Source organism: Rhizobium sp. NFACC06-2 (assembly GCF_900101425.1).
GTDB lineage: Bacteria > Pseudomonadota > Alphaproteobacteria > Rhizobiales > Rhizobiaceae > Agrobacterium > Agrobacterium leguminum.
In genome coordinates, this window is sequence record NZ_FMVA01000008.1 from 168,487 (window position 1) to 266,078 (window position 97,592).

At 59.2% G+C, this 97,592-nt stretch carries 104 protein-coding genes and 2 pseudogenes (1 of these 106 running past the window's edge); 46 read left to right on the plus strand and 60 right to left on the minus strand.

Features of this window, described 5'->3' with window-relative positions:
- Positions 1–783, minus strand: partial view of a DMT family transporter gene (locus F3H58_RS15505; RefSeq protein ID WP_149742800.1) — the 5' portion only. It extends 93 nt beyond the left edge of the window; 783 of the gene's 876 nt are visible here — the first part of the coding sequence; the start codon lies at positions 781–783; its stop codon lies off the left edge, out of view.
- A gap of 115 nt (positions 784–898) precedes the next feature.
- Here F3H58_RS15505 and F3H58_RS15510 point away from each other — a divergent pair, with 115 nt between their 5' ends.
- Both F3H58_RS15510 and F3H58_RS15515 read left to right on the plus strand, forming a co-directional pair.
- Positions 899–2,311 carry an aminotransferase-like domain-containing protein gene (locus F3H58_RS15510; protein ID WP_188128940.1) on the plus strand — a complete coding sequence of 471 codons (1,413 nt, stop codon included), beginning with the start codon at positions 899–901 and terminating at the stop codon, positions 2,309–2,311.
- 72 nt (positions 2,312–2,383) lie between these two features.
- Positions 2,384–2,701, plus strand: coding sequence for a hypothetical protein (locus F3H58_RS15515; protein ID WP_003524488.1), 318 nt, complete (start codon positions 2,384–2,386; stop codon positions 2,699–2,701).
- A gap of 72 nt (positions 2,702–2,773) precedes the next feature.
- Here F3H58_RS15515 and F3H58_RS15520 read toward each other — a convergent pair whose 3' ends face one another.
- On the minus strand, positions 2,774–3,232 hold the full coding sequence (locus F3H58_RS15520; RefSeq protein ID WP_149742801.1) for an Rrf2 family transcriptional regulator: 459 nt from the start codon (positions 3,230–3,232) through the stop codon (positions 2,774–2,776).
- 154 nt (positions 3,233–3,386) lie between these two features.
- Between F3H58_RS15520 and F3H58_RS15525 the strand changes: the two genes are divergently transcribed.
- On the plus strand, positions 3,387–4,274 hold the full coding sequence (locus F3H58_RS15525) for an NAD(P)/FAD-dependent oxidoreductase (RefSeq protein WP_149742802.1): 888 nt from the start codon (positions 3,387–3,389) through the stop codon (positions 4,272–4,274).
- Here F3H58_RS15525 and F3H58_RS15530 read toward each other — a convergent pair whose 3' ends face one another.
- Positions 4,275–5,051 carry an AraC family transcriptional regulator gene (locus F3H58_RS15530; RefSeq protein ID WP_188128946.1) on the minus strand — a complete coding sequence of 259 codons (777 nt, stop codon included), beginning with the start codon at positions 5,049–5,051 and terminating at the stop codon, positions 4,275–4,277.
- Positions 5,052–5,145: 94 nt separating this feature from the next.
- Here F3H58_RS15530 and F3H58_RS15535 point away from each other — a divergent pair, with 94 nt between their 5' ends.
- A complete protein-coding gene (locus F3H58_RS15535) occupies positions 5,146–5,553 on the plus strand; it encodes a DUF2000 family protein (protein ID WP_149742804.1) in 408 nt (135 codons plus the stop codon).
- Positions 5,554–5,618: 65 nt separating this feature from the next.
- Here the strand turns inward: F3H58_RS15535 and lepA are convergent, their stop codons facing one another.
- The 3 genes from lepA to F3H58_RS15550 all read right to left on the minus strand — a co-directional run bounded on the left by lepA (position 5,619) and on the right by F3H58_RS15550 (position 8,993).
- Positions 5,619–7,457 (minus strand): translation elongation factor 4, encoded by a 1,839-nt coding sequence (lepA, locus tag F3H58_RS15540; protein WP_188128947.1) that lies wholly within the window; start codon positions 7,455–7,457, stop codon positions 5,619–5,621.
- A 61-nt stretch (positions 7,458–7,518) separates the two neighbouring features.
- Positions 7,519–8,388 carry a carbon-nitrogen hydrolase family protein gene (locus tag F3H58_RS15545; protein ID WP_149742806.1) on the minus strand — a complete coding sequence of 290 codons (870 nt, stop codon included), beginning with the start codon at positions 8,386–8,388 and terminating at the stop codon, positions 7,519–7,521.
- Positions 8,385–8,993: a GNAT family N-acetyltransferase gene (locus F3H58_RS15550; protein WP_188128941.1), complete on the minus strand. Its 609-nt coding sequence runs from the start codon at positions 8,991–8,993 to the stop codon at positions 8,385–8,387. Before F3H58_RS15550 ends, F3H58_RS15545 begins: the two co-directional genes overlap by 4 nt.
- A 73-nt stretch (positions 8,994–9,066) precedes the next feature.
- Between F3H58_RS15550 and F3H58_RS15555 the strand changes: the two genes are divergently transcribed.
- The 3 genes from F3H58_RS15555 (at position 9,067) to F3H58_RS15565 (ending at position 10,684) form a co-directional block, all read left to right on the plus strand.
- A complete protein-coding gene (locus tag F3H58_RS15555) occupies positions 9,067–9,468 on the plus strand; it encodes a ketosteroid isomerase-related protein (RefSeq protein ID WP_149742808.1) in 402 nt (133 codons plus the stop codon).
- 95 nt (positions 9,469–9,563) lie between these two features.
- Positions 9,564–10,145, plus strand: coding sequence for a helix-turn-helix domain-containing protein (locus tag F3H58_RS15560; protein WP_149742809.1), 582 nt, complete (start codon positions 9,564–9,566; stop codon positions 10,143–10,145).
- A gap of 20 nt (positions 10,146–10,165) precedes the next feature.
- Positions 10,166–10,684: a GNAT family N-acetyltransferase gene (locus F3H58_RS15565; RefSeq protein ID WP_149742810.1), complete on the plus strand. Its 519-nt coding sequence runs from the start codon at positions 10,166–10,168 to the stop codon at positions 10,682–10,684.
- A gap of 18 nt (positions 10,685–10,702) precedes the next feature.
- Here F3H58_RS15565 and F3H58_RS15570 read toward each other — a convergent pair whose 3' ends face one another.
- The gene (locus F3H58_RS15570) at positions 10,703–11,776 is read right to left on the minus strand and encodes an alpha/beta hydrolase family protein (protein ID WP_149742811.1); all 1,074 of its coding nucleotides are present in this window, start codon (positions 11,774–11,776) and stop codon (positions 10,703–10,705) included.
- Between the two features lie 145 nt (positions 11,777–11,921).
- On the opposite strand from F3H58_RS15570, the gene F3H58_RS15575 reads away from it, so the two are divergent.
- Positions 11,922–13,016, plus strand: coding sequence for a helix-turn-helix domain-containing protein (locus F3H58_RS15575; RefSeq protein WP_188128942.1), 1,095 nt, complete (start codon positions 11,922–11,924; stop codon positions 13,014–13,016).
- Between the two features lie 7 nt (positions 13,017–13,023).
- Here the strand turns inward: F3H58_RS15575 and F3H58_RS15580 are convergent, their stop codons facing one another.
- Positions 13,024–14,127 carry a TRAP transporter substrate-binding protein gene (locus F3H58_RS15580; RefSeq protein ID WP_065654685.1) on the minus strand — a complete coding sequence of 368 codons (1,104 nt, stop codon included), beginning with the start codon at positions 14,125–14,127 and terminating at the stop codon, positions 13,024–13,026.
- A gap of 162 nt (positions 14,128–14,289) precedes the next feature.
- A complete protein-coding gene (locus F3H58_RS15585) occupies positions 14,290–14,760 on the minus strand; it encodes a group III truncated hemoglobin (RefSeq protein WP_149742813.1) in 471 nt (156 codons plus the stop codon).
- A 141-nt stretch (positions 14,761–14,901) separates the two neighbouring features.
- On the opposite strand from F3H58_RS15585, the gene mbfA reads away from it, so the two are divergent.
- Positions 14,902–15,885, plus strand: a complete 984-nt coding sequence (gene mbfA / locus F3H58_RS15590) for an iron exporter MbfA (RefSeq protein WP_149742814.1) — start codon at positions 14,902–14,904, stop codon at positions 15,883–15,885.
- A 56-nt stretch (positions 15,886–15,941) separates the two neighbouring features.
- Here the strand turns inward: mbfA and F3H58_RS15595 are convergent, their stop codons facing one another.
- Complete coding sequence (locus F3H58_RS15595) at positions 15,942–16,556, minus strand: transglutaminase-like cysteine peptidase (protein ID WP_003524508.1); 615 nt, start codon at positions 16,554–16,556, stop codon at positions 15,942–15,944.
- A 118-nt stretch (positions 16,557–16,674) separates the two neighbouring features.
- Positions 16,675–17,463, minus strand: coding sequence for an alpha/beta hydrolase (locus tag F3H58_RS15600; protein WP_149742815.1), 789 nt, complete (start codon positions 17,461–17,463; stop codon positions 16,675–16,677).
- Positions 17,464–17,650: 187 nt separating this feature from the next.
- On the opposite strand from F3H58_RS15600, the gene infC reads away from it, so the two are divergent.
- The 6 genes from infC to pheT all read left to right on the plus strand — a co-directional run bounded on the left by infC (position 17,651) and on the right by pheT (position 23,603).
- Positions 17,651–18,187 carry a translation initiation factor IF-3 gene (gene infC, locus F3H58_RS15605; RefSeq protein ID WP_149742816.1) on the plus strand — a complete coding sequence of 179 codons (537 nt, stop codon included), beginning with the start codon at positions 17,651–17,653 and terminating at the stop codon, positions 18,185–18,187.
- Positions 18,188–18,376: 189 nt separating this feature from the next.
- Positions 18,377–18,580 carry a 50S ribosomal protein L35 gene (gene rpmI, locus F3H58_RS15610; RefSeq protein WP_035264590.1) on the plus strand — a complete coding sequence of 68 codons (204 nt, stop codon included), beginning with the start codon at positions 18,377–18,379 and terminating at the stop codon, positions 18,578–18,580.
- 40 nt (positions 18,581–18,620) lie between these two features.
- On the plus strand, positions 18,621–19,025 hold the full coding sequence (gene rplT, locus F3H58_RS15615; RefSeq protein ID WP_003493358.1) for a 50S ribosomal protein L20: 405 nt from the start codon (positions 18,621–18,623) through the stop codon (positions 19,023–19,025).
- A 176-nt stretch (positions 19,026–19,201) separates the two neighbouring features.
- On the plus strand, positions 19,202–20,080 hold the full coding sequence (locus F3H58_RS15620) for a phosphotransferase (protein ID WP_149742817.1): 879 nt from the start codon (positions 19,202–19,204) through the stop codon (positions 20,078–20,080).
- Positions 20,073–21,155, plus strand: a complete 1,083-nt coding sequence (pheS, locus tag F3H58_RS15625; protein ID WP_149742818.1) for a phenylalanine--tRNA ligase subunit alpha — start codon at positions 20,073–20,075, stop codon at positions 21,153–21,155. Before F3H58_RS15620 ends, pheS begins: the two co-directional genes overlap by 8 nt.
- Positions 21,156–21,179: 24 nt before the next feature.
- Positions 21,180–23,603, plus strand: coding sequence for a phenylalanine--tRNA ligase subunit beta (gene pheT, locus F3H58_RS15630; RefSeq protein WP_149742819.1), 2,424 nt, complete (start codon positions 21,180–21,182; stop codon positions 23,601–23,603).
- Positions 23,604–23,654: 51 nt separating this feature from the next.
- On the opposite strand, the gene F3H58_RS15635 is transcribed toward pheT, so the two are convergent.
- Positions 23,655–24,656, minus strand: a complete 1,002-nt coding sequence (locus F3H58_RS15635) for an aldo/keto reductase (RefSeq protein ID WP_149742820.1) — start codon at positions 24,654–24,656, stop codon at positions 23,655–23,657.
- 115 nt (positions 24,657–24,771) lie between these two features.
- Between F3H58_RS15635 and F3H58_RS15640 the strand changes: the two genes are divergently transcribed.
- On the plus strand, positions 24,772–25,662 hold the full coding sequence (locus F3H58_RS15640; RefSeq protein WP_149742821.1) for a LysR family transcriptional regulator: 891 nt from the start codon (positions 24,772–24,774) through the stop codon (positions 25,660–25,662).
- Here the strand turns inward: F3H58_RS15640 and F3H58_RS15645 are convergent, their stop codons facing one another.
- The 4 genes from F3H58_RS15645 to F3H58_RS15660 all read right to left on the minus strand — a co-directional run bounded on the left by F3H58_RS15645 (position 25,663) and on the right by F3H58_RS15660 (position 28,710).
- Positions 25,663–26,106 (minus strand): GNAT family N-acetyltransferase, encoded by a 444-nt coding sequence (locus tag F3H58_RS15645; RefSeq protein ID WP_080855824.1) that lies wholly within the window; start codon positions 26,104–26,106, stop codon positions 25,663–25,665. It abuts the gene before it with no gap.
- A gap of 1 nt (position 26,107) precedes the next feature.
- On the minus strand, positions 26,108–27,058 hold the full coding sequence (locus F3H58_RS15650) for an aldo/keto reductase (RefSeq protein WP_149742822.1): 951 nt from the start codon (positions 27,056–27,058) through the stop codon (positions 26,108–26,110).
- A 108-nt stretch (positions 27,059–27,166) separates the two neighbouring features.
- Positions 27,167–28,150 (minus strand): GlxA family transcriptional regulator, encoded by a 984-nt coding sequence (locus F3H58_RS15655; protein ID WP_149742823.1) that lies wholly within the window; start codon positions 28,148–28,150, stop codon positions 27,167–27,169.
- Positions 28,150–28,710: a cysteine hydrolase family protein gene (locus tag F3H58_RS15660; RefSeq protein WP_035240404.1), complete on the minus strand. Its 561-nt coding sequence runs from the start codon at positions 28,708–28,710 to the stop codon at positions 28,150–28,152. The genes F3H58_RS15655 and F3H58_RS15660 overlap by 1 nt, the downstream gene beginning before the upstream one ends.
- Before the next feature lie 180 nt (positions 28,711–28,890).
- On the opposite strand from F3H58_RS15660, the gene F3H58_RS15665 reads away from it, so the two are divergent.
- A complete protein-coding gene (locus F3H58_RS15665) occupies positions 28,891–29,874 on the plus strand; it encodes a Gfo/Idh/MocA family protein (protein WP_149742824.1) in 984 nt (327 codons plus the stop codon).
- On the opposite strand, the gene F3H58_RS15670 is transcribed toward F3H58_RS15665, so the two are convergent.
- A complete protein-coding gene (locus F3H58_RS15670) occupies positions 29,871–30,242 on the minus strand; it encodes a hypothetical protein (protein WP_149742825.1) in 372 nt (123 codons plus the stop codon). The two genes, F3H58_RS15665 and F3H58_RS15670, sit on opposite strands and share 4 nt — an antisense overlap.
- Positions 30,243–30,254: 12 nt before the next feature.
- Positions 30,255–30,497, minus strand: coding sequence for a hypothetical protein (locus F3H58_RS15675; protein ID WP_078051379.1), 243 nt, complete (start codon positions 30,495–30,497; stop codon positions 30,255–30,257).
- A 189-nt stretch (positions 30,498–30,686) separates the two neighbouring features.
- Here F3H58_RS15675 and xseA point away from each other — a divergent pair, with 189 nt between their 5' ends.
- Entirely contained in the window at positions 30,687–32,285 is a 1,599-nt protein-coding gene (xseA, locus tag F3H58_RS15680) for an exodeoxyribonuclease VII large subunit (RefSeq protein ID WP_149742826.1), read from the plus strand.
- Here xseA and F3H58_RS15685 read toward each other — a convergent pair whose 3' ends face one another.
- From F3H58_RS15685 to F3H58_RS15695, 3 genes are all read right to left on the minus strand, one after another.
- On the minus strand, positions 32,286–33,488 hold the full coding sequence (locus tag F3H58_RS15685; RefSeq protein ID WP_149742827.1) for a mandelate racemase/muconate lactonizing enzyme family protein: 1,203 nt from the start codon (positions 33,486–33,488) through the stop codon (positions 32,286–32,288).
- Between the two features lie 47 nt (positions 33,489–33,535).
- Positions 33,536–34,243: a FadR/GntR family transcriptional regulator gene (locus tag F3H58_RS15690; RefSeq protein WP_078051376.1), complete on the minus strand. Its 708-nt coding sequence runs from the start codon at positions 34,241–34,243 to the stop codon at positions 33,536–33,538.
- 107 nt (positions 34,244–34,350) lie between these two features.
- On the minus strand, positions 34,351–34,851 hold the full coding sequence (locus tag F3H58_RS15695; RefSeq protein ID WP_188128943.1) for a MarR family winged helix-turn-helix transcriptional regulator: 501 nt from the start codon (positions 34,849–34,851) through the stop codon (positions 34,351–34,353).
- Between the two features lie 81 nt (positions 34,852–34,932).
- Between F3H58_RS15695 and pecM the strand changes: the two genes are divergently transcribed.
- Complete coding sequence (gene pecM, locus F3H58_RS15700) at positions 34,933–35,796, plus strand: 4-hydroxybenzaldehyde efflux transporter PecM (protein ID WP_149742828.1); 864 nt, start codon at positions 34,933–34,935, stop codon at positions 35,794–35,796.
- 6 nt (positions 35,797–35,802) lie between these two features.
- Here the strand turns inward: pecM and F3H58_RS15705 are convergent, their stop codons facing one another.
- From F3H58_RS15705 to F3H58_RS15715, 3 genes are all read right to left on the minus strand, one after another.
- Entirely contained in the window at positions 35,803–37,041 is a 1,239-nt protein-coding gene (locus F3H58_RS15705) for an aminopeptidase (RefSeq protein ID WP_149742829.1), read from the minus strand.
- Positions 37,042–37,129: 88 nt separating this feature from the next.
- The gene (gene ybaK, locus F3H58_RS15710) at positions 37,130–37,606 is read right to left on the minus strand and encodes a Cys-tRNA(Pro) deacylase (protein ID WP_125145165.1); all 477 of its coding nucleotides are present in this window, start codon (positions 37,604–37,606) and stop codon (positions 37,130–37,132) included.
- 12 nt (positions 37,607–37,618) lie between these two features.
- Positions 37,619–37,966, minus strand: coding sequence for an ArsC family reductase (locus tag F3H58_RS15715; RefSeq protein ID WP_149742830.1), 348 nt, complete (start codon positions 37,964–37,966; stop codon positions 37,619–37,621).
- Positions 37,967–38,203: 237 nt separating this feature from the next.
- Between F3H58_RS15715 and F3H58_RS27245 the strand changes: the two genes are divergently transcribed.
- Positions 38,204–38,371, plus strand: a complete 168-nt coding sequence (locus F3H58_RS27245) for a hypothetical protein (protein WP_003503889.1) — start codon at positions 38,204–38,206, stop codon at positions 38,369–38,371.
- Positions 38,372–38,558: 187 nt separating this feature from the next.
- Here the strand turns inward: F3H58_RS27245 and F3H58_RS15725 are convergent, their stop codons facing one another.
- Positions 38,559–39,275 carry a 2'-5' RNA ligase family protein gene (locus F3H58_RS15725; RefSeq protein WP_149742831.1) on the minus strand — a complete coding sequence of 239 codons (717 nt, stop codon included), beginning with the start codon at positions 39,273–39,275 and terminating at the stop codon, positions 38,559–38,561.
- 189 nt (positions 39,276–39,464) lie between these two features.
- Between F3H58_RS15725 and F3H58_RS15730 the strand changes: the two genes are divergently transcribed.
- Positions 39,465–40,043, plus strand: coding sequence for a TetR/AcrR family transcriptional regulator (locus F3H58_RS15730; protein ID WP_149742832.1), 579 nt, complete (start codon positions 39,465–39,467; stop codon positions 40,041–40,043).
- A 143-nt stretch (positions 40,044–40,186) separates the two neighbouring features.
- Positions 40,187–40,675 (plus strand): hypothetical protein, encoded by a 489-nt coding sequence (locus F3H58_RS15735; RefSeq protein ID WP_065654663.1) that lies wholly within the window; start codon positions 40,187–40,189, stop codon positions 40,673–40,675.
- A 40-nt stretch (positions 40,676–40,715) separates the two neighbouring features.
- Here the strand turns inward: F3H58_RS15735 and guaA are convergent, their stop codons facing one another.
- The 13 genes from guaA to F3H58_RS15800 all read right to left on the minus strand — a co-directional run bounded on the left by guaA (position 40,716) and on the right by F3H58_RS15800 (position 54,277).
- Positions 40,716–42,293, minus strand: a complete 1,578-nt coding sequence (guaA, locus tag F3H58_RS15740; RefSeq protein ID WP_149742833.1) for a glutamine-hydrolyzing GMP synthase — start codon at positions 42,291–42,293, stop codon at positions 40,716–40,718.
- 83 nt (positions 42,294–42,376) lie between these two features.
- A complete protein-coding gene (locus F3H58_RS15745) occupies positions 42,377–43,015 on the minus strand; it encodes a 5'-methylthioadenosine/S-adenosylhomocysteine nucleosidase (RefSeq protein WP_149742834.1) in 639 nt (212 codons plus the stop codon).
- Positions 43,012–43,461, minus strand: coding sequence for a PaaI family thioesterase (locus F3H58_RS15750; RefSeq protein WP_003520131.1), 450 nt, complete (start codon positions 43,459–43,461; stop codon positions 43,012–43,014). The genes F3H58_RS15745 and F3H58_RS15750 overlap by 4 nt, the downstream gene beginning before the upstream one ends.
- A 78-nt stretch (positions 43,462–43,539) precedes the next feature.
- Positions 43,540–43,992, minus strand: coding sequence for a TspO/MBR family protein (locus F3H58_RS15755; protein ID WP_149742835.1), 453 nt, complete (start codon positions 43,990–43,992; stop codon positions 43,540–43,542).
- Positions 43,993–44,043: 51 nt separating this feature from the next.
- Entirely contained in the window at positions 44,044–45,138 is a 1,095-nt protein-coding gene (locus F3H58_RS15760; protein WP_149742836.1) for a DUF1513 domain-containing protein, read from the minus strand.
- A 4-nt stretch (positions 45,139–45,142) separates the two neighbouring features.
- Positions 45,143–46,264, minus strand: coding sequence for an imelysin family protein (locus F3H58_RS15765; RefSeq protein ID WP_149742837.1), 1,122 nt, complete (start codon positions 46,262–46,264; stop codon positions 45,143–45,145).
- Positions 46,264–47,787: a di-heme oxidoreductase family protein gene (locus tag F3H58_RS15770; protein WP_149742838.1), complete on the minus strand. Its 1,524-nt coding sequence runs from the start codon at positions 47,785–47,787 to the stop codon at positions 46,264–46,266. The genes F3H58_RS15765 and F3H58_RS15770 overlap by 1 nt, the downstream gene beginning before the upstream one ends.
- A gap of 58 nt (positions 47,788–47,845) precedes the next feature.
- Positions 47,846–49,123, minus strand: coding sequence for an imelysin family protein (locus F3H58_RS15775; protein ID WP_149742839.1), 1,278 nt, complete (start codon positions 49,121–49,123; stop codon positions 47,846–47,848).
- A gap of 155 nt (positions 49,124–49,278) precedes the next feature.
- The gene (locus tag F3H58_RS15780) at positions 49,279–50,568 is read right to left on the minus strand and encodes an RsmB/NOP family class I SAM-dependent RNA methyltransferase (RefSeq protein ID WP_149742840.1); all 1,290 of its coding nucleotides are present in this window, start codon (positions 50,566–50,568) and stop codon (positions 49,279–49,281) included.
- A gap of 61 nt (positions 50,569–50,629) precedes the next feature.
- Positions 50,630–50,998, minus strand: a complete 369-nt coding sequence (locus F3H58_RS15785; RefSeq protein ID WP_059759243.1) for a septal ring lytic transglycosylase RlpA family protein — start codon at positions 50,996–50,998, stop codon at positions 50,630–50,632.
- 428 nt (positions 50,999–51,426) lie between these two features.
- Positions 51,427–52,299 (minus strand): SDR family oxidoreductase, encoded by an 873-nt coding sequence (locus tag F3H58_RS15790; protein WP_149742841.1) that lies wholly within the window; start codon positions 52,297–52,299, stop codon positions 51,427–51,429.
- A 3-nt stretch (positions 52,300–52,302) separates the two neighbouring features.
- Entirely contained in the window at positions 52,303–53,454 is a 1,152-nt protein-coding gene (gene queG, locus F3H58_RS15795) for a tRNA epoxyqueuosine(34) reductase QueG (protein ID WP_149742842.1), read from the minus strand.
- A 130-nt stretch (positions 53,455–53,584) separates the two neighbouring features.
- Positions 53,585–54,277, minus strand: coding sequence for a glutathione S-transferase family protein (locus F3H58_RS15800; RefSeq protein WP_003520121.1), 693 nt, complete (start codon positions 54,275–54,277; stop codon positions 53,585–53,587).
- Positions 54,278–54,436: 159 nt separating this feature from the next.
- On the opposite strand from F3H58_RS15800, the gene F3H58_RS15805 reads away from it, so the two are divergent.
- Positions 54,437–55,243 (plus strand): undecaprenyl-diphosphate phosphatase, encoded by an 807-nt coding sequence (locus tag F3H58_RS15805; protein WP_065654605.1) that lies wholly within the window; start codon positions 54,437–54,439, stop codon positions 55,241–55,243.
- Between the two features lie 606 nt (positions 55,244–55,849).
- Here the strand turns inward: F3H58_RS15805 and F3H58_RS15820 are convergent.
- From F3H58_RS15820 to dnaN, 6 genes are all read right to left on the minus strand, one after another.
- Positions 55,850–56,830, minus strand: coding sequence for a complex I NDUFA9 subunit family protein (locus F3H58_RS15820; protein WP_149742843.1), 981 nt, complete (start codon positions 56,828–56,830; stop codon positions 55,850–55,852).
- Positions 56,831–56,951: 121 nt separating this feature from the next.
- A complete protein-coding gene (locus F3H58_RS15825) occupies positions 56,952–57,239 on the minus strand; it encodes a DUF1330 domain-containing protein (RefSeq protein WP_149742844.1) in 288 nt (95 codons plus the stop codon).
- Positions 57,240–57,259: 20 nt separating this feature from the next.
- Positions 57,260–57,967 carry an orotidine-5'-phosphate decarboxylase gene (gene pyrF / locus F3H58_RS15830; protein WP_149742845.1) on the minus strand — a complete coding sequence of 236 codons (708 nt, stop codon included), beginning with the start codon at positions 57,965–57,967 and terminating at the stop codon, positions 57,260–57,262.
- Positions 57,968–57,971: 4 nt separating this feature from the next.
- Positions 57,972–58,568 carry a histidine phosphatase family protein gene (locus F3H58_RS15835; RefSeq protein WP_149742846.1) on the minus strand — a complete coding sequence of 199 codons (597 nt, stop codon included), beginning with the start codon at positions 58,566–58,568 and terminating at the stop codon, positions 57,972–57,974.
- A 95-nt stretch (positions 58,569–58,663) separates the two neighbouring features.
- Positions 58,664–59,257 carry a phospholipid N-methyltransferase PmtA gene (gene pmtA, locus F3H58_RS15840; protein WP_003520115.1) on the minus strand — a complete coding sequence of 198 codons (594 nt, stop codon included), beginning with the start codon at positions 59,255–59,257 and terminating at the stop codon, positions 58,664–58,666.
- 193 nt (positions 59,258–59,450) lie between these two features.
- A complete protein-coding gene (dnaN, locus tag F3H58_RS15845) occupies positions 59,451–60,569 on the minus strand; it encodes a DNA polymerase III subunit beta (RefSeq protein ID WP_065654600.1) in 1,119 nt (372 codons plus the stop codon).
- Positions 60,570–60,836: 267 nt separating this feature from the next.
- On the opposite strand from dnaN, the gene rsmI reads away from it, so the two are divergent.
- From rsmI to F3H58_RS15895, 11 genes and pseudogenes are all read left to right on the plus strand, one after another.
- Complete coding sequence (gene rsmI / locus F3H58_RS15850) at positions 60,837–61,778, plus strand: 16S rRNA (cytidine(1402)-2'-O)-methyltransferase (protein WP_065654599.1); 942 nt, start codon at positions 60,837–60,839, stop codon at positions 61,776–61,778.
- The gene (locus F3H58_RS15855) at positions 61,768–62,136 is read left to right on the plus strand and encodes a YraN family protein (RefSeq protein ID WP_003520112.1); all 369 of its coding nucleotides are present in this window, start codon (positions 61,768–61,770) and stop codon (positions 62,134–62,136) included. The genes rsmI and F3H58_RS15855 overlap by 11 nt, the downstream gene beginning before the upstream one ends.
- A 33-nt stretch (positions 62,137–62,169) precedes the next feature.
- A pseudogene (locus F3H58_RS27805) lies at positions 62,170–62,310 on the plus strand (maltose acetyltransferase domain-containing protein); the annotation flags it as partial.
- A 222-nt stretch (positions 62,311–62,532) separates the two neighbouring features.
- Positions 62,533–62,697 (plus strand): annotated as a pseudogene (locus F3H58_RS27810) (DapH/DapD/GlmU-related protein); the annotation flags it as partial.
- Positions 62,698–62,817: 120 nt separating this feature from the next.
- On the plus strand, positions 62,818–64,116 hold the full coding sequence (locus F3H58_RS15865; protein WP_149742848.1) for an extracellular solute-binding protein: 1,299 nt from the start codon (positions 62,818–62,820) through the stop codon (positions 64,114–64,116).
- 83 nt (positions 64,117–64,199) lie between these two features.
- Positions 64,200–65,168 (plus strand): ABC transporter permease subunit, encoded by a 969-nt coding sequence (locus F3H58_RS15870; protein ID WP_170985783.1) that lies wholly within the window; start codon positions 64,200–64,202, stop codon positions 65,166–65,168.
- Between the two features lie 11 nt (positions 65,169–65,179).
- Positions 65,180–66,022, plus strand: coding sequence for a sn-glycerol-3-phosphate ABC transporter permease UgpE (ugpE, locus tag F3H58_RS15875; protein ID WP_003520108.1), 843 nt, complete (start codon positions 65,180–65,182; stop codon positions 66,020–66,022).
- Positions 66,023–66,032: 10 nt separating this feature from the next.
- Positions 66,033–67,133 (plus strand): sn-glycerol-3-phosphate import ATP-binding protein UgpC, encoded by a 1,101-nt coding sequence (locus F3H58_RS15880; protein ID WP_149742849.1) that lies wholly within the window; start codon positions 66,033–66,035, stop codon positions 67,131–67,133.
- Positions 67,134–67,242: 109 nt separating this feature from the next.
- A complete protein-coding gene (locus tag F3H58_RS15885) occupies positions 67,243–67,755 on the plus strand; it encodes a cupin domain-containing protein (protein WP_035264088.1) in 513 nt (170 codons plus the stop codon).
- Positions 67,756–67,997: 242 nt separating this feature from the next.
- Positions 67,998–68,957 (plus strand): glutathione synthase, encoded by a 960-nt coding sequence (gene gshB, locus F3H58_RS15890; RefSeq protein WP_149742850.1) that lies wholly within the window; start codon positions 67,998–68,000, stop codon positions 68,955–68,957.
- 187 nt (positions 68,958–69,144) lie between these two features.
- Positions 69,145–70,677, plus strand: coding sequence for a YifB family Mg chelatase-like AAA ATPase (locus F3H58_RS15895; RefSeq protein WP_149742851.1), 1,533 nt, complete (start codon positions 69,145–69,147; stop codon positions 70,675–70,677).
- Between the two features lie 217 nt (positions 70,678–70,894).
- On the opposite strand, the gene cysK is transcribed toward F3H58_RS15895, so the two are convergent.
- The 3 genes from cysK to dut form a co-directional block, all read right to left on the minus strand.
- Positions 70,895–71,863 carry a cysteine synthase A gene (gene cysK, locus F3H58_RS15900; RefSeq protein ID WP_149742852.1) on the minus strand — a complete coding sequence of 323 codons (969 nt, stop codon included), beginning with the start codon at positions 71,861–71,863 and terminating at the stop codon, positions 70,895–70,897.
- Between the two features lie 141 nt (positions 71,864–72,004).
- Positions 72,005–72,622: a LysE family translocator gene (locus tag F3H58_RS15905; protein WP_003520102.1), complete on the minus strand. Its 618-nt coding sequence runs from the start codon at positions 72,620–72,622 to the stop codon at positions 72,005–72,007.
- Between the two features lie 87 nt (positions 72,623–72,709).
- Positions 72,710–73,180 (minus strand): dUTP diphosphatase, encoded by a 471-nt coding sequence (gene dut, locus F3H58_RS15910; protein ID WP_149742853.1) that lies wholly within the window; start codon positions 73,178–73,180, stop codon positions 72,710–72,712.
- A 90-nt stretch (positions 73,181–73,270) separates the two neighbouring features.
- On the opposite strand from dut, the gene F3H58_RS15915 reads away from it, so the two are divergent.
- From F3H58_RS15915 to F3H58_RS15925, 3 genes are all read left to right on the plus strand, one after another.
- Complete coding sequence (locus tag F3H58_RS15915; protein WP_149742854.1) at positions 73,271–74,854, plus strand: peptide chain release factor 3; 1,584 nt, start codon at positions 73,271–73,273, stop codon at positions 74,852–74,854.
- A 69-nt stretch (positions 74,855–74,923) separates the two neighbouring features.
- The gene (gene coaBC / locus F3H58_RS15920; RefSeq protein WP_149742855.1) at positions 74,924–76,129 is read left to right on the plus strand and encodes a bifunctional phosphopantothenoylcysteine decarboxylase/phosphopantothenate--cysteine ligase CoaBC; all 1,206 of its coding nucleotides are present in this window, start codon (positions 74,924–74,926) and stop codon (positions 76,127–76,129) included.
- Complete coding sequence (locus tag F3H58_RS15925) at positions 76,126–76,500, plus strand: MmcQ/YjbR family DNA-binding protein (protein ID WP_149742856.1); 375 nt, start codon at positions 76,126–76,128, stop codon at positions 76,498–76,500. The genes coaBC and F3H58_RS15925 overlap by 4 nt, the downstream gene beginning before the upstream one ends.
- 7 nt (positions 76,501–76,507) lie before the next feature.
- On the opposite strand, the gene olsE is transcribed toward F3H58_RS15925, so the two are convergent.
- The 3 genes from olsE to ubiE all read right to left on the minus strand — a co-directional run bounded on the left by olsE (position 76,508) and on the right by ubiE (position 79,975).
- Positions 76,508–77,422 (minus strand): ornithine lipid hydroxylase OlsE, encoded by a 915-nt coding sequence (gene olsE / locus F3H58_RS15930; RefSeq protein WP_149742857.1) that lies wholly within the window; start codon positions 77,420–77,422, stop codon positions 76,508–76,510.
- A gap of 165 nt (positions 77,423–77,587) precedes the next feature.
- Positions 77,588–79,162, minus strand: a complete 1,575-nt coding sequence (gene ubiB / locus F3H58_RS15935; protein ID WP_065654589.1) for a 2-polyprenylphenol 6-hydroxylase — start codon at positions 79,160–79,162, stop codon at positions 77,588–77,590.
- 36 nt (positions 79,163–79,198) lie between these two features.
- On the minus strand, positions 79,199–79,975 hold the full coding sequence (gene ubiE / locus F3H58_RS15940) for a bifunctional demethylmenaquinone methyltransferase/2-methoxy-6-polyprenyl-1,4-benzoquinol methylase UbiE (RefSeq protein WP_137452455.1): 777 nt from the start codon (positions 79,973–79,975) through the stop codon (positions 79,199–79,201).
- Positions 79,976–80,118: 143 nt separating this feature from the next.
- Between ubiE and mutM the strand changes: the two genes are divergently transcribed.
- The 4 genes from mutM (at position 80,119) to dnaA (ending at position 84,611) form a co-directional block, all read left to right on the plus strand.
- A complete protein-coding gene (mutM, locus tag F3H58_RS15945; RefSeq protein WP_149742858.1) occupies positions 80,119–81,015 on the plus strand; it encodes a bifunctional DNA-formamidopyrimidine glycosylase/DNA-(apurinic or apyrimidinic site) lyase in 897 nt (298 codons plus the stop codon).
- 31 nt (positions 81,016–81,046) lie between these two features.
- Complete coding sequence (locus tag F3H58_RS15950; RefSeq protein WP_065654587.1) at positions 81,047–81,820, plus strand: enoyl-CoA hydratase; 774 nt, start codon at positions 81,047–81,049, stop codon at positions 81,818–81,820.
- A gap of 195 nt (positions 81,821–82,015) precedes the next feature.
- Positions 82,016–82,282, plus strand: a complete 267-nt coding sequence (rpsT, locus tag F3H58_RS15955; RefSeq protein WP_149742859.1) for a 30S ribosomal protein S20 — start codon at positions 82,016–82,018, stop codon at positions 82,280–82,282.
- An 868-nt stretch (positions 82,283–83,150) separates the two neighbouring features.
- Complete coding sequence (gene dnaA, locus F3H58_RS15960; protein ID WP_286169619.1) at positions 83,151–84,611, plus strand: chromosomal replication initiator protein DnaA; 1,461 nt, start codon at positions 83,151–83,153, stop codon at positions 84,609–84,611.
- 232 nt (positions 84,612–84,843) lie between these two features.
- Here dnaA and hemW read toward each other — a convergent pair whose 3' ends face one another.
- The 3 genes from hemW to rph are packed head-to-tail and all read right to left on the minus strand — an operon-like array spanning position 84,844 to position 87,427.
- Positions 84,844–86,043, minus strand: coding sequence for a radical SAM family heme chaperone HemW (gene hemW, locus F3H58_RS15965; protein ID WP_065654859.1), 1,200 nt, complete (start codon positions 86,041–86,043; stop codon positions 84,844–84,846).
- A gap of 5 nt (positions 86,044–86,048) precedes the next feature.
- Complete coding sequence (gene rdgB / locus F3H58_RS15970) at positions 86,049–86,693, minus strand: RdgB/HAM1 family non-canonical purine NTP pyrophosphatase (protein WP_065654586.1); 645 nt, start codon at positions 86,691–86,693, stop codon at positions 86,049–86,051.
- Between the two features lie 17 nt (positions 86,694–86,710).
- Entirely contained in the window at positions 86,711–87,427 is a 717-nt protein-coding gene (gene rph / locus F3H58_RS15975; protein WP_003503798.1) for a ribonuclease PH, read from the minus strand.
- A 135-nt stretch (positions 87,428–87,562) separates the two neighbouring features.
- On the opposite strand from rph, the gene hrcA reads away from it, so the two are divergent.
- Together hrcA and grpE are read left to right on the plus strand one after the other, a co-directional pair.
- The gene (hrcA, locus tag F3H58_RS15980) at positions 87,563–88,654 is read left to right on the plus strand and encodes a heat-inducible transcriptional repressor HrcA (RefSeq protein WP_020811203.1); all 1,092 of its coding nucleotides are present in this window, start codon (positions 87,563–87,565) and stop codon (positions 88,652–88,654) included.
- A gap of 112 nt (positions 88,655–88,766) precedes the next feature.
- On the plus strand, positions 88,767–89,402 hold the full coding sequence (gene grpE / locus F3H58_RS15985; RefSeq protein ID WP_149742861.1) for a nucleotide exchange factor GrpE: 636 nt from the start codon (positions 88,767–88,769) through the stop codon (positions 89,400–89,402).
- Positions 89,403–89,482: 80 nt separating this feature from the next.
- Here the strand turns inward: grpE and ptsN are convergent, their stop codons facing one another.
- From ptsN to lptC, 6 genes are all read right to left on the minus strand, one after another.
- Positions 89,483–89,944 (minus strand): PTS IIA-like nitrogen regulatory protein PtsN, encoded by a 462-nt coding sequence (gene ptsN / locus F3H58_RS15990; RefSeq protein ID WP_003503792.1) that lies wholly within the window; start codon positions 89,942–89,944, stop codon positions 89,483–89,485.
- A gap of 82 nt (positions 89,945–90,026) precedes the next feature.
- The gene (gene hpf, locus F3H58_RS15995; RefSeq protein ID WP_059759321.1) at positions 90,027–90,599 is read right to left on the minus strand and encodes a ribosome hibernation-promoting factor, HPF/YfiA family; all 573 of its coding nucleotides are present in this window, start codon (positions 90,597–90,599) and stop codon (positions 90,027–90,029) included.
- A gap of 234 nt (positions 90,600–90,833) precedes the next feature.
- Positions 90,834–92,384 (minus strand): RNA polymerase factor sigma-54, encoded by a 1,551-nt coding sequence (rpoN, locus tag F3H58_RS16000; protein ID WP_149742862.1) that lies wholly within the window; start codon positions 92,382–92,384, stop codon positions 90,834–90,836.
- Positions 92,385–92,537: 153 nt separating this feature from the next.
- Positions 92,538–93,347, minus strand: coding sequence for an LPS export ABC transporter ATP-binding protein (gene lptB, locus F3H58_RS16005; protein WP_003520083.1), 810 nt, complete (start codon positions 93,345–93,347; stop codon positions 92,538–92,540).
- A 9-nt stretch (positions 93,348–93,356) separates the two neighbouring features.
- Complete coding sequence (locus F3H58_RS16010; RefSeq protein WP_003503784.1) at positions 93,357–93,920, minus strand: LptA/OstA family protein; 564 nt, start codon at positions 93,918–93,920, stop codon at positions 93,357–93,359.
- Positions 93,921–93,933: 13 nt separating this feature from the next.
- The gene (gene lptC / locus F3H58_RS16015; protein ID WP_149742863.1) at positions 93,934–94,599 is read right to left on the minus strand and encodes an LPS export ABC transporter periplasmic protein LptC; all 666 of its coding nucleotides are present in this window, start codon (positions 94,597–94,599) and stop codon (positions 93,934–93,936) included.
- 234 nt (positions 94,600–94,833) lie between these two features.
- Here lptC and sppA point away from each other — a divergent pair, with 234 nt between their 5' ends.
- From sppA to F3H58_RS16030, 3 genes are all read left to right on the plus strand, one after another.
- Positions 94,834–95,787, plus strand: coding sequence for a signal peptide peptidase SppA (gene sppA / locus F3H58_RS16020; protein ID WP_149742881.1), 954 nt, complete (start codon positions 94,834–94,836; stop codon positions 95,785–95,787).
- Positions 95,788–95,789: 2 nt separating this feature from the next.
- A complete protein-coding gene (locus F3H58_RS16025; protein ID WP_219256707.1) occupies positions 95,790–96,116 on the plus strand; it encodes an integration host factor subunit beta in 327 nt (108 codons plus the stop codon).
- Between the two features lie 64 nt (positions 96,117–96,180).
- A complete protein-coding gene (locus F3H58_RS16030) occupies positions 96,181–96,522 on the plus strand; it encodes a LapA family protein (protein ID WP_188128944.1) in 342 nt (113 codons plus the stop codon).
- 23 nt (positions 96,523–96,545) lie between these two features.
- Here F3H58_RS16030 and F3H58_RS16035 read toward each other — a convergent pair whose 3' ends face one another.
- A complete protein-coding gene (locus F3H58_RS16035) occupies positions 96,546–97,502 on the minus strand; it encodes an IS481 family transposase (protein WP_149742865.1) in 957 nt (318 codons plus the stop codon).
- Positions 97,503–97,592: the final 90 nt, after the last annotated feature.

Below are 97,592 nucleotides of genomic sequence, written 5' to 3' on the forward strand. Positions count from 1 at the left end.
TGCGGCAAGTGCCAGCCCGAAGAAGGGCTGAAGCAATTGCAGTTGGCCCACGGCGGCGATGCCGCCAAGCGCCAGTCCGCGATACCAGAAGATGAAGCCGATCAGCATGCTGAACAGGGAAACATAGGCAAGTCCGGCCCAGGCCTGCGGGTCGATGCCGGCGAGCGTTTCCGGACCGGTGAAGAAAGCAAGCGGCAGCATTACCGGCAGGGAAAGAGCCAGCGCCCAGGAAATGACCTGCCAGCCGCCCAGCTTGCGGGAAAGCGCAGCGCCCTCCGCATAACCGAGCCCGCAGACGATGATTGCGCCGAGCATCAGAAGATCGCCGGCAAGCGAGGCCTCGATCCCGGCGGCAAACGAATTCGACAGCGAAAACCCCGCAACAAGCGCGCTTCCAAGACAGGAAAAGAGCCAGAAGACGGGGCGTGGGCGTTCTCCGCCGCGCAGCACCGCGAAGATTGCTGTTGCAAGCGGCAAGAGCCCCACGAAAACGATGGAATGCGCCGAGGTGACATGCCGCAGGGCGAGTGCGGTTAGTAACGGGAAGCCCACCACGACACCGAGCGAGACGATGAAAAGCGATGTCAGGTCATCGCGCGCCGGGCGCTTCTGCCTGAACAGAAACAGCAGCGCCAGCGCCAGCAGGCCGGCAATGCTGGCGCGGGCGACGGTCAGGAACACCGGATCGAAACCCGTTACCGCAATGCGTGTCGCGGGCAGCGAACCGCTGAATATCACCACGCCTGTCAGGCCGCTCAGCCAGCCGCTCGTCGTCTTGTCCATTGTCAACTCCTGCGTTTTGCCTTTCTTGATCCGGAATGGCTGGCAGGAACAGCGACAATCATATACAATTTCAACAAACTGTTATGGTATCATAAGCGGTACGGTTGGAGGAAGTGTGGACGGACAAGTCGCTGCGGGCACGCGCATAGAAAAGGTGATGGCAAGTGTGCGGCAACGCATCGCCTCGCGCAGCCTCGTGCCGGGCGCGCGCCTGCCGTCGGTAAGGGCGCTGGCGAAGACCATGCAGGTTTCCACCTCCACCGTTGTCGAGGCCTATGACCGGCTCGTGGCGGATGGTACGATAAGCTCGCGTCCCGGCTCAGGTTTTTTTGTTTCGGGCCCGCTTGCGCCCCTGTCGCTCGCCGATATCGAGCCGCAGCTTGACAGGGCGGTGGATCCTCTATGGGTCTCTCGGCAGGCGCTCGATGAAGGTTCCGTTCTCGCCAAACCCGGCTGCGGCTGGCTTCCCGCATCGTGGATGCCGCAGGAGGCGTTGAGGCGGGCGATGCGCGGGCTTGCCCGCGCCGACGCCTCCCTGCTGACGGATTATGGCAACCCGATGGGGCTGTTGCCGCTGCGGCAGCTTCTGTCACGCAGGCTGGCCGAACACGGGGTACAGGCGGGCGCCAGCCAGATCATGCTCACCGATTCAGGCACGCAGGCGATCGATCTTCTGTGCCGTTTCCTGCTGCAACCGGGTGATACGGTTGTTGTCGATGACCCATGCTACTTCAATTTCCATGCTCTTTTGCGGGCACATCGGGTGAAGATCGTCGGTGTTCCCTATACGCCGACCGGACCGGATCTGGCACTTTTCGAGCAGGCGCTGAAAGACCATCAGCCCCGGCTTTATATCACCAATTCCGCAATCCATAATCCGACAGGTGCAAGGCTTTCCGCCGTTTCCGCCCATCGCCTGCTGATGCTCGCCGAGCAGGTGGGGCTGACCATCATCGAGGATGATATTTTTGCCGATTTCGAAACCCAGGCTGCGCCCCGGCTGGCGGCCTTCGACGGTCTGAACCGCGTCGTCCAGATAGGCAGTTTTTCAAAAACACTGTCGGCCTCCGTGCGGTGCGGTTTCATTGCGGCACCCATGGCTTGGGTGGAAGCCCTGACCGATCTCAAGATCGCCACCACTTTTGGCGGAACGCATTTTTCGGCGGCGCTGGTCCTGTCGCTTTTGACCGATGGCAGTTACCGCAAGCATGTCGAGGCGCTGAGGCAGCGTCTTGCGGCAACGATGCCGGAGGTGGCGGCGCGTCTGAGGTCGGTCGGATGTGTGCCGTGGATCGAACCGCAGGCGGGCATGTTTTTATGGTGCCGCCTGCCGGACGGGGTTGATGCCGCCGATGTGGCGCGCCGCGCGCTTTCGCGGCAGGTGGTGCTGGCCCCCGGCAATGTGTTCAGTTCCTCGCAGAACGCCTCCGGTTTCATGCGTTTCAATGTGTCGCAAATGGCAGGTCCGCAGGTCATGACGGTGCTGGCGGAGGCGCTTCAGCAAGCGCCCGAACCTTGTCGGTTGTAAGCGTTCTGGAGGGAATCGGAACAAAATCCCGTGAACGTCGTTTTCTCCGCAGAATGAAGAGGAGGAAACACCATGACATTCGATCCCAACAACCCGCGTCCGGACCGCGATCTTCGTCCGGAAGTGAATATCAGCAATGAACCGCGTGCCCGCACGTCGTCGTCCTGGGTGCCGTGGTTGGCGATCATCGTCGTCGTATTGGTGGGCGTTTTCGCCTGGTCGCAGATGAGCGGCCCGACCACCGATCCGGCCACGACATCCTCCACCACGCCGCCTGCGGCAACGGATCAGGCACCGGCGCCCATGGCTCCGACCGCTCCGGCAACACCGCCTGCGAACAACACCGCACCGGCAAGCCCGAATACGGGCGGCACGCAGACCCAGCCGTAACGGGCCTATTGATATGATAAAACCGCCTGCCTCCGGGGCAGGCGGTTTTTCTTTGCGGCCCTCATCCGCGCCCTAAAGCTGCTCCATCGCAGAAGGGTGGTTGGAAACGTTGGACCAACGGCTGATGGATTCCTGTGCCAATCGCGAAAGGGCAATGCTCCCGAAACGGGATAGCAGAATGTTTTCCGCCTCTTTCATGGCGTCGAAAAGTGCTGCATTGACGGCCTGTTCAATGACGCAGTTCGGATTGTCGCCCGCCAAGCCGATCGAGAACAGTTCCGGCGCGCCAAGCGCCCGGTAAATATCGAGCAGCGTGATTTCGCTGAGCGGCCGCGCCAGCACCCACCCGCCGCCATGGCCTTTTTCCGAAGAGACATAACCATGCTCGCGCAAGCCGGCCATCGTCCTGCGCACTACCACCGGATTGGTCTGAAGCATCGCCGCGATGCTCTCGGATGTCGCCGCACCCTTATGATTTTCCATATGGATCAGAATATGCAGCACCCGTGAAAGGCGCGTGTCGTGTCTCATTGTCCAACCCCGTCTGTTTACACCGACGCTACCACTTTCGAGGTGACGTAACAATATAAGTTGCGTGACTATTGACTCCGAAAATCACGTAACAATATAAGTATCGTGAAATGAACGGGCACTTCCGCCTCTTTCCTGAAACGATGGGTGCATCATGAAATTCGACGTCATCATTATCGGCGGCAGCTATGCCGGCCTCTCGGCCGCCTTGCAGCTTGGACGTGCCAGAAAAAACATTCTGGTGGTGGACGCTGGGGAACGGAGAAACCGTTTCGCCAGCCATTCCCACGGTTTTCTCGGCCAGGATGGAAAGGCGCCGGGTGAAATTATCGCCGAGGCGCGCCGCCAGATCGAACGTTACCCGACCATAGATTGGGCTGAGGGCAGGGTGACCGATGCCGAAGGCTCCTTCGGCGATTTTGTAGTCGAGATCGATGGCAAACGCCGTGAGACAGCGGACCGGCTGATCCTCGCCATGGGCGTCGCCGATGAATTGCCTGCTATTGCCGGGCTGAAAGAGCATTGGGGCTCTTCGGTCTTCCATTGCCCCTATTGCCATGGTTACGAGCTCAATCAGGAAAAGATCGGCGTCATCGCCGCTTCACCTTTGGCCATTCACCACGCATTGATGCTCCCTGACTGGGGCGAGACGACTTTTTTCACCAATGGCGTATTCGAGCCGGATGGGGATCAGCAGGCATCGTTGGCGGCCCGGGGCGTGCGGGTGGAAACAAGCATCATCCGGGAAATTACGGGGCATGCGGATGTCGTTCTGGCGGATGGACGCAGCATCGCATTGGCTGGCCTTTTCACCCAGCCTAAATTGCGTATCGCCTCGAACTGGCTGGAAAAACTTGGCTGCGCCGTGGAGGAGGGGCCGATGGGATCGACCATCGTGACAGATCCCATGAAACAGACCACCGCCCGCGGTATCTTCGCCTGCGGTGATGTGGCAAGGCCTGCCGGCTCGGTCGCCCTTTCGGTGGGAGACGGCGCCATGGCGGGTGCTGCGGCTCACCGGTCAATCCTGTTTCCGGAATGATCAATGCGAAACAAGGTTCAGCCAGCGGCCCGGCGGCATGCCGAAGGCATTTTTGAAATGCCGGGTAAAATGCGCCTGATCCGCAAAACCGCAGGCAAATGCCGTTTCCGCAAGGCCCGCACCCGCACGCATCATCTCTTTGCATTTTTGCAGTCGGCGCATGATGAGATAACGGTGCGGGCTGGTGCCGAACAGGAAGCGAAAGTGCCGAAAGAGCGTGAAGCGGTCGAGCCCGCTTATCCGTTCCAGCTCTTCAGAACCGACGGTGTCGGCGCTATTCTCCAGCAGATAGTCCCGGCACCGTAAAACGGCGATACGGTCGATCCGTTTGATGGTTCTGGCGCTTCCGTTTGAATGTTTCCAGAGCAAATCCGCCAGTCTCGACTGCCAGTCGGTGAGAAGCAGATTGTCCGGCGCGCCTTCCAGATTGCCAAGCGCCTCGATGAGGCATTGCCGGAATTCCTCATCCTCGATGACGGGATTCTGGGCGAAGGGCAGCGCATTATATCCCGCCTCAGTCGCTTTTTCGGGCGGAAGATAAAGCATGCGGTAGCGCAGGCCTTCATCGGTGCCTGCGCCGCCATCGTGGACTTCGTCCGGATGCAGCACGATGACCCTTCCGGGCGTGCTGAAATGCGATTTCCCCCGATAGGAAAAGGTCTGGACGCCGGAAAGCGTGACACCCAGCGCATAGGTATCATGACGGTGCGGCGCATAGGCGTTGCCATGAAAGCGCGCTTCGATGCGCTCTATGCCTTCGCTGGAGGGCGCCTGCACGATCCCTTCGAATTTGCACGAACGTTCAAGATCGCCGACGCCCCGAGGCGCTAGGATCGCTTCTCTTTCGTAACCACAGCCAGATTGAGTTCGCATGTTTGATACCAAGATCGCCGTCATCCTTCGCGATGACCTTGCCGTGTGGCAAAAACTGAACGTTACCGCATTTCTCATGTCCGGGATCGTCGCCCAGACCAAGGAGATCATTGGAGAACCATACCGCGACGGGGCGGGCAACGTCTATAATCCCCTGTCCGTCCAGCCAATTGTCGTCATGGCCACGGATCAGGAATCGCTGCGCAAAATCCACCAGCGATCCCTCGAGCGCGACGTCACGACATCGCTTTATATCGAGGAAATGTTCGCCACCGGGCACGATGTCGCCAATCGCCAGGTATTTTCGGAGTTTTCACCGGAGAATGCCAAGGTGGTTGGCATGGCGCTGAGGGCCGACAGGAAGATCGTCGACAAGATCACCAAGGGTGCGAAGCTGCACGCGTGATCCTGAACGCAAAAGGGAGGCTGTGGGGCCTCCCTTCCATAGCGATGGCAATATGATTTTGCCGCTTATTCGTCGTTCATCTTCAAAGCGGCGATAAACGCTTCCTGCGGAATTTCCACCTTGCCGAACTGGCGCATGCGCTTCTTGCCTTCCTTCTGCTTGTCCAGAAGTTTGCGCTTACGCGTCGCGTCGCCGCCATAGCACTTCGCCGTTACGTCCTTGCGCAGCGCGCGCACGGTTTCGCGGGCGATGACCTTGCCGCCGATAGCCGCCTGGATCGGAATCTGGAACATGTGCGGCGGAATGAGTTCCTTCAGCTTTTCGCACATGCCACGCCCGCGCCGGTCGGCCGCCGAGCGGTGGACCAGCATGGAGAGCGCATCCACCGGATCGCCGTTTACGAGGATCGACATCTTGACGAGATCACCTTCGCGATAGTCGATGATGTTGTAATCGAACGAGGCGTAACCCTTGGAGATGGATTTCAGCCGGTCGTAGAAATCGAACACCACTTCGTTGAGCGGCAGTTCATAGGTGATCATCGCACGGTTGCCGACATAGGTCAGCTCCGTCTGCAGGCCGCGCCGGTCCTGACAGAGTTTCAGGATGCCGCCGAGATATTCGTCCGGCGTCATGATCGTCGCCTTGATCCACGGCTCGCGGATTTCCTTGATCTTCACAACGTCGGGCATGTCGGCCGGGTTGTGCAGTTCCTTCTCCGTGCCATCGGTCAGCGTCATTTCATAGACGACCGAAGGTGCGGTGGCGACGAGATCGAGATTGAACTCGCGCTCGAGGCGTTCCTGAATGATTTCGAGATGCAGCAGGCCGAGGAAGCCGCAGCGGAAACCGAAACCGAGAGCGGCGGAGGATTCCATTTCGAAGGAGAAGGAAGCGTCGTTGAGGCGAAGCTTGCCCACCGCCGCACGCAAATCTTCGAAGTCGGCCGCATCGACCGGGAAAAGGCCGCAGAACACCACGGGCTGCGCGGGTTTGAAGCCGGGCAGGGCCTGCGCCGTCGGGCGCTTGTCGTCGGTGATGGTATCGCCAACACGGGTATCGGCAACTTCCTTGATCGAGGCGGTGATGAAGCCGATCTCGCCGGGGCCGAGGCTGTCGACATTGACCATCTTCGGAGTCAGCACGCCGACGCGCTCGATGCCGTATTTCGCGCCCGAACCCATCATGCGGATCTGCTGGCCCTTGCTCAGCACGCCATCGATGATGCGCACCAGAACCATGACGCCGAGATAGGTGTCGTACCAGCTATCGACCAGCAGCGCCTTCAGCGGTCCGTTTTCGCCGACCTCGCTCTTCGGCGGCGGCAGACGGTGGACGATGGCTTCCAGAACATCGGGAATGCCAAGACCGGTCTTGGCGGAAATCATCACGGCGTCGGAGGCGTCGATGCCGATCACCTCTTCGATCTGCTCCTTGATGCGGTCAGGTTCGGCCGCCGGCAGGTCGATCTTGTTGAGCACCGTCACCAGCTCGTGATTGTTGTCGATCGCCTGATAAACGTTGGCGAGCGTCTGGGCTTCCACACCCTGCGATGCATCGACCACCAGTAGCGAACCTTCGCAGGCCGAAAGCGAGCGGGACACTTCATAAGCGAAGTCGACGTGGCCGGGCGTGTCGATGAGGTTCAGCACATAGGTTTCGCCGTTATTCGCCTTGTAGTGCAGGCGCACGGTCTGGGCCTTGATGGTGATGCCACGCTCGCGCTCGATATCCATCGAATCGAGAACCTGTTCCGACATGTCGCGTTCGGCAAGACCGCCCGTCGACTGGATCAACCGGTCGGCCAGCGTCGATTTGCCGTGATCGATGTGGGCAACGATCGAGAAGTTGCGGATATGGTCCAGGGGCGTGCGGGTCGAATTTGTGCTCATGTCCCGCGCTATAGCAGGGGCTTGTCACACCGCAAAGCGGGAATTTGGTTAAAAGCCCTTTAAAATGGGCTTTTCAGATCGCAAATTGCTCCGGCCAGTCGCGGCGGGTGGCCACCTGTCCTTCGGTGCGGAGCCTTGCGACAGCGGCAAGATCGATATCGGCGATGAGCAGCGAGCTTTGCGTGACCGCATCACGCTCGCTTTCTGCGATGATGCCGGATGCCGGCATGCCGTAGTCCGAAGGCACGTAAAGGGCGGCGCGGCCGCGATTTTCATCGACGGCGGGAGACCATGGGGCTTCCCCCGCCGTGGGGGAGGAGAGGATGGCATATTGATTTTCCAGCGCCCGTGCCTGCGCGCCGATCCGCACCCGGTAAGCGCCCGCCAGCGTGTCGGTGCAGCTGGGGGCGAGAACGAGTTCGACGCCGAGCTCCGCCAGTCTGCGGCCCAGCATCGGGAACTCGTTGTCGTAACAGATGAGGATGCCAAGCCTACCGATCGGCGTCTCGAAGGCTTTCATGCCCTCGACGCCGGCATGAACGTTCCATTGCTCCCGCTCGAAACGGGTCATGATCTGCTTGTCCTGATAACCGATCAGCCCATCCGGGCCGAACAGCCATGCGCGGTTGCGGAACTTGCCGTCCGGGTCCTTCACCGGCGCGCTGCCCGGCTGGAAGAGGATTTGATGTTGCCGCGCCAGCTCCTCGCAAAGCTCCACCCAGGAAGGGATCAACGGCTGTATCTCTTCGATGGAACGGTGCAGATCGGAGCGCGCGGCGGGCGGCAATTGCCCGGTCAGCGTCATCGCCGAATATTCCGGCAAAAGCAGCAGTTCGGCACCCTTTTCCTTCGCCTCGCGAACGATGGCGGAGAGATGTGCGGCATAAGCTTCCCATGTCTCGATCAGCTCGATGGCATATTGGCTGGCGGCGAGGCGTGTCATTTGTCTCCGTCTCCGGCAAAAATGGTCTTCATCCAGAAGGACAGCGGTTTCGGGCTTTCAACGCTTTCGTCGAGGTCCTGCCATGTGAAACTGGTGCGTAGTTCCGGGTGATGGCTATAACCGCGCTTTTCCCAGAAGGCGTTCAGCGGCACGTAGTCCGCCGGGCGTCGTGGATGGTCTGCGGGTCGCTCCACAGCACAGAAAGTGCACCTGTCGAAACCGAGCCGCTTTGCATGCGCCTCCCGTTCCTCGAAGAAGCGCACGCCGACGCCATGGCCGCGATAACCGGGCAGAAGTACGCTTTCACCGAAGTAGAATATCCGGTCCGGATCGTAACCCGCCTTGACGAAAGGCTCCTTTACCTCTTCAGTCTCTGCCGCCATCGGCATGCCGGTCGACATGCCGACCACTTTGCCGTCATCAAGCGCCAGCACGAAGACCGCGCCGTCTGTATCGGCATAGGTCGCGAGATATTTGCGCTCATAGTCCAGCGAGCCGTCATAGAGATAGGGAAAGGCGCGAAACACCTCGATCCGCAGGCGCGCGAGGTCATCGAAATAGGGTGTGGCGTCAATGCCGGAAAGAGACTTGATTTCGACGGTCATGGGCATTTTCACTTTCGGTTGCACTGGTTATACCGTCATGGAAAACCCGCGCAAGCATTGAACGGAGAAGACGATGACCGCTGCCGAGACCATCCGCGCCTACTACGAAGCCTTCAACCGTCAGGACATGGATGCCTTTCTGGCGCTTCTTCACGATGAGGTGGTGCACGACATCAATCAGGGCGAGCGCCAGACCGGCAAGGCCGCCTTCGCTTCCTTCATGGACCATATGAACAGCTGCTATAAGGAAAATCTCACCGAGATGGTCATCATGGCGAGCGAAGATGGCAAGCGTGCTTCCGCAGAATTCATCGTCAACGGCGAATATCTCAAGACCGACGAGGGATTGCCCGAGGCGAATGGCCAGAAATACGTACTGCCGGCCGGTGCCTTTTTCAACCTGAAGGACGGCAAAGTTAGCCGGGTAACAAACTACTATAATCTGAACGACTGGATTGCCCAGGTCGGCGCCTGAGACGTTCTTTTGCCGCAAAGCGACCAGCGGCAAAGAAGATGGTAGTTTCCATTATCGTGGATATTGACTCCATCATATGAGAGTGCAATTCTCATATGATGGAAAACGAAGATCATATTCTTGAGCGCTCCATCGGCGAGCGGGTCAAAACATTACGGGCCGAAAACGGTTTGACGCTGGACAGGCTCGCCGCCGAATCCGGCGTCAGCCGCGCCATGATTTCCCGGATCGAGCGTGGAGAGGCGAGCCCCACGGCCTCGCTGCTGGCCCGCATCTGCGCAGCCCTTGGCCTGTCGCTTTCCGGTTTCTTCGCTGAAAACGAAGAGGCTGTGTCCCCGCTTATGAAAAAGCGTGATCAGCAGCTCTGGAAAGATCCGGAGACCGGTTATGTGCGCCGCGCCATCTCCCCGCCGCGTGTGGGATCCGATGTCGACATCGTTGAAGTCCAATTTCCGGCCGGCGCGCGCGTGGGTTTCCCACCGCATGCGGCGAGCCGGGGGATGACGCAATATGTCTGGCTTTTCGAAGGTGTGCTGGAAATGACGAGCGGCGGAGACGTTCACCGGCTGGAACCCGGCGATTGCCTTTTCATGCCGGTTGGCGAGGGGCATGTTTTCCACAATCCTACCGAAAAACCTGCCCGTTATGCCGTCGTGCTGGATCAAAGACAGCGCTGATTTTCCCGACAGGAGTTCATATGACCACCATCCGCGTGTTGAACGGGCAAGAGACCATCGATGTCTTGCCAGAACTCTGTGAGGTTCTGGCTGCCTGCGTGAACGGCGGCGCATCCGTCGGCTTCATCTTGCCCTTTTCACCGCAGGATGCGCAGCCTTTCTGGCAGTCAGTTGCAGAAGCGGCGGGCGAGGGCAGCACCATTCACGTGGTGGCGGAGGTAGATGGCAGGGTGGTGGGCACCGTTCAGGTCGGCCTTGCCTCCAAACCCAACCAGCCGCATCGCGGCGATCTGATGAAACTTCTCGTGCATCCGTCCGCGCGAGGCCTCGGGCTCGCCCGCAAACTCATGCAGAAGGCGGAGGAAGAGGCGGCAAAACGTGGTCGTACCCTGCTGGTGCTGGATACGGCGACGGGCAGCGAAGCGGAGGCGATCTATCCTCGCCTCGGCTGGGAGCGGGTCGGCGTCATCCCCGATTACGCTTTGTTTCCTGATGGACGCTTTTGCGGCACGACCCTGTTTTACAAGCGAATCGGCTAGGCCTTTCAGACTGCCGCCTTATTGACCCGGCTTCAGCGTACGATTGAAGGCGGCAACGATCATCGTTTCCAATTGTTTGTGAATGTCCGCACGGTCCCGCAGCCCGGCCGGTTCGCAGATGGGGTCGCGTTCGCCGACGGATTTGAGAAACGCGTCGGCATCCGGTTTGCAAAGCGGCAGGAAGCTGAAATGATTGGCCTCGTCCACCTGCCGATAGGTTGCGCCGGGCACTTCGTCCGCGAGTTTATCCGCAAGCACGGCGGGCGGAATTTTGCCCTTACTGCCGAGATTGATGAAGGTGAGCGGAATATCGATCTGCTTCAGGCTGTCAGGCTGAAAGGCGAGCGCCAGACCGGGATCGACCAGCACGGCGGAATGGATGCGGGGATCGCGGTTCTGCTGCTCGAATTGAGCCTTGTCGATGGTTCCGAGGTCGAGCTTCGGCACGCTGACCGGCTCGCCATTGAGGTAACCCCGGCCACCGGCGAACCATTGGCAATCCATCATCGTGGAATAGTCTTCGCAATAGCGCGCATAGGCATCAAGATCGGCGCGCGCGCCCGAAATCTCCATCGCCGCACTGCCGCCGAGCGAAAAGCCGAGCACGCCGATCCTGTGCGCGTCGATAGCACTCGACCATTTGCCCTTTGCCGTTAGAACAGTGACAATCGTGGAGAGATCATCCGTTCGCTCCCAGATTTTCGGCGTGTCGGCGGGTGTGGAATCGCCGCTGGTGGTGCCGGGGTGGTTGGCTCCGGCCACAATGAAACCTTCGCTCGCAAGTTTCGCGGCGATCCATGCCATGCCGGACACTCGTGAGCCCGAGCCGTGAGACAGAAGCACAAGCGGCAGGCGACCCGGTTTCACGGCGCCATCCTTGACCATTGGCGTGCCCTGAAAAATCCGGTCATCGCCGGAAACCGTCTGCGTGCCCTTTCCGTCGGAGGGATACCAAATGGTGACGGCAAGGTCCTTGCCGCGTGCCGGCGAATGGATGGTGGTTTCGCTGACGCCGACAGCCTCGCCTGCAAGAACAGGCTGGGTGACGAGAGCGGAAAACAGGAGGGCCGTGATGGTGGCGATAGGGCGCATGAAAACCTCGTGCGGTTGGAAAGAACGGGGTTCAATCTGCGCCGCGACATGTTTTTTGCGTCCTCGATCGTGTTAAAGGTCGTCCCGAAACGCGATCTGGTCCATGAATTGGCAATATAAGCCGTTGTTTCGGGGATATTCATTCGTGCTGTTCATTCCGCTGCCTTTCGTCGTGGCGCTTCTGCTGGTTGTCATGTTCATCGTTTTCTTTCGAGGCGGAGACGATGTGCGAACCAATCGGGCATTTCTGACGTTGATCGCGCTTTGTGCCCTGCAATCCGTCCTTGTCGGACTGCGCTGGGGGTATGGCGTCAGCGAAGCGCGTTATGTTTTGCCGGTCCTCGCCGCCTGCCTGCCGCCGCTCGTCTACATTGCTTTTCGTGGGCTGATGAGAGTGGCGGCGGAGAGCCGGATAGTGATGCTTTTCAACCTCGCTTTGTCGCCTTTGCTCATCGTCATCATGGAATTCATCTGGCCGATGGCGATTGATCTTGCGCTGATCGTCATCTTTGTCGGCCACGCCATTGCCCTGCTTCTTCTTGGCAGAAAGGGGCCGGATGGGCTGGAGGAGGCGCAATTTGCCAGCGTTACCTCGGCGCACCGGGCGCTTATTATCGCTGCCATCGCTCTTTGTGTTTCTGCCCTGTTCGATCTGCTCGTGTTTTTCGATTTCGAATGGGCGCATGGGCAGAATGTTGCAGCGCTTGTCAGCAATGCCAATCTTTTCGGCCTGCTATTGATTGGCCTCATGGCCGCGCTGGCCGGCAAGAGCAAGGCGCCACAAACAGCCATAGAACCTGTCGCGGAATTGTCAGCATCGGCGGAGCCATCGGAACAGGACCGCGATATCGTTGCAAGGGTTGACCGGCTGATGGAGACACAGGCGCTTTACCGTGATGAGAATCTCAACCTGTCGCGGCTTGCAAGACGCCTTGGCCTGCCGAGCCGGCAGATATCAGGCGCGATCAACCGCTCGCTCGGCGTCAATGTCTCGCAATATGTCAACCAGCTGCGCATCCGTGAAGCCTGCCGGCTTTTGGAGGAGACGGAGCAATCGGTGACGGCGATCATGCTGTCCTCCGGCTTTCAGACCAAGTCCAACTTCAACCGCGAATTTCGCCGCGTCACCGGCATGAGCCCGGTCGACTGGCGGGAGCGTGAAGTGTGGAAGCTGGTCTCGCCAAACAAAACGGCCACCCGGCCGACGCCGGATGACCGTTTAAAAATCGTCGGAAAATGATGGGGGATCAGAGCGTGCCGTTACGCTGCTGGATCATCATATAGGTGTCATAGGTATATTCGGCGATCTGCGCCCAGAGATAGGCGTCCTTCTTGAAGGCCTGTTGGCTCTCGTAGATTTTCTTGAAGCTTTCGTTCTTGGCCGAAATCTCCGCATAGGTGTCCTGGGCCGCCTTGTGGCAGACATCTAGGATTTCCTGGCTGAAGGGGCGCAGGATAGCGCCCTGTGCCACGAGTTCCTTCAGCGCCTTGGGATTGCGGGCGTCGTAACGCTCCAGCATGCTGGCGCTGCCGGCGGCGCAGGCGTCTTTCAGGATGCGCTTGTAGTTCTCCGGCAGCTCATTGAACTTCTGCAGATTGACGAAGGCATGCACGGCCGGGCCGCCTTCCCACCATGCCGGGTAGTAATAATATTTCGCGACCTTGTAGAAGCCGAGCTTCTGGTCGTCATAGGGACCGACGAATTCGGTGGCGTCGATCGTGCCCTTTTCCAGAGCCGCATAGACATCGCCGCCGGCGATCTGCTGAGGTGTCACGCCGACCTTCTGCATCACCTGACCGGTCAGGCCGGCGATACGCATCTTCAGGCCCTTCAGGTCGTCGATGGTGTTGATTTCCTTGCGGAACCAGCCGCCCATCTGGGCACCGGTATTGCCGAGCAGGATCGAATAGATATTGTGCTGGGCAAGGAATTCGTTGAGCAGCTCATTGCCGCCGGCCTGGTTGAACCAGGCATTCGTCTGGCGTGCATTGAGACCGAAGGGAACCGAAGTTCCGAGCGCGAAGGTCGGGTCCTTGCCGACGTAATAATAGGAGCAGGTATGCGCCATTTCGACGGTCCCGGCCGTCACCGCATCTGCTGCCTGCAGCGCCGGCACGATTTCGCCGCCGGCAAAGTGCTGAATGACGAAGTTGCCGCCGGAGGCTTCCTTCACATGGTCGGCAACGATCTGGCCGGCGCCGAAAAGAATGTCGAGGCCCTTGGTGAAGGACGACGTCATGCGCCAGGTGATCTTGGGGTTTTCCTGTGCGATGGCCGGAGCGGCAAGCGCCGTTGCGGTAACACCGGCGCCGAGAGCGCCCGCCTTGCGGATAAATGATCTGCGATCCATGTCGATAAGCCCTGTTATGTCTGCATATTACAGGCGAACCGCACGGTACGCCTCCCGCAGGTTACTAATCATTTATCCCCGCAGCCATCAAGAGGGAATGTTCGAAACTTGCGTGATCTCCGGTGATGCTTGACGAATATTGCTTCGTCACGTCTTTCCGCGTCACTTGCTGCGCATCAACGCCGGGTCGTCCATTGCGGGATTGTAAAACAGCGAAAGCGTCAGGCTTCTGGCGATGCGTTCCGCCGTTTCCATGAACCAGTCGTGGGCCTCTTTGCCTGGCGCAATATCATCAAGCGTAGCGGAAAACAGCGCAAGCCACTGCGGAAAAAGCTCCGCCGACATGCCCTTTACGCCGAGATGCGCCTGCACGGGTTTGCCGCCATAGCCACCATTCTTGAACGCGACAGCCGCCCAGAACTGTTTCATCCTGGCCATATGCTCCGGCCAGCGCCCAGCAAGCCGCGCATCAAAAACCGGGCCGAGCGTGGGATGTTCAAGAACGCGGCCGTAGAATGTCTCCACCAGCAAATCGATGAAACCGGCATCGACGCCGATCTCCGCCATGGCTTTTTCCGCCCTGTCCCGAATTTCCTCGCTGTGGGCGGCTCTGGCCGCAATGTCGTCCTGCATGGTGTTTCCCTTTTGGGAGCATTTACCCCGCCGCGATGCGGCCTGCAATGCGACCCTTTGCCTTATTAGAATTATTCTAAGAAGGCTTGATCCCGGTGCGATGCGGATGTATTTAGAATTATTCTAAAAAAGGTTTCAGCCATGTTTCGCAGTCTTTTTTCCCTGTCCAAACGTCCCTTTTCCTCCCTTGACGAACAGGAGATTCTCGCGCTCGCCATTTCATCCGAAGAGGACGATTCCCGTATCTATCGCTCCTATGCCGATCATCTGCGCGCGCAATATCCGCAATCCGCCAAAGTCTTCGAGGATATGGCGGAAGTCGAGCAGCAGCATCGAAACGTGCTGATCGATATGCATCGCCGTCGCTTCGGAGAAACCATACCGCTGATCCGCCGCGAACATGTCCGTGGTTTCTATGAGCGCACCCCGGACTGGCTGGTGAAGAATCTCTCGCTCGAGAAAATCCGCGCCCAGGCCGAATTGATGGAAGCCCAGGCGATCCGCTTCTACGATGAGGCCGTCAAGCGCACCAGCGATGCCTCGACACGCAAGCTCCTCGGCGATCTGGCCGAGGCGGAGCGGGGCCACGAAGACATTGCGCAGATGCTGCAAGAAAAACACCTCGATGAAAACGGCAAGACCGAAGAGGCGGAAACCGCAAAACGGCAATTTCTTCTGACCTATATTCAGCCGGGTCTTGCGGGGCTTATGGATGGCTCCGTCTCGACGCTCGCGCCGATTTTCGCGGCCGCCTTTGCCACGCAGGATACCTGGCAGACCTTTCTGATTGGCCTTTCGGCCTCTGTCGGTGCGGGCATCTCTATGGGTTTCACCGAGGCCGCCCATGATGACGGCAAGCTTTCTGGCCGCGGTTCTCCGGTAAAGCGGGGCCTGGCCTCGGGCATCATGACGGCCATAGGCGGCCTCGGCCACGCATTGCCCTATCTCATTCCGCATTTCTGGACAGCGACCGCGATTGCCGCCGTCGTCGTTTTCGTGGAACTCTGGGCCATCGCCTTCATTCAGAACCGCTTCATGGAAACGCCGTTCCTGCGCGCGGTGTTTCAGGTGGTCCTTGGCGGCTCACTGGTGCTGGCGGCCGGCATTATCATCGGCAATGGGTGAAAAAAGAAAGAGCCCGCAATAGCGGGCTCTTAATTCCTTCGAACCTGGCACAGGCGTCAGCGCAATGCGCCGACCAGCACGTCGCGGCCGTCTTCGATGGAGACCCAACGGCCCGTATTGAAGGACGCCTGCCGCTTCAGATAGGTGTAGTTGGTGTCGGTCCACAGCTTCACGTCGTCGGTGAGATTATCGAGAATATAATCGCCGTCGGTGGTGCGAAGGGTCAGCACGGCATGGCCCTCGCCATCCGGCTTGCGCACGACGGTGATCAGAAGATCAGCCACGGAAAAACCACGCTCGACCAGCTTCTTTCGCTTCAGCAGCACGAAATCTTCGCAGTCGCCGGCGGTCGTCGGATATTCCCAGACTTCGTCCTTGCCGTAGATTTCCTGATCGGTCATCGCCACGATGGTGGTATTGACGGACGTATTGACCTCGCGAATGACATCCCAGCCATAATCCGTGACGCGCGGCGGCGGCGTCGCCTTGCTGCGAATATTGCATTCGTCGGCATATTTCTGACAGAACTCATAATGGCCGATAGGCTGGGAGGTAATCCCTCCCGTCACCATGGAAGGGCTTCCCTTGGTTTCCGCCGTGGCGGAGGCAGCAGTCATTAGCCCGGCGGCAACTGCAAACAGCAGCGCACGCGCCAGCGGTGCGTTCATCATGAAACCCGTCCCTTAATTCTTAACGAAAAGTTAAGAGGGATAGGGGGCTTGAGTCAATCGCTAGCAATCGGCGGTGCGCAAGACTCGTCGAATATGGTTAAGAGCGTTGCGCAAATGCCTATATTGCAAGGGCTTTGACCGCGGCGAGCATCCGCTCGATATCCTGCGGCCGGGAAAGCCGATGGTCGCCGTCGCGGATCAACGTCAGCACGACGTCGTCGGATGGAAGGTGTTCGATAAGCTTCAGTGCATGCTGATAGGGAACATCCGGGTCGCGCATGCCCTGCAGGATGTGAACGGGGCAGCCGGTGGTGATGATACCCTGCAGCACGCGGTTCTGCTTCCCGTCCTCCATCAGCGCGCGGGTGAAGATGTTGGGCTCGGGGCTATATTCCGAATGTTCCTCGAAATATCCCTTTTCCGCCAGAGAGGTTTTTTCCGCATCCGAAAGGCTGGGTTCTATCAGCTCCTGCGTGAAATCCGGCGCTGGCGCAATGAGGACGAGACCGACGACGGATGGCGCGCTATCCGCCTTGCGCAGCTCCTCGACCATGCGTAGCGCAATCCATCCGCCCATGGAGGAGCCGATGAGAACGACGCGCGACGGCGCCTTTGCGCGCACCACGGCAAGCGCCTCTTCCAGCCAGCGGGAAATCGTGCCCTTCCTGAAGTCGCCGCCGGAAACGCCATGGCCGGAATAGTCGAGCCGCAGGCAGGCAAGACCGTTTTCTGCCGCGAAGCGGTCGAGCTCGACCGCCTTGGTTCCGGTCATGTCGGAACGATAGCCGCCGAGCCATACCAGCATCGGCATATTCTCGCCCGAAGCCGTCGGGCGATGAAGGAAAGCAATGTCGCGAGTGTCGTTGTCGGGGCCTACGCGCAGGAATTCAGCGGCTTGTTCGGTCATGTATATGCAATTCTCCTGATTTTGGTGCAACAACGGCGGCGTATTTGCAAAAACCGTGACAACAGGTGATCTTTTCGGGCAGATATGCTATTGACTTCGCCACAGCAATAACGACATTTCCGCCGCTTGTACCAAACAAGCTGTTTTTTGCTGACGTGATCCAGAAACAGATCAGGAGAATACGACCATTCGCAGACCTTTCAAAGCCGATGCCCCCGTCAAGGAGGGGCCGCGCTCCAACCGGGAAATTCGGGTTCCCAGAGTTCAGCTTATTGATGAAGACGGCCAGAACCTCGGTAGCATGCCGACGGATCAGGCTTTGAAACTGGCGGAGGAGGCCGGTCTCGATCTCGTTGAGATTTCGCCGAACGCGGAACCGCCGGTATGCAAGATCCTCGATCTCGGCAAGCTGAAGTACTCGACCCAGAAAAAGGCCGCTGAAGCGCGCAAGAAACAGAAGATCGTCGAAGTCAAAGAAATCAAGATGCGCCCCAACATCGACACGCATGACTATGACGTGAAGATGAAGGCGATGGGCCGCTTCTTTGAAGACGGTGACAAGGTGAAGGTGACGCTGAAGTTCCGCGGCCGCGAAATGGCCCACCAGGAACTTGGCATGAAGCTTCTCCTTCAGGTAAAGGAAGACACCCAGGCGATTGCCAAGGTGGAGGCCGAGCCGAAGCTGGAAGGCCGTCAGATGATGATGGTTCTCGCCCCGAAATAATTTGCGCCAGCCTTTTAAGGCCGCATGAATCGCCATCGCAAGGGGAAGTTTGCTTTCCCCGTTGCGCTTTTAGCCGACTGCGGTTATAAGCGCGCGTCCGAACGGTCCGGCAGGGCATGCCGAGGCCGTTCCTGAATAGCTTGAAATAGGCCTCGTCTGCCTGTTTCGATACAAAAACGGAGTAGCAAAATGCCCAAGATGAAGACGAAGTCCGCTGCAAAGAAGCGGTTCAAGATCACCGCCACCGGCAAGGTTGTTGCAGCCGCCGCCGGCAAGCGCCACGGCATGATCAAGCGTACCAACAAGTTCATTCGCGACGCGCGCGGAACCATGGTTCTCGCCGACGCTGACGGCAAGAAGGTCGTCAAGAACTACCTGCCGAACGGTCTCTGAGACTTTTCCGCACATTTGGACACTTTAAGGAGATCATGACATGGCACGCGTAAAACGTGGCGTAACTTCCCGCGCCAAGCACACCAAGACACTCAAGGCAGCCAAGGGCTTCTACGGCCGCCGCAAGAACACCATCCGCGCAGCAAAGGCTGCCGTGGATCGTTCCAAGCAGTACGCTTACCGCGACCGCAAGGTCAACAAGCGCAACTTCCGCGCTCTGTGGATCCAGCGTATCAACGCTGCCGTTCGCGAATTCGGCCTGACCTATGGCCGCTTCATCGACGGCCTGAACAAGGCTGGCATCGAAGTCGACCGCAAGGTTCTGTCCGACATGGCTATCCATGAGCCGGCAGCATTCGGCGCGCTCGTCGAAGCAGCGAAGAAGGCGCTTGAGTACCTCAAGGATGCTGGTACGGCCAACGAGTTTGAAACCGCTGTAAAGTAATTACGGCGCGGACAATCTGTTGTTCATTTGAAACCCGCGCCGGTTCTCCGGCGCGGGTTTTGCGTTTGGCTGATGCACCCGCCTGGTCGAGAATGTATCGTAGTTTTTAATTTAGAAATTTAGGAAAAATAGAGTATCCAGCGCGTCTGCCCTGAAAAATCTCCTGGTGGACGAGAATGCTGGTTAATGAAAATCAGGCTGAAACAGCCGAAGGGTTTCGAGTACATCTTGATGATGCAGATATTGCCACTCTCATGCACGCTTTGTTAAAAAGTGAGCGGCGGGTCCAGAAGGTTGAGCTGTCGCAACTGACAGTATGGATCAAGCGCCAGGGCACGGAAACGCCGTCCTGGTGGATAAAGCTGCAGACCTTTCTCGCAAAGCTGCTTCCTTACACCTTCATGCGCCCTTCGCCGCCGCTCGACGGTGCCGGCCTGATGCGTCGCGAACTCGACACGCTGCAGGCCTTCAAAGCCAGTGGTTTTCCGGTCCCGCCCGTGATTTACTCTTCCCGGACCGCAGTTGTGCTGGGCGACGTTGGCCCCACCATCATCGAGCGCATGGACGCGATAAAGGCAGCCGCGCCGGCGGAACATGATGCCCTGCTGGTAAAATCTGCCGAGGCACTCGGCGAATTGCATGCGGCAGGCCTTTGCCATGGGCGCCCGCATGTGCGCGACTTTTTTCTCGAAGACGGCCGCGTCGGTTTCATGGATTTCGAGGAGCGCCCGCAGGAAGTGATGCCGCTCGAGACGGCGCAGGCCCGCGATATCTGGCTGCTGTTTTTACAGGTCGCGACACGCGCCTGCGATGCGCGGAAAACCTGCGATGCCGCCTTCGCCCGCTGGCGCGAAAACGCCCCGCCCCGGGCGCTGGAAGAATTGTGCCGTCTGACCGGCATTCTGGGACGTTTTTTACCGGTTGCCCGGTTGATCGGGCGCGTGCGGATGGGTAGTGATCTGCGACGCTTTATCATGGCGACCGACTATCTGATGAATGCTGTGAACCCCGAAGCCGCTGTTAAAAAGACCGGCAAGGCAGGAAAAGATGACTGAACTTGATACCTTGAAATCGCAATTGATGTCGGAGATCGCCACGGCTGCCGATGAGCCGGCCATCGAAGCCGTGCGCCTTTCCGCGCTTGGCAAGAAGGGCTCGGTTTCGGAGCTTCTGAAGACGCTTGGCAGCATGACGCCGGAAGAGCGCCAGACCCGCGGCGCCGCCATCAACCAGCTCAAGACCGAAATCACCGACCTCATCGGCGAACGCAAGAATGCGCTGAAGGATGCTGCCATCGCCGCCCGGCTGAAGGCGGAAACGGTGGATGTCAGCCTGCCAGTCCGCCAGTCTCCGGCCGAGCGCGGCCGCATTCATCCGATCAGCCAGATCGTCGATGAAATCACCGCGATCTTCGCGGATATGGGTTTCTCTATCGCCGAAGGTCCGGATATCGAAACCGACTATTACAACTTCACGGCGCTGAATTTCCCCGAAGGCCATCCGGCCCGCGAAATGCACGACACCTTCTTCTTCCAGCCGGATGAAAAGGGCGAGCGCAAGGTGCTGCGCACCCACACGTCGCCAGTGCAGATCCGCACCATGGAAAGCCAGAAGCCGCCGATCCGCATCGTCATTCCCGGCAAGACCTATCGCCAGGATTCCGATGCCACCCATTCGCCGATGTTCCATCAGGTTGAAGGCCTTGTCATCGACAAGAAGGCGCATGTCGGCAATCTGCGCTGGATTCTGGAAGAATTCTGCAAGACGTTCTTCGAGGTCGACAGCGTCGTCATGCGTTTTCGCCCCTCCTTCTTCCCCTTCACGGAGCCGAGCTTCGAGGTGGATATCCAATGCGACCGTTCCGGCCCCATCGTCAAGTTCGGCGAAGGCAAGGACTGGATGGAGATCCTCGGCTGCGGCATGGTGCACCCGAACGTGCTGCGAGCCGGTGGGCTGGACCCGGATGAATATCAGGGCTTTGCCTGGGGCATGGGCCTCGACCGCATTGCCATGCTGAAATACGGCATGCCGGACCTGCGCGATTTCTTCAACGCCGATGTCCGCTGGATGAACCATTACGGCTTCCGCCCGCTCGACATGCCGACGCTGTTCGGCGGTTTGAGCGTTTAATCCGGCTAGCCAAGGAGCAAAGACATGAAATTCACTCTTTCCTGGCTGAAAGAGCATCTCGATACCGATGCGACGCTGGATGAGATTTGCGAGCGGCTGACGGCAATCGGCCTTGAGGTCGAGGACGTTGACGACAAGGCGGCCTACAAGCCTTTCGTCATCGCCAAGGTGCTCTCCGCCGAGAAGCACCCGGAAGCTGACCGTCTGAAGGTTCTCTCCGTTGACGCCGGCGACGGCAAGCCGGTGCAGATCGTCTGCGGCGCGCCGAATGCACGCGCCGGCCTCGTCGGTGCGCTCGCGCGTCCGGGCATGTATGTTCCGGGCATCGACGTCACCCTTGCCGTCGGCAAGATACGCGGCGTGGAAAGCCACGGCATGATGTGCTCCGAAAAGGAGCTGAACATTTCCGACGATCACGACGGCATCATCGACCTGCCGGAAGATGCGCCGGTCGGCACCTCTTTCGCCGCCTATGCCGGGCTCGACGATCCGGTCATCGAAATCAACCTGACCCCGAACCGCCCGGACTGCACCTCGATCTACGGTATTGCCCGCGATCTCGCTGCTTCCGGTCTCGGCAAGCTGAAGACGAGACCCGCGCCGTCCTTCAAGATCGAAGGCGCAACCCCGGTCGACGTGAAGCTTGAGCTGGACGATGCGGCGCTCTGCCCCGGCTTTTCGCTGCGCATCGTTCGTGGCGTGAAGAACGGCCCCAGCCCGAAATGGATGCAGCAGCGCCTGCTGGCGATCGGCCTGCGTCCCATCAATGCGCTTGTCGACATCACCAACTACATGACCTTCGATCAGGGCCGGCCGATGCACGTCTTCGACGCCGCAAAGGTCAAGGGCGATCTGACGGTTCGCCGCGCAAAAGAGGGCGAGACCATCCTCGCGCTCGATCAGCGTGAATATAAGCTCGGCCCGAACAATGTCGTCATCGCCGATGAGAAAGGTCTCGAATCCATCGGCGGCGTCATGGGCGGCGAACATTCCGGCTGCGATGACAACACCGTCGACGTACTGATCGAATCCGCTCTCTGGGATCCGATCAACATTGCAAAGACAGGCCGTTCGCTCGGCATCATCACCGATGCGCGTTATCGTTTCGAGCGCGGCGTCGATCCTGAATATATGGTTCCGGGTCTGGAGCGCACCACCGAACTGGTTCTCGAACTGTGCGGCGGCGTCGCCGGCGAAGCCCGGGTCGTCGGTTACAAGGGGCATCAGCCAAAGGTCGTGGATTTTCCGCTCGCGGAAGTAAAGCGCCTCACAGGTCTGGAAGTCTCGGCGGAAGAGAGCCTCGCCATTCTCAAGGGTCTCGGCTTCGGCGTCGAGGGAACGGGCGAGCGCGTCTCCGTCACCGTGCCGTCCTGGCGTCCGGACGTCGATGGCAAGGCCGATCTGGTGGAAGAGGTCATGCGCATTCATGGCGTCGACAACATCAAGCCGGAACCGCTGGAAAGCTTCGGCGCCGTTAACGGCCGTATCCTGACCACGCTGCAGATCCGCACCCGCACCGCGCGCCGTGCGCTGGCAAGCCGCGGCATGCTCGAGGCCGTCACCTGGTCCTTCATCCCGGAAGCGCAGGCGAAACTCTTCGGCGGTGGTTCGCCGGCCCTGAAGCTCGCAAACCCGATTGCGGCCGATATGTCGGACATGCGGCCCTCGCTGCTGCCCGGCCTGCTGACCGCCGCACAGCGCAATGCCGACAAGGGCTATGGCGATGTCGCGATCTTCGAGGTTTCCGGCACCTATGAGGGCGATACACCTGATAAGCAACGCCGCGTTGCCGGCGGTGTTCGTCGTGGCACGGCCTCGCTCGCAGGCAGCGGCCGCATGTGGTCCAATGCTTTGAAGGGCGGCGGCAAGCCCGTGGATGTCTATGACGCCAAGGCCGATGCGCTCTCGGTGCTGGAAGCCTGCGGCCTGCCCATGGCCAATGTGCAGATCGAAGCCGGCGGCCCCGGCTGGTATCACCCCGGCCGCTCCGGCACCATCAAGATGGGTCCGAAGGTCGTGCTCGGCTATTTCGGCGAGTTCCATCCGAAGACGCTGTCCGAACTGGATGTCTCCGGCGCCTATTGCGGTTTCGAGATTTATCTCGACGCCATGCAGGAGCCGAAGAAGAAAGCGACCCGCACCAAGCCTGCGCTCGAGCTTTCGCCCTTCCAGGCAGTCAAGCGCGACTTCGCCTTCGTGGTCGACAAGTCGGTAGAGGCGGGGGCCATCATCAAGGCTGCGACCAGCGCTGACCGCAAGTTGATCACCGGTGTCAATGTCTTCGATATTTTCGAGGGCGCATCGCTCGGTGAAAACCGCAAGTCGGTCGCCATCGAAGTGCAGATCCAGCCGGTCGACAAGACGCTGACGGACGAGGATTTCGAGGCGCTGACGGCCAAGATCGTCGGCAATGTCGAGAAATCGACGGGCGGCGTCCTGCGCGCCTGAAAACGGATGACGGAATGAAAAAAGCCGCGGCACTGCCGCGGCTTTTTGTTGTTATCGGTTGGCCATCCGCGACATCTTTTCCGGGTAACGCGCGCCGGCGACTTTTGCGGGCGAAAGCAGCGCGCCGAGGCTGGCGGCTTCTTCTGCTGTCAGCGACACCTCCGCTGCGGCAACGTTCTTCTCCAGATTGGCGATTTTTGTCGTGCCGGGAATAGGAACGATGAAGTCGCCCTGTGCCAGCACCCATGCCAGCGCCAGTTGTCCGGCGGTCACGCCCTTCTCAGTCGCCATGTCCTCCAGAAGCTTGATGAGCGCCAGATTGGCGTCGAAGTTTTCGCTCTGGAAGCGTGGCAGGCCGCGGCGGAAGTCGTCGGATGCAAGGCCGTCGAGCGACTTCAGCGCGCCCGTCAAGGCACCGCGCCCGAGCGGGCTGAAGGGGACGAAACCGATGCCGAGTTCTCGGCAGGTTTCCAGCACGCCGTTTTCCTCCACGTCGCGGGTCCATAGCGAATATTCGCTCTGAATGGCCGCAATCGGATGAACAGCGTGCGCTTTGCGAAGCGTTTCGGCACTCGCTTCTGAAAGGCCGAGATGCTTCACCTTGCCCTGCTTTACCAGCTGGGCCATAGCGCCTACCGTATCTTCGATCGGAACATTTGGATCGACGCGATGCTGATAGAACAGGTCGATCTCATCAACGCCGAGGCGTTTGAGGGAGGCTTCGGCGACGGCGCGCACATTTTCCGGGCGGCTGTCGGTGCCCACCATCATCTGGCCAGCAGGTTTGCTGGTGTCGATTTTGAAACCGAACTTGGTGGCAATGACCACCTTGTCGCGATAGGGCTTCAAACCCTTGCCGACAAGGATTTCGTTGTTGTAAGGCCCATAAACCTCTGCCGTATCGAAAAAGGTGACGCCGAGTTCGACGGCGCGGTGCAGCGTTGCAATTGCGCTGCTTTCATCGCCGGTCGGGCTATAGGCATGTGTCATGCCCATGCAGCCGAGGCCAAGCGCCGAAACGGAAAGGTTGTTTCCAAGGGTTCTTTTTTTCATCTGTTCGTCCTTTCAAAGGAACCGCCCGTTATCAGGGCGTTATGAGAAAATAGCGTCTCATGGCGGCAAAAATAATCGCTGCAAATCTGCGTGGGTTGTTCTATCATTTAGAACAATGAACCGTGTGCAACTCTCCCAACTCGCTGTTCTCGCTGCCGTTGCCGAAGGCCGCAGCTTTCGCAAGGCCGCCGCCGAACTTGCCATTGCCCCTTCCGCCGTCAGCCATGCGGTGTCGTCGCTGGAGGCGAGTCTTGGCTTGCGTCTGCTTCATCGTACCACCCGCAGCGTTTCACCGACAGAGGAGGGCAGGCGGCTTCTCGAAACGCTTGGTCCGGCACTTGCCGATATCGATGCGGTCATCGAGACGCTTGCCGAGCAGGGCGGAAGACCGGCCGGCCCCCTGCGCATCACCCTGCCAAGGCTTGCTGCCGAGGACCTCATCGTGCCCCGGCTGGGTGAGTTCCTGCGGCTCTATCCCGATATTTCCCTCGAAATCTCAACGGATGATCGTTTCGAGGATATTGTCGCGAAAGGTTTCGATGCGGGTTTGCGGCTTGGCGAGCACCTCGATGCGGATATGATTGCGGTAAAAGCGAGCGGCGCATGGTGCGGTGCGATTGTTGGCGCCCCCTCCTATTTCTCAGAAAATCCACCACCGCAGGATCCAAGGGATCTCATCCGGCATCGCTGTATCCGCCGGCGTTTCGCCAGCGGCCTTATCTATCGCTGGGAACTGGAGAAGAATGGCAAGCCATTGGTGGTTGATGTGCAGGGGCCGCTGATCCTGTCGGACCAGAGCCTCATTCGCCGGGCTGCCATCGACGGGGCAGGGCTTGCCTTCGTTTTCGAGCAGCGTGTTGAAGACGATATCCGGGCGGGCAGGCTTATCCGCGTGCTTGAGGACTGGTGCGCCCCGTTCGACGGTTTTTACATTTATTATCCCTCGCGCCGGCAAATGAGGCCGGCGCTGAGGGCTTTCGTGGATTTCTTCCGCTTCAGGAATTGATCAGAACTTGATGCGATAGCGGATATGGCCGTCGCTTTTCACGTAGCTGTCATAGAGCTTCTGGGCGCGGTGATTGTCCTCGCCAGTGTGCCAGTAGAGCCGTGACCAGCCCTTGTCCTTGCAGATGGCGACAAGATCATCCATCAGCGCCCGGCCGGTTCCCTTGCCGCGGATTTCGCCATCGACGAACAGGTCTTCCAGATAGCAGTCGGGCGTCTTTACCCAGGTGGAATCATGGAAGTGATGAATGGCGAAACCGGCCATGCGGTCGCCGAGCATGGCCACGCGCATGGAAACACGGGATGCGGGATCGAGAATGCGTGCCCAGGTATGCTCGGTCACCTCATCGGCAAGTTCGACATCATAAAAGGCGAGGTAGTCGTTCCACAGGCGCAGCCATTCCGTCCGGTCAGCCGGCTGCGCATCGCGAATTCTGAGCTCCATGTTACGCACCCGCCTTGTCGAGCAGCGTCATCATCTCATCCGTCAGCTTTAAGTCGACGGCGCGTTTGAAGCTTTCAAGCTGAGACAGGCTGGTGGCGCTGGCGATCGGCGCGGTTATCGCCTTCTTTCGCAACAGCCAGGCCAGTGCGATATCGGCAAGTTTGGCCCCGGTTTCCACTGCTACGGCATCCATGGCGCCCAGAATGGCAAGCCCGCGCGTATTGACATATTCACCCACGCGATAGCTGCGGGCGACGCCTTCCGTATCGGCCTTGGCCCGATATTTCCCGGTGAGGAAGCCGGCGGCGAGGCTGTAATAATTGATGACGCCGATCTCTTCCTTCTCGCAAAGCTCGGCAAGCGGACCTTCGAAATCCTTGCGGTTATAGAGATTATACTCCGGCTGCAGCACGTCATAACGGGGAAGATTGTTTTTTGCAGCCGTGTCCAGCGCGTCTTGAAGCTGGCTTGCGGAATAATTTGAGCAGCCGATGGCGCGGATTTTTCCCTGTTCCTTCAGCTTGCCGAAAGCAGCGAGCGTTTCCTCCAGCGGCACATCCGCATCCGGCTTGTGGGCGAGGTAAAGGTCGATGTAGTCGGTTTGCAGCCGCTTCAGCGACGCTTCCACGGCCTCCGCAATCCACTTGGCGCTGAGGCCGGTCTTCTGGCCGCGATTGTCAAAACCGACCTTGGTGACGATTACCGCATCTTCGCGCTTCACGCTCGACTGCTTCAGCCATTTGCCGATGATCGTCTCGGACTCGCCGCCCACATGTCCGTCCACCCATGCGGAATAGACATCCGCCGTGTCGATGGCGTTAAACCCGGCGTCGAAAAAGGCGTCGAGCAGGGCAAAGGAAGTCTTCTCATCCGCTGTCCAGCCGAACACGTTGCCGCCGAAGACGATCGGGGCGATGGAGAGGCCGGTGCGGCCGAGGCTTCGTTTTTCCACGGGGAATGCTCCTGTTGCTGTCTTGGTGGCAAGGTAGCAACTGCTCATCCGCATAACCATTCAATTCCTTTGATGGCATTCATCAGGCAGCGGCAGGGTTTGAGATTATCAGGCCTGAAAACCGCGATAGTGGCTGGGAGGGAAGCGATTATGCTGTTGCCAGACACGCCGCAAATGCCGGGCGGAGGCAAAACCGGCCCTCTCGGCAATGGCTTCCATATCCAGGCGGCTGTTGGCGAGAATGTCGCGGGCAAGATTGACCCGCATCAGGTTGACGTAGTCGATGACGCTGATGCCCGTATGCTCGCGAAACAGGCGGGACAGATGCCTTTCGCTGAGTGCCGCAATATCGGCCAGCCGCTCCAGCGACCAGTCCTGCGCCGGCTCGGCCATTACACGGTCCTGAACCCGATGAATGGCGGGGTGGATGTGGTTGCGGCCGGTGAGCCACGGGGAGATTTGCGGATCGCTGCCGCTGCGCCTGAGATAAACCACCATGGTTTTGGCAATACGCGCGGCGACCGCAGGCGATGTCAGCCGGGAAACCAAATGCAGCATCAGGTCGATGCCGGTGGAAATACCGGCGCTTGAGAAGCGGTTGCCATCCTCGACGAAAAGGCGGTTTTCGGCCACCTGGGACAGTGGCGCGATGCGACGCAGCCCTTCAACGCAGTCGGCATGGGTCGTGCAGTTGCGCCCGTCAAAAAGCCCGGCTTCGCCCGCCAGCAGTGCGCCGGAACAGATGGAAATGACTGTCGTATCGGGGCGCACAGCACGGCGCAGCCATGCGGCCAGCGCCTGCCGCTCTCGCCGTGTCTCCGGATCGTTGTCGAAGCGCGATGTGCTGCCGGAGATCAGCAGGAAAGCATTTTCCGGCAGGGTGTCAGGCAAGCTCTCCAGCCCTGAAAGCGCAAGGCCGATGGAAGATTGTTGTTTGTCAGTCGCAGCAATGTAGCGGCAGTCGAAATGAATGTCCCGCTGTTCCCCGTTGGCATAACGGATCACTTCGAGCGGACCGGCAATATCGAGCAACAGCGCATGTGGCGGCACAAGCGTATAAAAGGGAATGGTGCGCGTGCCGCCATTATCCATCAGGCGGCCTCTTTGACGGTGGCCAGTGCGTCATCGACGGTTACGATGCGCGCGAAGCGGCCGGCCAGCACCAGCTCGGTCCGCTTGCGGATATCGTCCGGGCTGAAGACGGTGCCGGAAGCATGTGTCATCGGGAAAGTCAGCGTCGCTTCAGTGACGTAATCGACGCTGTAACCAAGATCGGAAGCATGCCGGGTGGTGGTTTCGCAGCATTGTTCGGTGCGGATGCCGGAGACGATCAGCCGGTTGATGCCCTTCTGCGTCAGCCAGATTTCGAGGCCGGTGCCGGCAAAAGCCGAATGGCGGTTCTTATGAAAGGTGACGTCTGGGGTGATCCGCACACCCTCCAGCGCCCGGATATAGCCGCTGTCTTTTGAAAAGGCCCTGTCGCCATCGACGTGGAAGATTTGCACGACGGGAATGCCCGCAGCCCTTGCACCGTCGATCAGTGCCTGCTGCTTCTCAAGATAGGCGGCAAGCTCGCTTTCTTCGAAGTAAGGGGCGTGCCGAAAGGATTCCTGAACGTCGATGACAAGCAGCGCTGTATGGGAAGAGGACATTTCATGTTTCTCCATTGGGTTCATGCATAGCATAATTTCTCTTATTAAGCTTGGAGAAAAGCAGGCATTCCGACAAAGACAGGACAAATTCAGCCATATCTTGTTCTGTCATGCATCTGCGGCTTGCCAGACCGTGTTACGATGGTAAGTTTCCGACGGATGGCAGAGCGGGAGAATGGAATGCTGCGTTTCGGAATAATCTCAACGGCGAAAATCGCTCAGGATCACGTCATTCCGGCGATACAGGATGCGCAGAACTGCGTGGTCAGCGCCATCGCCAGCCGTGACCTCGCCAAGGCGCGCGCGGTGGCGGATCGTTTTTCCGTGCCCCACGCCTTCGGCTCCTATGAGGAGATGCTGGCCTCGGATGTGATCGACGCCGTCTATATTCCGCTTCCGACCTCGCAGCATGTGGAATGGACCATCAAGGCCGCCGATGCCGGCAAGCATGTTCTGTGCGAAAAGCCGATTGCATTGAAGGCAGAGGAGATCGACACACTCATCGCCGCGCGTGACCGCAACCGTGTTATCGTCTCGGAAGCTTTCATGGTCACCTATGCGCCCGTCTGGGCGAAGGTGAAGGAATTGCTGGCATCCGGCGCGATCGGCACACTGAAGCATGTTCAGGGCGCTTTCAGCTATTTCAACCGCGATCCCGGCAATATGCGCAATATTCCCGAACTGGGTGGCGGCGCCTTGCCGGATATCGGCGTTTACCCGACCATCGTGACCCGCTTCGCTACCGGCGCGGAGCCCCGGCGCGTACAGGCCGCCGTCGAGCGCGATAAGGAATTCGGCACAGATATCTATTCCAGTGTCAGGGCCGATTTCGGTGATTTCGAACTGAGTTTTTATCTGGCCACACAGCTTGCCGCCCGTCAGATCATGGTTTTCCATGGCACTGAGGGGTACATTGAGGTCAAGTCTCCCTTCAACGCCAATCGCTGGGGTGCGGAAGAGATCGAACTGACCAATCAGGCCCATAGCCAGTCGCAAATATTCCGGTTTCAGGATAGCCGCCAATACAAACTGGAGGCGGAGGCCTTTGCCCGTGCGGCGAAGGGTGAGGGCGACGTCGTGACGCTGGAAAGCTCGAGAAAGAACCAGCTTTTCATCGACGCTATCTACCGGGCAGCGGAAAAGGATGGCTGGGAGAGGGTTTAGTCCTGATCTTGCCGTTGCTTTTGAAGCCGCCAATAGCCGTAAAGCGCCAGCGCCAGCGCTGCGATTATTGAAAAGGCAAGCGGGACGAGCGGCTGCACGAGAGGATTGCGCCATTGCAGCAGGGCAAACAGGCCGACACTGACGATACGTGAGGTGAGCGTGACGGCATTCATCAGGAAGCTGTTCAGCCTGGCTGATGCCTCACCATTTGCACGGTTCAGCCGCCAGCTTGTTGCAAGCCCCGTTGCCGCGCCCGGCAAACGGGCGGCCAGCGGATCGACGCGGAGATAGAAAATAAGCAGACAGGTAACGGCAAGGTCGGCGGCCAGTCCGCAAATCTCGGTCAGCGCAAAGTGCGGACGCCTCAAGACCGTGGGCTTTTAGAGGGTTGGCTGGGTGGAACGCGGGCGCTGCAGCACCAGAAGGCTGAGGACGACACCCACGACACCGAAATTGTACCCGGCGAGCGCCAGAAGCAGCGACATCAAGGGCACGGCCGTGGAAGAAAGTGCAATCGCCACGCCATAGGCACCGATAATCATCATGCAGATGAAAACGATACTGAAAACCGAACGAAGCGCAACTGCGGTTACGCCGAGTGCTGTGGCGGTAAGAAAAATCATGATGCCGCCTCCTCTTTGGTTATCGGGCCTGGGGCAAGACGTAACGCCGTTTTCCCTAACGAACCCTTGTTTCCTCCTCCAATCCCCATTTTCCTAACTCGTTAGTTGAGGATATGGTTTCATCGCCGTTAAAATGAGGCTGGCCGGCGCCGGCATTTCCGAATCGACGGGTTTTGGTTACAAACGGGCATGAGCGATATCTTCTCCCACGCAGCATTGAGCAATCTTGCCGAGTTCTCGGTCTCCGAACTGTCGGGTTCCATCAAGCGCACGGTGGAGACGGCTTTCGAGCAGGTGCGGGTGCGCGGCGAGATTTCCGGCTATCGCGGTCCGCATTCTTCAGGACATGCCTATTTCTCGCTGAAGGACGACCGCGCCCGTATCGATGCGGTGATCTGGAAAGGCACCTTCTCGCGGCTGAAGTTCCGCCCGGAAGAGGGCATGGAAGTCATCGCCACCGGCAAGGTCACAACTTTTCCCGGCTCGTCGAAATACCAGATCGTCATAGAAAGCCTCGAGCCTGCCGGCGCCGGCGCGCTGATGGCGCTCTTGGAAGATCGCCGCCGGCGTCTGGCGGCGGAAGGGCTGTTCGATGCGGTCCGCAAGCGCCGGCTGCCCTTCATGCCGCATGTCATCGGCGTCGTTACCTCGCCCACGGGCGCTGTCATTCGCGATATTCTTCACCGCATTTCGGATCGCTTTCCGGTCCATGTGGTCGTCTGGCCGGTCAAGGTGCAGGGTGAAGGTTCGGGCGAAGAAGTGGCGAACGCCATTCGCGGTTTCAATGCGCTTCAGCCCGGCGGTGAGATTGCGCGGCCGGATGTGCTGATTGTCGCGCGTGGCGGCGGCAGTCTGGAGGACCTCTGGAGCTTCAACGACGAAATCGTCGTACGCGCCGCTGCCGAAAGCGAAATCCCGCTGATTTCCGCCGTCGGGCATGAAACCGATACGACCTTGATCGACTACGCTGCCGATGTGCGTGCGCCGACCCCGACGGGGGCCGCCGAAATGGCCGTGCCGGTGCGTGCGGAACTGGAAGCGCAGCTCTCCGGCCTTGCCGCGCGTCTTTCAGGCTCGGTATCGCGGCAGATGGACAATCGCCGTCAGGGCGTGCGGGCGCTGGTGCGCGCGCTGCCGTCGCTCGATCAGCTTCTGGCCCTGCCGCGCCGCCGTTTCGACGAGGCCGCGAGCGGTCTCGGGCGTGGACTGGAATTGACCACGCTGAACAAGCGCCGCGCCTTCGAACGGTCCGCCTCGGGTCTCAGGCCGGAAACCTTGTTGAACGGTCTCAAACAGCACAGGCAACGGATTACCGAGCGCATGCACCGGGCCGAGACCTTGGTGGAGCGCCGTCTGCTGCAGGGAAAAGGCCGTGTCGATGCCTTCGATTCCGCGCTGCGTTCGCTTCCCGCCCGGCTGCTCGGGCAGGTGGAGCGGCAGAAGGAGCGGGTCGTCACCGGCGCGCGCCGGGCCGATACAGCCGTATTGCACCGCATGACGCAGAACCGTGCAGGCCTTGCCGCCCATGACCGCATCCTGCAATCGCTCTCTTATAAAAATGTGCTGAAACGCGGTTATGCCGTGATCCGCGATGAGGAGAACCGGCCGCTGACCCGCGCTGCCGCTATCGCTTCAGGTGCTGTGGTCTCGATGGAATTTGCCGATGGCCGCGTCTCGGCCATCACGACGGGGGAGGGCGCGCCGTCCCCTGATAACCCCATAGTGCCAAAAAAGAAGCCGGCCAAACCGGCTTCTTCCGATCCGGGCAACCAGGGCAGCCTGTTCTGATCAGATCGACGCCGCATCCGAAAAACGGCGGCTGACGGTGAAGGTCTTTTCGATATCGGGATGCAGTTCCATGCCAAGGCCGGCGCCTGGCGGCACGGTGATCATGCCGTTCTTCACCTCAGGCAATGCGGTGACAAGATCGCGATACCAGGTCTTGTAGAAGGCGCGCACGCTTTCCTGCACCAGCGCGTTCGGCGCGTTGAGCGACAGATGGGTGGAGGCGCAGAGCACCACCGGCCCGGTGCAATCATGCGGTGCGACGGGCAGATGCCAGGCTTCCGCCATCGAAGCGATCTTGCGCGCCTCCGAAAGCCCGCCGCACCAGCTGATGTCCAGCATCACCACACCGGCAGCACCTGTCTCGAGCAGATCGCGGAAGGCCCAGCGGGAGCCGAGCGTCTCCGAGGCGGAAATCGGCGCGGGCGAAACGGCGGCATAACGCGTCAGGCTGGAAAGACTGTCCATCTTGATCGGGTCTTCATGCCAGAAGGTCTGGTAGGGGGTGAGCGCCTTGGCGATCTGCATGGCGGGCAGAAGCTGCCACATGGAGTGAAACTCCACCATGATATCCATCTTGTCACCCACTGCCTTGCGGATTTTTTCAAATGGCTCGAGCGCGCTTTTCAGGTCCGGCATCGAGATATATTGGCCGCGCGTTTTTTCCGCCGCCGCATCGAAAGGCCATATCTTCATGGCGGTGATGCCGTCTTCCAGCAGCGAATGGGCAAGCTCGTCCGCCCGGTGCAGGAAGCCGTTCAGGTCGTCATAATCCTTGCCGCCGGAAAGGCCATAATTGGCCGTCTGCTGCCCGGTCGCCTTCTTGATATATTCGGTGCCCGCGCAGGTGTTGTAGGTGCGGATTTCCTTACGGCTGAAACCGCCGAGAAGCTGGGCGATTGGCTGGTTCGTCGCCTTGCCGAAAATATCCCACAGCGCAATATCGAAGGCGGAGTTGCCGCGCACTTCCGCGCCCGATGAACGGAAGCCGAGATAACCGACGAGGTCATGCGCCAGAAGGTCGATCTGCAGCGGGTCGCGGCCGATCACGCGGGGGGCGATATATTCGTGCACATAGGTCTCCACCGTCTCGGCGCCATAAAAGGTTTCGCCAAGCCCGGTAATGCCCTCATCGGTGTGGACCAGAACCCAGAGCAGGTTTGCCCGTTCCGCCACACGGACGGTTTCCAGTTTCGTGATTTTCATGAAAGTGTCTCCTCCAGAGATTTTCGTCTGGGATTGCGTTGAAAAAATCAGGCTATGCCGGCGGCCAGAAGCGCATGCACGCTTTCATCGAAATGACGCGCCATCAGCGTTGAGGCCGTTTGCGGGTCACCGGCGGCAATGGCCTGCCCGATGGCGATATGAAGTTCCCCGGCTGCATGACGCTGCGCGTCGGATGTTCGGCTCTTCCATCCGATCGGCCATGTCTGGCGCGTCACGTTTTGAAAGGCGCCGAGAATGAGTTCGAAAACCGGGTTCTTCGAGGCTCGGGCAACGGCGAGGTGAAAAGCAAGGTCGTGTTCCATGACCTTGTCATTGTCACCGAAATCCCGCTCCATATTGTTGGCATGGTCGAGAATCGTGAGCGCTTCCGCATCCGTTCGCCTCAGTGCCGCGAGCGTCACGGTTCTGACTTCGATTGTGCGGCGCACATCGTAGATCTGCTGGATGTTGATCTGTTCGGTGTGAATGCCATGTTCGAACATCAATGACATTGCACCGTGATCCAGCGTCGCCACCGTCGCGCGCTTGCCGGCACTCACGTCGATCAACCGCATGGCCGAGAGGGACCGGAAAGCCTCGCGAACGACGGTGCGGGAGACACCGAGCTGTTGCGAGAGCGAAAGCTCGCTGGGGAGCTTTGCTCCCGGTGCAAGTTCGTTTTCGCGGATATGGCGGGTGATAGCGCCGATCGTGCTGCTGACGAGGCCGGACTCATGCGAAATGGCAGTTAACATTTTTCCTCCAACCTGTAGTACAGGTTTATGGAAAATTGCTTACAGGATTTTTTGCGGCGAAACAAGCGCCATCCCGGCGCCATTGTGTGTTTGTCGGGCCGAAAAGCCTATTCTTCGAAATCCCGCAAAAACCGTTTCAGCAGTCGGTTCAGCGTCGCACGCTCTTCTTCGCTGAGACCGGCGACCAGACGGTGCTGGTTTTCGACGTGAGCGCCTGCCGCTTCCTCGACAATGGCAAACCCCCGTTCCGTCAACGATATCAGGACGCTGCGCCGGTCGTTCGGGTTATGTATGCGCTCCACCAACCCGGCTTTCTCGAGCTGGTCGATCCGGTTGGTCATGGTGCCGGAACTCACCATCGTCATGGCCAAAAGATCGCCGGGGGAGAGCCTGTAGGGTGAGCCGGAGCGCCGCAATGTCGCCAGCACATCGAAAGCGGAAGAGGAAAGCCCGTGCTTCAGCAGCACCGCCTCCACCTCGCGGCCGAGATGGGTAGCGAGACGGTTCAGGCGCCCGAGCAGCCCCATGGGACCGACATCGAGATCGGGTCGCTCCCTGCGCCATTGCTCCAGAATGTGATCGACATGGTCCAACGGTTCTTTGCTCATCACCAAGGCATAACAATTGATGTCTTGACGTCAAGATAAAATCGGCTAGATTGCATTTATCTTGATCTAGAGATTCTTGAAATGAAGAAAAATCCGACTTATGCCGCCGATGTGCTGGTGACCGCCCTTGCCCCCGCCATCTGGGGAACCACCTATTTCGTGACGACCGAATTTTTGCCGCACGGCTATCCCTTTCATGTCGCGATGCTGCGCGCATTGCCGGCCGGCGTGCTTTTGCTGCTTTTCGTAAGAAAGCTGCCACACGGTATCTGGTGGCCGCGCAGCTTCATTCTCGGAGCGCTGAATTTCTCGTTCTTCTGGGCGATGCTTTTTGTGTCGGCCTATCGGCTGCCGGGCGGCGTCGCGGCAACGGTGGGCGCAGTCCAGCCCCTGATCGTAATTGGCCTTTCCCGCCTGTTTCTCGCGGCGCCCGTCCGGCCGCTGGCCATCGCGGCCGGTTTTCTCGGCATTGTCGGGGTCGCGCTTCTGGTTCTGGCGCCGGGCGCTGCGCTGGATGGTATCGGTGTGGCGGCAGGTCTTGCCGGCGCCGTCTCCATGGCTTTTGGAACGGTGCTGACCCGTAAATGGCGGCCGCCGGTGTCGAACCTCACATTCACCGCCTGGCAATTGACGGCGGGCGGCCTTCTTTTGCTGCCGGTCGCCTATTTCCTGGAGCCGACCCTGCCGACGCCGACAGCGGCCAATATTCTAGGCATGGCCTATCTGGGACTTATCGGTGCTGCCCTGACCTATTTTCTGTGGTTTCGCGGGCTTGCCCGCATCGAACCTTCCGCCGCCGCATCGCTTGGTTTTCTAAGCCCGGTCGTTGCAACCCTGCTCGGCTGGCTGGCGCTTGGCCAAAGCCTCACGCCAGCGCAGATCGTCGGTTTCGTTGCGGTACTTTTCAGCATCTGGCTCAGTCAGCGCAGCCAGTTGCCGAGATAGGTGTCGTCAGGCCCATTCGCCCTTGCGCATCACCGGAACCGTAGAGCCGTCCGGCTTCACACCGTCAATATCCACCTTGTCGGAGCCGATCATCCAGTCGATGTGGATCAGGCTTGAGTTGCCGCCCTGCGCCTTGATTTCATCCTGCGACAGCGAAGCGCCGTCGAGGAAGCATTTCGAATAGCATTGGCCAAGCGCAATGTGGCAGGAGGCGTTTTCATCGAACAGCGTATTGTAGAACAGGATGCCGCTTGCAGAGATCGGCGAGGAATGCGGCACCAGCGCCACTTCGCCGAGACGCCGCGCGCCCTCGTCGGTGTCGAGCACCTTGTTCAGCACCGCTTCGCCCTTCGAAGCCTTGGCTTCGACGATACGGCCGGCTTCGAACTTCACCTGGATGTCGTCAATCAGCGTTCCTTGATGCGATAGCGGCTTGGTGCTGGAGACGTAACCGTCGACACGCAGCGCATGCGGGGTGGTGAAGACTTCTTCCGTCGGGATATTCGGGTTGCAGGTCACGCCATTCTTGGCGGTGGAGGCGCCGCCATGCCATTCATGGCCGTCGGCGAGGCCGATCTTCACATCCGTGCCGGGGCCGGTGAAATGCAGCGCAGAGAAACGCTCGCCGTTCAGCCATGCCGAACGTTTGGCAAGATTAGCATTGTGCTCGGCCCAGGCCGCGACCGGGTCGGCCAGATCTACCCGCGACGCGGCGAAGATGGCGTCCGCGAGCTTGCGGACCGCTTCGTCTTCCGCGAGACCGGGGAAGACCTGCTTCGCCCAGGAGGGGTTCGGATAGGAGATGATGTTCCAGTTGATGTCGAAATTGGAAATCTTCTCCAGCGCCGGCTTGTAGGCCGTGGAGTTGGCCTTGTTGGCGCGGGCTATCTTGGCGGGGTCCTGTTCAGCCAGCAGCATGGGATTGTCGCCGGCAATCGCCAGCCGCGCCGCGCCATTGGCATAGGCCTTCGCCATGCCTTCATAAAGCCAGCCGGAAGCCCGGTCGAAATTGGCGTCGCTGGCGTGGCGATAGCGGGCAAGCGTGGTTTCTTCGTCGGAATAAAAGGTGGTGACCAGTCCGCCACCCGCCATATAGGCGTGTTTGGTCAAAAATCGCACCAGCGGCAGGGCCGCCAGCGGTGCGGTAATCACCAGATCCTGATCCTTCTGCAATTGCAGGCCGACCTTGACTGCGACTTCGGCCAGTTTTTCGAGTTTAACGGGATCGATGGGGGAAACGGTCATGATCTGCCTTCGTCTATTTCAATAGGAGGCGCCGACCATAGCCCATTCCTTCCGAAAGCCAAATGCTTTCAGGCGCGCATCCCGCGCTTCAATCGGCGACCAGCGGCGCGGCAATCGCCTTCAGTGCGCTTTGGGCATCGCGGGGCGAAAGCCTCACCTGCAGGCCGCGTTGTCCGCCATTCATGTAGACATAATCATGCGCCATGGCCCCGGCCTCAATGGCCGTCGGCACCTGTTTCTTCTGCCCGAAAGGGCTGATGCCACCGACATGATAACCGGTGGCGCGCTCCGCATCGGCAGGCCTCATCATGCTGGCGGATTTGCCACCGAAGGCGGCGGCCAGCTTCTTCATGCTGACCTCGCGATCCGAAGGGACGACGACGCAGACCGGCTTGCCATCGAGTTCCGCCATCAGCGTTTTCAGCACCAGATGCGGTGGCTCACCGATCGCCTCGGCCGCCTGCAGGCCGATGCGGTCGGCATTCGGATCGTAGTCATAGGTAACGGTGGTGAAGGCAACGCCGGCCTTGGTCAGCATTTGGGTGGCACGGGTTGTTTTGGACATGGCGGGCTGCGTTCACGCAAAAAGGGTCTGGTAGGTTTCAGGCTTGAAACCGACGGTTATCCTGCCCTTCGCTTCCAGCACGGGACGCTTGATCATGGAGGGCTGTTCCAGCATCAGCCCAATGGCCTTCTCACGGGTGAGATCGGCCTTCTGGCCGTCATCGAGTTTCTTGAAGGTGGTGCCGGCCCGGTTTAGAACCGTTTCCCAGCCCGCGGCATCGCACCATGTTTCCAGATGGGCACGGTCGATGCCGGCCGCCTTATAGTCATGGAAAGAATAGTCGACACCGTTGGCTTCCAGCCAGCTTCTGGTCTTCTTCATCGTGTCGCAGTTCTTGATGCCGTAAATCGTGACCGTCATGCCATCTGCCTCTTCGTCTCTAAAAGCACTTCCGGCATAACAAAATATCCGTCTTATTCAACCCGCCTCCTGAAGTGCCCTGCGCATATACCCGGTCCTGCCGCTTAAGCCATGCAAAATCGCAATGGCTGATATCCAAACGAGCGCGAGCAAAGCTGCATGGCTTCCCTGCTGCATCATGAGTTGTAGAACGGGCCTTAAATGCCCATTATCTGGGCATCAAAGATGGAGAGAAAAATGCGTCAGGTTGCAAAGACATCGCGTAACTTCTTCGGTGAAACTTTCGCCGTTCTCGGTGCAGCGCTCTCGGTTTCGGCCGCTGTTCGCGCACATCGCAAGCCTGCCCGCGCCGATCTCGAAGCCCTCGGCATCGACGGCAAGGCTTTCGACAAGGTACAGCTCTAAGCTGGTCATCCGTTGCGAGGCGATATCGCCTCGCTTGCGTTCGATAACCGGATCGGTTTTCGGCTGGCGCTGCGGATGTGCGGCTGGCGAAAGAAGCGGCGGATTCGCACAACAAGGTTCCGTATCATTCTCAATAGAGAATGCGGAAAATGTCGGCATGGATGCGGTGTGCCGCTTCAGGTGCATGTTATCGCACTGATGCCCTTTGTGTCGGCCGTTTCGAAGGTCCGATCACTTTTTCCGGCAAATTTAGCTGGCTTTCGGGCGGTTCATAACGCTCCGCTTTCGGCGAGAGTGCGAAGCGCCCGAGCAGTTCATGCCGTGTTTCGCCATTGTGGCTGAAAACGAGTTCGAAGCTCCCCGCCAGCCAGCTATAGGGTTTATCAGCCGGCATCAGTTCAATTTTCCCGCAGCCGTAGATAACGGTGAGATGTGGCGTATACGACGATGCGGCGACATAGGGCAGGTTTGTCCGCCGCAGGGCGCGCTGCACCATTTTCGCCAGAGCCTTAAGTTCCTGCATCTCGCGGCTGCTGTGTAGCGCCAGACTGTTGCGATTGCCGAACAGCAACGTTCCATCGAATGTGATTGGAACGGGCCGCGCCTTGATCTCCCCCAGCGCTGCCTTCAGCCTTTCTACCAGCCTGTGAGGCACGGTCTCGAAACCTCCGATACAGAGCAGGGTTATATGCAGAAGCTCCGGCGGATAGGCCTCACGCTTCGTCCGCCCTGCGGCATGGCGCGACGCATCGGCAAAAATTCGTTCCGCCAGAGCTGCCGGCGGTTTCACCGTGATCAAGAGCTTGCTGCTAAATCGCGGATTGAAACGCCGTATTTTCTCCGGCTCCCATCCTTCGAAGAAAAGCTGCCTTAAACCTCCTTCATCTGCCAACCCGAAACCCATAGCGATGCTCCACGGCCTTTGCCCGGGCCGGGATATTATCACCAACGGCAATAATTTAAAGAACAAAAAGAGAACGAAATCCTTGGGTGCCTACCCGATGCCGGGAAATAGCCCGTAGCGCCTGTTCGCAGCCGTAGGTTAAAACCACTTGGTGTTGACACTCTACCTACTAATTGGTAGATCATTCTTATGAAAAATCCACAGACCAAAGCAGATGAAATCCTCCGTTGCGCACGCTCCCTGATCATAAAGGGCGGCTATAACAGTTTCAGCTATGCCGACATTTCCGCCGTGGTCGGCATTCGCAATGCGAGCATTCACCATCACTTTCCCAGCAAGTCCGATCTGGTCCAAAAACTGGTTGCGCAATACAGGCAGGAGGCGGAAGCCGGTATCGCCGAACTGGAGCGAAACATTTCCGACCCGCTCGAACAGCTCCGCGCCTATATCGGCTATTGGGAGGGCTGTATCGCCGAGGCCACTCACCCCTTCTGCGTCTGCGCTCTGCTCGCCAGTGAAATTCCGGTTCTTCCTGAAACGGTCGCTCTTGAAGTGCGCGCGCATTTTCGAAGTCTCTCCGACTGGCTCACCGCCGTTCTGGAACGTGGCGTTGCCCAGGGGCGCCTCGCGCTGAACGGAACCACCAGAGCCAATGCTGAAATCTTCATGGCCACCGTGCATGGCGCGATGCTTTCCGCCCGTGCCCATGGTGATGCGACGACTTTTGGCGCAATAACCCGCCCCATGCTGGAGCGCATGACCGCTTGAAATCGCAGTTTCGCGAGGGAGCTCGATGCATGACCTGAGTGGCAGGCCACCGAAAAAATAGACCGTATCAAGCTGGCAGATTTGTCGATGACGGTCTGCTTCCCGGACCACCACGTCCTTTTGGACGAGAAAGGCAATCTCTCATGTTCGGAATTTCTCCGCTCGGCTGGATCCATACGCTTGGAAGCCTGCCGGCCATTCCCGCCGCCATTTACATGTTTGCGCGCCACGGTCGAATCGTTCCCCGATCAGCGCCAGGCACTCTTTATCTTGTCTCCATGCTGATTGGCGCTGCGACGGTCTTCCTCGTGGCACATCAGCCGATCAGTTACGGCGTTGGCGTCCTGACCATCCTGTTCCTGCTCGCAGGTTACGGCATCGAAGGCGTTCTCGGTTCAACGCGCATGGCCAGATATATCGAAACCATCTGTCTCAGCATCAGTGCGTTTCTTTTGATGGTCCCGACGGTGAGCGAAATCCTGCGTCGTGTTCCAGACGGTCACCCTTTGGTTACGGACCTGAAATCGCCGCTGCTTCTCGGCGCTCAGGCAGGGTTGCTGGCGATCCTCGTGGTCGGTCTGACCGCCCAGATTATCTATCTCGCACGGCAAAACAGAAACGCCGCGAACTAGTCGCGGCGTCATCTTTATAGGACTGTGTCGAGTATCGTCCTTATTCCCACTCGATCGTGCCGGGCGGCTTGCTCGTCACGTCATAGACGACGCGATTGATGCCGCGTACTTCGTTGATGATGCGGGTTGCCGCGCGGCCGAGGAAATTCATGTCGTAGGGATAGAAATCCGCCGTCATGCCATCCACCGAGGTTACGGCGCGCAGCGCGCAGACGAAGTCATAGGTGCGGTAATCGCCCATGACGCCCACGGTCTGCACCGGCAGCAGCACGGCGAAAGCCTGCCAGATGGTGTCGTAGAGACCGGCCTTGCGGATTTCATCGAGATAGATCGCATCCGCCTTGCGCAGAATATCCAGCTTCTCACGGGTAATCGTACCGGGGCAGCGGATTGCCAGGCCCGGGCCGGGGAAGGGGTGGCGGCCGATGAAGCTGTCCGGCAGGCCGAGTTCACGGCCGAGCGCACGCACTTCATCCTTGAAGAGTTCGCGCAGCGGCTCGACGAGCTGCATGTTCATCCGCTCGGGAAGACCGCCGACATTGTGGTGGCTCTTGATGGTGACCGAGGGGCCGCCGGAGAAGGAGACGCTCTCGATGACGTCGGGGTAAAGCGTGCCCTGCGCCAGGAAATTCGGTGCGCCCTTGCCGTCGGCGGCGATCTTGGCCGCTTCGGCCTCGAAGACCTCGATGAACAGGCGGCCGATGGTCTTGCGCTTCACTTCCGGATCGGAAACGCCCGACAGTTCGCCGAGGAACAGGTCGGCGGCATCCACATGCACCAGCGGAATATTGTAATGGTCGCGGAACATGCCGACGACCTGCTCGCTTTCGCCAAGTCGCATCAGGCCGTGATCGACGTAAACGCAGGTGAGCTGGTCGCCGATCGCCTCATGAATGAGGATGGCCGCAACCGAGGAATCGACGCCGCCGGAAAGCGCGCAGAGCACGCGGCCGGTGCCGACCTGCTCGCGGATCTTGCGGATCATTTCGGCGCGATAGGCCGCCATCGTCCAGTCGGATTTGAGCCCGACGATCTTGTGCACGAAGTTGGAGAGCAGCTTGCCGCCATCAGGCGTATGCACCACTTCCGGGTGGAACATGGTGGAGTAGTAGTGACGCTTCTCGTCCGCGGCGATGGCGAAAGGTGCGTTCTCGGAGGTCGCGATGACCTCGAAACCTTCCGGCAGCTTCGTCACGCGGTCGCCATGGCTCATCCAGACGGGATAGCTCTTGCCCTGTTCCCAGAAGCCTTCGAAAAGCGGACTTGCCTTCTTGATGTCGATATCGGCGCGGCCGAATTCCGCCGCATGGCCACCCTCGACCACACCGCCGAGCTGCGTGCAGAGCGTCTGCTGGCCGTAGCAGATGCCGAGGATCGGAACCTTGCTGTCGAACACCGCCTGCGGTGCGCGCGGGCTTCCTTCCGCCGTGACAGATGCGGGGCCGCCGGAGAAGATCACGCCCTTGGGCTGAAGCTTCTCGAACGCCTCTGCGGCATTCTGAAACGGATGGATTTCGCAATAGACCCCGGCTTCGCGGATGCGGCGCGCAATCAGCTGCGTCACCTGGCTGCCGAAATCGATGATGAGAATGCTGTCGGGATGGGCTATCTGGGTCATGGCGAGCCTTTAAAGAAAATGGCGGCTTTAGGCAACCCGGAAGCGGGCGTCAAACAGCGGAAATTTGCGAAAATCGCAAGGTTCTAAAGGGCAATTACGCCGTCCTCGATGGCGCGGCAAAGCCGGTGGACGGCATCCGCCAGCTTTTCATCGATGATGTGCAGGTACTCCGTCCAGTCGTCCACATGGTTCACATCCACCTTGCCATCGGAAATGCCGCGCAGACTGACGAGCGGTACGCCGAAGCGCTGGCAGGCTCTTAAAACCGCGAAGGTTTCCATTTCCACCATATCGGCGTCGATCAGCCCATAGGCCTCACCCGAAACGACATTGGCGCCCGTGGAAAGCCGCGCCCCGGCAATTTCAGGTATTCGAAAAGGCAAGGCCACTTCGGCGGGCAGATCGAGCAGCGGCGTGCAGCCCTTTTCGAAACCGAAGGCGGAGGCGTCCATGTCGCGGTAGGAAACCGAAATCGCCTGATAGATGCCGGTTTGCTCCAGCGTCCGCGAACCGGCGGAACCGAGCGAAACGACGAGGTCCGGCAGGTGATCGGCCGCATCGAGACCGGCAAGAACGGCCGTGACGGCGATCGCCGCCTCGACGGGGCCGATACCGGTCATCAGCGGCGCAATGCGTGCCTGAAGATGGGGACCGTATTCGGGGGAAGCGGCCATCACGAAGAGGACGGATTTATCCGCAACATGCAAAAGCCGGTAGCTCATCCGGTAATATCCTCGCGACCCTTCACCACCATCATCGTGCCCGTCATGGAGGCAATCAGCTTCGCCGGTCCGTCGGACAGCGCATAGGCGCGGCCATCGGCGACGATCAGGTTGTTCCCTGGCTTGATGATCTCGCCGCGAAACAGGAACCGCTCGCCGCGTCCCGGCGACATGAGGTTGACCTTGAACTCGATGGTCAGCAGCGAGGCTTCCGGCTCGATGATCGTATAAGCGGCATAGGTGCAGGCCGTATCCAGACCGGCGGCGATGACGCCCGCATGCAATATGCCGTGCTGCTGCGTCAGCTTTTCATGAAAAGGAAGCTCGATTTCCACCAGCCGGTGTTCGATACGGCTGATCTCGGCGTTAATCGCCTGCACCACGCCCTGCCGCGCAAAGCTTCTTTCTATCCGCTGACGAAAATCGCCGGGATCCGTGATCTCCATTGCCTACCTGCCTGCTTCTGCCTCATCGCAAACTGACATGGCGCGTGGCGGCAGGCAAGGCAAGGGCGGTGCGGGGATTTAGTTCAACATGCCGATGCTTGCATTTAGCACCGTGGCAAAGGCGACCCATACGGCATAGGGCACGAAAAGCCACATGGATATGCGGTCACGGCGGTAGGTGAGCGCCATAAAGGCGACGATGCAGATCAGCATCGGAACGATGATGACGAGCGCCCCCGCCGGGCTTTGCATTCCGAAAAAAATCGGAGACCACAGGAAGTTCAGCACCATCTGCGTGAACCACAGCCGCATGCGCGTTCCCATCGGCTTGCGGATCCATGTCCGTGCGCCGGCAATGCCGATCAGCACGTAAAGCGCGGTCCAGACGGGCCCGAAAATCCAGTTGGGCGGATTGAAGAAAGGCTTCTGCAGCGATTGATACCATTCGCCGGGCACATTGTTGACGCCGATCAGCGCCCCCACGGCAACAACAGCAACCACAAAAACGACATAGACGGCAAAATTTCTCATGATCCGTCCAATGCGCCGGCCGTGCTTTTGTTCCCCTGTCTTTTCAGTATTTTAGCTGGACAGACGCACGATGTGCTGATCCCACGCCACGTCGCTGCGCCGGGTCTCGAAAAATCCGTCATAGGAAGAAACCGCAATGCCTCTCGCGGCGGGCGCGACGCCTGCCGCTTCCCGCACCGTCGTCTCGGAAACGACGCGCCCGGTTTTCGCATCCAGCGTCACGGCGGCGTTGCCGTTGGGCGATGTCAGGCCCACCAGCCCGTCGCGCCGGTTGACGGCGATGGCCCCGACATAATTGGCAAGGCGCACCGTCGTTTCTTCCGGCAGATCGACGAAAGTGAGAGCCTCGCCCCTGGAGAAATGGCCGACAAGAGGCGGGAGATCGTTGCGCGGTCCCTCATATTGGCAGGCGAACCAGATACGCCCGTCATCGCCGAGGTCGACATGGCGGGTGGAAAGCTGCCGCAGATGCGCCGGCATGGCGTGTTTCTGGATCACTTGCCCGGTCGCCGCATCCAGAAGCACGAGGGACGGCTGCATATTGTCGATATTGAGCTTGGTTCGGCCGAAATCCGGATGGGTTTCGATGCCGCCATTGGCGATCACGATCAGCCGCCCGTCATCGCTCACCGTCATGTCATGCGTGCCGATGCCATGCGCATCATATTCGCCGATGCGGGCAAAGCCGTTGCGGGCGTCATAGAGCCCGATAACGCCGCGATTGCCGTCGAAGTCGTTTTCGCTGGCATAGAGGATTGCGCCGTCAGGAGAGAATTGCCCGTGGCCGTAGAAGTGGCGGTTTTCCGGCGTATGCATCACGATCGGTGCGCCGCGTCGCGCGGGGTCGAAGGCCATGAAGAAGGTGCCGGGCCGGCGCGCAAAGGCCACGGTCATGCCGGTCGTGTGGCTCGTCGCCATTCCATGGGCGCGGGCAGGAAGCGCGACGCGGTCGATGATCTCGCCGCGCTCGCTCACCGTCGCAATGCCGTAGGACCCGTCACGGGCGCGGAAGGCGGAGGCAAAGACCGCGTCCGTCCGCTCCAACGCATAAAGTGAACGGGGAGCCAGCGCGGCGAGGAAGGGAGCTCCCGCCGCTTTGATGAAGCTGCGCCGATCTATCAGCATCCGTTTGGTGCCGGAGATCATCGGCTCAGTCCCCATCGGCGAAGGAGAAGCCGGAGCTGAGGCCAATGGCGCCGCCATATTGATCGTTCAAGCGGTAGATCAGGTCTTTGCCATTGAGCAGCAGATAATCCACCTTGGCGCGCTGATCGTCCTGATCCAGCGCCTTTTGCACATCCGTATCGATTGTCCCGGCAACGCGGATCATCGATTTGGCGATGAAATCGATGGAGTTGACGATGGAGCGTTGATCGGGCGGTACGAGTTCGACCATATCCGCCGTGTGCAGCAGGGTCTGAACCGCCTTGATATTGGTGGAAATGCCCTGCCATGTCAGGCCGGAGCGCCAATAAATGGCGGTGCGGGGAAATCTTGCCTTGTCCGGTCCCTTGTAGAAGGTTTCGATCCGCTGATCGCGAATGGCTTCGGAGCCATGGACGAGAATGCCGAGCAGGGCGACCAGCGCCTCGCGCTCGTCACGAAAGACGGGGTTGTCCGCTCCGGGCTGGGTCCAGTTTTTCTGCGCGCCGTCAGGCGCATTCCAGCTGTCGGAAAGTTCCGTCGCCACATTGGCGATATTACCGGCGATGGCCGCACCGTAACGGCAGCGGAAATCACCCTTCCTGTCGAGCAACTCTTCCGCTCCGGTTCCGTAAAGCACGAACTCAAGAGCGCCGAGCCCCTGCGCCGCAACGCTCTTGCCGCTCAGGCCATCCGCACTCGTGACGCTTTCATCCTTTTCGGCGAGATAACGCTGCACCTGTTTCAGCCCGAGACCCTTCTTGTCGGGATAATAAAGCACGCGTTCGAAACGGTTCTTCTCGATGACAGGGCCGACACGCACGATCTCGATGGTCGACCAGCGTGACACCGTATCGACAAAGGCAGCCTTGGCCGCCGCTGCGGTCGTTTCGGAGGGAGCGGTGCAGAAAGATTTCATGCGGCCTTCCAGCGTCTCCGCCGACCGCCGGAAGCGATCATAGCCGGGACGGATGAAGCCGTTCACCGCCTTTTCCATCACGCCTCGCACCTCAACCGGGTCGAGCGGCGGTGGCGGCATCAGTTCCACATCCTGTGCCCTTGCCGGCGGCGTGGTCAGAAGCAGCAGCACGGACATGACGCCGGAAATTTTTCGCATGGCATTTTTCATCAAAGGGACTCCAGAAAGGCCAGCAAAGCCTGCCGGTCGGATTTTTGCAAGGCGGCAAAGGCGTCGCGCGCTTTTTGCCCTTCGCCGCCGTGCCACAATATCGCTTCCGTCAGGCTGCGCGCCCGCCCGTCATGCAGGTAAAAACCGTTGCCATTGACCTTTTGCGTCAGGCCTATGCCCCAAAGCGGCTGGGTTCGCCACTGTCGGCCGTTTGCTTCGCCCACCTGCTGGTCATCGGCAAGTCCTTCGCCCATGTCATGCAGCAGAAAATCGGAATAGGGCCAGATCAGCTGGAAAGAATGCATTGGGTCGGCGGCGTCGCGGCGTGTGACGAATTTCGGGGTGTGGCAGGCCGTACAGCCGGAGGCGTAGAAAAGCTGCTTTCCCTGCAGGACCGTCGAATCATCGACGTTGCGGCGGCGCGGCACTGCGAGGTTTTCGGTGTAGAAAGTCACGAGATCGAGAACCGGATCGGGCGCCTCCACCGGCCCGAGCCTCAGCTGCACACCGGTCGGCATGGCAAGACAGTTCTTCTGGACGTCCGTGCAGTCGCCATAGGCATTCGGCGCATCCGGTGTGGAAATGCCGATATCGTGGGAGAAGGCGCTGGCGCTCTGGTCTCGCACGCTCGCATTTTGCGCTTTCCAGCCAAACCGCCCGAGTTTCACCTCGCCGGTGCGATGGTCTTTGACCCATGCGGGACGCCCGGTAATGCCGTCGCCATTGTTGTCGTCCGGGTCGGCCTGGGCCAAAATATCGGCCTCGGCAATGGCCTCGATCAGGCCAAGACCGAGGGTGGGCATGGCAATGCGCGCCGAAAGCGTCGTGTCGGCACCGAGCGGACCATATTGCAGGTTCGCCACGGCATAGCCGGGCTTGCGCAGCATCACCACCTCACCATCCGCCAGCTGAAGCGGCTCTTCCGTATAGGTGATGACCGGCTTGCCTTCGGCGGCGAGGCCGGGAATGGCTAGGTTCTGAAGCTGCCGGCCATAGGTCTCATCGGGAAAATTTAAGGTCTGGTGGCTGGCAATGGCCTGTCGTTCGGCTTCATCACGGGCCGGTCGCGCCAGCCGCAGAAACAGCGAGACGGCGTCTTCTCCGGCAAGAGGCGGTCGACCCCTGCCATCCTTCACATGGCAGGTCTGGCAGGATCGAGCGTTAAACAGCGGCCCGAGCCCGTCGGAGGCCTGTGCGGAGGAAGGAGAGGAGACCCAGAGCTTCTGGAACAGCGCATTGCCGAGCTTGAAATCCTGTTTCCCTTCGAGCGACATGGTGGCGGAAGGATGCGAAAACGCGCCGCTGTCGGCCTTGCTGGTGCTGGTCGTCGCTCCGCCGGACATGGCCTCGAAAGGTTCCGGCCGGGTAAAATCTGCCGTTGGCGCAGTCACGGCCAGCACGCGGCTTCGATCTTTCTCCGTCAGGTCGTTGCGCAGCGGTTCGGCAAGCGCCATTGACGCCACAAGGCAGGCTGCCCCGGCGAAGAAGAATGGCTTGCGGATCGGCGGCAGCAAAAATCGCATGACAATAAGGGCGGGTGAAAAGTAACGGGCCGCAGCGACCTGCGACCCGTTTTACCGCTTACTTGAAGACGGCGTTCGGATTGTCGAGGCTGTCGGAGCCTTCAAGCTCGATCTTGCCGAGATCGAGCGCCGCGATGACGCGTTCGACAGTCTTCGTCTGGTCGAGAAGGCCGTCGATGGCCGTCTGAACCACGGCGTTGCCTTCCTTGTTGCCTTCGCCAATCATCTGGTCATAGGCCTCAACCGTCTGAGCGCGCTTTTCCATCGCGTGCATGGCGTCGAGCGTCTTGTTCAGCTTCGCCAGCATCTCGTCGTTCAGCGCCTTGTCCTTGGTGCCGACCAGTTCCGACAGCGAGGCGCCCGTCATCTTCGTTCCGTCCACGCGGGTATAATCGCCGGTATAGGCCGAGGCGATGCCGATCGCGTCGTAAAGATGCGAATTGTAGGTGTTGTCGGAGAAGCAATCGTGCTCCTCTTCCGGATCGTGCAGCAGAAGGCCGAGCTTCATGCGCTCACCCGCCAGCTCGCCATAGGAAAGCGAACCCATGCCGGTGAGAATGGCGGTCAGGCCCGCTTTCGGATCGGCTTCCACCGTTTTCGTGGCTTCGCCTTCCGGCGCCCAGGCATCCACCATCTCCTGAAGATCCTTGATCAGCAGGGTCGAGGCGGATTTCAGGTAATCGGCCCGGCGGTCGCAATTACCGTTCGTGCATTTCGCCTTGTCGTAATCGGTATAGGGGCGGTTACCCGCGCCCGGTCCGGTGCCGTTCAGATCCTGGCCCCAGAGCAGGAATTCGATGGCGTGGTAACCGGTCGTCACATTGGCTTCGACATCGCCCGCCTCGTGCAGACTTTCGATCAGCTCGGGGGTGATCTTGGAGGCGTCGACCTCTTCACCGCTGATCTTGATCTTCGGATTGGCGATAATGTTGGCAACGTAAAGCTCGTTCTCGTCGCTTTCCGTGCCATAAGAACCGTCGACATAGTCGATCAGGCCTTCATCCAGCGGCCAGGCATTCACCTTGCCTTCCCAATCGTCGACGATCGGGTTGCCGAAACGATAGACTTCCGACTGCTGATAGGGAACGCGGGCCTTGATCCATGCTTCCCGGGCGGCCTTCAGGGTTTCTTCGCTTGGCGTTGCGATCAGCGCATCGATGGTCTTGTCCAGCGCCTTCGCCGTGGTCAGCGAATCCTCATATTTCGCATGCGCGACATCGGCATAATGCTTGACGACGGCGGCCGCGTCTGTAGCGGCCCGGGCGGGAAGCGCGGTGAAAGCCGCAGATGCGGCAAGGAGCGCAAACGAAGCGCTGAGAATGGTTTTGCGGATCATGATCCCTCTCCTTCGGCAGGCGTGAAATGACTTCGCGCCGCGGCAAGCGAGTTCTGACCCAATCACAAACTTGTGTCAAACATTCTAGTTTAGAATGCTTTGAAACAAGACCTGGTGTTGTTTTCCAAGTAAAATCAGTGCTTGCAAAGACGGTGTTATGCTTTGCGTTTCATCAAGCAGAAGAAGAAGCCATCCGTATCTGTGGTTGCAGGCGTTAGCGTCACTGTCTTGCCGTCGGAAGAATGCGGTTTATTCGCGTTGCCGCCGAAAGTCGTCTGCCAGCGTTCCAGTGCGGAGCCGATGGAAAATTCCGGGTTTTCCGCGCAGAAACGCCTTACCTGCTGTTCGTTTTCTTCGGGAAGCACGGAACAGGTGACATAAAGCAGCTCTCCGCCCGGGCGTACGAACCCCTTGGCCTGTGAGAGTGCCTCGGCCTGCTGCTGCACGCGCTCTTCCAGATTGCGGGCCGTCAGCCGCCATTTGGTGTCGGGCCGACGACGCCATGTCCCGGTGCCGGTGCAGGGCGCGTCCACCAGAACGCGGTCGAATTTTTCCTGGAACGGCGTCAGGCCGGAGGCGCGGTCGTGTACCTGCACATTACGCGTGCCGGCCCGCTTCAGCCGCTCGATGATCGGCGCAAGGCGCTTGCGGTCGGCGTCAAAGGCGTGGACCTGGCCCTTATTGTTCATGCTGGCCGCCATGGCCAGCGTCTTGCCGCCGCCGCCGGCGCAATAATCGAGTATCTGTTCGCCCTCATGCGCGCCGGCAAGATCGGCAACGATCTGCGATCCCTCGTCCTGCACTTCGAACCAGCCCTTCTGGAAGGACAGTTCGGCGGTGACGTTCGGCAGGCGGGAAAGGCCTTCGCCGGCGGGGATGCGCACGCCCTGTCGGGCGATATGCGTGGCTTCCGCGCCGCTTTCCTCCAGAGCCTTCAGCACCTTGTCACGCGTCGCTTTCAAGGTGTTGGCACGCAGATCAAGCGTGGGCCGCTCGTTCAGGGCCTGCGCCTCGGCGAGCCAGCGCTCGCCAAAGGCGGTTTCGAAGGAGGATTGCACCCATTCGGGTATGTCGCCCTGAATATGGGCCGGTGCATTGCTGAGGGAACGGGACAGAAAGGCCTGCTGCCTTTGTTCATCCGGTGCGGCGGGGGCGAATTTGTCGCCGTCGAATTCCGCCGAAAGGTCCGAAAAGCTCTTGCCCCATTGGCGCAGCAGCACGGCATAACCAAGCGAGGCAGCGCTGTCGTCATCCATCAGCCAGGCGTGCGACAGTTTCATGCGCAGCGCGTCATAGACGATGTTGCCGATTGCAGCCCTGTCGCCGGAGCCGGCGAAACGATGGGCAAGGCCCCAATCTTTCAGAGCATCGGCGACGGGACGCCTGCGTCCCTCAATATCCGCCAATACTTCGATTGCTCCGGCCAAACGCCCGCCTAAACGCATTGTCTACCTCGCTCTTGTGCTAAGCCCGGTTGGTAGACGCGAATGGCGGCGAGGGCAAGGCTCAATCGGCCTTGACGACCTCGTAGCAGACCTTGGCGGTGCCGGAGTTGATCATGCCGATGTTCTTGGCGGCTGCCTTGGAAAGATCGAGAACGCGGCCCTTGATGAACGGCCCACGGTCATTGATGCGCACCACAACGGCCTTGCCATTGCGCGCATTGGTCACCTTGACCTTGGTGCCGAACCGCAGCGAGCGGTGGGCGGCGGTCAGGTTGGCGGCGTTCATGCGCTCGCCCGAAGCAGTCTTGGAGGTCAACGCATACCACGATGCGCCTCCACAACCATTTGCCGCATTCGCCTGAAGAGGCGCAATGATGGAACAGGCGGCGATAGTTGCAGCGGTGAAAGTTATACGACGGATATTCAACAAACTGTGCTTCCCTGAAAATCGGCCCCGCGCCGATTGATTGTGCCCTTGCTAAACGGCCATGAACTGGCCTGAACGCCTTTTGATGCGAGATTGTAGGGCGAGGGAAAAATGGCGAAAAAAAGCTGACCTCAAATCACGAACTGTTACAGTCTGTAATATTCGTGATCGTTAGCCGGAAAGCTGTCGTCAAGGCTTCCTGGCCAAAAGCTGGAAAAAATAACGCAGAATCAATGGATAACGGAAATGCTGTTGCGGGTCACAGCTTCGTGAATCCAGTTCACGAAATGTGAGTGAAATATTTTTCTAATGACTACGATTTTAGTGATTTTTGGATGGTTAATAAAATCCTAATTGGCTGAAATAAGACGAAAACCATCCGCAAAAGCGGGATTGGAAGGATTTTTCATCGCTTTTCAGGGTGGGATTTTTCAGCTTCGCCAGAGGCCGTTTTCCCACAATTGTCTCAGGGACAACCTGTACTCCGGAAAGCGGAAATCGAAGCCGAGATTGCGTATTCTGGCGTTGGAAACGCGCTTGTTCTCACCATAAAAAGAGCGCGCCATCGGCGTCAGATCGGCGGTCTCAAAGGCCTGCTCGGGTGGCGGTTCCACCCCCATCAGCGCTGCTGCAAAACTCACCACATCCTGTGGCGGGCAGGGCTCGTCGTCGGTCACGTTGAAGATGCCGCGTTCGTTTTTCCGTGCCAGAAAGGCAAGTGCGGCACCGATATCCTCGACCCGGATGCGATTGAACACCTGGTCTTTCTTGACCAGCCGCCGCGCCGTTCCCTTCTCGAAATTCATGAAGGCATTGCGTCCTGGACCATAAATTCCGGAAAGGCGCAGGATGGCAAGCGGCACATCCGCCTTTTCCGCTGCCGCAGTCCAGGTGGTTTCCGCAGCCACCCGTTCCACGGATCGCGCGGAGACCGGGCGGCAGGGCGTTGTCTCGTCCACCCAGGCGCCGCCATGGTCGCCATAAACGCCAACGGTGGAAAGATAAGCGACCCATTTCAGATTGGGCATGAGCTTTTTCAGATCGCCGTGCAGAAGCGCAAGAAGCGGATCGCCATCCTTGCCCGGCGCGACGGATTGTACGAGATGCGTGATGTTGCCCATTGCGGCGACGAGTTCGTCATTGAGATGAACGCCGTCAAAGAGCAACGGCGTCATGCCTGCGGCGGTGAGGTTTGGAAACTTTTCCTGGCTGCGTGTGGTGCCGGAAACGCTTGCTGCTTCGGTTCTCAGCGCGTTAGCGATGGCTTTCCCCGAATATCCCGCGCCGAAAATGATCACATGCATGCGTCACGCCTCTGCCAGTTGCCATTCCATTTCCGCCTCCGGATCAGGCTCCGGCGCGCGACCGGCAGAGTATGTACGGAATTCGTCCCTGTCCATAAGCCGTGACAAAGCCCATGCGGCCATGCCGCGCACTTCGGGCGAAGGGTCGGTTTCGGCAAGCGCCTTGCATCGTTCCACGAATTGCCGGTCGGCCGAGTTGCCCGCCGCGATCAGCACATTGCGGATGAAGCGATTGCGGCCGATGCGCTTGACGGGTGAGCCGCTGAAGAAACTGCGAAAGGCGGCGTCATCGAGCGTGAGCAGGAAGGCGATGGAAGGTTCCTTCAGATCCTCGCGCGCCTGCAATTTCATCTCGGAGGCGCTGGCCGCGAATTTGTTCCATGGACAGGCGGCAAGACAGTCGTCGCAGCCATAGATGCGATTGCCGATCATCGGCCGGAATTCGTGCGGGATCGGCCCCTTGTGCTCGATGGTGAGATAGGAGATGCAGCGGCGCGCATCCAATTGATAGGGCGCGGGGAAAGCGGTCGTCGGACAGGCATCGAGACAGGCGCGGCAGGAGCCGCAATGGTCCCTCTCAGCCTCGTCAAGACAGAGTTCGGCCGTGGTGAACATGCTACCGAGAAACAGCCACGAACCATGGGTGCGGCTGACGAGATTGGTATGCTTGCCCTGCCAGCCGAGACCGGCGGCGGCGGCAAGCGGTTTTTCCATTACGGGTGCGGTATCGACAAAGACTTTCACATCCTCGGCGGCGCGCGCGGCAAAACGGGTAGCGATTTCTTTCAGCCGCCCCTTGATGACGTCGTGATAATCGCGATTGCGGGCATAGACCGAAATGGCCGCCTTGTCGGGTTTGGAAAGCAGGCCGCGTGGGTCTTCCTCGGGACCGTAGTTCAGCCCGAACATGACGATGGAGCGCACGTCTCCCCAGAGCGTTTTCGGCTCTGCCCGGCGGGCCTCGGTTTCTTCCATCCACGCCATCGTACCGTGATAGCCGTTGTCGAGAAACTGTCTCAGCCGTTCGGGTGCGAGCGGAATGCTGTCCGGCGCGGTGATGCGACACAGATCGAAGCCAAGCGAAAGCGCTTCCTGACGAACGAAGTCCGTCAGTTTACGCGCGCGTATTCGCTGCTTTTCGCTCGCGACGTCGATGGTCGTCTCTCCTGCGGGTTATTCTGCGGCATATATAATGCATGTCGCCCGAAAGTGTGCAGCGGTTTCGGGACAACGACATGCTTTAGATAAAACCGCAGGCCACAGCAAATAACCGAGAGGCCAGACCTCAGAAGTCCAGATCGGCGTAGTGGGAAGAAGGGGCAAGGCGCGGAATGCGTTCGCTGAGGAACGGCCGGAAGGAAGGACGGGATTTCACCCGCTGATACCATTCCTTGGCAATCGGCGCTTCGAGCCAGTTGATCTCACCGAGATAGTCCAGCACCGAGACCGCGGCAGCAGCGGCAAGATCGGCATAGCTCAACCGGTCGCCGGCAAGCCAGGTGCGTGAGCCAGCCAGCCATTCCAGATATTTGATGTGCTGGCGAATGTTGTTGCGAGCCGTGCGCAGCAGCTTGGAATCCGGCGGTCCGCCACCCTGCGCCGCCGTCATCTGCAATTTATAGACCCTTTCCCGCACCAGCGGCCGGGTCACGTCGTTTTCCATCTTCTGCAGAAACCATTCCGTCAGCCGGCGGATTTCCGCACGCTGAAACGGGTCTTCGGCAAGAAGCCGACGGTCGCGCTTCAGAACCCCATGCGTTTCGTCAAGAAATTCCGCAAGCACATAGGGCCCGCTCAGCGAGCGCATATTGTCGTCCAGATAGACCGGCAGGGTGCCGGCCGGATTGAGCGCCAGAAACTCCCGCCGTCTTTCCCACGGCTGCTCCTCCACGAGATCGGTCTGGAACCCGTATTCCGCGAGGATCAGACGAACGAACCGGGATGCGGTCGACATCGGAGAGTGATAGAGAGTTGGCATCGGTACTCAATTTTTACGATTGGTTGTCATGATCGGCATTTGCCGAAAAACTTTTTCAGTTTCGCTTCATCAAGACGCTATAAGAGCTTGGCTACTTTAAAACAAGTTTAACGCAATTGCCTTCCATTGCCACTTTCCCCCTGAAAAGAAGGATACCTCATGGGTGACCAATCGATCATCAGCGCGCTTCTGCTGGGCATTATCGAGGGTCTGACGGAGTTCATTCCCGTCTCCTCAACGGCGCACGTGCTGCTGGCCGGGCATTTCCTCGGCTTTAAATCACCCGGCAACACCTTTGCCGTTCTTATTCAGCTTGGTGCGATCCTTGCGATCCTTCTTGTTTATTTTCAAAAGCTTGTGTCGATTGCGCTCGCTCTGCCGACAAGCGCGAAAGCGCGCCGCTTCGTGCTGGCCGTCGCTCTCGCTTTCCTGCCGGCGGCGATAATCGGCGCTTTGGCGCATGACTTCATCAAGACCGTGCTGTTTGAAACGCCGATGCTCATCTGCGTGGTGCTGATCATCGGCGGCGTTATTCTGCTCGGCGTCGACCGCATGCCGCTGAAGCCGAAATATACCGACATCATGGATTATCCGCCGTCGCTTGCCTTCAAGATCGGCCTCTTCCAATGCCTTGCGATGATTCCCGGCACGTCGCGGTCCGGCGCCACAATCGTCGGGTCGTTGCTGATGGGAACGGACAAGCGCTCCGCCGCCGAATTTTCGTTCTTCCTGGCGATGCCGACCATGCTCGGTGCTTTCACGCTCGATCTTTACAAGAACCGCGATGCGCTGAGCTTCGATGACGGTGCGCTGATCGCCGTCGGTTTTATCGCCGCTTTCGTCTCCGGCCTCTTCGTTGTTCGCTCCCTGCTGGATTTCGTGTCACGGCGGGGCTTTGCACCCTTCGCCTGGTGGCGCATCGCCATCGGTTCGCTGGGACTGGTGGCACTTCTGGTTCTGGGTTGAACCCGGGACGGGAATAATCTCCGTTCGCGACGAACGAACAGAAAAAGAAAAAGCGCCCCGGAGAACCGGCGGCGCTTTTTCTTTGAAACTTTTAAAGGCCGATCAGTTGGTGCTGATCGAAGCCGTTGCGCAGGGGTCGACGCCATAGGCGGGAGCGCAACCGCTCTTGCCTGCTGCAACCGTTCCCGGCGCCATGAAAGAACCCGCCAGAACCACCAAAGCCGCACACGCAAAAAAGAGTGCGATAGATCTGCCCATTTTATGATTGCCTTTCAGACGTTCGTTCGCGCGGATCATGCCGCCGTGTGTGAATTGAGTGGTCGGGATATGTTTGGAATGTGGCGAATATCAATAAAGCAGCTTGTTGAATACCGGGTTAATACGAAGTCTTTTCCACAGTTGCGCTTGTGCCACGCTTGCCTGTGGAGGCCGGACCACCGTTAACTTTTACCCGGCTTTGCAAAACAGCCCTGGTTCATTCAACACCTCCCCTGCAGTTGGGGGGGAAATGCACGAATAGCGGTTTGGTTGCGATTGAATTGCGCAAAAACAAAAAGCGGGAATGGCTCCCGCTTTGTTTGTGTTCGATGAGGCTGAAGGTGGGCTTCAGGCCGCTTTTCCGGCATTGGAGAACTGGCCGTGCGGGCGGTATTGCACCATGTAGGAAGGCAGAATGGACGCGACGCGAACGGGGGTGATGCCAATGCCTTCCAGTGTCAGGCCGTTCTTTTCGGCGTCAGTGGAAACGACATTGTCCTTTTTCAGCATGGTCACCTGATCGGGCGTCAGCGGCGGCGCAATCAGCGGCACCATTGAAGCGATCTTACCAATCATCGACGCGACGCCGAAGGGCAGGTTGACGAAGGGACGCTCCCGGTAGGTCGCGGCAAGAACCGCCTCGAGACAGTCACGGAATGTCATGACATCCTGACCGCCGAGTTCATAGATCGCGCCGGGTTTCAGCTTGCCATCGACGCCAAGGGCGACGGCTTCCGCGACATCCTCGACATAGACCGGCTGGAACCTGGTTTTGCCGCCACCGATCAGCGGCAGGAACGGCATGCTGCGGGCCATCTTTGCGAACTTGTTGAAGAAATCGTCTTCCGGTCCAAAAATGATCGACGGGCGCAGGATCACGGCGCCAGGCAGAATGGAATGGATGGCGGCCTCGGCGCGGCCCTTGGTGCGGCCATAACCGGTCGGCGAACCGGCATCCGAGCCGATGGCGGAGATATGCGTCAGCGTGGCGCCGGCATCGCGAGCCGCCTCGGCAATGGCTTTCGCACCGAATTCCTGTACGGCGTCAAAGGTGTTGCGGCCGCTTTCGGTCAGGATACCGACGCAATTGACCACATGGTCGGCGTCTTCCACGGCTTTGACGATGGAATCGCGATAACGCAGGTTCGCCTGGGCGAAGGAAATCTGGCCGACATTGCCGAGCGGCTGCAGGAAACCGGCGAGATCCGGGCGGCGCACGGCGACGCGGATGCGGTAACCGCGCTTCGCAAGTATCCGCACGACATGCCGCCCGACAAAACCCGAACCGCCGAAAACGGTGACGAGGGGTGGAAGGTTGGCCAAGGTCATGGGAGGCTCCTCAGAAGCTGTCGATAAAGCGTTTTTCAGTCTCTTAGCCCAAAGCCGCGCGCGCGTGAAGAGATGTTGTCGCGCGGCTGGAAGACGGTTTACGAAATGCGGTTGACGGACGTCAAATTCCTTCGACGATCATCATCTCCGCATCCGCGACTTCCTGACGGATTTTGGCCGCGGCCTGATATTCTGGAGAATTATAGCAGTCAATGGCGTGCTGCACCGACGGGAACTCGATGACGACGTTGCGCGCACGCGCCTTGCCCTCCAGCTCGATCAGCGCGCCGCCACGGGCCAAGAAATTGGCGCTGAACCGCTCGAAAGCGGGCTTAGCCGTCGTGACATAGTCCTTGTAACGCTCACTATCGCGCACATCGACGCGGGCGATCCAATATCCCTTTGCCATTTCATCTCCTCCGATTGTCGTTACTGATTGGCCGGAAAGCTGGCGCGCAGCATATCGTCAAGAATGGCGCGGGCCGCCGCTTTCGGGTCTTCCGCCCTGACGATCGGGCGGGCGACCACCAGATGGCTCGATCCGGCCTTGATGGCGTCGTAGGGCGTCATCACCCGCTTCTGATCGCCGAGATCCGCGCCGGCCGGGCGAATGCCGGGGGTGACGACGGCAAGGTCCGGACCGAGGATTTCGCGCACGGCGGTCGATTCTTCCGCCGAACAAACGATGCCGCCCATGCCCGCCTCGCGTGCCTGCTCCGCCCGGCGCAGCACCAGCGAACGGGCGTCAGAGGCATAACCCGCCTCGGCGAGATCGAGGTCGTCCATCGAGGTCAGCACGGTGACGCCCAGCAGGCAGAGACCGGAGCCTTCGGCGGCCTTGACGGCAGCGCGCATCGCTTTGGGATAGGCATGCAGCGTCAGCATCGACATGCCCATGCGGGCGATGTTTTCGACACCGGAGGCGACGGTGTTGTCGATATCGAGGAGCTTCATGTCGAGAAAGACCTTCTTGCCGCTCTGGACAAGGTCGCGCGCAAATTCGAGACCGCCGGCAAAGACCAGCTGATAACCGATCTTGTAGAACAGAACCTCGTCGCCGATCTTCGACACGATGTCTTCGGCTTGCTGCACAGTCGGAACATCCAGCCCGACGATGAGTTTTTCGCGCGCGGTCATTGTCTTATCCCTGCCATGTTTCCATTGCCGTCCAGTCGCATGTGGGGGACGCGGCTGCAAGTGAAAAGTCGGCGATGGAGAAGCGAAAGAGATTGCCGCCGCCGGGCGGCTGGTCCTTGCTGCGGCTGATGCCGCGGCCTTCGATATGGCATTTCAAAAGCGTACCCACGCCACCATGGCCAACAAAGGCAATCGGCTGCTGCGGGTCGTGCCGGTCGAGAACGGCTTTGACCGCCCTGACGATCCGCGCCTGCGCGTCGATTGCACGCTCCCAGCCGTGAAAGCTTTCCTCGGGATGGGCGAAGAACCAGTCCGCCGCCTTTTCGAATTCCGGCGGCGGTAGGAAGCCGGTGGCGGACCGGTCGTTTTCATGCATTGCCTCGACGATGTCCATTTCCGCCCCGGAGGTTTCAGCCAGGATGCGGGCGGTTTCGATCGCCTTGGTCTCGGCGCTGGAAACGATGCGGCGCAATGACCGTGCCCAGGGCAGGCGGCTTGCCTCGCGCGTCCGCTCGGCACCCTTGTCCGAAAGCCCCCATTCGGGAACGGGAACAGCCGGATCGATCTTGACCTGGGGGTGGGTGATATAGAGCGCATGCATGGGGTTCGGTCCTCAAGGGCGATGGAAAGGGTAAATCGACACCCTAACCATTCGTCACGACCGGGAAATGACGGGTTCCGGCACTCTGTCGAAGATCAGGCCCGCGTATAGGTCCACAATTGCGCCGGCGGAATATTGCGCACGATGAAATCGAAATGGCGGATATGGTAGAGATGCGGCTGCGCGACGATGGGGGAAATCGGACCGTAGGATATCTGCACGACGGGGCGGCCATGGGGCACGCGCTTCAGCAATTCGTCGAGAAGCTTGATACGGGCGGCCATGGGGAAATTCAGCATCGGCACGGCGGAAACGACGCTGTCGAACATCTGGCCCTTGTGTTCGCCAAGCGTCGCATCGAGATCGAAGGCGTCGCCATTGACGAAGTTGACGCCCGGATAGCTCCTGAGCAGCTGATTGTAGAAATCGGTCGAATATTCGATGGCGGTCAGGTTCTCCGGCTTGATGCCGCGCGCCAGAATGGCCTTGGTGATAACGCCCGTGCCCGGGCCGAGTTCGAGAACCGGCAGGCCGGAATGGGGATTGATGACACTGGCCATTTTTTTGGCCGTGATGGACGATGTCGGCACAATGGCCCCGACTTTTTTCGGCTGGCTGACCATGCCCTTGAAAAAGCGGATTTCTTCTTCAAATTTCTGTTCAAGCCGTTGCTTCAGGTTAAGTGCCATAGTTCCCTCAGATGCTTTTGGTCATTGTCAAAAAACTGTTACGCAATGTTGATCCCATTTGGCGCAAAAACAAGGCAAAATGTCGTAACTGGAAAAATTCGCTTACGGTTTGAAATACACCGTCACCGAATCAAAAAAAGCCGGTGAAGCGTTCCACCGGCTTTTTTAATGAAACCTGCAAAAAAGTCCCGTTTCAAACGCGCATCGGCATTAGAACATAAAGCGCATCGTCGCCGGCGGTGTCGCGAACGAGCGTCGGCGAGCCGGCGTCGGCCAAAAGGAAAATTGCGTCGTCGCCGGAAAGCTGCGAGGTGATGTCGAGGAGATATTTGGCGTTGAAGCCAATTTCCATCGAATCATTGTCGTAACCGACAGCCACTTCTTCCGTCGCACTTCCCGAATCCGGGTTGTTGACGGTCAGCGTCAGCTGGCCGTTGGTGAGCGCGAGCTTCACGGCGCGGCCGCGCTCGGAAGAAATGGTCGAGACGCGGTCGACAGCCTGCGCGAAGGTCTGGCAATCGACGCGCATTTCCTTGTCGTTGCCGGTCGGGATCACGCGCTGGTAATCCGGGAATGTACCGTCGATCAGCTTCGAGGTCAGGACGACCGAACCGATGGTCAGGCGGATTTTCGCATCCGAGACTTCGACGGTGACTTCCAGCTCAGGGTTGTCCATCAGCTTCTGCAACTCGCCGACGGTCTTGCGCGGAATGATGATGCCCGGCATGCCTTCGGAACCGGAAGGCGCATCCACATCGGCGCGCGCCAGGCGGTGACCATCGGTCGCGACGGCGCGCAGCTTCAGGTCGCCATTGCTTTCGATGGTATGGAAGAAAATGCCGTTCAGGTAATAACGCGTTTCTTCGGTCGAGATCGCAAATTGCGTCCGGTCGATCAGCATCTTCAGATCGGTCGCCTTCAGTTTGAAGGTGTGGCTGAAGGTGCCGGCCGTGAGGTCTGGGAAGTCCCCTTCCGGCAGGCATTGCAGCGAGAATTTCGAACGGCCGGAGGCAACCGTCATCGAGGAGCCGTCCGGATTGGTGGCCAGAAGCACTTCGGAACCGTCCGGCAGCTTGCGCACGATTTCATAAAGCAGATGCGCCGGCACGGTGGTGGCGCCTGCCTGCTCCACCATGGCCGGTGTCGCTTCGGTGATTTCGAGATCGAGGTCGGTCGCCTTCATGTCCAGATTGGCGCCGGATGCGCGCAGCAGGACGTTGGACAGGATCGGGATCGTGTTGCGACGCTCGACGACCCGGTGGACGTGGTTCAGCGATTTCAGAAGGTTCGACCGCTCAAGAGTAATACGCATGGACGCTACCGCTTTCAACCGTTGCGAACCGGCCACCGCCGGATCGGCAAGAAGAGTCTTTACCGGCCAGAAAGCCGGATAATGTGGACGGGCAAAATGGCAGAGTTATTGCAGGAAATGCAAGAGCCGAGTGCATCTGCCGCGGGTCATTTTGCTGCTATACAGCATGATCCACAGGCTGGGGGCGTCCGTGGACCTTGTTCGCCGGTTTTCTATTGCCCATAAAGAGAGGAAACCAGAGCGACCGGCCGCGAATAATCGGCCAGAATGATTGGAAGCCGTGTGACGGAAGAAATATCGAACAGCGACTTGAGAGATGCAACAAAGAGCTTCAGGATCGGCACGGCCACCATTCCGGCGCGGCCGCTGGAGCCTGCGCTTTATCTCGTGGCCACGCCCATCGGCAATCTCGGCGATATCACCATCCGCGCGCTGGAAACGCTGGCCTCGGCCGATGTTCTCGCCTGCGAGGATACGCGCGTCACCCGCATCCTGCTCGAACGTTACGGCATCCGCACCCGTCCGCTCGCATATCATGAGCACAATGCAAACGAAGCGGGGCCGAAGCTCATTGCGGCGCTTGAGGCGGGAAAATCCGTGGCGCTGGTCTCGGATGCCGGAACGCCGCTCGTTTCCGATCCCGGTTACCGCCTCGGCCAGCTCGCGCTCGAGGCCGGGCATCGTGTCGTGCCGGTGCCGGGGGCATCCGCGCCGCTCGCCGCCCTCGTGGGTTCGGGAATGCCGAGCGATGCTTTCCTGTTTGCGGGCTTCCTGCCGGTGAAGGATCGCGGCAAGCGCGACCGTTTTGCCGAACTCGCAAAAATCCCGGCCACTTTGATCTTCTTTGAATCGCCGCATCGCATCGGCGCTTCCGTCAAGGTCGCGTCCGAAGTGCTCGGCCACGACCGCCGCGCCGTGGTCTGCCGCGAACTGACCAAGACCTTCGAGGAGTTCCGGCGCGGCACGCTGGGCGAGCTTGCGGATTATTACGGTGGCGACCGCGTGGTGAAGGGTGAGATCGTGCTTCTGGTGGAGCCGCCCTCTTATGACGAGATTCCCGATATCGAGGATGTCGAGAAGCTGCTGAAGGACCTCGTCGCCACCATGCCCGCCGCCAAGGCGGCAGGCGAAGCCGCCAAGCTGACGGGCCTGCCGCGCAAGGAGCTTTATCAAAGGCTGCTGGATATGAAGGAAACGGATGGCCGCTGACGGGCGAAGCAATAAAAGGCGCAAGGCCGAGCGTCGCGGCCATGCCGCGGAATATTGGGCGGCACTTTATCTGCTGCTGAAGGGATATCGCATCCTCGCCATTCGTTATCGCACCCGGCTGGGGGAAATCGATCTCATCGCCCGCAAGAAGGACCTCGTCGCCATCGTCGAGGTCAAGGCGCGAACGTCCGGCGAAGGTGCCGTGGATGCCGTCGGTTTCCATTCGCAGCAACGCATTCGGGCGGCGGCCGATCTGTGGCTCGCCCGTCGCAAGGATGCTGCGCGGTTTTCGCTGCGTTTCGATATCATCGCCGTTTTGCCGCGACGCCTGCCGCAGCATTTTATCGACGCCTTTTAAGGGGAGGGAAACATGTCCACCGAGCGGGAAAAAATGGCCGCGGGCGAATGGTACAGCTGCATGGATGCCGAGCTGGATATATTGCGCTGGCGGGCACGAGGGGCCGTCCACCAGCACAATACGATGCCGCCGGATGAGCGCGGGGCAATGGCCCCCTTGCTACGGGCTCTGTTCGCTTCTGTGGGTGAAGGGGCATTTATCGAAGCGCCGTTTCACTGCGCTTACGGCTTCAACATCACGCTTGGCAAAAATGTTTATCTCAATGCCGGCTGCACCATTCTCGATTCCGCGAAAGTTACGATAGGCGATGGCGCGATGCTCGGGCCTGCGGTGCAAATCTATTGTGCGGAACACCATCTGGACCCGGTGCCGCGTGCGCAAGGCATTGAAATCGCAAAGCCGGTCACGATCGGCCGTGATGTCTGGATCGGCGGCGGAGCGATCATTCTGGCTGGCATCACCATTGGTGACGGAGCGATTGTCGGCGCCGGTTCGGTGGTGACGCGCAATGTGCCGCCGGGCGTGACGGTGGTCGGAAATCCGGCTCGGCCCATAAAGCGCATGACGGACTGAGATTTTCGTCAGTCGCTGTAATAAATCTGACATGGAACTGTCAAAGAGGCGTCATGGAACGTCTCTATTCGCATCCTCATCCCAATAAATGGTGGAGAGGATTTAGTAATGTTGAAGAAGTTTTCCATGGCCGCAGTGGCCGTCAGCATTTCGGCGACGTCTTCCATGGCTGCTACCAACATCACCTGGTGGCACGGCATGGGCGGCCGCAATGGCGAAGTCATCAACGAAGTCGCCCAGAAGTTCAACGAAGCCCAGAAAGAATGCGCTCTGACGCCGGTTTCCAAGGGCTCCTACGAAGAAGCCCTGGCCAGCGGCATCGCTGCTTTCCGCTCTGGCGAACAGCCGAACATCCTCCAGGTTTTCGATGCTGGCGCCGCGACCATCATCAACGCCAAGGGCGCTGTCATTCCCGCCGAAGATCTCATCAACAAGGCCGGTTACAAGTTCGACCGCGACGCCTTCATCAACGGCGTGCGTTATTTCTACGCTGCCGCTGACGGCAAGTTCGTCGGCATGCCGTTCAACTCCTCCGCTCCCATCATGTACGTCAACGACGAAGCCCTGAAGAAGGCCGGCGTTGAAGCCCCGAAGACCTGGGAAGAGTTCGAGCAGGTTGCGCCGAAGCTGAAGGAAGCCGGCTACATTCCGCTCGTTCAGTCGCAGCTCACCTGGCAGTTCACGGAGAACTTCTTCTCCCGCAACAACATCCAGTTCGCAACCAACAATAACGGCTATGACAGCGTCACCGACACCAAGCTCAAGGTCACCGACCCGAACCTCGTCATGATGTTCGACAAGCTGAAGGACTGGAAGGACAAGGGCCTGTTCGCCTATTACGGCGCCGGCTGGAACGACAACCAGAAGCCGTTCGAAGAAGGCAAGGTCGCGTTCTGGATCGGTTCTTCGGGCTCCTTCGGCGGCCTGCAGAAGACGGCGACCATGCCGTTCTCGGCAACCTTCCTTCCTTACTGGGGCTCCATCAAGGGTGCTGGCACCAACTCCTTCATCGGCGGCGCGGCGCTCTTTGCAATGTCGGGCAAGTCTGAAGCCGAAAACAAGTGCGTGGCCGACTTCTTCCAGTTCCTGACCTCGCCCGAAATCCAGGTCTTCTACCACAAGGCAACCGGTTACGTCGCCATCACCAAGGCCGCTTACGAAAAGGCCAAGGCTGAAGGCTTCTACAAGGAAAAGCCGGTCGCGGAAGTCGGTATCCAGCAGCTCTCGCTGCCGGGCGGCGAATGGTCCAAGGGTTACCGCCTCGGCTTCTACCCGCAGATCCGCGCCGTCATGGAGCGCGAATATAACCGCATCTTCTCCGGCGAAGTGACCCCGAAGGCCGCTTTCGACATCATCGAGAAGGAAGGTAACGACCTGCTCGCCCGTTTCGCCAAGACGGCCGGCTGATCGTCTGTTTCGAAACAAATGACCATTGCCGAGCCTCCTTTCCCACGGAAGGGAGGCTCGCTCTCGGATAAGGAAGCGCAAGCGTGGCCTATACATCGTCTCAACCGCGCCGGTTTTTGTCCGGCTGGTCCGCAAAGGCTGGAAAGCCAGCCAAACCTGCCGACGCCGGCATGAAGCGCGTGCAGTTCTCCTCGTCCTACGTACCTTACCTGTTTCTGGCGCCGCAGCTTGCGGTGATTTTCATCTTCTTCTACTGGCCATCGGTTCAGGCCATACATTCGTCCTTCTATATCGAAGACCCGTTCGGTTTCGGCGCTTCCTTCGTCGGACTTGCCAATTATTCGGATGCGATCTTCAGCCCCGAATATCTCAGCATCGCCAAATTCACGGTTGTCTTCACCGTGCTGGTCACCTTCTTTTCGCTGGCGCTCGGCCTGCTGCTCGCCGTCAAGGCCGACGCGGTCATTCGGGGCAGCTCGACATACAAGACGCTGCTGATTTCCGTGTATGCCATCGCGCCGCCGGTCGCCGGTCTCATCGGCATGATGTTTTTCGACCAGCATATCGGCCCCTTCGTCAAGATGGCCGCATTCCTCGGCTGGGACATGAAGGTCGGCCTCAATTATTTCGATACGGCCTTCGCCATGATCGTTGTCGCGGTCTGGAAGCAGATCCCTTACAACTTCATTTTCTTCCTTTCGGGTCTTCAGGGTGTGCCGGTCTCGGTGCGGGAAGCCGCCGCCATCGACTGCCGTTCGGGCTTTCGCCGGTTCTGGACGGTGATCATGCCCCTTCTGGCGCCCACGGCCTTCTTCCTGCTGATCATCAACATCACCTATGCGCTCTTCGACACGTTCGGCGTCATCGACGTGATGGTGAAGGACAAGGCCGCCAACAACCCGATCACGCTTGTCTACAAGGTGTTTCTGGATGGTTTCCGCGGCAATGACATCGGTGGCTCTTCGGCCCAGTCCGTCATCCTGATGCTGGTCGTCTTCGTTCTCACCATCATCCAGTTCCGCTTCATCGAAAAGCGCATCCATTACAATTGAGGGAAAAGACCATGTACAAGACAAAACCCCTCGATCATCTGGTGCTGATCATCGGCGCGCTGTTCCTGATCTTGCCGGTCATCGTGGCCTTCATGACCTCCACCCATACCGCTGCGGAAATACACCGCAGCGGTCTGACGATGGTTCCCGGCGACAATTTCATCGAGACTTATGAAAAGGTTCTGACCCAGAAGGGCGGCTTCACCGGGCAGATCACGGGTCTCAATATGGTGCTGAATTCGTTGATCCTCGGCATCGGTTTTGCCGTCGGCAAGATCGTCCTGTCGATGACGGCGGCCTATGCGATCGTCTATTTCCGGTTCCGGTTCGCAACGCTCGCCTTCTGGATCATTTTCACCACGCTGCTTCTGCCGCTCGAAGTGCGCATCATGCCCTCCTACGAGGTGATGAGCAAACTCGGCCTTCTGAACTCCTATACCGGCCTCATCGTGCCGCTTCTCGCTTCGGCGACAGGCACCTTCTATTTCCGGCAGTTCTTCAAATCCGTGCCCGAGGAGTTGCTGGAGGCTGCCCGTATCGATGGCGCAGGGCCGGTGAAATTCTTCATCGACGTTCTCATCCCGCTGTCCCGCACCATGATGGCGGCGATCTTCATCATCATGTTCGTTTACGGCTGGAACCAGTATCTCTGGCCCATGCTGATGACGACGGACGAGGGCTTCTTCACCCTGATGCGCGGCATCAAGTCGATCCTGCAGGTCTGGGTCGGTTCGCAAATTCCCGATTACAACGAAGCTTTCGCGCTCGCCGTGCTGGCCATGCTGCCGCCGGTACTGATCGTCGTCATTTTCCAGCGCTGGTTCATCAAGGGCCTGACCGAAAGCGATAAATAAGGAGACCGAAATGGCCGCGATAGAAATCAGTCAGGTCTGCAAGGACTATCATGGCGGCGTGCGCGCCGTGCATCACGTCGATATCGACATCAGGGACGGCGAGTTCATCGTTCTGGTCGGCCCCTCCGGCTGCGGCAAATCCACGCTTCTGCGCATGGTCGCAGGGCTTGAGGATATTTCCGAAGGCACTGTGAAGATCGGTGACCGGGTGGTCAATCATGCCGATCCGGCCGACCGGGATATCGCCATGGTGTTTCAGAACTACGCGCTTTATCCGCATATGTCGGTGCGCCAGAACCTGGAATACGGATTGAAGAACCGCAAGACGCCGAAGGCGGAGATCGATGCGCGTGTGGCCGAAGCCGCGCGTATGCTGCAGCTCGAACCCTATCTGGACCGCAAGCCGCGCGCCCTTTCCGGCGGCCAGCGGCAGCGTGTCGCCATGGGTCGCGCCATCGTTCGCAAACCGGCGGCCTTCCTCTTCGACGAGCCCCTGTCCAATCTCGATGCCAAGCTGCGCGTTTCCATGCGCGGCGAGATCAAGCGCCTGCAAAAGCGTCTCGGCACCACCTCGATCTACGTCACCCACGATCAGCTGGAAGCCATGACGCTGGCCGATCGTCTTGTGGTGTTGAATGGCGGCCGTATCGAACAGATCGGCGCGCCGCTGGATGTCTATCATACGCCTGCCTCGACCTTCGTTGCGAGTTTCATCGGCTCTCCCGCCATGAACCTGCTGAACGCCGAGTTGCATGGCGATAGCCTCGCCATCGGTCCGTCGCTCTTTGCGCTCAACGGTTTCGCGCCTGCCTCCGGCCCCGTGACGGTGGGCATGCGGGCGGAAGATTTCCGCCTCGCAGCGGCAGGTGAGCAGGGCTTCCCGCTTCGGGTCGATTATATCGAGGAGCTGGGGTCGCAGCGACTGATCCACGGCATGATCGGTGACCAGAGCCTGACAGTTGCTTTCCCGCCGGATGTCGAGGTTCCGTCCGCGCTCTCCGTCACGATCGCGCCGGAAAAACTGCATTTCTTCTCCAGCGAAACCGGCAAGCGCATCGCCGGCAAAGCGGAGCAGCTGGCGGCGCAGCCCGCGCAAATGGCGACAGCCTGAGTGCTTCGCAGAAATCGGCGCGATGACTAAAATTGCGCCGATTGTCAAAACCGCTTTGTTACGATCCCGATGATAGAAGACCTCCAATATTTCACGGGGGTTTTCTAATATGTCCTTCAAAATGATGTTCGCTGCCGCAGCAACCATGGCGGTCCGCACGGTGCCGATATTGCCGGCCTATTTGCGCCGGTCAAAAGACGAGGCTGTCGTCAGCGCATCCTGCACCGATCTGCGGCTTCAGCCGGCCCCCATCAATCCGGAATGGATCATTTCCGGCAACCCCCAGGCGCGCGCGGCGGATCATTCCAGAAGTGGCGACCGTGCCTCCAGCACCGCCATGTGGGATTGCACGGCGGGTGAGTTCCGCTGGTTCTTCGGTTGGGATGAAACCGTCTATATTCTCGAAGGCGAAGTGCATGTGACCGCGGAAGACGGTTCCATCAGCATCCTGCGGGTCGGCGACGTCGCTTATTTCCCTGCGGGAACATGGGCCACCTGGCGCGTAGATGATTATGTCCGCAAAGTCGCTTTCATGCGCCGTCCGTTCCCCAAGGCGCTGGCTTTTGCCTATCGCGTCAAGAACAAGCTGTTTGCCGGCCGTTCCTATAAGCTGGCGGCCTGAACCCATAGAACATTCCAGTCGGCGGGGCTGCACGGCTCCGCTGACGGAATTGTGAAGGTTCAATAAAACTCACACAAACCACCGCTTGCAGCAGTTGCCTTTGAATGGTCGCTGCCCTACATCTTCAGGGTTTTCTGAAGCATTTCCGGGTTTCTACCGATCGTGCAGGGAAGCTTGAAAAGGCAAGGCAATGGGCACCGCGGACTGACAAAGTGTCCGTATGCTGCAAGAGGAACATGCGCATGGCGAAGATCAAGAACGTCGCGATCCAGATGGATCATGTCTCCGGCATCAATATAGCCGGTGACTCCACCTTCGCCATGAGCCTTGAGGCGCAGGCGCGCGGATACCGGCTGTTCCACTATACGCCCGAGCGCCTCTCGATGCGCGATGGCAAGATTTACGCCACCGTCGAGCAGATGGAACTGCGCGACATCAAGGGCGACCATTTCTCGCTGTCCGAACCGGAGCGCGTCGATCTGTCGACCATGGATGTCATCCATCTGCGTCAGGATCCGCCATTCGACATGGCTTACATCACCTCGACCCATCTGCTGGAGCGAATTCATCCGAAAACGCTGGTGGTCAACGATCCCGCCTGGGTGCGCAATTCGCCGGAAAAGATTTTCGTCACCGAATTCGCCGATCTGATGCCGAAGACGCTGATCACCAAGGACGTGGAGGAAATCGCCCGCTTCCGCAATGAAATGGGCGATATCATCCTCAAGCCGCTTTACGGCAATGGCGGCGCAGGCGTCTTCCATTCGGCGCGCGACGACCGCAATTTCTCCTCGCTGCTGGAAATGTTCGGCCAGATGTTCCGCGAGCCCTATATCGCCCAGCAATATCTGCCGGATGTCCGCAAGGGCGACAAGCGTATCCTGCTGGTGGATGGCGAACCGGTTGGCGCGATCAACCGCGTGCCGGCGGAAAACGACGCCCGCTCCAACATGCATGCCGGCGGTCGGCCGGAACCGACGGAACTGACGGCGCGCGAGAAGGAAATCTGCCGCCGCATCGGCCCTGCCTTGCGGGAACGCGGTTTCCTCTTCGTCGGTATCGATGTGATTGGCGACTATATGACGGAAATCAACGTCACCTCGCCGACCGGCATACGCGAAGTGCGGAAGTTCGGCGGTGCGGATGTCGCAAGCCTGTTGTGGGATGCGATCGAGAAAAAGCGCGAAGCGCAGGATTTGTGAGGCGGGCTTTCGCCGATCCAGCTTTGTTCCGCGAGTACAACTAGACACAACTAAAATACATCGTCAGCGAGAAATTGTTCGCTGGATGTTCTTGTTTTATTCTTCGCCCTGTGGCACGTTGCTTGCGGGTGGCCGCGCGATAGGGCATGAAGCTCTGACCAGCGCGGCCGGTTTGCGGGGGCAGGCCATGGTGGCAAGGGTCAATACGGTTGCATTTCAGGGCATAGAGGGCGTGCCCGTCGAGGTGCAGGTCATGGTCGCGCCGGGAAAGGTGGGCATCCAGATTGTCGGCCTGCCCGACAAGGCGGTGGCCGAAAGCCGCGAGCGGGTGCAGGCCGCCCTGCATGCCTCGGGTCTGGCGCTGCCGGCAAAAAAGGTCACCGTCAATCTCGCGCCTGCCGATCTGCCCAAGGAAGGATCGCATTTCGATCTTCCCATTGCCCTTGGCCTCATGGCGGCTTTGGGCGCGATACCGGCAGAAATGCTGGCACGTTATGTGGTTCTCGGCGAACTCAATCTCGATGGCACCATCGGTATGGTTTCGGGCGCCCTGCCGGCGGCGATCGGTGCCAATGCGCTTGGCAAGGGGCTGATCTGCCCCGCTGAAAGCGGGCCGGAAGCGGCCTGGGCCGGCGCAGGTATCGATATTCTCGCCCCGCGCAGCCTGATTGCACTGGCCAACCATTTTCGCGGCACGCAGCTTCTCTCGCGCCCAACGCCCGCCATCCGCGCCAACCCGGTCAATCTGCCGGATTTAGCGGATATCAAAGGACAGGAGAGCGCCCGGCGCGCGCTGGAGGTGGCGGCCGCCGGCGGCCACAACCTGCTCATGGTCGGTCCACCCGGCTCCGGCAAATCCATGCTCGCAGCCCGCCTGCCTTCCATCCTGCCGCCGCTGGAAGCGGCGGAATTGCTGGAAGTTTCGATGGTCCATTCCATCGCCGGCCAATTATCCGGCGGCAAGCTTTCGGACCGCAGGCCGTTCCGCACCCCGCATCATTCCGCCACCATGGCGGCGTTGATCGGCGGAGGGCTTCGCGCCAAGCCGGGTGAGGCTTCGCTCGCCCATCACGGCGTTCTTTTTCTGGATGAGTTCCCGGAATTTTCGCCGCAGGTGCTGGATGCATTGCGCCAGCCGCTGGAAACGGGCGAATGCATCATTGCGCGGGCCAATCACCGCGTCAGCTATCCGGCGGAAATCCAGCTCGTTGCGGCGATGAATCCCTGCCGTTGCGGCATGGCGGGAGAGCCGGGTTTCACCTGCGCCCGAGGCCCGCGTTGCGTGACGGATTATCAGGCCCGCATTTCCGGCCCGCTGCTGGATCGTATCGATATCCGCATCGACGTTCCCGCCGTCTCTGCCGCCGATCTCATCCGCCCCGTCGCGTCGGAGCCGAGTGCGGCGGTGGCCGCCCGCGTCGCCCGGGCACGTCTTGCGCAGCAGGAACGTTACGCGTCGGCGGGATTTGCCGCCATTCGCACCAATGCCCGCTGCACGACGACCCTGATAGAAAAATATGCCGAGCCGGATGCGTCCGGGCTGCAATTGCTGCGCGATGCGGCCGAGCGGCTGAAGTTCTCCGCGCGCGGTTATCATCGCATTCTCAAGGTTGCCCGCACCCTGGCCGATCTGGATGGCAAACAGACGGTCGGCCGCATCCATGTGGCGGAAGCCGTGTCCTATCGTATCGCTGGCGAGAGGCTGACGACGGCGGCATAAAGCATTTCCAGTAAAGGCACGAAGCGGTTTTTGGTGGGGAAGTGTGTAAAAACAAGTAATTAGGGCACATCTAACGATTCCGTTTAAACCGGATATGCTCCAGAAGGTCGCCTGTTGTGCCTTCCCTGAAAAAACACTGTGCCGCCAGCGGAAGCCGGCGGCACATAAGAATATTCGCTACTCTGGCGCGCGATCCTACCGCGCTTGAAAGCCTGGCTTAAAGTCCGAGGCCTTCGAAAAGCGCTGTCGAAAGGTAGCGTTCCGCAAAGGAAGGAATGATGACGACGATGTTCTTGCCGGCATTTTCTTCCCGCGCGCCAACCTTGATGGCCGCCGCCAGCGCCGCACCCGAGGAGATGCCGACCGGCACGCCTTCCAGCCTTGCCGCCAGACGTGCGGTTTCGAAAGCCTCGTCATTGGTCACGGTGACGATCTCGTCATAAATGCCGGTATCGAGGATGGCGGGTGCAAAACCGGCGCCGATGCCCTGAATCTTGTGCGGGCCGGGGTTGCCGCCGGAAAGAACCGGGCTGTCGGCAGGTTCGACGGCAATGACCTTCACCTCGGGCTTGCGCGACTTCAGCACCTGACCCGTGCCGGTGATGGTGCCGCCGGTGCCGATGCCCGAGACGAGAATATCGACCGTGCCTTCGGTGTCGTTCCAGATTTCTTCAGCCGTCGTCTTACGGTGAATATCGGGATTGGCGGGGTTTTCGAACTGCTGCGGAATGATGGCGTCAGGCAGGGTCTCGGCCAGTTCCTGCGCCTTGGCGATGGCGCCCTTCATGCCCTTGGGGCCTTCGGTCAACACCAGTTCGGCGCCGAGCAGGGCCAGCATTTTCCGGCGTTCAACCGACATGGTTTCAGGCATGGTCAGGATCAGCTTGTAGCCCTTCGCAGCGGCGGCGAAGGCAAGCGCGATGCCCGTGTTGCCGGAGGTCGGCTCCACCAGCGTGGTTTTGCCGGGGATGATCTTGCCTTGGGCTTCCAGAGCTTCGATCATGGCGACGCCGATGCGGTCCTTCACGGAAGCGATGGGATTGAAAAATTCGAGTTTGGCGAGAAGGTTGGCCTTCACGCCCTTCTCCTTCGCCAGCTTGTCGAGCCGCACGATCGGTGTGTCGCCGATTGTTTCCGTAATCGAGGAATAGACGCGTCCGCGTCCGGGCTTTCTGGCTTCGGGCATGATGCTCTCCTGTGTAAAGACCGCAAGATTTGAGCGGCAGAATAGGAGCAATAGCTTTCGCAAGCTAGCGAACGTTCGTCCTAATATCCCTAAATTGCAGGAATAATTTCACGATAAATCGCATAAATGCACGAATTTGTTTTACGTGCTGCGGATCGCGATCATGGTCGCGGTTCCGGCCAGAATACCCGCCGCCGTGCGGTTGAGGATCGTCAAGGCGCTCGGCCTTTTCAGGAGGTTACGCGCCTTGGCCGCAAGCAGGATGTAAGGCAGGAGAACCGCCATCAGCACGACGAAGGTGATGGCGAGAAGGGTCGCATATTCCGAAGGGCCGATCATGCGGATATCGATCAGCGTTGGCACCAGCGCCACATAAAACAGCATGGTTTTCGGGTTGCCGAGGGTGATCAGCAGGCCGGACAGGAAGGACATGGGCATGCTGGTGCTTTTCTTGGCCTTCAGCTCCTGTGGCAGCAAGCCGGCGGTCCAAAGCTTCCAGGCAATATAAAGGAGATAGGCCGCGCCCGCGAATTTCAGCACCATGAAGGCTTCCTGAAAGGTCTGCGCGACGAAGGCCAGGCCCAGGATCACAGCGGTCAGGTAAATCATGTCGCCCAGCACCAGCCCGAGGCCCATGAAGAAGGTTTCGCGAAAGCCCGAACCCAGCGCCCGCGCCACGATCGCCGTCATGCCGGGGCCGGGAATGGCAGCGGCGATGAAGAGGGCGGTGGCATAGGCGAAAAGGGTCGTCAGCGTCATGATCGTATTTCCCGAAAAATCCGCCAAATCCATAGCGAAATTACCGGATAAAGACAATCAGTCCGCGCGTCTGTACCAGCGACGTCGCTAAACGCCGGTGGAGCCGAAACCGCCGGTACCGCGCGCCGTCTGCGAGGTTTCCGTCACCTCGCTCACAACAACCTGGGTCACCGGCGCGATCACCATCTGCGCAATGCGCATGCCGCGCTCGATGATAAAAATCTCCTGACCCAGATTGGCGAGGATGACTTTCACCTCGCCACGATAATCGCTGTCCACCGTACCGGGAGAGTTGAGGCAGGTGATGCCGTTCTTGATGGCGAGGCCGGAGCGGGGGCGGATTTGCGCCTCGTATCCCTGCGGAACTTCGAAGATGAAACCGGTGGGGACCAGGGCGCGTTCGCCCGGTTGCAGGGTCAGCGGTTCATCGGCAGGTACGGCCGCGCGCAGGTCCATGCCGGCGGCGCCACGGGTTTCGTAGGACGGCAATTCGAGGTCAGCGCCATTGGCGAGGCGGACGAGCCGGAGAGGGGGGCGATTGTCATTTTGAAGGGTCATGCGGCATTAGTTTGCCGAGATCGCGGCAAGGTCAATTGCAAATGTGGGCCTGAAACGCTAGATAGCCCGCAATTCCACAGGATTTGTCAGATGGCCGAAACACTTGCCGAGGCGGTCTCCCGCCGCCGCACCTTTGCTATTATTGCGCACCCGGACGCGGGTAAGACCACGCTTACCGAAAAACTGCTGCTGTTCGGCGGAGCGATCCAGCTTGCCGGTGAGGTGAAGGCGAAGAAGGACCGCATCCAGACCCGTTCGGACTGGATGAAGATCGAGCGCGAGCGCGGCATTTCGGTCGTCACTTCGGTCATGACCTTCGAATATAACGATCGCGTCTTCAACATTCTCGATACGCCCGGCCACGAAGACTTCGCCGACGACACCTACCGCACCCTGACGGCGGTGGATGCGGCGATCATGGTCATCGACGCCGCCAAGGGTATCGAGCCGCGCACGCTAAAACTCTTCGAAGTCTGCCGCATGCGCGATATTCCGATCATCACCTTCATCAACAAGATGGACCGCGAAAGCCGCGACCCCTTCGAGATTCTGGATGAGGTGGAAGAGAAGCTCGCGCTCGATACCGCGCCGATCACCTGGCCGGTCGGTCGGGCAAAGACCTTCTGTGGCGCCTATAATCTCGCCGACAGCACCTTCCGTGGCGTCGATACGCAGGTGGAAGCCATGCCGGTCAACGGTCCGCAGGCGGTTGCCGATCGCCTGCCGGAAAATGAGCGCCATCTTTTCGTGGAAGAAACGGAACTGGCGCTGGAAGCCTGCCGTCCTTTCGATCGTCAGGCATTTCTCGAAGGTCATATGACACCGGTGTTCTTCGGTTCGGCGCTGCGCAATTTCGGTGTGCGTGATCTCATCAATGCGCTTGGCGATTTCGCGCCGCCGCCGCGCGATCAGGTGGCGGACACCCGCACCGTACATGCGGCCGAAGAAAAAATGACGGCTTTCGTCTTCAAGATTCAGGCCAATATGGACCCGAACCATCGCGACCGCATCGCTTTCGCCCGCATCTGCTCCGGCAAGCTGGAGCGCGGCATGAAGGCGCGGCTTGCTCGCACCGGCAAACGGATGGGCCTCACTGCGCCGCAGTTCTTTTTCGCCTCGCAGCGCCAGCTTGCCGATACGGCCTTCGCGGGTGACGTGGTCGGCATCCCGAACCACGGTACGCTGCGCATCGGCGATACGCTGACCGAGGGTGAAAACCTGGTTTTCCAGGGCGTGCCGAACTTCTCGCCGGAAATCCTGCGCCGAGTGCGTCTGGAAGACGCCATGAAGGCCAAGAAGCTGAAGGAAGCCCTGCAGCAGATGGCGGAAGAAGGCGTCGTGCAGCTCTTTTCGCCGGAAGACGGCTCGCCGGCCATCGTCGGTGTTGTCGGTGCGCTGCAGCTCGATGTCCTGAAGGAGCGTCTGATGGGCGAATATGGCCTGCCGGTCTCGTTCGAAATGTCACGCTTTTCCGTCTGCCGCTGGATTTCTTCCGATCAGCCGGCGGAAATGGACAAGTTCCTCAACGTCAAGCGTGGCGATATCGCCCGCGATCTGGATGGCGATCCGGTGTTTCTGGCGCAGGACGCCTTCTCGCTCCGCTATGAGTCCGAGCGTTTTCCGGCGATCAAGATGGTTGCGATCAAGGAATATCACGTCGCCAAGGCGGCGTGATATCGGCCGGATTGCACTTTGTATGCCAAGGGCTTAGTTTCCCCTCAAACGGGAAACTGGTCCGGCATCATGACGCTTTCAGGCAAACATATTCTCCTCATCATCTCCGGTGGCATCGCGGCCTATAAGAGCCTTGATCTCCTTCGCCGCCTGAAAGAGCGCGGCGCGAAGGTGACGCCGGTCATGACGAAGGGCGCCCAGGAATTCGTCACGCCGCTTGCTGTCGGCGCGCTATCCGCCACGCACGTCTTCACCGAGCTCTTTTCCCGGCAGGATGAACAGGATGTCGGCCATATCAGGCTGGCGCGTGACTGCGACCTCGTGCTTGTGGCGCCCGCCACCGCCGATCTGATGGCGAAGATGGCGCATGGTCTTGCAGACGATCTTGCCTCCACCATTCTTCTCGCGACGGATCGAAAGGTGCTGGTGGCACCGGCGATGAACCCGAAAATGTGGGCGGCAAAGCCCACGCTGCGTAATGTCGAAACGCTGAAAAAAGACGGCGTGTTTTTCATCGGACCCATGGCCGGTGAGATGGCGGAGAAGGGCGAGGCGGGTTTTGGCCGCATGGCCGAGCCGTTGCAGATCGTCGAAGCCGTTGCCGCACTGCTGGATGAGGGGCCAAAGCCCCTGAAGGGCAGAACGGCCATCGTGACCTCCGGCCCCACGCATGAACCGATTGACCCGGTGCGCTACATCGCCAACCGCTCCTCCGGCAAGCAGGGCCATGCCATTGCGGCGGCTCTGGCTGAGTTGGGGGCAGAGGTCACGCTTGTTTCCGGCCCGGTCACCATCGCCGATCCTGCCGGGGTCACGACGATCCATGTCGAGCGCGCCGAGGAGATGCGCGATGCGGTGATATCGAGACTGCCGGCGGATATCGCCGTCATGGTCGCCGCCGTCGCCGACTGGCGGGTGACGGGCTCGTCGGAGCAGAAGATCAAGAAGCAGCCGGGCGATGCGCCGCCGGCGCTGCAACTGACGGAAAATCCCGATATTCTCAAAACCGTCGGCCATCATGAAAAGCGCCCGAAGATTGTGGTGGGCTTCGCTGCCGAAACGCAGGATGTCGAGAAGAATGGCCGGGCGAAGCTGGAGCGCAAAGGGGCGGATTATATCGTCGCGAATGATGTTTCGGCGGAAACCGGCATCATGGGCGGGGATCGCAACAGCGTGAAGATTATTTCCGCAGATGGCATCGACGTCTGGCCGGATCTCGACAAGGCCGACGTTGCAAAACGTCTGGCGGTCCTGATCGCGGAGAAACTCGCATGAGCCTGTTCGATCGCAAGACTTTCGACAGGGTGCTCGGCAAATGGCCGGGCGTGCGTTTCGTCGACCAATGGGATTCCCATGTCGCCAAGGTGGGCGACAAGGTCTTTGCCGTGCTTGGCGAGCGGGAGGACTGGCGGCTGGTCGTGAAATGCTCGGAAGAGAGCTTCGAAATATTGACCTCGCTGGAAGGCATAGGGCAGGCGCCCTATTTCGCCAAACGCAAATGGGTGTCGATTGGCGATCACTCCCCGCTCGAACAGGAAGAGCTGGAGCATTATGTGCGTCGTTCCTACGAACTCGTCGCCGCCGGTCTGACCAAAAAACTGCGGGGCGAGCTGGGCATCGTGATCGATACCGGACCTCGCCTGTAACTCTCCGTCAGTTGATTTTCTTGTCCTTGCCGATGATCTGGCGCACGCCTTCCTTGGTGAAGGGCTGCAGGAGTTGCGGCAGAAATCCTTTCGCGATCTCACCCTTGATGCCGATATCGGTGGAAGAGGGCCGATCGGGGTTATGATAGGAGCCGAAGATCAGATCGAAGATGACGAGATTTTCGCCGTAATTGGTGTTGCCTTCCGGAAGCTGTTTCGAATGGTGCCAGCGGTGCAGGCGCGGCGTGCTGAAGACGTAATCGAGCAGCCCTGTTTTCATATCGACGTTGCAATGGGTCAAAATACCGATGAAGGCGGTCACGGCACCCAGCCACCAGAAAATCTGAAGCGGTGCGCCCATGAAATAAAGCGGTATCTGGCTGAGCGCGATCTTGAACAGGGAATCGGCCACATGGAACCGTCCCGTATTGACGACCCAGAGCCGCACGACGCTGTGATGCAGCGCATGGAAACGCCAGAAGAATACGGTTTCATGCGCGATACGGTGAGACCAGTAGAGGCCGAATTCGGCAATCGTCACCGCAAGGGCGACCTGGACGATCATCGGCAGATGAGACGGCCAGAGGTCGAACCGCATGGCGGCGAGAGGCTGCAGCACATTGGCGGTCACCATCGGGAAGATTGCCGCTGCGGCGGCTGCGAGCTGGACCAGCCCTTTCGTCAAAAGCGTATGGCCGATACTGTTCACGGTTTCGCCGTCACCCTCAAGCCATTGGATTTCGTAGGGAATATAACGTTCGAGAAGAAACAGGCTTAAAACCGCGCCCGCGTAGACGGTCAAAAAGGCCGCGATGGGATGGCTGCTCGTGAAAGCGAAATAGGACCCCACGAGGCCGCCGACGAACACCAGCGGCCACGAAGAATAGGAAAGGGCCTCTTTCAGTACTTGCGCTTTTGCCATCAAAATCAAATCCCGTCCGGCATCGTCCGTCTATACCGCCGGCGCAATTCCGCGCAGGCATCAAAGCAGCCCTTACCCCGCATCGATCACCTGTCTCGATTGGAGATCAGGCCCTTATCGCTCCAATGCATTACACAAACATGGCACTCACCGGTGCCGAGGTGCTCAGCTTATCCTGATTGCGATGTAAAGAAGCGTCAGCGCTATGACCCAGAGTGCCGCCCGTCCCCATTTGGTGTGGCGCGCTTCCGCCTTGCCGATGGCTTCCGCCGTCTGCGCGTCGAAACGCAGACCGTTCTCGCTCATATACATCAACTCGGAATGCAGCTTCTCCGTCTTGGCGGCGATTTCCGGCGCTGCCTCGGCGAGCTTGAGAGCCGCTTTCACGCCGTCCTTCAGGTCGGTGACGATGCGTTTCGGGCCGAGATTGTCCCTGATCCAGCCGCCGACGACCGGGTCTGCCGCCTTCCACATGTTGAAGCGCGGATTGAGCATGCGCGATACGCCTTCCACCACCACCATGGTCTTTTGCAGCATCACCAGTTCCGGCCGCGTTTCCATGTCGAAAAGCTCGGTCACTTCGAATAGCAGCGTCAAAAGCTTGCCCATGGAGATCGTTTCGGCCGGCTGGCCGTGGATCGGTTCGCCAATGGCGCGGATCGCCTGGGCGAAGCTTGCTATATCGTGATGGCCCGGCACGTAACCGGCTTCGAAGTGCACTTCCGCCACCCGCATGTAATCGCGGGTAATGAAGCCGTAGAGGATCTCGGCAAGGAAGCGGCGTTCCTTTTTACCGAGACGTCCGGCAATGCCCATGTCGACGGCGACGATCTCGCCCTCAGCATCGACGAAGAGATTGCCGGGATGCATGTCGGCATGGAAGAAGCCATCGCGCAGCGTGTGCCGCAGGAAGGACTGGATCAGCGTGTCGGCGAGTTTGTTCAGGTCGTGGCCGGCGGCCTTCAACCCTTCGATATCCGACATCTTGACGCCGTCGATCCACTCCATGGTGACGACATCGCGCCCGGTGCGTTCCCAGTCGACCTCGGGAACCCGGAATCCGGGATCGTCCCTGGTGTTTTCCGCAAGTTCGGAAAGGGCGGCGGCCTCGAGCCGCAGATCCATCTCGATCTTGGTGGTCTGCTCCAGCGTGCGTGTCACCTCGACGGGGCGCAGGCGACGCGCGGAGCGGACGAAACGCTGCTGCAGATCGGCGATCAGATACATCGCCTCGAGATCGTTCTGGAAACGCTGGCGCACGCCGGGGCGGATGACCTTGACGGCCACCTTGCGCGGCCCTTTCGGCGTATCCACAATTGCCGGATGAACCTGGGCAATGGAGGCGGCGGCAATAGGATCGCCGAATTCCCTGTAGAGATCGGATACCGAACGGCCGAGCGAACCTTCGATATTCGCCTTCGCCGCAGCCGCCGGGAAAAAGGCCATGCGGTCCTGAAGGCTCGCGAGATCGTCGGCGAAGTCGGCGCCCACCACATCCGGCCGGGTGGCGAGAAACTGGCCCATCTTCACGTAGGAAGGACCAAGCCGCTCGACAGCCACCGCCAGACGGTCGCTGCGCTGCGCCCTTTTCGCCTTGCTGCGGGCGAACGGTTTCAGCAGCGCTTTCAACAATTGGGCGGGAGCAGGCAGGTCATCGGAAGGTAGGGCCAGCACGACGCCTTCGCGCACGAGAACCCAGCCAACCCTTGCGAGGCGGAAATATGCGCCCAAAGTACTCATGCTTATGCTTGTCTCCTGCGTCTGCCGGCCATGGTCTTAAAGCTTCCAGCCGGAATGCAGGGCGGCGATGCCGCCGGTGTAATTGGTATAGCTGACGCGGGAGAAGCCGGCGGTGCGGATCATCGTCGCGAAATCCTCCTGATTGGGGAATTTGCGGATCGATTCGACCAGATATTGATAGGGCTCGGCGTCACCCGTGATCATCTTGCCAAATTGCGGGATGGCGTTAAACGACCAGGCGTCGTAAACGCGGTCAAGCAACGGCATTTCGACCTCGGAAAATTCCAGCACCAGCAGCCGCCCGCCGCGCTTCAGCACACGATGCGCCTCCTTCAGCGCGACGTCGATGCGCGGTACGTTGCGGATGCCGAACGCGATCGTATAGGCGTCGAAACTGTTTGCCTCGAAAGGCAGTTCCTCGGCATTGGCTTCCACGAAGGTCAGATTGTCGGAAAGCTTCTTTTTTGCCGCGCGTTCTTCGCCGACGGCCAGCATCGAGCCGTTGATGTCGAGAACGGTGGCATGCGCCAGACGGTTGGAGGCTTCGATGATGCGGAAGGCGATATCGCCGGTGCCGCCGGCAACATCCAGAACCTTGTAGGACGCGTCCTTGCGCGGCGAAAGCGAAGAGACCATCGCGTCTTTCCACAGCCGGTGCAGGCCTGCCGACATCACATCGTTCATGATGTCGTAGCGTTTGGCCACCTTGTGGAAGACTTCGTTGACCAGCCCCTGCTTTTTGCCTTCGTCCACCTTGTGGAAGCCATAGGACGTTTCCATGCCGCCTTGGGCAGTGGTACGGGCGTCGGTCATCGTCTGTCTCCATATTTATTGCGTGGCGGACCATAGCGGAAACGCCATGGCAACGCTATCTGTTGCCGCATCGCCTGGGCGCGACATTTCGCGTGCACTGTATAGACCACATGGTCCTAACGATAAACTGTCGGATAAGCCAGATGCCAGAACTGCCAGAAGTCGAAACCGTCAGACGCGGCCTTGCGCCCGCCATGGAAGGCGCAAGGGTCCGCAGGCTCCATCTCGGCCGCCCCGATTTGCGTTTTCCATTCCCGCAGGATTTCGCAGCACTTATCGAAGGCAAGACGATCCTGTCGCTCGGGCGCAGGGCGAAATATCTTCTGATCGAACTGGAGGATGGGCTGACCATCGTTTCCCACCTCGGTATGTCCGGCTCGTTCCGCATCGAGGCGGAGGCGGGTGAGGCCGGCGATGCTCCCGGCGTGTTTCACCATGCCCGGTCCAAAGACGGCAAGCATGACCATGTCGTCTTTCATCTGGATAAAGGGGAAGAGCGCGTCTGCGTCATCTATAATGATCCGCGCCGCTTCGGCTTCATGCATCTGGTGGAACGCAACAAGCTCGACCTTTACCCCGCTTTTGCCGAGCTCGGCCCGGAGCCGACAGGCAATGCGCTGAGCGCGGATTATCTGGCGAGCCGGTTTGAAGGCAAAAGCCAGCCCCTGAAAAGCACATTGCTGGACCAGAAGGTCATTGCCGGTCTCGGCAATATCTATGTCTGCGAGGCGCTGTGGCGCGCGCATCTTTCGCCTTTGCGGGCGGCGGGAACGCTGGTGACGAAAGGTGGCAAGCCCAAAACGCAGCTCGTCGATCTGACGGAGAAAATCCGCGACGTGATCGCGGATGCGATCGCCGCTGGCGGCTCCTCATTGCGAGACCATATACAGACGGACGGAACGCTCGGTTATTTCCAGCATTCCTTTTCGGTCTACGATCAGGAAGGCCAGCCTTGCCGGACGCCCGGCTGCCGGGGTACGGTTGAAAGGGTGGTGCAGGCCGGTCGTTCGACCTTTTATTGCGCCGCCTGCCAGAAGTAACGGAGCCGGAGTGCCGGAAGGGGAGATTGCCGTGGACTATGAAACGATACTGGTCGAGAAACGCGATGAGGTGGGTGTCATCACCCTCAACCGCCCCAAGGCGCTCAATGCTCTCAATTCGGTGCTTCTGAAAGAGCTGCGGCACATTCTGTCTTCGTTTTCCGCCGATGATTCCATCGGTGCGATCATTATCACCGGTTCGGAAAAGGCATTTGCGGCAGGCGCCGATATCAAGGAAATGCAGGGGCTGGATTTCGTCGATGCCTATGTCGGCGATTTTCTCGGCGGCTGGGACGAGGTTGCGGCCACCCGCAAGCCGGTCATCGCCGCCGTATCCGGCTTTGCGCTGGGTGGCGGCTGCGAACTGGCGATGATGTGCGATTTCATCATCGCTTCGGACACGGCAAAATTCGGCCAGCCGGAAATCACCCTCGGGGTCATTCCGGGCATGGGCGGCTCGCAGCGGCTGACACGGGCGGTCGGCAAGGCGAAGGCGATGGACCTGGTTCTGACCGGGCGCATGATGGATGCGGCGGAAGCTGAGCGGGCCGGTCTCGTGTCGCGTGTCGTGCCGGCTGCAAATCTCATGGACGAGGCGGTGGAGGCGGCAACCCGCATCGCTTCCCTGTCGCGTGCTTCCGTTCTCATGGCCAAGGAAAGCGTCAATCGCTCCTTCGAGGTGCCGCTTGCGGAAGGACTGAGATATGAAAGACGATCCTTCCAGTCGCTCTTTGCGACAGCGGATCAGAAGGAGGGCATGGCCGCCTTCGTGGAAAAGCGCAAACCCGCTTTCCGGAATCGCTAAGGATTCGGAATATCGGCGCTTTTAAGCGTTTTGCGCGTTGACGGGCGTAAGCTTTAGCGGTATATGCCCGCCCACGGTTAAGGAAAGCCATCCGGCTTGTCCGAAATTACTCCCGCATTCTTGGGTTACGTGAGGTCTTCGAACGACCCGATCCTATGGTTGCGGAATTTGGTTTGAATTCGAAGAGAGGCATACATGGCCAATACAACTTCGGCGAAAAAGGCGACCCGCAAGATCGCTCGCCGTACCGCAGTCAACAAGGCTCGCCGTTCGCGCGTTCGCGGCTTCATCCGCAAGGTCGAGGAAGCCATCGCTTCCGGTGATCTCGCAGTCGCTACCGAAGCTCTGAGGGCAGCTCAGCCCGAGATCCAGCGCGCCGCCACCCGGGGCGTTCTGCACGGCAACACTGCATCCCGCAAGGTGTCGCGTCTCGCACAGCGCGTTAAGGCTCTTTCCGCCTAATCCGGCTAATCACAAATAATTATTCAAAAAGCCTGGTCTTTTGACCGGGCTTTTTGTGATTCTAACTGCCCGTTAACCATTGCTGCCGTAACGTGACAAACGCATGTCAGATGGACGACAGGAAATTTGCAATAAAAACAATAGCTTGCTGGAGGTCTCTGGAAAACTCGGGGGCTTTCTCTACGGAAGTCGCGGCCAGTTTTGAGTCAAGAAGATTTTTATTTTTTTGCCAAAATCAGCTCTCAAAAATTGCCAAAATTGAATCTCATTGATTCATAAGCGATTCTGCTTCGCACCCTGTCGGTGATGCAAAACGGCCTTTGCGAGTCAATGGCCGATCTGAGTTTTTGCAGAAAAAACGCCATTGATCTCTCCCCGCGATCCTGCCTAAATGCATTTCAACAAGGGGTGCGGATCTCAGTCCACAGATTATCTCGATGATCGTATCGACGATATTCACCTTCTTGCTGGCGGGTCTTTCGGGGTCCGTTTTTTCAGGTCATGGAGCTTTTTGTGCCGTTTCGGTCTCCGGAACGGGCGGGAGCTTTTGTCCTCAAGAATGCGCCTTAAGGTTGTAACGAAAGGAGCGTTTTAGCGTGTCGCAGGCCTCTCCATGAGGGGGAGGGAAATGGGATAACCGGCTCGCAAACGAGTAGTCGCCTTTGACGTTCTTTCGAGGGGAACGCTGGAGGCAAAAATATACGAGGGGGATCTCTGGCGATCGATCTTTGATCGTCAGGCTATGATTGGCAATTTGAAAGGCGGCAATATGCAATTGAATTTGGCGATGGGTGCGGTGGCTGATGGGGACCGCGCACCGAAGACGCGTGATGCAGCTTGCTCAGATGCGGCAGGGGACAAATCGGCAATGACGCACGATGCGCTGTTTGAACGTTTTAGCGCGCGGCTCAAGGCACAGGTTGGTCCGGAGGTCTATGCAAGCTGGTTTGCACGGCTCAAACTCCATTCCGTTTCGAAAAGCGTCGTCCGTTTTACCGTTCCGACGACCTTTTTGAAGTCCTGGATCAACAACCGTTACATGGATCTGATCACGAACCTCGTCCAGAGCGAGGATCCGGATGTGCTGAAGGTGGAGATTCTGGTCCGCTCGGCCAGCCGCCCGGTCCGTCCGGCACAGACCGAGGAAAGGGTGCAGCCCGTTCCGGAAGTCGGCGCGGTTCAGCGTAACAAGTCCTTCATTCCGTCGCAGCCCGCGACGCCTGCCGCACAGCCTGCGGCTTCGCACGCGACCCTGCGTCAGGGCGGTTCCGGGCCGTTGTTCGGTTCGCCGCTCGACACACGTTTCACCTTCGATACCTTTGTCGAAGGCTCGTCCAACCGCGTCGCTCTTGCGGCGGCAAAGACGATCGCCGAAGCCGGTGCTGGCGCCGTGCGCTTCAACCCGCTGTTCATCCATGCGGGTGTCGGCCTCGGCAAGACGCATCTTCTGCAGGCAATCGCCAATGCCGCCATAGACAGCCCGCGCAATCCGCGCGTGGTCTATCTGACGGCCGAATATTTCATGTGGCGTTTCGCAACCGCGATCCGCGATAATGACGCGCTGACGCTGAAGGATACGCTGCGCAATATCGACCTGCTCGTCATCGACGACATGCAGTTCCTGCAGGGCAAGATGATCCAGCACGAATTCTGCCATCTGCTCAACATGCTGCTCGACAGCGCCAAGCAGGTCGTGGTTGCGGCTGACCGTGCGCCGTGGGAGCTGGAATCGCTCGATCCGCGTGTCCGCTCCCGTCTTCAGGGCGGCATGGCTATCGAGATCGAAGGTCCCGATTATGACATGCGCTATGAAATGCTCAACCGCCGCCTCGGCTCGGCACGTCAGGACGATCCGTCCTTCGAGATTTCGGATGAAATCCTGACTCATGTGGCCAAGAGCGTGACGGCAAGCGGACGCGAACTGGAAGGCGCCTTCAACCAGTTGATGTTCCGTCGCTCCTTCGAGCCGAACCTTTCGGTTGATCGTGTCGATGAGCTGCTGTCGCATCTCGTCGGGACCGGTGAGGCCAAGCGTGTACGCATCGAGGATATTCAGCGCATCGTCGCCAAGCACTATAATGTGTCGCGACAGGAGCTGGTGTCCAACCGCCGCACCCGCGTCATCGTCAAGCCGCGCCAGATCGCCATGTATCTGGCAAAGATGCTGACGCCGCGTTCTTTCCCCGAGATCGGTCGCCGTTTCGGCGGTCGCGATCACACCACGGTTCTGCATGCTGTGCGCAAGATCGAGGAACTGATTTCCGGCGACACCAAGCTCGGCCATGAGGTTGAGCTGTTGAAACGCCTGATCAACGAAAACAACGCATAAAAAGAAGCGGCCTTCGGGCCGCTTCAGTCTGTTGGCAACAATTCCCCAACACGCGACGTCATCCTCGGGCTCGTCCCGAGGATCTAACCACGTTTCGGAAAGTCGATCGGTTGCAGATGCTCGGGACAAGCCCGAGCATGACGCGAGGAAAGGTTTTCGGACTTTGTTGTTACCCTCAGCGGCCACTGTGCCGCTTTTTTATTGGCTTTTCGGGGCGGATCGGCGCCGCCGATCAGCAGGCCAGATCGGCCACCACGGCATCCAGAATAAGCATGCCTGATGGTGTGCAGCGCAGGCGGGAATTGCCGAGCCTTTCCACGAAACCGTGCTGCAAAAGAAACTCTTCTTTTTCCGGATCGAGATCGCGGCCGGAAAGGTCGCTCCAGCGGGCGAGATCGATGCCTTCGCGCAGGCGAAGTCCCATCAGCAGCAATTCATCGGCCTGCTCATCGACGCCGAGCAGCTCCTGATCGACCATGCCGTGGCCTTCCCGCTCGACGGTTTCGAGCCAGTTTTCCGGGTGGCGCTCGGTGGCGGTTGCGAGCTTGGAAGCGCCTCTCGTCAGGCGTCCATGCGCGCCGGGGCCGATGCCGGCATAATCGCCATACCGCCAGTAGGTGAGGTTATGGCGGCTTTCGGCGCCGGGCCGGGCATGGTTGGAGACCTCATAGGCCGGCATGCCGTAACGTTCGGTGATTTCCTGCGTCGCTTCATAAAGAACGGCCGAATGTTCGCCATCCGGTACGATGAGCTTGCCAGCCTTGTGCAGCCCGTAGAAGGGCGTGCCTTCCTCTATGGTCAGCTGATAGAGCGACAGATGGTCGACAGCGTAGGAGACAGCCTCTTTCAGCTCTGCGTCCCATTCGGCCACCGTCTGGTTCGGGCGGGCATAGATGAGATCGAAGGACATGCGCGGAAAAATCTCCCGCGCCAGCCGGATGGCTTTCAAGGCATCGGCAACATCATGCAGGCGGCCAAGGAACTTCAGGTCCCGGTCGTTCAGCGCCTGTACGCCGAGCGAGACGCGATTGACGCCCGCCGCGCGGTAACCGCGAAAACGCTCCGCCTCGACGCTGGAAGGATTGGCTTCCATGGTGATCTCGATACCGTCCGGCACATGCCAGAAGCGCGAGACGCCATCGAGAAGTGCGCCTACCGTCTGCGGATCCATTAGCGACGGCGTGCCGCCGCCCATAAAAATGCTGGTCACGACGCGCGGACCGCTCAGCGTCCGCATATGCTCCATTTCGCGGAGAAAGGCCGCCGTAAACCGTTCCTGATCCACCGGCCGGTGGCGGACATGGCTGTTGAAATCGCAATAGGGACATTTGGCCGCACAGAAGGGCCAATGCAGATAGATCCCGAAACCGGGATCGCCCGTATCCGGCAGAAGCGATGCGCCGGGGGCAGAAAGTTGATGCTCCCCGACCATCGGGTTCATGCCTCCAGGCAGGTTTCTACGAATTTTTTAAACGCCCGGGCACGGTGGGAAAGCGCGAAGGCGTCACCATGTTTCCAGCCGTGTTTTTCATCCGCGCTCATCTCGCCGAATGTGGTGTCGTATCCTTCCGGTTTGAAGACCGGATCGTAACCGAAACCGCTCGTTCCGCGCGGCGGCCACACCACCGTGCCTTCCACCTCGCCGCGGAAATATTCGACATGCCCGTCCGGCCAGGCGAGACACAGCACGCTGACGAAGCGACCGGTGCGATCTTCCGGCTTCGATGCACCACGCTCGGCCAGCGCATCCTCGACCTTCTGCATTGCCATGGCGAAATCGCGGGTCCCATCGGCCGTTTCCGCCCAATTGGCGGTATAGACACCTGGCGCACCATCCAGCGCATCGATGACCAGACCGGAATCGTCGGACAAAGCCGGAAGACCCGATGCCTTCGCGGAGGCAAGCGCCTTGATGGCGGCGTTTTCCTCGAAGGTGGTGCCCGTCTCATCCGGCTCTTCGAAGTTCAGTTCCGCCGCCGATTTGGCGGAGAATCCGAAAGGCCCGATCAGATCGGCGATTTCGGCGATCTTGCCCTTGTTGTGGCTGGCGACGACGATCGTTCTGGTATCGAGCTTGCGCATGGTGCTTTCCTGTCGGCTCAGGCTATCGCCTGTTTCTGAAGGGCAACCAGTTCGCTGCAACCGGCCTTGGCGAGGCCGAGCAACGTGAGGAATTCTTCCTCGGAGAACGGCGCGCCTTCCGCCGTGCCCTGAACCTCAACGATGCCGCCGGAACCGGTGATGACGAAATTAGCGTCGGTCTCGGCGGAGGAATCCTCGAGGTAATCGAGATCGATCACCGGCTGGTTGGCGAAGATGCCGCAGGAGATCGCGGCGATATGGTCCTTCAGAACCTTCTCGACCTTGATCATATTGCGGGTTTCCATCCACTTCAGGCAATCGTGGAGCGCAATCCATGCGCCGGTGATGGAGGCAGTGCGGGTGCCGCCATCGGCCTGGATGACGTCGCAGTCGATGCTGATCTGGCGCTCACCCAGCGCCTGCAGATCGACGACGGCGCGCAGCGAGCGGCCGATGAGGCGTTGGATCTCCTGCGTGCGACCGCCCTGCTTGCCGGAAGCGGCCTCGCGCTTCATGCGCTCATGGGTGGAGCGCGGCAGCATGCCATATTCGGCGGTGACCCAGCCCTTGCCGCTGTTGCGCAGCCATGGCGGCGTCTTTTCTTCAAGGCTTGCGGTGACGAGCACATGCGTGTCGCCGAATTTCACGAGACAGGAACCTTCGGCATGTTTCGAAAAATTGCGCTCGAAGGAAACCTTGCGCATCTGGTCGGTTTTTCTGCCTGAAGGCCGCATATGATCCACTCTCCATGTTGGTCCCTGCCTTCTAAGGCGAGGTCCGGGCTTTTGCAAAGCCAATTTCCATTTTGCCGCGGCGTTGCAACGCATTATATTGATGCGAGCTGGTTTAAACGACAAAGAACGGACGAAATGGGTTTTTCCGCACCGCTATCAAAAGATCAGGCATCGCTGCTGGATGAACGGTCTCGGGAAATTTTCCGGCGCATCGTCGAAGGTTATCTCGATACGGGCGAGCCGCTCGGATCGCGCAGCCTGTCGCGGTTGTTGCCGATGTCGCTTTCACCAGCCTCTGTCCGCAATGTCATGAGCGATCTCGAAGAGCTCGGCCTCATCTATTCGCCGCATATCAGCGCCGGTCGCCTGCCGACCCAGACGGGGCTGCGCTTCTTTGTTGACGCCTTCATGCAGGTGGGTGATCTGCCCGCCGAGGAAAGGGCGACTATCGATCGCCAGATCGGGCCGGTCGCCGGCCACGAACAGTCGCTGGAAGGGCTGTTGACGGAGGCGAGCCGCATGCTGTCCGGCATGTCGCGCGGCGCGGGCCTCGTATTGACGGCGAAGAACGATGTCATCCTGAAGCATGTCGAATTCATAAGGCTGGAACCCACCAAGGCGCTCGCCGTGCTGGTGGGCGACCACAATCAGGTCGAAAACCGCATCATCGAATTGCCGGCCGGCATTTCCTCATCGCAATTGACCGAAGCGGCGAATTTCATCAATGCCCATCTCTCCGGTCAGACGCTGCATGAGTTGCGTGGTCAGTTTCAGACGCAGCGGGCGGAACTGCAATCGGAACTCGGCATATTGGCGCAGGATCTCGTGGAGCGCGGTCTGGCGGTATGGGCGGGAGACAATGAGGAAGGCAAGCTCGGCCGTCTCATCGTTCGCGGTCGCTCCAACCTGCTTGAAGGTCTCGCCGGTGAGGAAGATATCGATCGGGTGCGCCTGCTGTTCGACGATCTGGAACGCAAGGAAAATCTCATCGAAATCCTCAATCTCGCGGAAAGCGGCTCGGGGGTCAGGATTTTCATCGGCTCGGAAAACAAACTGTTTTCGCTGTCCGGTTCGTCGCTGATCGTCGCGCCCTATCGCGATGAGGACAATCGTGTCGTGGGTGCGGTCGGCGTTATTGGCCCGACCCGGCTGAATTACGCCCGTATTGTGCCGATGGTGGACTACACGGCGCAAATCATGGCCCGTCTTTCCCGCAAGCAGAGATAGGACAGACCCGCAAGGTCAGGGAATGCGGCAAGCTTTTCGCCGCAAGCCTTGATTTTTGCCCGTCAAAGCTCGATATCGGGCGCAACCAACATATTCAAATCTGGAGAACGTCATGACCGACGATACAAAAAAGCCCGGACCTGACGCGGACGTCGCGGAAGAGTTTGTCGATCTTGCTCAGGCAGGTGAAGAACAGGCCGAAACGGCAGAGCCCGATCCGGTGGAGTTACTAAAGGCTGAGAACGCCGATCTGCGCGATAAATTCCTGCGCCTTGCCGCCGAGATGGACAATCTTCGCCGCCGCACCGAGCGTGATGTCAAGGACGCCAAGGCCTATTCGCTGGCTGCCTTTGCACGCGACATGCTTGCCGTTTCGGATAATCTTCGCCGCGCGCTTGAAGCCATTCCCGATGAACTCAAGACCAATGGCGAAGCCGGTCTCAATGGCCTGATCGAAGGGGTCGAGATGACGGAACGTTCGATGCTGTCGACGCTGGAACGCCACGGTGTCAAGAAGATCGATGCCGAGGGCCAGAAGTTCGACCCGAATTTTCATCAGGCCATGTTCGAAATCCCGAACACGACGGTTCCCAACAATACCGTGCTCCAGGTGGTTCAGGCCGGTTTCACCATTGGCGACCGCGTGCTGCGTCCTGCCATGGTCGGTGTCGCCAAGGGCGGCCCGAAGGCGGAAGTTGCCACATCGGCCGAGCCGGGCACCTCGTCTCTCAATGAAAAAGACGCGTAAGGCATCTATCCTTACGTCATAAAAAACGCGCCTTCAGGGCGCGTTTTTTTTGCCGTTAAACTGAGGGAATTAGCCCGCGATCAGGCCGCCGTCGCCTGCTCCTGATTGAGGAAAGCGTAGATTGCCGTGTCGGAATCGGTGGCGCGCAGCTTGGCGACCAGTTCAGGGTCGCGCAGGGCGCGTGCAATTCTGGACAACGCCTTCAGGTGATCCGCACCGGCGCCCTCGGGCGCGAGCAGCAGGAAAACCAGATCGACGGGCTGGTCGTCCAGAGCTTCGAAATCGACCGGTGTTTCAAGGCGTGCGAAGACGCCGGTGATCTGATGGATGCTGTTGAGCTTGCCATGCGGAATGGCGATGCCGTGGCCCACACCGGTGGAGCCGAGTTTCTCACGCTGGAGGATGACGTCGAAAACTTCCCGTTCCGAGACTCCGGTAATTCTGGCTGCCTTTGCGGCCAGCTCCTGAAGCAACTGCTTTTTGGAATTCACCTTGAGGGCGGGAATAATCGCATCTTGTTGCAGCAAATCTGCCAACGCCATTCTCTTTTTCCTTCATGCCATCGAGACGATGCAGGAGGCAGATGCACTTTCACGCTCTGCCTCCCACGTCTTGTCAGACTGTTCAGCTCTTGATCGTTTCCGCGTCGATCCAGCCAATGTTGCCGTCATGACGCCGGTAAACGATGTTGAGATATTCCTTGCCCGGGCTGCGGAACAGCAGAACCGGTTCGTCCGTCATGTCGAGCGCCATCACGGCGCTGGCGACGGACATTGTCTTAATCTGTTTCGAACTCTCCGCTACGATGGTGGGTGCGTAATCTTCAGGAACCTCGTGGTCCTCATCGGGAATAGCATCCATCACCGTATAGGCGATTTCCTGCGACACGCCATTCGCACCATTGTGGTGGTCCTTAAGCTTGCGCTTGTAGCGGCGCAGGCGCTTCTCGATCCGCTCTGCGGCGGCATCGAAGCTCGCCTGCGGATCATTTGCCTGACCCGCCGCATGCAACACAATGCCGGTATCGAGATGCAGCTTGCAGTCCGCGGCGAAACGCGATCCGGACTTCTCCACGGTCACCTGGCCTGAATACCCCCCATCGAAGTATTTGGTAACCGCCAGACCTATATTGTCCTCGATCCGCTGACGGAAAGATTCACCGATCTCCATATGTTTACCAGATACACGCACACTCATGGAAATTTTCCTTTTTGTAGTGATTTGCGAGTACCAGCTTACGTCAAGCCGCGCGCGCATCCAAGCGTTTCGAAGACCTTAAAAAGCCCTCATTCGAATTTTACGCCCATGGACGGTGGAGATGAATCCGTTACAAATGACCTTGCTTACGTGTGCGGCGGGCTTCTAGCCCTTGCCGTGGCAAGAGTCAATGGTGCGGCAAAAAACCGCCATAAACGTGATCGCGGCCGCCGCTCAGAAGGCGGACAGCTTGGCCATCGCCTTCTTTTCCCGACGTCTCTGCACGGAGGAGGGGATGTTCATCGCCTCGCGATATTTGGCGACGGTGCGGCGGGCGATATCGATGCCGCTCTTTTTCAGATTGTCGACGATATCATCGTCTGAAAGAACCGCCTCGGCGGCCTCCTGCGCGATCATGGCCTTGATGCGGTGGCGCACCGCTTCCGCCGAATGGCTGTCTCCGCCTTCCACGGCGCTGATCGACACGCTGAAGAAATATTTCAGCTCGAACAGACCGCGCGGCGTCAGCATGTATTTTTTCGATGTCACCCGGCTGACGGTGGATTCGTGCATCTTGATGGCGTCGGCCACCGTCTTGAGGTTCAGCGGGCGCAGATGATCCACGCCATTGACGAGAAAGGCGTCCTGCTGGCGCACGATTTCCGTCGCGACCTTCATGATTGTCCGGGCGCGCTGATCGAGGCTGCGGGTCAGCCAATGCGCCGTCTGCATGCACTCAGTCAGAAAATCCTGATCCTCGCCTGCGCGCGCCTTATGTTTCGACACCTCGGCGAAATAACTCTGGTTGATGAGCACGCGCGGCAGGGTCTCGGGATTGATTTCTACCAGCCAGCCGCCGGTGGAGGAGGGGCGAACGATAATATCGGGAACGATGGTCTCCGAAACCATCGAATCGTAACCCGCGCCGGGGCGGGGATTGAGCGTGCGGATTTCCGCCAGCATGTCGAGGAGGTCTTCCTCATCGACGCCGCAGATTTTTTTAAGTGAGGCGAAGTCGCGTTTCGCAAGAAGTTCCAGATTGTCGACGAAAGCCCGCATGGCCGGGTCGAGCCGGTCCTTCTGGGCAAGCTGGATCGACAGACATTCGCTTAAAGAACGGGAAAATACACCCGGCGGGTCGAAGCCCTGAAGCGTCTTCAGAACGTGCTCGACCGCTGACGGGGCCGCCCCCAGCCGTTCGGCGACGTCGTCGACGGCATCGGCCGCAATATAGCCGGTCTCATCAAGCTGGCCGATCAGCGCATCGGCGATCATCCGGTCCTCGGCGGCGGATATGGCAAGCGGCAGTTGCTGATTGAGATGGTCGCCGAGGCTCTGTCTGGCCGCGACGAAATCGTCGAGGTCGTAACTTTCCCCCGACTCCTGGCCGGGCATGGATTTCCATTGGCCGGCCAGTTCGGGCGCATCGGCCTTTCTGGGCTCGGCATCGTCGGGAAAGACGTTTTCGAAGCTGGTGTCCAGTTGCTCGCCGAGATTTGCGGCGCGGTCGCCATACCAGTCGTCGCTGTCGGGCGTCACCGTGGCGGATCTGTCCGAGCCTTCGCCGTCCACATCACCGAAACTCTCAGTCTCTGCCGGGGCATCGCTGCTCAAATCGCCATCGTTTGCCGCAATTTCCAGCAGTGGATTGCGTTCCACCTCTTGCGCAATGAACTGCGTTAGCTCGAAATGCGTCATCTGAAGCAGCTGGATGGACTGCATCAGTTGCGGTGTCATCACGAGAGACTGGTTTTGACGCAGCAAAAGGCTGGCAGACAATGCCATGGCGGACGCGAAACTCCCCTTACAGCTTCTCCGTCGCCTGATTTTCCAGAAATTTTACTGGGATGACGGAACTTGGCCCAAAAATTGCTTTTTTATCTTGTTTGGTCAAGCGTCAGGGCGGGGCGCGATGAAGAATCTTTCGCGCCCAGGCGTTTAAAGGCTAAAATTATTGCCGAGATAGAGACGGCGCACATCCGGATTGTTGACGATATCGTCCGGACGTCCATGTGTCAGAACCTCGCCGGCATGGATGATGTATGCCCGGTCGATAAGACCGAGCGTTTCACGGACATTGTGGTCGGTCACGAGAACGCCGATGCCGCGCGCTGTCAGGTGTCTCACCAGATTCTGGATATCGCTGACCGAAATCGGATCGACGCCCGCGAAGGGTTCGTCGAGTAGCATGAAGGTCGGATCGGTTGCGAGTGCGCGTGCAATTTCCAGACGCCGTCGCTCGCCACCCGAAAGCGCCACGGCAGGCGACTTTCGCAATTGCGCGATATGAAACTCTTCCAGCAGTTCATCGAGCTTGCGGTTGCGCTTGGCAGCGTCCGGCTCATGCACTTCCAGCACTGCGCGGATGTTTTCCTCGACCGTCAAGCCCCGGAAGATCGATGCTTCCTGCGGCAGATAACCGACGCCGAGACGGGCGCGTCGATACATCGGCATGGTGGTGACATCATTGCCGTTGATGGCGATCTTGCCGGTATCCACGGGCACCAGGCCCGTGATCATGTAAAAACAGGTGGTTTTACCCGCACCGTTCGGGCCGAGCAGTCCCACGGCCTCGCCTCGGCGCACGACCAGCGAAACCCCGTTGACGACACGGCGCGTATTATAGGTCTTCGTCAGGCCATGCGCGATCAGCGTGCCCTGATAGGGGGTCTTGTCCGCCGGCGAGGCCGCATCCGCGGATCGGCTGCGCCCGCCGCCGAATATCTTTGAGATCGAGGGTATCTTCACGAGGAAAGACTACTGTTTTTTCTGCGATTTCGGATCGAGCATGATCCGGACAGGGCCGCCGCAGCTTTCCAGCTTGGCCTGTCCCGTATTCATCAGAACGGTGAGCTTGCAGCCGGTGAAGACATTCGTGCCCTCCGACAGCACGACCTGCTTGCCGGTCAGGATGAAGGTCTGCGCCGCCATGTCGAATTCGCCGTGATCGGCCGTCGCCTTCTGGGTCTCGGACGTGAGATAGACATTATTGTCGACGAAGATTTTTTCGATATTGGCGTCGCCGCTGGTAAGCGAAGAACCCTCGCCCTTGTAATTCACGGTCATCTTGCCGGCCTGAAGGGTGGTCGTTCCCTGCACCACTTTCACATTGCCGGTGAAATAGGCCTTGCGCTCCTGATCGCGAATCTCGAGCTGGTCGCTTTCAATCGCGATCGGCTGGTCGCCGGAGAGCTTGACGCCCTGCATGTTGCTGGTGGTGTTCTGGGCGAAAGCCACAGTTGCAAGACACGAAAAGACAAGGCCTGCGGCTGCAAGGCCGGCGGATTTGCCAAGGGAAACGGGACGGGAAATTTGCATCATCTGGACCGGGCTCTCACTTGCCTTCATTCTTGATATTGGATGCAGCGATACGTGCCCGTACCTGCCCCGAAAATGTAATTGTCTTGCCATTATCGGCGATGTCAATCGATTGCGCAACAATCGAGCCGTCGTTTGTTTTGATCGAAACCGGCTCCTGGCTGCTCATTTTTCCGGCCTTCAGATCGACATCCGCAGACTGGAACTTCGCTTGTATGCCATTGCTGAGATTGATGTCAAAAGGGGCGGTCATCTTCAGCGTGTTGGTCGCCCGGTCGAAAATGCCTTCCTGGGCGATCACCTGCGCGACACTGTCGTTCACCGGCACTGCCGCCAGAACCTTCTCAAGCGTCATGAGATTGGGGTTGGCGATGTCCTGCAACGCACGGTCGGCGTTCATGGAATAATCGATCCCCTTCTCGTTGCGGCCGGCAACAGCGGGTTTTTCCATCACGATCTTGCCGTCTTCAATTCGTGCGCTCTCCAGAGAGACCTCATCAGGCGCCCAGGTTCGGATAACCGAAACAGCGATGAAGGCGAATGAAATGATTGCCGCGCCGAGCGGCAGAATGATTTTCAGCCGCTTTACGCGCGCAGAATGCCGCAGCGCGGTGTCATAGGCGCCGTTCTGGTCATTGGGCAGCGAAAATGCTGGCGCGGGTTCGCGGAGTCTTTCGAGCATAAGAGTGGGTCCGGAATGCTTCTAGGGCGCCATTGTGGCGCACAATCGAAGCTTGTGTCTCTATCTAAATGTCTTTGGCATGAGTGCTTTGTCCTGCCAATATGGTTTTTGTCTGGAGAGGTGCAAGGGAAATGCGAATTTTATCGTAATTCTGGTTTCCTTATTGTTTCCTTGCGGCTTCGCGTTAGAAGAACCATATGGCCTGAAGCGCAAAAGCGGATGACAGAGGTTTTTATGGACAATATGGCGATAGCGGATCGCAGGCGGTTGCGCCGCAAGCTGACTTTCTGGCGGGTTGCCGCCGTTCTCCTGCTTGTCGCCGGCGCTTTCGGTCTTTACCGGTTTTTATGGGATGGACCGCAGCAAAGCGCGAAGCCCCATATTGCCCGCGTCGAGGTCTCCGGCCTGATCACCGACAATACCGAACTTCTCGAGCGGCTCGACAAGATCGCCAAGAGCGAGAATGTCAAAGGGCTGATCGTGTCGATTTCCTCGCCAGGCGGCACCACCTATGGCGGTGAGCGCATCTTCAAGGCCATTCGTGGCGTTGCGGAAAAGAAGCCGGTTGTCTCGGATGTGCGCACGCTCGCCGCTTCTGCAGGTTATATGATCGCATCGGCAGGCGATGTCATCGTCGCCGGCGAGACCTCGATAACCGGCTCGATCGGCGTGATCTTTCAGTACCCCCAGCTTGGCCCGTTGATGGAAAAGCTCGGCGTTTCTTTGCAGGAAATCAAGTCGTCGCCGATGAAGGCGGAGCCTTCGCCGTTCCACGAGGCGCCGGAGGAAGCGAAGACGATGATCCGCGCCATGGTGATGGACAGCTACGGCTGGTTCGTCGATCTTGTGGCCGATCGCCGCAAGCTGCCGCGCGAAGACGTGCTTAAACTGGCGGATGGATCGATTTTCACCGGCAGGCAGGCGCTCGCCAACAAGCTGGTCGATACGCTTGGAGGCGAAAAGGAAATTCGCAGCTATTTCGAAACACGCGGTGTTGCCAAGGATTTGCCGATCGTCGAATGGCGTGCGCCGTCATCCCGCTCGCCTTTTGCGGTTTTCAGTGTTGCGCAAATAGCGAAGTTTCTGGGATATGACGATTTAATTCCCTTCGCAGGCCCCGGCCAGCTCGGTACGGACAAGTTGTTTCTTGACGGTCTTGTTTCCGTTTGGCAGGTTGAGCCGCGTTAAAAATCCAATTCTTTCAGGGGGCAACCGTGATCAAGTCTGAACTGGTGCAGATCGTTGCTGCGCGTAACCCGCACCTTTATCACCGTGACGTGGAAAACATCGTCAATGCGGTGCTGGATGAAATCACCGACGCCCTGGCGGCAGGAAATCGTGTCGAGCTTCGTGGTTTCGGCGCATTTTCGGTGAAAAACCGTCCGTCGCGTTCCGGTCGGAACCCGCGCACGGGTGAGTCTGTTTTCGTCGAAGAAAAATGGGTGCCTTTCTTTAAGACGGGCAAGGAACTGCGCGAGCGCCTGAACCCCGGCATGGGTGACGAAGAGGACGATTGATCGTCCTCACTGCCCGCGCCGGAGACGGAGCTAGCGGAGCCCCGCAGCGATGGAGTATTCTCGGATGTCGAAAAAAATCATCAACCTCATCATCCTGCTTCCGCTGGCGATTATTCTCGTCATCCTGTGCGTGGCCAATCGTCAATCCGTGACGCTGGCGCTCAATCCGTTCCGACCGGAAGATGGCGTTCTGTCGTTCACCGCGCCGTTTTTCGTTTTCCTCTTTCTGGCGGTTATTTTTGGCGTTCTCCTGGGGTCGGCGGCCACATGGTTCGCTCAGGGCAAACATCGCAAACGCGCTCGTATCGAAGCCAAAGAAGCCGTCCGCTGGCACGATGAGGCGAACCGCCAGAAGGCGGCCGCAACCGCGCAGCTGCCGCATGCGGGACAACTCCCGGCAAAGTGATGGTGCCGACAGTCGCTCCGGCTCTAGTTGTGGAACCTCAACAGGTTGTCCCGGTTGAGGCCGAGGCGACTGATTGGTGTTTTTGATTTTATCCCGCCATGAGGGCGATGCCAATTGTACATGTGCGTCCAGTTTGGCAGGTGCGTTTTGCGTATCTCTGATGATGGATATGGACGTGCATACGCCCACTCCCGCAAGGCGGTCTGAATGAAGCGCTCGGCCTTGCCGTTGGTTTTTGGCGTGTAAGGTCTGGTTCGAATGTGCTTGAGGCCGAGTGCTCGGCAGGCTTTGGCAAACTCCTTTGCGACATAGCAGGAGCCGTTGTCGGTCATCACCCGCGTAACCGTGACGCCGAGGCTTTCGTAATAACCAACGGCTGCCTTGAGGAATACGATGGCGCTGACGGCTTTTTCGTCTGGGAAGATGTCGGTGAAGGCAATGCGAGAAGCATCATCGATGCAGACGTGGACGTATTCCCAGCCCACTCCGCGTGAGTTGCTTTGGCCCGTCCTGTCACCTGTGATCCGGTGACCGATGCGCTCGAAACGGCCAAGGCGCTTGATGTCGAGATGGATCAGGCCACCCGGCTCGGCATATTCGTAGCGCATGACAGGTTCCGCCGGAACGATATCCTTCATCCGGGATAGACCAGCCCGCCTGAGAACGCGGCTGACGGTGGCGGGAGATACGCCGGTCTCCATGGCAATGTGCTTGCCGGTCAGGCGTTGTCTGCGAAGATGGAGGATCCGTTCGATAACGCCGCCATTCGTCTGTCTCGGACTGCTGGCAGGTCGCGATGAGCGATCCATCATCGCCGCCCGGCCCAATGCTTTGAACCGTTCCGCCCAGCGAGAAACGATCTTCAGCGAAACACCGTAGAGCAGGGCCGCCTGGGCTTTCGAAAGCTTGCCGCCAAGAACAGCGGCAGCCATTTCTTCTCGACGCAATGGCGTCAGTCGGGCATTCTTATGGATGTTCATTCGGGGCGATCCTGGATGACTGAGGTGTGGTAACTCCAGTCTCCTAAATCCGCTCCGAATGGACAACCTAATGAAAGCTCACATCTAGTC

Coding starts and splice junctions, on each gene's coding strand:
- F3H58_RS15515 (WP_003524488.1), top strand. CDS start 2,384: ATGACATTCGATCCCAACAACCCGCGTCCGGACCGCGATCTTCGTCCG.
- F3H58_RS15520 (WP_149742801.1), bottom strand. CDS start 3,232: ATGAGACACGACACGCGCCTTTCACGGGTGCTGCATATTCTGATCCAT.
- F3H58_RS15525 (WP_149742802.1), top strand. CDS start 3,387: ATGAAATTCGACGTCATCATTATCGGCGGCAGCTATGCCGGCCTCTCG.
- F3H58_RS15535 (WP_149742804.1), top strand. CDS start 5,146: ATGTTTGATACCAAGATCGCCGTCATCCTTCGCGATGACCTTGCCGTG.
- F3H58_RS15545 (WP_149742806.1), bottom strand. CDS start 8,388: ATGACACGCCTCGCCGCCAGCCAATATGCCATCGAGCTGATCGAGACA.
- F3H58_RS15550 (WP_188128941.1), bottom strand. CDS start 8,993: ATGACCGTCGAAATCAAGTCTCTTTCCGGCATTGACGCCACACCCTAT.
- F3H58_RS15555 (WP_149742808.1), top strand. CDS start 9,067: ATGACCGCTGCCGAGACCATCCGCGCCTACTACGAAGCCTTCAACCGT.
- F3H58_RS15560 (WP_149742809.1), top strand. CDS start 9,564: ATGATGGAAAACGAAGATCATATTCTTGAGCGCTCCATCGGCGAGCGG.
- F3H58_RS15565 (WP_149742810.1), top strand. CDS start 10,166: ATGACCACCATCCGCGTGTTGAACGGGCAAGAGACCATCGATGTCTTG.
- F3H58_RS15570 (WP_149742811.1), bottom strand. CDS start 11,776: ATGCGCCCTATCGCCACCATCACGGCCCTCCTGTTTTCCGCTCTCGTC.
- F3H58_RS15580 (WP_065654685.1), bottom strand. CDS start 14,127: ATGGATCGCAGATCATTTATCCGCAAGGCGGGCGCTCTCGGCGCCGGT.
- F3H58_RS15585 (WP_149742813.1), bottom strand. CDS start 14,760: ATGCAGGACGACATTGCGGCCAGAGCCGCCCACAGCGAGGAAATTCGG.
- mbfA (WP_149742814.1), top strand. CDS start 14,902: ATGTTTCGCAGTCTTTTTTCCCTGTCCAAACGTCCCTTTTCCTCCCTT.
- F3H58_RS15595 (WP_003524508.1), bottom strand. CDS start 16,556: ATGATGAACGCACCGCTGGCGCGTGCGCTGCTGTTTGCAGTTGCCGCC.
- F3H58_RS15600 (WP_149742815.1), bottom strand. CDS start 17,463: ATGACCGAACAAGCCGCTGAATTCCTGCGCGTAGGCCCCGACAACGAC.
- rpmI (WP_035264590.1), top strand. CDS start 18,377: ATGCCCAAGATGAAGACGAAGTCCGCTGCAAAGAAGCGGTTCAAGATC.
- rplT (WP_003493358.1), top strand. CDS start 18,621: ATGGCACGCGTAAAACGTGGCGTAACTTCCCGCGCCAAGCACACCAAG.
- F3H58_RS15620 (WP_149742817.1), top strand. CDS start 19,202: ATGCTGGTTAATGAAAATCAGGCTGAAACAGCCGAAGGGTTTCGAGTA.
- pheS (WP_149742818.1), top strand. CDS start 20,073: ATGACTGAACTTGATACCTTGAAATCGCAATTGATGTCGGAGATCGCC.
- pheT (WP_149742819.1), top strand. CDS start 21,180: ATGAAATTCACTCTTTCCTGGCTGAAAGAGCATCTCGATACCGATGCG.
- F3H58_RS15635 (WP_149742820.1), bottom strand. CDS start 24,656: ATGAAAAAAAGAACCCTTGGAAACAACCTTTCCGTTTCGGCGCTTGGC.
- F3H58_RS15640 (WP_149742821.1), top strand. CDS start 24,772: ATGAACCGTGTGCAACTCTCCCAACTCGCTGTTCTCGCTGCCGTTGCC.
- F3H58_RS15645 (WP_080855824.1), bottom strand. CDS start 26,106: ATGGAGCTCAGAATTCGCGATGCGCAGCCGGCTGACCGGACGGAATGG.
- F3H58_RS15655 (WP_149742823.1), bottom strand. CDS start 28,150: ATGGATAATGGCGGCACGCGCACCATTCCCTTTTATACGCTTGTGCCG.
- F3H58_RS15660 (WP_035240404.1), bottom strand. CDS start 28,710: ATGTCCTCTTCCCATACAGCGCTGCTTGTCATCGACGTTCAGGAATCC.
- F3H58_RS15665 (WP_149742824.1), top strand. CDS start 28,891: ATGCTGCGTTTCGGAATAATCTCAACGGCGAAAATCGCTCAGGATCAC.
- F3H58_RS15675 (WP_078051379.1), bottom strand. CDS start 30,497: ATGATTTTTCTTACCGCCACAGCACTCGGCGTAACCGCAGTTGCGCTT.
- xseA (WP_149742826.1), top strand. CDS start 30,687: ATGAGCGATATCTTCTCCCACGCAGCATTGAGCAATCTTGCCGAGTTC.
- F3H58_RS15685 (WP_149742827.1), bottom strand. CDS start 33,488: ATGAAAATCACGAAACTGGAAACCGTCCGTGTGGCGGAACGGGCAAAC.
- F3H58_RS15690 (WP_078051376.1), bottom strand. CDS start 34,243: ATGTTAACTGCCATTTCGCATGAGTCCGGCCTCGTCAGCAGCACGATC.
- F3H58_RS15695 (WP_188128943.1), bottom strand. CDS start 34,851: ATGAGCAAAGAACCGTTGGACCATGTCGATCACATTCTGGAGCAATGG.
- pecM (WP_149742828.1), top strand. CDS start 34,933: ATGAAGAAAAATCCGACTTATGCCGCCGATGTGCTGGTGACCGCCCTT.
- F3H58_RS15705 (WP_149742829.1), bottom strand. CDS start 37,041: ATGACCGTTTCCCCCATCGATCCCGTTAAACTCGAAAAACTGGCCGAA.
- ybaK (WP_125145165.1), bottom strand. CDS start 37,606: ATGTCCAAAACAACCCGTGCCACCCAAATGCTGACCAAGGCCGGCGTT.
- F3H58_RS15715 (WP_149742830.1), bottom strand. CDS start 37,966: ATGACGGTCACGATTTACGGCATCAAGAACTGCGACACGATGAAGAAG.
- F3H58_RS27245 (WP_003503889.1), top strand. CDS start 38,204: ATGCGTCAGGTTGCAAAGACATCGCGTAACTTCTTCGGTGAAACTTTC.
- F3H58_RS15725 (WP_149742831.1), bottom strand. CDS start 39,275: ATGGGTTTCGGGTTGGCAGATGAAGGAGGTTTAAGGCAGCTTTTCTTC.
- F3H58_RS15730 (WP_149742832.1), top strand. CDS start 39,465: ATGAAAAATCCACAGACCAAAGCAGATGAAATCCTCCGTTGCGCACGC.
- F3H58_RS15735 (WP_065654663.1), top strand. CDS start 40,187: ATGTTCGGAATTTCTCCGCTCGGCTGGATCCATACGCTTGGAAGCCTG.
- guaA (WP_149742833.1), bottom strand. CDS start 42,293: ATGACCCAGATAGCCCATCCCGACAGCATTCTCATCATCGATTTCGGC.
- F3H58_RS15745 (WP_149742834.1), bottom strand. CDS start 43,015: ATGAGCTACCGGCTTTTGCATGTTGCGGATAAATCCGTCCTCTTCGTG.
- F3H58_RS15750 (WP_003520131.1), bottom strand. CDS start 43,461: ATGGAGATCACGGATCCCGGCGATTTTCGTCAGCGGATAGAAAGAAGC.
- F3H58_RS15755 (WP_149742835.1), bottom strand. CDS start 43,992: ATGAGAAATTTTGCCGTCTATGTCGTTTTTGTGGTTGCTGTTGTTGCC.
- F3H58_RS15760 (WP_149742836.1), bottom strand. CDS start 45,138: ATGATCTCCGGCACCAAACGGATGCTGATAGATCGGCGCAGCTTCATC.
- F3H58_RS15765 (WP_149742837.1), bottom strand. CDS start 46,264: ATGAAAAATGCCATGCGAAAAATTTCCGGCGTCATGTCCGTGCTGCTG.
- F3H58_RS15770 (WP_149742838.1), bottom strand. CDS start 47,787: ATGCGATTTTTGCTGCCGCCGATCCGCAAGCCATTCTTCTTCGCCGGG.
- F3H58_RS15775 (WP_149742839.1), bottom strand. CDS start 49,123: ATGATCCGCAAAACCATTCTCAGCGCTTCGTTTGCGCTCCTTGCCGCA.
- F3H58_RS15780 (WP_149742840.1), bottom strand. CDS start 50,568: ATGCGTTTAGGCGGGCGTTTGGCCGGAGCAATCGAAGTATTGGCGGAT.
- F3H58_RS15790 (WP_149742841.1), bottom strand. CDS start 52,299: ATGCATGTGATCATTTTCGGCGCGGGATATTCGGGGAAAGCCATCGCT.
- F3H58_RS15800 (WP_003520121.1), bottom strand. CDS start 54,277: ATGCCAACTCTCTATCACTCTCCGATGTCGACCGCATCCCGGTTCGTT.
- F3H58_RS15805 (WP_065654605.1), top strand. CDS start 54,437: ATGGGTGACCAATCGATCATCAGCGCGCTTCTGCTGGGCATTATCGAG.
- F3H58_RS15820 (WP_149742843.1), bottom strand. CDS start 56,830: ATGACCTTGGCCAACCTTCCACCCCTCGTCACCGTTTTCGGCGGTTCG.
- F3H58_RS15825 (WP_149742844.1), bottom strand. CDS start 57,239: ATGGCAAAGGGATATTGGATCGCCCGCGTCGATGTGCGCGATAGTGAG.
- pyrF (WP_149742845.1), bottom strand. CDS start 57,967: ATGACCGCGCGCGAAAAACTCATCGTCGGGCTGGATGTTCCGACTGTG.
- F3H58_RS15835 (WP_149742846.1), bottom strand. CDS start 58,568: ATGCATGCGCTCTATATCACCCACCCCCAGGTCAAGATCGATCCGGCT.
- pmtA (WP_003520115.1), bottom strand. CDS start 59,257: ATGGCACTTAACCTGAAGCAACGGCTTGAACAGAAATTTGAAGAAGAA.
- dnaN (WP_065654600.1), bottom strand. CDS start 60,569: ATGCGTATTACTCTTGAGCGGTCGAACCTTCTGAAATCGCTGAACCAC.
- rsmI (WP_065654599.1), top strand. CDS start 60,837: ATGATTGGAAGCCGTGTGACGGAAGAAATATCGAACAGCGACTTGAGA.
- F3H58_RS15855 (WP_003520112.1), top strand. CDS start 61,768: ATGGCCGCTGACGGGCGAAGCAATAAAAGGCGCAAGGCCGAGCGTCGC.
- F3H58_RS15865 (WP_149742848.1), top strand. CDS start 62,818: ATGTTGAAGAAGTTTTCCATGGCCGCAGTGGCCGTCAGCATTTCGGCG.
- ugpE (WP_003520108.1), top strand. CDS start 65,180: ATGTACAAGACAAAACCCCTCGATCATCTGGTGCTGATCATCGGCGCG.
- F3H58_RS15880 (WP_149742849.1), top strand. CDS start 66,033: ATGGCCGCGATAGAAATCAGTCAGGTCTGCAAGGACTATCATGGCGGC.
- F3H58_RS15885 (WP_035264088.1), top strand. CDS start 67,243: ATGTCCTTCAAAATGATGTTCGCTGCCGCAGCAACCATGGCGGTCCGC.
- gshB (WP_149742850.1), top strand. CDS start 67,998: ATGGCGAAGATCAAGAACGTCGCGATCCAGATGGATCATGTCTCCGGC.
- F3H58_RS15895 (WP_149742851.1), top strand. CDS start 69,145: ATGGTGGCAAGGGTCAATACGGTTGCATTTCAGGGCATAGAGGGCGTG.
- cysK (WP_149742852.1), bottom strand. CDS start 71,863: ATGCCCGAAGCCAGAAAGCCCGGACGCGGACGCGTCTATTCCTCGATT.
- F3H58_RS15905 (WP_003520102.1), bottom strand. CDS start 72,622: ATGACGCTGACGACCCTTTTCGCCTATGCCACCGCCCTCTTCATCGCC.
- dut (WP_149742853.1), bottom strand. CDS start 73,180: ATGACCCTTCAAAATGACAATCGCCCCCCTCTCCGGCTCGTCCGCCTC.
- F3H58_RS15915 (WP_149742854.1), top strand. CDS start 73,271: ATGGCCGAAACACTTGCCGAGGCGGTCTCCCGCCGCCGCACCTTTGCT.
- coaBC (WP_149742855.1), top strand. CDS start 74,924: ATGACGCTTTCAGGCAAACATATTCTCCTCATCATCTCCGGTGGCATC.
- F3H58_RS15925 (WP_149742856.1), top strand. CDS start 76,126: ATGAGCCTGTTCGATCGCAAGACTTTCGACAGGGTGCTCGGCAAATGG.
- olsE (WP_149742857.1), bottom strand. CDS start 77,422: ATGGCAAAAGCGCAAGTACTGAAAGAGGCCCTTTCCTATTCTTCGTGG.
- ubiB (WP_065654589.1), bottom strand. CDS start 79,162: ATGAGTACTTTGGGCGCATATTTCCGCCTCGCAAGGGTTGGCTGGGTT.
- ubiE (WP_137452455.1), bottom strand. CDS start 79,975: ATGACCGACGCCCGTACCACTGCCCAAGGCGGCATGGAAACGTCCTAT.
- mutM (WP_149742858.1), top strand. CDS start 80,119: ATGCCAGAACTGCCAGAAGTCGAAACCGTCAGACGCGGCCTTGCGCCC.
- rpsT (WP_149742859.1), top strand. CDS start 82,016: ATGGCCAATACAACTTCGGCGAAAAAGGCGACCCGCAAGATCGCTCGC.
- dnaA (WP_286169619.1), top strand. CDS start 83,151: ATGACGCACGATGCGCTGTTTGAACGTTTTAGCGCGCGGCTCAAGGCA.
- hemW (WP_065654859.1), bottom strand. CDS start 86,043: ATGGTCGGGGAGCATCAACTTTCTGCCCCCGGCGCATCGCTTCTGCCG.
- rdgB (WP_065654586.1), bottom strand. CDS start 86,693: ATGCGCAAGCTCGATACCAGAACGATCGTCGTCGCCAGCCACAACAAG.
- rph (WP_003503798.1), bottom strand. CDS start 87,427: ATGCGGCCTTCAGGCAGAAAAACCGACCAGATGCGCAAGGTTTCCTTC.
- hrcA (WP_020811203.1), top strand. CDS start 87,563: ATGGGTTTTTCCGCACCGCTATCAAAAGATCAGGCATCGCTGCTGGAT.
- grpE (WP_149742861.1), top strand. CDS start 88,767: ATGACCGACGATACAAAAAAGCCCGGACCTGACGCGGACGTCGCGGAA.
- ptsN (WP_003503792.1), bottom strand. CDS start 89,944: ATGGCGTTGGCAGATTTGCTGCAACAAGATGCGATTATTCCCGCCCTC.
- hpf (WP_059759321.1), bottom strand. CDS start 90,599: ATGAGTGTGCGTGTATCTGGTAAACATATGGAGATCGGTGAATCTTTC.
- rpoN (WP_149742862.1), bottom strand. CDS start 92,384: ATGGCATTGTCTGCCAGCCTTTTGCTGCGTCAAAACCAGTCTCTCGTG.
- F3H58_RS16010 (WP_003503784.1), bottom strand. CDS start 93,920: ATGATGCAAATTTCCCGTCCCGTTTCCCTTGGCAAATCCGCCGGCCTT.
- lptC (WP_149742863.1), bottom strand. CDS start 94,599: ATGCTCGAAAGACTCCGCGAACCCGCGCCAGCATTTTCGCTGCCCAAT.
- sppA (WP_149742881.1), top strand. CDS start 94,834: ATGGACAATATGGCGATAGCGGATCGCAGGCGGTTGCGCCGCAAGCTG.
- F3H58_RS16030 (WP_188128944.1), top strand. CDS start 96,181: ATGTCGAAAAAAATCATCAACCTCATCATCCTGCTTCCGCTGGCGATT.
- F3H58_RS16035 (WP_149742865.1), bottom strand. CDS start 97,502: ATGAACATCCATAAGAATGCCCGACTGACGCCATTGCGTCGAGAAGAA.